The organism is Erwinia rhapontici (assembly GCF_012271765.1).
Taxonomy (GTDB): domain Bacteria; phylum Pseudomonadota; class Gammaproteobacteria; order Enterobacterales; family Enterobacteriaceae; genus Erwinia; species Erwinia rhapontici.
In genome coordinates, this window is record NZ_VRKO01000013.1 from 341,386 (window position 1) to 455,278 (window position 113,893).

At 54.0% G+C, this 113,893-nt stretch carries 114 protein-coding genes, 1 tRNA gene and 2 pseudogenes (2 of these 117 running past the window's edge); 59 read left to right on the forward strand and 58 right to left on the reverse strand.

Annotated elements, in window-relative coordinates; genetic code table 11:
- The 7 genes from FVB43_RS12640 to FVB43_RS12670 all read left to right on the forward strand — a co-directional run.
- Positions 1–66: the final stretch of a WYL domain-containing protein gene (locus FVB43_RS12640; protein ID WP_167864098.1), read on the forward strand. It extends 633 nt beyond the left edge of the window; the window shows 66 of its 699 coding nt (coding positions 634–699); its start codon lies off the left edge, out of view; the stop codon is at positions 64–66.
- A gap of 43 nt (positions 67–109) precedes the next feature.
- Positions 110–322: a hypothetical protein gene (locus FVB43_RS12645; RefSeq protein WP_167864099.1), complete on the forward strand. Its 213-nt coding sequence runs from the start codon at positions 110–112 to the stop codon at positions 320–322.
- A 38-nt stretch (positions 323–360) separates the two neighbouring features.
- Positions 361–717, forward strand: coding sequence for a hypothetical protein (locus tag FVB43_RS12650; protein ID WP_167864100.1), 357 nt, complete (start codon positions 361–363; stop codon positions 715–717).
- A gap of 207 nt (positions 718–924) precedes the next feature.
- Entirely contained in the window at positions 925–1,392 is a 468-nt protein-coding gene (gene radC, locus FVB43_RS12655) for a RadC family protein (protein WP_167864101.1), read from the forward strand.
- 12 nt (positions 1,393–1,404) lie between these two features.
- Positions 1,405–1,722, forward strand: a complete 318-nt coding sequence (locus FVB43_RS12660; RefSeq protein ID WP_167864102.1) for a type IV toxin-antitoxin system YeeU family antitoxin — start codon at positions 1,405–1,407, stop codon at positions 1,720–1,722.
- A 22-nt stretch (positions 1,723–1,744) separates the two neighbouring features.
- Positions 1,745–2,074 carry a TA system toxin CbtA family protein gene (locus FVB43_RS12665; protein ID WP_167864103.1) on the forward strand — a complete coding sequence of 110 codons (330 nt, stop codon included), beginning with the start codon at positions 1,745–1,747 and terminating at the stop codon, positions 2,072–2,074.
- 114 nt (positions 2,075–2,188) lie between these two features.
- Positions 2,189–3,022, forward strand: coding sequence for a DUF4942 domain-containing protein (locus FVB43_RS12670; RefSeq protein WP_167864160.1), 834 nt, complete (start codon positions 2,189–2,191; stop codon positions 3,020–3,022).
- A 189-nt stretch (positions 3,023–3,211) separates the two neighbouring features.
- Here the strand turns inward: FVB43_RS12670 and FVB43_RS24645 are convergent.
- From FVB43_RS24645 to FVB43_RS12685, 4 genes and pseudogenes are all read right to left on the reverse strand, one after another.
- Positions 3,212–3,446, reverse strand: a pseudogene (locus FVB43_RS24645) (integrase); the annotation flags it as partial.
- A 52-nt stretch (positions 3,447–3,498) separates the two neighbouring features.
- Positions 3,499–3,813 (reverse strand): hypothetical protein, encoded by a 315-nt coding sequence (locus FVB43_RS12675; RefSeq protein WP_133845699.1) that lies wholly within the window; start codon positions 3,811–3,813, stop codon positions 3,499–3,501.
- 211 nt (positions 3,814–4,024) lie between these two features.
- The gene (locus tag FVB43_RS12680) at positions 4,025–4,360 is read right to left on the reverse strand and encodes a DUF1294 domain-containing protein (protein ID WP_133845698.1); all 336 of its coding nucleotides are present in this window, start codon (positions 4,358–4,360) and stop codon (positions 4,025–4,027) included.
- 135 nt (positions 4,361–4,495) lie between these two features.
- A pseudogene (locus FVB43_RS12685) lies at positions 4,496–6,214 on the reverse strand (flagellar biosynthesis protein FlhA); the annotation flags it as partial.
- Between FVB43_RS12685 and FVB43_RS12690 the strand changes: the two are divergent.
- Both FVB43_RS12690 and FVB43_RS12695 read left to right on the forward strand, forming a co-directional pair.
- Positions 6,147–6,965, forward strand: a complete 819-nt coding sequence (locus FVB43_RS12690; protein ID WP_238337076.1) for an OmpA family protein — start codon at positions 6,147–6,149, stop codon at positions 6,963–6,965. The pseudogene FVB43_RS12685 and the gene FVB43_RS12690 overlap by 68 nt on opposite strands.
- A 174-nt stretch (positions 6,966–7,139) precedes the next feature.
- Positions 7,140–7,868 (forward strand): YoaK family protein, encoded by a 729-nt coding sequence (locus tag FVB43_RS12695; RefSeq protein ID WP_133845695.1) that lies wholly within the window; start codon positions 7,140–7,142, stop codon positions 7,866–7,868.
- 68 nt (positions 7,869–7,936) lie between these two features.
- Here the strand turns inward: FVB43_RS12695 and FVB43_RS12700 are convergent, their stop codons facing one another.
- Genes FVB43_RS12700 through FVB43_RS12715 form a run of 4 tightly spaced genes read right to left on the reverse strand, consistent with a single transcriptional unit; the run spans position 7,937 to position 11,088 of the window.
- Entirely contained in the window at positions 7,937–8,626 is a 690-nt protein-coding gene (locus FVB43_RS12700; protein WP_133845694.1) for an amino acid ABC transporter permease, read from the reverse strand.
- Positions 8,616–9,401: an amino acid ABC transporter permease gene (locus tag FVB43_RS12705; RefSeq protein ID WP_133845693.1), complete on the reverse strand. Its 786-nt coding sequence runs from the start codon at positions 9,399–9,401 to the stop codon at positions 8,616–8,618. Before FVB43_RS12705 ends, FVB43_RS12700 begins: the two co-directional genes overlap by 11 nt.
- Positions 9,398–10,228 (reverse strand): amino acid ABC transporter ATP-binding protein, encoded by an 831-nt coding sequence (locus FVB43_RS12710; protein WP_133845692.1) that lies wholly within the window; start codon positions 10,226–10,228, stop codon positions 9,398–9,400. Before FVB43_RS12710 ends, FVB43_RS12705 begins: the two co-directional genes overlap by 4 nt.
- 17 nt (positions 10,229–10,245) lie before the next feature.
- A complete protein-coding gene (locus tag FVB43_RS12715; protein ID WP_159337480.1) occupies positions 10,246–11,088 on the reverse strand; it encodes an ABC transporter substrate-binding protein in 843 nt (280 codons plus the stop codon).
- A 283-nt stretch (positions 11,089–11,371) separates the two neighbouring features.
- Between FVB43_RS12715 and FVB43_RS12720 the strand changes: the two genes are divergently transcribed.
- Complete coding sequence (locus FVB43_RS12720) at positions 11,372–11,668, forward strand: hypothetical protein (RefSeq protein ID WP_159337479.1); 297 nt, start codon at positions 11,372–11,374, stop codon at positions 11,666–11,668.
- A 55-nt stretch (positions 11,669–11,723) separates the two neighbouring features.
- Here the strand turns inward: FVB43_RS12720 and FVB43_RS12725 are convergent.
- The 6 genes from FVB43_RS12725 to FVB43_RS12750 all read right to left on the reverse strand — a co-directional run bounded on the left by FVB43_RS12725 (position 11,724) and on the right by FVB43_RS12750 (position 18,832).
- Positions 11,724–11,797: transfer RNA gene (locus tag FVB43_RS12725), tRNA-Gly, on the reverse strand.
- Positions 11,798–11,939: 142 nt separating this feature from the next.
- The gene (locus FVB43_RS24525) at positions 11,940–12,701 is read right to left on the reverse strand and encodes a hypothetical protein (protein ID WP_197931284.1); all 762 of its coding nucleotides are present in this window, start codon (positions 12,699–12,701) and stop codon (positions 11,940–11,942) included.
- Positions 12,664–14,184 (reverse strand): dGTP triphosphohydrolase, encoded by a 1,521-nt coding sequence (gene dgt, locus FVB43_RS12735; protein ID WP_242462146.1) that lies wholly within the window; start codon positions 14,182–14,184, stop codon positions 12,664–12,666. The genes FVB43_RS24525 and dgt overlap by 38 nt, the downstream gene beginning before the upstream one ends.
- A gap of 572 nt (positions 14,185–14,756) precedes the next feature.
- Positions 14,757–15,782 (reverse strand): sensor domain-containing diguanylate cyclase, encoded by a 1,026-nt coding sequence (locus tag FVB43_RS12740; RefSeq protein ID WP_167864105.1) that lies wholly within the window; start codon positions 15,780–15,782, stop codon positions 14,757–14,759.
- A 240-nt stretch (positions 15,783–16,022) separates the two neighbouring features.
- Entirely contained in the window at positions 16,023–17,642 is a 1,620-nt protein-coding gene (locus FVB43_RS12745; protein WP_167864106.1) for a methyl-accepting chemotaxis protein, read from the reverse strand.
- Positions 17,643–17,758: 116 nt separating this feature from the next.
- The gene (locus tag FVB43_RS12750; protein ID WP_133845686.1) at positions 17,759–18,832 is read right to left on the reverse strand and encodes an alpha/beta fold hydrolase; all 1,074 of its coding nucleotides are present in this window, start codon (positions 18,830–18,832) and stop codon (positions 17,759–17,761) included.
- Between the two features lie 330 nt (positions 18,833–19,162).
- Between FVB43_RS12750 and FVB43_RS12755 the strand changes: the two genes are divergently transcribed.
- The gene (locus FVB43_RS12755; RefSeq protein ID WP_167864107.1) at positions 19,163–19,486 is read left to right on the forward strand and encodes a cupin domain-containing protein; all 324 of its coding nucleotides are present in this window, start codon (positions 19,163–19,165) and stop codon (positions 19,484–19,486) included.
- On the opposite strand, the gene FVB43_RS12760 is transcribed toward FVB43_RS12755, so the two are convergent.
- From FVB43_RS12760 to FVB43_RS12790, 7 genes are all read right to left on the reverse strand, one after another.
- On the reverse strand, positions 19,472–20,143 hold the full coding sequence (locus FVB43_RS12760; RefSeq protein WP_133845684.1) for an SDR family oxidoreductase: 672 nt from the start codon (positions 20,141–20,143) through the stop codon (positions 19,472–19,474). The genes FVB43_RS12755 and FVB43_RS12760 overlap by 15 nt on opposite strands.
- A 126-nt stretch (positions 20,144–20,269) precedes the next feature.
- Complete coding sequence (locus tag FVB43_RS12765) at positions 20,270–20,773, reverse strand: protein disulfide oxidoreductase (RefSeq protein ID WP_159337476.1); 504 nt, start codon at positions 20,771–20,773, stop codon at positions 20,270–20,272.
- Positions 20,770–21,489 carry a DsbA family protein gene (locus tag FVB43_RS12770; protein WP_133845682.1) on the reverse strand — a complete coding sequence of 240 codons (720 nt, stop codon included), beginning with the start codon at positions 21,487–21,489 and terminating at the stop codon, positions 20,770–20,772. The genes FVB43_RS12765 and FVB43_RS12770 overlap by 4 nt, the downstream gene beginning before the upstream one ends.
- A complete protein-coding gene (locus FVB43_RS12775; RefSeq protein ID WP_167864108.1) occupies positions 21,486–23,516 on the reverse strand; it encodes a protein-disulfide reductase DsbD family protein in 2,031 nt (676 codons plus the stop codon). The genes FVB43_RS12770 and FVB43_RS12775 overlap by 4 nt, the downstream gene beginning before the upstream one ends.
- A gap of 45 nt (positions 23,517–23,561) precedes the next feature.
- Positions 23,562–23,924 (reverse strand): copper resistance protein, encoded by a 363-nt coding sequence (locus FVB43_RS12780; protein ID WP_133845680.1) that lies wholly within the window; start codon positions 23,922–23,924, stop codon positions 23,562–23,564.
- Between the two features lie 89 nt (positions 23,925–24,013).
- Positions 24,014–25,402: an amidohydrolase family protein gene (locus FVB43_RS12785; RefSeq protein WP_133845679.1), complete on the reverse strand. Its 1,389-nt coding sequence runs from the start codon at positions 25,400–25,402 to the stop codon at positions 24,014–24,016.
- On the reverse strand, positions 25,395–26,036 hold the full coding sequence (locus FVB43_RS12790; protein WP_133845678.1) for an ankyrin repeat domain-containing protein: 642 nt from the start codon (positions 26,034–26,036) through the stop codon (positions 25,395–25,397). Before FVB43_RS12790 ends, FVB43_RS12785 begins: the two co-directional genes overlap by 8 nt.
- Before the next feature lie 146 nt (positions 26,037–26,182).
- Here FVB43_RS12790 and FVB43_RS12795 point away from each other — a divergent pair, with 146 nt between their 5' ends.
- The 3 genes from FVB43_RS12795 (at position 26,183) to FVB43_RS12800 (ending at position 28,076) form a co-directional block, all read left to right on the forward strand.
- Positions 26,183–27,124, forward strand: a complete 942-nt coding sequence (locus FVB43_RS12795; RefSeq protein ID WP_167864109.1) for a LysR family transcriptional regulator — start codon at positions 26,183–26,185, stop codon at positions 27,122–27,124.
- Positions 27,072–27,344: a cold shock small protein YmcF gene (ymcF, locus tag FVB43_RS24900; protein WP_420361215.1), complete on the forward strand. Its 273-nt coding sequence runs from the start codon at positions 27,072–27,074 to the stop codon at positions 27,342–27,344. The genes FVB43_RS12795 and ymcF overlap by 53 nt, the downstream gene beginning before the upstream one ends.
- A gap of 87 nt (positions 27,345–27,431) precedes the next feature.
- Positions 27,432–28,076, forward strand: a complete 645-nt coding sequence (locus FVB43_RS12800) for an SMI1/KNR4 family protein (RefSeq protein ID WP_159337471.1) — start codon at positions 27,432–27,434, stop codon at positions 28,074–28,076.
- A 2-nt stretch (positions 28,077–28,078) separates the two neighbouring features.
- Here FVB43_RS12800 and FVB43_RS12805 read toward each other — a convergent pair whose 3' ends face one another.
- Positions 28,079–28,177, reverse strand: a complete 99-nt coding sequence (locus tag FVB43_RS12805; protein WP_227535840.1) for a YoaK family small membrane protein — start codon at positions 28,175–28,177, stop codon at positions 28,079–28,081.
- Between the two features lie 168 nt (positions 28,178–28,345).
- Between FVB43_RS12805 and FVB43_RS12810 the strand changes: the two genes are divergently transcribed.
- From FVB43_RS12810 to FVB43_RS12875, 14 genes are all read left to right on the forward strand, one after another.
- Positions 28,346–29,359: a LacI family DNA-binding transcriptional regulator gene (locus FVB43_RS12810; RefSeq protein WP_133845675.1), complete on the forward strand. Its 1,014-nt coding sequence runs from the start codon at positions 28,346–28,348 to the stop codon at positions 29,357–29,359.
- Between the two features lie 354 nt (positions 29,360–29,713).
- Positions 29,714–30,439 carry a gluconate 2-dehydrogenase subunit 3 family protein gene (locus FVB43_RS12815; RefSeq protein WP_167864110.1) on the forward strand — a complete coding sequence of 242 codons (726 nt, stop codon included), beginning with the start codon at positions 29,714–29,716 and terminating at the stop codon, positions 30,437–30,439.
- A gap of 171 nt (positions 30,440–30,610) precedes the next feature.
- Entirely contained in the window at positions 30,611–32,380 is a 1,770-nt protein-coding gene (locus tag FVB43_RS12820) for a GMC family oxidoreductase (protein ID WP_167864111.1), read from the forward strand.
- Positions 32,381–32,384: 4 nt separating this feature from the next.
- Positions 32,385–33,644 (forward strand): c-type cytochrome, encoded by a 1,260-nt coding sequence (locus tag FVB43_RS12825; protein ID WP_159337468.1) that lies wholly within the window; start codon positions 32,385–32,387, stop codon positions 33,642–33,644.
- A gap of 213 nt (positions 33,645–33,857) precedes the next feature.
- Positions 33,858–34,922, forward strand: a complete 1,065-nt coding sequence (locus FVB43_RS12830) for a hypothetical protein (RefSeq protein WP_167864112.1) — start codon at positions 33,858–33,860, stop codon at positions 34,920–34,922.
- A gap of 23 nt (positions 34,923–34,945) precedes the next feature.
- Positions 34,946–35,377 carry an OsmC family protein gene (locus FVB43_RS12835; protein WP_159337466.1) on the forward strand — a complete coding sequence of 144 codons (432 nt, stop codon included), beginning with the start codon at positions 34,946–34,948 and terminating at the stop codon, positions 35,375–35,377.
- A gap of 168 nt (positions 35,378–35,545) precedes the next feature.
- The gene (locus FVB43_RS12840) at positions 35,546–35,998 is read left to right on the forward strand and encodes an RcnB family protein (RefSeq protein ID WP_133845669.1); all 453 of its coding nucleotides are present in this window, start codon (positions 35,546–35,548) and stop codon (positions 35,996–35,998) included.
- A gap of 236 nt (positions 35,999–36,234) precedes the next feature.
- Entirely contained in the window at positions 36,235–36,603 is a 369-nt protein-coding gene (locus FVB43_RS12845; protein WP_133845668.1) for a CCDC90 family protein, read from the forward strand.
- Positions 36,604–36,744: 141 nt separating this feature from the next.
- Positions 36,745–37,647: a homocysteine S-methyltransferase family protein gene (locus FVB43_RS12850; protein ID WP_167864113.1), complete on the forward strand. Its 903-nt coding sequence runs from the start codon at positions 36,745–36,747 to the stop codon at positions 37,645–37,647.
- Between the two features lie 62 nt (positions 37,648–37,709).
- Complete coding sequence (locus FVB43_RS12855) at positions 37,710–39,254, forward strand: ABC transporter substrate-binding protein (RefSeq protein WP_167864114.1); 1,545 nt, start codon at positions 37,710–37,712, stop codon at positions 39,252–39,254.
- A gap of 6 nt (positions 39,255–39,260) precedes the next feature.
- Positions 39,261–40,250, forward strand: coding sequence for an ABC transporter permease (locus FVB43_RS12860; protein WP_133845665.1), 990 nt, complete (start codon positions 39,261–39,263; stop codon positions 40,248–40,250).
- 70 nt (positions 40,251–40,320) lie between these two features.
- The gene (locus tag FVB43_RS12865) at positions 40,321–41,130 is read left to right on the forward strand and encodes an ABC transporter permease (protein ID WP_133845664.1); all 810 of its coding nucleotides are present in this window, start codon (positions 40,321–40,323) and stop codon (positions 41,128–41,130) included.
- A gap of 3 nt (positions 41,131–41,133) precedes the next feature.
- Positions 41,134–42,726: an ABC transporter ATP-binding protein gene (locus FVB43_RS12870; RefSeq protein WP_133845663.1), complete on the forward strand. Its 1,593-nt coding sequence runs from the start codon at positions 41,134–41,136 to the stop codon at positions 42,724–42,726.
- 118 nt (positions 42,727–42,844) lie between these two features.
- Positions 42,845–44,500, forward strand: coding sequence for a methyl-accepting chemotaxis protein (locus tag FVB43_RS12875; protein WP_167864115.1), 1,656 nt, complete (start codon positions 42,845–42,847; stop codon positions 44,498–44,500).
- A 334-nt stretch (positions 44,501–44,834) separates the two neighbouring features.
- Here FVB43_RS12875 and FVB43_RS12880 read toward each other — a convergent pair whose 3' ends face one another.
- From FVB43_RS12880 to FVB43_RS12890, 3 genes are all read right to left on the reverse strand, one after another.
- Positions 44,835–45,254 (reverse strand): RcnB family protein, encoded by a 420-nt coding sequence (locus FVB43_RS12880; RefSeq protein ID WP_167864116.1) that lies wholly within the window; start codon positions 45,252–45,254, stop codon positions 44,835–44,837.
- A gap of 164 nt (positions 45,255–45,418) precedes the next feature.
- Complete coding sequence (locus tag FVB43_RS12885) at positions 45,419–46,561, reverse strand: iron-containing alcohol dehydrogenase (protein WP_167864117.1); 1,143 nt, start codon at positions 46,559–46,561, stop codon at positions 45,419–45,421.
- Between the two features lie 19 nt (positions 46,562–46,580).
- Positions 46,581–46,961 (reverse strand): hypothetical protein, encoded by a 381-nt coding sequence (locus FVB43_RS12890; protein ID WP_133845659.1) that lies wholly within the window; start codon positions 46,959–46,961, stop codon positions 46,581–46,583.
- Positions 46,962–47,478: 517 nt separating this feature from the next.
- On the opposite strand from FVB43_RS12890, the gene pqqU reads away from it, so the two are divergent.
- Both pqqU and FVB43_RS12900 read left to right on the forward strand, forming a co-directional pair.
- Positions 47,479–49,584, forward strand: a complete 2,106-nt coding sequence (pqqU, locus tag FVB43_RS12895; RefSeq protein ID WP_422718031.1) for a TonB-dependent receptor PqqU — start codon at positions 47,479–47,481, stop codon at positions 49,582–49,584.
- A gap of 156 nt (positions 49,585–49,740) precedes the next feature.
- Positions 49,741–52,122 carry a glucose/quinate/shikimate family membrane-bound PQQ-dependent dehydrogenase gene (locus tag FVB43_RS12900; RefSeq protein ID WP_167864118.1) on the forward strand — a complete coding sequence of 794 codons (2,382 nt, stop codon included), beginning with the start codon at positions 49,741–49,743 and terminating at the stop codon, positions 52,120–52,122.
- A 281-nt stretch (positions 52,123–52,403) separates the two neighbouring features.
- Here the strand turns inward: FVB43_RS12900 and FVB43_RS12905 are convergent, their stop codons facing one another.
- The 3 genes from FVB43_RS12905 to FVB43_RS12915 form a co-directional block, all read right to left on the reverse strand.
- A complete protein-coding gene (locus tag FVB43_RS12905; RefSeq protein WP_167864119.1) occupies positions 52,404–52,868 on the reverse strand; it encodes a pyridoxamine 5-phosphate oxidase in 465 nt (154 codons plus the stop codon).
- 19 nt (positions 52,869–52,887) lie between these two features.
- Positions 52,888–53,892 (reverse strand): LacI family DNA-binding transcriptional regulator, encoded by a 1,005-nt coding sequence (locus FVB43_RS12910; RefSeq protein WP_242462147.1) that lies wholly within the window; start codon positions 53,890–53,892, stop codon positions 52,888–52,890.
- An 87-nt stretch (positions 53,893–53,979) separates the two neighbouring features.
- Positions 53,980–54,510 carry a D-lyxose/D-mannose family sugar isomerase gene (locus tag FVB43_RS12915; protein WP_167864120.1) on the reverse strand — a complete coding sequence of 177 codons (531 nt, stop codon included), beginning with the start codon at positions 54,508–54,510 and terminating at the stop codon, positions 53,980–53,982.
- A 221-nt stretch (positions 54,511–54,731) separates the two neighbouring features.
- Between FVB43_RS12915 and FVB43_RS12920 the strand changes: the two genes are divergently transcribed.
- From FVB43_RS12920 to fetB, 14 genes are all read left to right on the forward strand, one after another.
- Positions 54,732–55,766, forward strand: coding sequence for an NAD(P)-dependent alcohol dehydrogenase (locus FVB43_RS12920; RefSeq protein ID WP_167864121.1), 1,035 nt, complete (start codon positions 54,732–54,734; stop codon positions 55,764–55,766).
- A gap of 3 nt (positions 55,767–55,769) precedes the next feature.
- On the forward strand, positions 55,770–57,284 hold the full coding sequence (gene xylB / locus FVB43_RS12925; protein ID WP_167864122.1) for a xylulokinase: 1,515 nt from the start codon (positions 55,770–55,772) through the stop codon (positions 57,282–57,284).
- Positions 57,281–58,786 carry a sugar ABC transporter ATP-binding protein gene (locus tag FVB43_RS12930; protein WP_133845653.1) on the forward strand — a complete coding sequence of 502 codons (1,506 nt, stop codon included), beginning with the start codon at positions 57,281–57,283 and terminating at the stop codon, positions 58,784–58,786. Before xylB ends, FVB43_RS12930 begins: the two co-directional genes overlap by 4 nt.
- Positions 58,787–58,876: 90 nt before the next feature.
- Complete coding sequence (locus FVB43_RS12935; RefSeq protein ID WP_374760155.1) at positions 58,877–59,854, forward strand: ABC transporter permease; 978 nt, start codon at positions 58,877–58,879, stop codon at positions 59,852–59,854.
- A gap of 97 nt (positions 59,855–59,951) precedes the next feature.
- Complete coding sequence (locus FVB43_RS12940) at positions 59,952–60,908, forward strand: substrate-binding domain-containing protein (protein WP_407647798.1); 957 nt, start codon at positions 59,952–59,954, stop codon at positions 60,906–60,908.
- Positions 60,909–61,343: 435 nt separating this feature from the next.
- Positions 61,344–62,483, forward strand: coding sequence for a UDP-4-amino-4-deoxy-L-arabinose aminotransferase (gene arnB / locus FVB43_RS12945; protein ID WP_159337453.1), 1,140 nt, complete (start codon positions 61,344–61,346; stop codon positions 62,481–62,483).
- A 3-nt stretch (positions 62,484–62,486) separates the two neighbouring features.
- The gene (gene arnC, locus FVB43_RS12950; protein WP_133845649.1) at positions 62,487–63,464 is read left to right on the forward strand and encodes an undecaprenyl-phosphate 4-deoxy-4-formamido-L-arabinose transferase; all 978 of its coding nucleotides are present in this window, start codon (positions 62,487–62,489) and stop codon (positions 63,462–63,464) included.
- Positions 63,461–65,443 carry a bifunctional UDP-4-amino-4-deoxy-L-arabinose formyltransferase/UDP-glucuronic acid oxidase ArnA gene (arnA, locus tag FVB43_RS12955; RefSeq protein WP_167864123.1) on the forward strand — a complete coding sequence of 661 codons (1,983 nt, stop codon included), beginning with the start codon at positions 63,461–63,463 and terminating at the stop codon, positions 65,441–65,443. Before arnC ends, arnA begins: the two co-directional genes overlap by 4 nt.
- Entirely contained in the window at positions 65,440–66,333 is an 894-nt protein-coding gene (arnD, locus tag FVB43_RS12960; RefSeq protein ID WP_167864124.1) for a 4-deoxy-4-formamido-L-arabinose-phosphoundecaprenol deformylase, read from the forward strand. Before arnA ends, arnD begins: the two co-directional genes overlap by 4 nt.
- Before the next feature lie 6 nt (positions 66,334–66,339).
- Complete coding sequence (arnT, locus tag FVB43_RS12965; protein ID WP_133845645.1) at positions 66,340–68,001, forward strand: lipid IV(A) 4-amino-4-deoxy-L-arabinosyltransferase; 1,662 nt, start codon at positions 66,340–66,342, stop codon at positions 67,999–68,001.
- Complete coding sequence (arnE, locus tag FVB43_RS12970; protein ID WP_133845643.1) at positions 67,998–68,321, forward strand: 4-amino-4-deoxy-L-arabinose-phosphoundecaprenol flippase subunit ArnE; 324 nt, start codon at positions 67,998–68,000, stop codon at positions 68,319–68,321. The genes arnT and arnE overlap by 4 nt, the downstream gene beginning before the upstream one ends.
- A complete protein-coding gene (gene arnF, locus FVB43_RS12975; RefSeq protein WP_133845642.1) occupies positions 68,321–68,707 on the forward strand; it encodes a 4-amino-4-deoxy-L-arabinose-phosphoundecaprenol flippase subunit ArnF in 387 nt (128 codons plus the stop codon). Before arnE ends, arnF begins: the two co-directional genes overlap by 1 nt.
- A gap of 42 nt (positions 68,708–68,749) precedes the next feature.
- Positions 68,750–69,415, forward strand: a complete 666-nt coding sequence (gene fetA / locus FVB43_RS12980; protein WP_167864125.1) for an iron efflux ABC transporter ATP-binding subunit FetA — start codon at positions 68,750–68,752, stop codon at positions 69,413–69,415.
- A complete protein-coding gene (gene fetB, locus FVB43_RS12985) occupies positions 69,402–70,160 on the forward strand; it encodes an iron efflux ABC transporter permease subunit FetB (RefSeq protein WP_133845638.1) in 759 nt (252 codons plus the stop codon). The genes fetA and fetB overlap by 14 nt, the downstream gene beginning before the upstream one ends.
- Before the next feature lie 74 nt (positions 70,161–70,234).
- On the opposite strand, the gene FVB43_RS12990 is transcribed toward fetB, so the two are convergent.
- From FVB43_RS12990 to FVB43_RS13010, 5 genes are all read right to left on the reverse strand, one after another.
- Positions 70,235–71,482, reverse strand: coding sequence for a carbohydrate porin (locus tag FVB43_RS12990; RefSeq protein WP_238337073.1), 1,248 nt, complete (start codon positions 71,480–71,482; stop codon positions 70,235–70,237).
- Between the two features lie 157 nt (positions 71,483–71,639).
- On the reverse strand, positions 71,640–71,984 hold the full coding sequence (locus tag FVB43_RS12995) for a carbohydrate porin (protein WP_133845636.1): 345 nt from the start codon (positions 71,982–71,984) through the stop codon (positions 71,640–71,642).
- Between the two features lie 155 nt (positions 71,985–72,139).
- Positions 72,140–72,394, reverse strand: coding sequence for a CsbD family protein (locus tag FVB43_RS13000; protein ID WP_133845634.1), 255 nt, complete (start codon positions 72,392–72,394; stop codon positions 72,140–72,142).
- 205 nt (positions 72,395–72,599) lie between these two features.
- The gene (gene cydB / locus FVB43_RS13005; RefSeq protein WP_133845632.1) at positions 72,600–73,607 is read right to left on the reverse strand and encodes a cytochrome d ubiquinol oxidase subunit II; all 1,008 of its coding nucleotides are present in this window, start codon (positions 73,605–73,607) and stop codon (positions 72,600–72,602) included.
- Between the two features lies 1 nt (position 73,608).
- Complete coding sequence (locus tag FVB43_RS13010; protein WP_133845630.1) at positions 73,609–75,033, reverse strand: cytochrome ubiquinol oxidase subunit I; 1,425 nt, start codon at positions 75,031–75,033, stop codon at positions 73,609–73,611.
- A gap of 754 nt (positions 75,034–75,787) precedes the next feature.
- Between FVB43_RS13010 and FVB43_RS13015 the strand changes: the two genes are divergently transcribed.
- The gene (locus FVB43_RS13015; protein WP_197931286.1) at positions 75,788–76,411 is read left to right on the forward strand and encodes a LysE family translocator; all 624 of its coding nucleotides are present in this window, start codon (positions 75,788–75,790) and stop codon (positions 76,409–76,411) included.
- A 25-nt stretch (positions 76,412–76,436) separates the two neighbouring features.
- Here FVB43_RS13015 and FVB43_RS13020 read toward each other — a convergent pair whose 3' ends face one another.
- Positions 76,437–77,525, reverse strand: a complete 1,089-nt coding sequence (locus FVB43_RS13020; RefSeq protein ID WP_159337447.1) for a malate/lactate/ureidoglycolate dehydrogenase — start codon at positions 77,523–77,525, stop codon at positions 76,437–76,439.
- A 239-nt stretch (positions 77,526–77,764) separates the two neighbouring features.
- Between FVB43_RS13020 and FVB43_RS13025 the strand changes: the two genes are divergently transcribed.
- Entirely contained in the window at positions 77,765–78,874 is a 1,110-nt protein-coding gene (locus FVB43_RS13025) for a hypothetical protein (RefSeq protein ID WP_238337072.1), read from the forward strand.
- Positions 78,875–79,096: 222 nt separating this feature from the next.
- Here the strand turns inward: FVB43_RS13025 and FVB43_RS13030 are convergent, their stop codons facing one another.
- Positions 79,097–79,342 carry a hypothetical protein gene (locus FVB43_RS13030; protein ID WP_133845626.1) on the reverse strand — a complete coding sequence of 82 codons (246 nt, stop codon included), beginning with the start codon at positions 79,340–79,342 and terminating at the stop codon, positions 79,097–79,099.
- 175 nt (positions 79,343–79,517) lie between these two features.
- Positions 79,518–80,279 carry a DNA-binding transcriptional repressor YgbI gene (gene ygbI / locus FVB43_RS13035; protein WP_167864164.1) on the reverse strand — a complete coding sequence of 254 codons (762 nt, stop codon included), beginning with the start codon at positions 80,277–80,279 and terminating at the stop codon, positions 79,518–79,520.
- Positions 80,280–80,593: 314 nt separating this feature from the next.
- On the opposite strand from ygbI, the gene ltnD reads away from it, so the two are divergent.
- The 11 genes from ltnD (at position 80,594) to tatE (ending at position 89,650) form a co-directional block, all read left to right on the forward strand.
- On the forward strand, positions 80,594–81,508 hold the full coding sequence (ltnD, locus tag FVB43_RS13040; RefSeq protein WP_133845624.1) for an L-threonate dehydrogenase: 915 nt from the start codon (positions 80,594–80,596) through the stop codon (positions 81,506–81,508).
- Positions 81,508–82,770 (forward strand): 3-oxo-tetronate kinase, encoded by a 1,263-nt coding sequence (gene otnK, locus FVB43_RS13045; protein WP_133845622.1) that lies wholly within the window; start codon positions 81,508–81,510, stop codon positions 82,768–82,770. Before ltnD ends, otnK begins: the two co-directional genes overlap by 1 nt.
- Entirely contained in the window at positions 82,767–83,390 is a 624-nt protein-coding gene (otnC, locus tag FVB43_RS13050) for a 3-oxo-tetronate 4-phosphate decarboxylase (RefSeq protein WP_159337445.1), read from the forward strand. Before otnK ends, otnC begins: the two co-directional genes overlap by 4 nt.
- A 2-nt stretch (positions 83,391–83,392) precedes the next feature.
- Positions 83,393–84,169, forward strand: a complete 777-nt coding sequence (locus FVB43_RS13055; protein WP_167864126.1) for an HPr family phosphocarrier protein — start codon at positions 83,393–83,395, stop codon at positions 84,167–84,169.
- A 146-nt stretch (positions 84,170–84,315) separates the two neighbouring features.
- Positions 84,316–85,671: a GntP family transporter gene (locus FVB43_RS13060; protein ID WP_133845616.1), complete on the forward strand. Its 1,356-nt coding sequence runs from the start codon at positions 84,316–84,318 to the stop codon at positions 85,669–85,671.
- A gap of 97 nt (positions 85,672–85,768) precedes the next feature.
- Positions 85,769–85,852: a small membrane protein YohP gene (locus FVB43_RS24950; RefSeq protein ID WP_017346848.1), complete on the forward strand. Its 84-nt coding sequence runs from the start codon at positions 85,769–85,771 to the stop codon at positions 85,850–85,852.
- 835 nt (positions 85,853–86,687) lie between these two features.
- Positions 86,688–87,257, forward strand: a complete 570-nt coding sequence (gene pagP, locus FVB43_RS13065) for a lipid IV(A) palmitoyltransferase PagP (protein WP_133845614.1) — start codon at positions 86,688–86,690, stop codon at positions 87,255–87,257.
- A gap of 150 nt (positions 87,258–87,407) precedes the next feature.
- Positions 87,408–87,617 (forward strand): transcription antiterminator/RNA stability regulator CspE, encoded by a 210-nt coding sequence (gene cspE / locus FVB43_RS13070; RefSeq protein ID WP_004156612.1) that lies wholly within the window; start codon positions 87,408–87,410, stop codon positions 87,615–87,617.
- A 401-nt stretch (positions 87,618–88,018) separates the two neighbouring features.
- Positions 88,019–88,444 carry a GNAT family N-acetyltransferase gene (locus FVB43_RS13075; RefSeq protein WP_133845612.1) on the forward strand — a complete coding sequence of 142 codons (426 nt, stop codon included), beginning with the start codon at positions 88,019–88,021 and terminating at the stop codon, positions 88,442–88,444.
- 25 nt (positions 88,445–88,469) lie between these two features.
- Positions 88,470–89,273 carry a deaminated glutathione amidase gene (locus FVB43_RS13080; protein ID WP_167864165.1) on the forward strand — a complete coding sequence of 268 codons (804 nt, stop codon included), beginning with the start codon at positions 88,470–88,472 and terminating at the stop codon, positions 89,271–89,273.
- Between the two features lie 173 nt (positions 89,274–89,446).
- Positions 89,447–89,650, forward strand: coding sequence for a twin-arginine translocase subunit TatE (gene tatE, locus FVB43_RS13085; RefSeq protein WP_133845610.1), 204 nt, complete (start codon positions 89,447–89,449; stop codon positions 89,648–89,650).
- Between the two features lie 59 nt (positions 89,651–89,709).
- Here tatE and lipA read toward each other — a convergent pair whose 3' ends face one another.
- The 13 genes from lipA to leuS form a co-directional block, all read right to left on the reverse strand.
- The gene (gene lipA / locus FVB43_RS13090) at positions 89,710–90,675 is read right to left on the reverse strand and encodes a lipoyl synthase (RefSeq protein ID WP_133845608.1); all 966 of its coding nucleotides are present in this window, start codon (positions 90,673–90,675) and stop codon (positions 89,710–89,712) included.
- 190 nt (positions 90,676–90,865) lie between these two features.
- A complete protein-coding gene (gene lipB / locus FVB43_RS13095; RefSeq protein WP_420361217.1) occupies positions 90,866–91,534 on the reverse strand; it encodes a lipoyl(octanoyl) transferase LipB in 669 nt (222 codons plus the stop codon).
- 75 nt (positions 91,535–91,609) lie between these two features.
- A complete protein-coding gene (gene ybeD, locus FVB43_RS13100) occupies positions 91,610–91,873 on the reverse strand; it encodes a DUF493 family protein YbeD (protein ID WP_062745316.1) in 264 nt (87 codons plus the stop codon).
- 137 nt (positions 91,874–92,010) lie between these two features.
- Entirely contained in the window at positions 92,011–93,222 is a 1,212-nt protein-coding gene (dacA, locus tag FVB43_RS13105; RefSeq protein WP_133845604.1) for a D-alanyl-D-alanine carboxypeptidase DacA, read from the reverse strand.
- A gap of 100 nt (positions 93,223–93,322) precedes the next feature.
- Positions 93,323–94,480, reverse strand: coding sequence for an endolytic peptidoglycan transglycosylase RlpA (gene rlpA, locus FVB43_RS13110; RefSeq protein ID WP_159337440.1), 1,158 nt, complete (start codon positions 94,478–94,480; stop codon positions 93,323–93,325).
- 11 nt (positions 94,481–94,491) lie between these two features.
- Positions 94,492–95,604 carry a peptidoglycan glycosyltransferase MrdB gene (gene mrdB, locus FVB43_RS13115; protein WP_133845600.1) on the reverse strand — a complete coding sequence of 371 codons (1,113 nt, stop codon included), beginning with the start codon at positions 95,602–95,604 and terminating at the stop codon, positions 94,492–94,494.
- A gap of 6 nt (positions 95,605–95,610) precedes the next feature.
- Positions 95,611–97,515: a peptidoglycan DD-transpeptidase MrdA gene (gene mrdA / locus FVB43_RS13120; RefSeq protein ID WP_133845598.1), complete on the reverse strand. Its 1,905-nt coding sequence runs from the start codon at positions 97,513–97,515 to the stop codon at positions 95,611–95,613.
- 33 nt (positions 97,516–97,548) lie between these two features.
- Positions 97,549–98,019 carry a 23S rRNA (pseudouridine(1915)-N(3))-methyltransferase RlmH gene (rlmH, locus tag FVB43_RS13125; RefSeq protein WP_056240011.1) on the reverse strand — a complete coding sequence of 157 codons (471 nt, stop codon included), beginning with the start codon at positions 98,017–98,019 and terminating at the stop codon, positions 97,549–97,551.
- Positions 98,020–98,022: 3 nt separating this feature from the next.
- Positions 98,023–98,340 (reverse strand): ribosome silencing factor, encoded by a 318-nt coding sequence (rsfS, locus tag FVB43_RS13130; protein ID WP_062745328.1) that lies wholly within the window; start codon positions 98,338–98,340, stop codon positions 98,023–98,025.
- Between the two features lie 133 nt (positions 98,341–98,473).
- Positions 98,474–99,130 (reverse strand): nicotinate-nucleotide adenylyltransferase, encoded by a 657-nt coding sequence (gene nadD / locus FVB43_RS13135; protein ID WP_133845595.1) that lies wholly within the window; start codon positions 99,128–99,130, stop codon positions 98,474–98,476.
- Entirely contained in the window at positions 99,123–100,154 is a 1,032-nt protein-coding gene (gene holA, locus FVB43_RS13140) for a DNA polymerase III subunit delta (RefSeq protein WP_167864127.1), read from the reverse strand. The genes nadD and holA overlap by 8 nt, the downstream gene beginning before the upstream one ends.
- A complete protein-coding gene (gene lptE / locus FVB43_RS13145) occupies positions 100,151–100,750 on the reverse strand; it encodes an LPS assembly lipoprotein LptE (protein ID WP_133845591.1) in 600 nt (199 codons plus the stop codon). The genes holA and lptE overlap by 4 nt, the downstream gene beginning before the upstream one ends.
- Positions 100,751–100,764: 14 nt before the next feature.
- Positions 100,765–103,347, reverse strand: a complete 2,583-nt coding sequence (gene leuS / locus FVB43_RS13150; RefSeq protein ID WP_167864128.1) for a leucine--tRNA ligase — start codon at positions 103,345–103,347, stop codon at positions 100,765–100,767.
- Between the two features lie 216 nt (positions 103,348–103,563).
- On the opposite strand from leuS, the gene FVB43_RS13155 reads away from it, so the two are divergent.
- Positions 103,564–104,046: a zinc ribbon-containing protein gene (locus tag FVB43_RS13155; RefSeq protein WP_133845588.1), complete on the forward strand. Its 483-nt coding sequence runs from the start codon at positions 103,564–103,566 to the stop codon at positions 104,044–104,046.
- Between the two features lie 85 nt (positions 104,047–104,131).
- Here the strand turns inward: FVB43_RS13155 and FVB43_RS13160 are convergent, their stop codons facing one another.
- The 9 genes from FVB43_RS13160 to miaB all read right to left on the reverse strand — a co-directional run bounded on the left by FVB43_RS13160 (position 104,132) and on the right by miaB (position 113,541).
- Positions 104,132–104,857 carry an amino acid ABC transporter ATP-binding protein gene (locus tag FVB43_RS13160; protein WP_133845586.1) on the reverse strand — a complete coding sequence of 242 codons (726 nt, stop codon included), beginning with the start codon at positions 104,855–104,857 and terminating at the stop codon, positions 104,132–104,134.
- Positions 104,858–105,535 (reverse strand): glutamate/aspartate ABC transporter permease GltK, encoded by a 678-nt coding sequence (gene gltK / locus FVB43_RS13165; protein WP_062745345.1) that lies wholly within the window; start codon positions 105,533–105,535, stop codon positions 104,858–104,860.
- 3 nt (positions 105,536–105,538) lie between these two features.
- Positions 105,539–106,270 (reverse strand): amino acid ABC transporter permease, encoded by a 732-nt coding sequence (locus tag FVB43_RS13170; RefSeq protein WP_133845584.1) that lies wholly within the window; start codon positions 106,268–106,270, stop codon positions 105,539–105,541.
- A gap of 243 nt (positions 106,271–106,513) precedes the next feature.
- The gene (locus FVB43_RS13175; protein WP_133845582.1) at positions 106,514–107,443 is read right to left on the reverse strand and encodes an amino acid ABC transporter substrate-binding protein; all 930 of its coding nucleotides are present in this window, start codon (positions 107,441–107,443) and stop codon (positions 106,514–106,516) included.
- A gap of 401 nt (positions 107,444–107,844) precedes the next feature.
- On the reverse strand, positions 107,845–109,380 hold the full coding sequence (gene lnt / locus FVB43_RS13180; protein ID WP_167864129.1) for an apolipoprotein N-acyltransferase: 1,536 nt from the start codon (positions 109,378–109,380) through the stop codon (positions 107,845–107,847).
- A 7-nt stretch (positions 109,381–109,387) separates the two neighbouring features.
- Positions 109,388–110,266, reverse strand: a complete 879-nt coding sequence (gene corC / locus FVB43_RS13185) for a CNNM family magnesium/cobalt transport protein CorC (protein ID WP_133845578.1) — start codon at positions 110,264–110,266, stop codon at positions 109,388–109,390.
- 128 nt (positions 110,267–110,394) lie between these two features.
- The gene (ybeY, locus tag FVB43_RS13190; protein WP_133845576.1) at positions 110,395–110,862 is read right to left on the reverse strand and encodes an rRNA maturation RNase YbeY; all 468 of its coding nucleotides are present in this window, start codon (positions 110,860–110,862) and stop codon (positions 110,395–110,397) included.
- A complete protein-coding gene (locus FVB43_RS13195; RefSeq protein WP_133845574.1) occupies positions 110,859–111,920 on the reverse strand; it encodes a PhoH family protein in 1,062 nt (353 codons plus the stop codon). Before FVB43_RS13195 ends, ybeY begins: the two co-directional genes overlap by 4 nt.
- A 196-nt stretch (positions 111,921–112,116) precedes the next feature.
- Positions 112,117–113,541 (reverse strand): tRNA (N6-isopentenyl adenosine(37)-C2)-methylthiotransferase MiaB, encoded by a 1,425-nt coding sequence (miaB, locus tag FVB43_RS13200; protein WP_167864130.1) that lies wholly within the window; start codon positions 113,539–113,541, stop codon positions 112,117–112,119.
- A 185-nt stretch (positions 113,542–113,726) separates the two neighbouring features.
- On the opposite strand from miaB, the gene ubiF reads away from it, so the two are divergent.
- Positions 113,727–113,893, forward strand: the start of a protein-coding gene (gene ubiF / locus FVB43_RS13205; protein WP_167864131.1) for a 3-demethoxyubiquinol 3-hydroxylase. 1,012 nt of this gene lie beyond the right edge of the window; the window shows 167 of its 1,179 coding nt (coding positions 1–167); it begins with the start codon at positions 113,727–113,729; its stop codon lies off the right edge, out of view.

Here is a 113,893-nt window from a genome sequence, read left to right on the forward strand (position 1 = left end):
TCACTCCCTCACTTTCAGTACGTCAGGAATGTGCTGACGGACACCGCCACGCCCCGTTCTGCTTGAGCGATGCCAAACCACACACAACACAATACAACCCTGAGGCACTATGTTTTTGATGATTACCGGCCTGATATGGTTTGCCACCGGTGCCGCGCTGTACCGCTCGGAACGTAAGCCCGATCCTGACACGCGTTTTGACCGCAGTACCCGCGCTGAGGCTGCGGGGCTGGCACTGCTGTGGCCGCTGGTGCTATGCATCATGCTGCTGTATGGCGTAGCCCGCAGGGTTCACCAGCTTATCCGCAATAAATCACACTGAGCGGTTTACACCGCAACTTCCCATTGATGAGGTCTTAAATGAAATACAAGGTACTGCTTGTGCTGGCAATTCTGCTGCTGTGCGCCTGTGAGGACGAAGATCCCGACATACGCATAGAAACGTACAACCGGGTAAATCAGTTTATAAATCTTCCGTATGTCAGCGTCAGCGTGGCCGCGTTGGTTGATGATATTGAAATTGAAAACATCATCGTAAACCGGGGTAACTGCAGGATGGAAAATCAGTGCTTCAGGGGGCTGAATAACGGAATGACGAAAATACCTAAACGCCTGAAATATGGCGAGGTTGTAACACTGGACTTCTCAGGGCCCTGTAAAGCCGCTCAGGTGGAGGTGGTGACCAGCAGGGGTAGCTGGTCACAGTCTTATCAGTAACCGGATCCATTCCTGCCATTCACTCTGTACACCAGAAAGATTTGTTAATACTGCGTATTAACAGCCTTTATAAACCTCCCATCCGTAAGGTTTCCCTCCTTAAGGGATTTTAACCATATTATTCATCTCCATTATTTTTATTAAAAAAACATCCCACCAAACAGGGCAGGCTGCTATTAGCCTGCTTTTTTTATTGAAAGGAAAAAAATGGAAAATATCGCATTCCCTCTCCCACTCACATCACACCGCACGATAAAACGCGCCCTGACGCTGCTGGAAAATCATCTGCGAGAACCGGGCGTGGCCTTTACGTCAACACCCTTTTCGCGCGACTGGATCCGACTCCAATTAGCCAGCCAGGAACGAGAGCTGTTCATGGTGTTGCTGCTCGACAACCAGAACCGGCTGCTTGCACATGAGACACTGTTTAAAGGCACGATAAGCAGCACGGTGGTTTATCCACGCGAAGTGGTTAAAGTGGCGCTGCAACATAACGCGGCAGCGGTGATTCTTGCTCACAACCATCCATCTGGTTTTGCTGAACCAAGTGATGCCGACAGGAATATCACCGAGCGTCTGAAAAAGGCGCTCACGCTGGTAGAGGTGCGACTGCTGGATCATCTCGTCGTCGGTAGCAAAGAGATCGTGTCGTTTGCTGAACGCAATTGGCTATAGCGGGAGAATATGATGAACAAGCGCGAATGGGGGTTGAAATGCTACATCGCACCGCACTTTGGTGCCAGGCTTGTGCAGGAAGGCAACCGACTGCACTACCTGGCCGACAGAGCCGGAATAACCGGTGAACTCAGCGAAGAGCAAATCGACCGTCTCAATCAGTCGTTCCCGCCAATGATCGGCATGCTGGAACATCTGCTGACCACCGGCGAACTCAATCCCAGCCAGCAGCATTGCGTCACGATTTATCACAACGGGCTGACCTGTGAAGCCGATACCCTCGGTTCACACGGCTACGTCTATATCGCGATTTACCCGACACCCCAGTAAAACTTACTAACGGAAGACCACTATGCCAACCTCAGCAATTCATCCGGGGCGGGCGGCATCGTGCTGCCTGTCACCCGTAGCGCACTGGCGAACACTGCTTGTCTACCTGCTGGAAAAGCACTTCGGACTGGAGTTAACCGATACGCCGTTTTGCAGCGAGTCAGTCATCCTACAACACATTGAGGCAGGTGTTACCCTGCCAGATGCCATCAATTTCCTGGTGGAAAAATATGAACTGGTGCGCATTGATACCAGCAGTGATACCTATTCTAGGCCAGAAATCTTTTTGACTGCAGCCGATATCCTGAAGGCAAGTCACGCGACCGGATTAACGCAGCGAAAACTCATCTAAGTCTTGTGTAGCGCTTTCCAGATTTACCTTTCTGCAATTCTCTCCTTTATCTGACAACGCATAATGCCCCTGCCATCACCGGCAGGGGCATGTGCTTATATGGAATTTTTTACGATGCAAACAGAACCTGAAGTGATTACCGAAAACACTGACCTGATTAACTCGACCAATATTGAACGCATCGTCACCGGACGTGATGCAGCACTAGTACAGATAGAAAAGTTGATTCAGCAGCTCAACGCCATTTCTCAGCTCACTGCCGGTATCGGTGGCGGCAACGCTGCCGACTGGGCGATGAAATCGGGGCATCGCTATGATTGCTGGCTGATGGAAAAGCCGGAGAAAGCGATGCCAGTGATCACCCGCAATATTGACCGCAGCCTGTGGCGCGATCTGATGCTGAAATCCGGCATGCTCTCGCTAATGGATGCTCAGGCACGCGACCAGTGGCATCAGAACTTAGAAGATGGTAATCTCCCGATAATCAGTGAAGCGAATATTCTTACCACTTATGAGCAGTTGCATCAGAGTAAAGCTGAAGTATTTGAGCGGGGCATCATTAACGTATTCAAAGGGCTGTCATGGGATTTCAAAATCAATAGCCCATGCTTTTTCGGCAAGAAGATCATCATCAACAATCTCGTGACGCACAACCGCTGGGGCTACAGTCTCACGTGGGGATTTCGTCGCGACCAGTTGGCAGATCTGGAACGGATGCTGTTTTTACTGGATGGCAAAGCGATACCCGATAATCGTGCTGATATCTCCATCAACCTCATGAATCACATCCGCGATAACCCCGGCAAAGATGTTTATGATGATACGTACTTCACCATCCGCTACTTTCAAAAGGGCACTGCGCATCTTACCTTCAAGCGCCCCGAGTTAGTGGAGAAGATGAACGACATCATTGCTAAGCATTATCCGGGGATGTTGGCGTCCAGATAGCCAGGCGATACAATAGCTGCTGCATGAGGTATTAACCCGCTTAGCAGATTCAATCAGTAAAACCACGCAAAACAATGTGTTGGTATAATCGTTGGTATAAATTTTTTCGAACACGATTTTATGATTTTTAGTCAATAGGTTAGGGTGTTAATTTGAATCCTGTAGGGCGTACCAATATTTTTCAATGACTTAGGCTGTTCTCAAGCCTGCCTGATTCTCTCCCTGTGTCGTATTTGTGTCGTCATGCGCCAAAAGCGCGTCAATTTTTCGTGCACATTCGCCGGTGGTTCGGCTTCAGTTGAGCATATCTCCGCACCATTGACTCTCAGCCCTCCATTTCCAGCAACACAGAAAGCCGAACTCCAGACTGAAAAAGCTAACCTGCCCACGTGTATCTCAAGTCTTGAAACCTGAAGCTTGCAATGTCTGATCTTTTCCGTGCGCCGTGTCATGCAACTCACTAAAGCGATTGCAAATTATTTAGCGTCATATTCTTTACGCTTTTGCTTCAGGTAGGCAGATAGCCAGGAGAGGAAGTCGATCAAGGTAGGAGGATAATCAGCGCAGTCACCATGCCGTTTTTCAGTGATGATATTCATTGCCGTTACGGCGAGATCATTTGTTGGGAATTCTTTTAAAAACTGATCAATCTCACTGACCAGTGCATCATCAATACCGCCAAAATATTCAATTGAAGAATTCACTACTTCTGGGTAATTCTCTCCATAAGCATCAGCGTCATCACCCAGGAAAACAGAAAAGTACGTTTTAATGTTTTTATAATGATTCATGTTATTTGATTCTCGGGTTAGCCGTGAGAATGTACCAGGGTTTTCTATTATATTGTTTTTGACGATAAAAATAGTAACTTAGTTGTTTAAAAATTCGCTGACTAGCTAAACCCAAGTTAGCGGGGTGTCACGCCATATTCATAAGCATATTTTGGCTGATCGAAGTCAGGTTCTGGTCCGTCAGTTCCACTTATATCTGTCAGCCACAACCTCACCTTGTACAGAACAGGTACAAGGCTGCCAGCGCCATAATATTCACTATCACACTGATGAAGAAGTACGTTTTAAACGGTTGTTTTTGCGTTTTATGGCGAAAGAGTTGTTGGCCGAGAATGGCGCCAGGCCAGCCACCGACAACACCCAATATCAGCAAGGTGGACTCAGGGACTCTGCGCCAGGCTTTGCGGGCCGCCATTTTGTCCATGCCATAAACCATTAGCGTCAGCGCGCTGGCGAGCAGGGCCCACGTTATAAAGGGATGTAGAGAGAACGCACTGCCCGCAGCAGCCAGAATCAGAATAAAATAACAAAAGCGATTGAGGGTCATACCATTAGCCACTGCGGCACTCAGCCAGAAAAGAGGTGCACTATACCCGATTCAGGTCTTCGGGTCGTGGACGGCTGAGTGCCTGATACCACGGACACAGCATGATAGAAAAGCCCATACAGCCTCTTTTCTTCCTCAGCTCACGGTACCGACAATACGTAAATCCACTTCATCAGGCACTTCGTTATAGGAAAGCACATGCAGACCTGCAGCAAACAGGCGGCTGTAGCGGGCGATGAGTGGGCGCAGCTGTGGCGTCACCAACAGCACTGACGTCAGATTCTGTGCTTTCAACTGCTCCAGCACCACTGGCAGCGTCGATTGCAGCTGGGTGAGAATATTGGGGTCCACCGGGAAGCTGTCCAGACTCACTTTTCCGGCCTGTTGTGCCTGGTTCAGTGAACCCAGCAGCAGGTTCTCCAGCTGGTTATCCAGCGTATAGGCAGAGAGCGGTTTACTGTCTGGCGCGATAGCCGCCACCATTGCCCGGCGCAGCGCAAAGCGCACGTCGGAGGCCAGCAGAATGGCATCCTTGGTGACCGCAGCACTCTCAACCAGCGTTGTGGCAATGGTGGCGATGTCCTTCAGCGACACCTGATCCTGTAGCAGCAGGCGATACACCTTCAACTGCTGGCTGAAATTCAGCGCACTGTTCAGATCGTCTGCCAGTTTAGGGGCCACCCCAGCCAGGCGCAGGTTCAGCTGAGTAATATCGTCATAGTTAAACAGTTCGGGTAAATGTTCACGTGTCACCCGGTTAATATGCGTGGCGATGACACTGGCGCAGTCAACCACTTGATAGCCCAGGTTCAGCGCCTGGGGCTTCATGTCCGGGGTGATCCAGGTGACAGCCATACCGTACGTCGGATCGGTATCCAGAACCCCATCTATTTCACCGTACTGTTCAGCGCCGGGGATGGCCATCAGACGATCGGGATGCACTTCACCGACCGCCGTGCGAACGCCATTCACCTTAATGGCATACTGTGCGGGCTTCAGACGGAAATCTTCGCGGATAGAGATTTCCGGCAGGAGTACCCCACTGGTTTCCGAGACAACCTGGCGTACCCCACGCACGCGCTGGGTCAGTAAGTTGCCTTTCGCTTTATCGACCAGCGTGACCAGTTTATAACCGAGGTTCAGCCCCAGTGGTTCAATCATGGGAATGCTTTGCCAGCAGATATTAATACTGTCGCTGTCTTCCAGTGCGTTGCTTAATGCCGCCATATCTTGCTCATGTCTGGCGGGTTTCTCGACCTGTCGGCTTTGACGCCAGGCCGTAAACAGCAGTAACGCGGTGAAGACCAGGAAGACCAGATGTGGCATCCCTGGAACCACGGCCAGCACAAACATCACAAAGGCAGCGGTATAAAGGGTACCGGGTTTCGCCAGCAGCTGACGTTGAATGTCATCCGAAATACCCGCACTGTCATCGTCGCTGACGCGGGTGACGATAATGGCGGCGGCGGTCGCCAGCAGCAGGGAAGGGATCTGCGCCACCAGACCATCACCGATAGTGAGGAGAACGTACTGATCGAAGGCCTGTCCGGCATCCAGATTATATTTGAAGATACCGATCAGAATACCGCCGACCACGTTGATCAGCAGGATCATAATCCCGGCTATCGCATCGCCGCGTACAAACTTGGAGGCACCGTCCATGGCACCGTAGAAGTCGGCCTCACTGGCAACGTCTTTGCGGCGTGCTCGCGCCTGTTCCTGCGTAATCAACCCGGCATTCATATCCGCATCGATCGCCATCTGCTTGCCGGGCAGGGCGTCCAGGGTGAAACGTGCCGAGACTTCGGAAATACGCTCCGCCCCCTTGGTCACCACCACGAAGTTGATCGTCAGTTCCGTATCGAAAGAGGAGCGAAGGGAAATTGTTGCCCATCTGAACGGTGTGTCTATTTTTGATGGCGGGGCCTTCAGTCCTGTCAACGATCCCGCTTCTGGCGGAGGCCCTCTGCCACTCATCTCTTCTGTACCTGCTATGGCTGATGCAGAGAGAGAATTGGACGCGCAGACCCCCCCTCAGCCTGAGGCGCTGGAAACCGTCTTGTCGCGTTCGGATCAGGAGTTAAATGAACTTAGCGAGGCCATTGCACGCATCACCGCGGAATTAAACGCACAGGGAAATTTGTCGCTGGAAAAAGTGCCGCAGGGGCTGCGCATTTTGCTGCAGGATGATGAAGACCGGATGATGTTCCCGCGCGGTAGTGCAAAGATAACGCCTTTCTTTACTCGCTTGTTGAGTGAACTGGCACCGGTATTCAATCGTATTGATAACCAGGTGATCATCAACGGACACACGGATTCAGCGACCTATCCTGAGAGCGCGGGATATAACAACTGGAATCTGTCCGGTGACCGTGCACTGGCCGCCAGAAGTGTATTAGAAAAAGGTGGCCTTGAAATACAGCGGGTCATTCAGGTTAACGCGATGGCCGATCGCATGCTGCTGGTCCCTGACGATCCCCTGTCTGCACGCAATCGGCGCATTGAAATTATGGTTCTGACCCAGGCTGCTTCCGACACGTTATATCAATTTTACGGTCAGCATGGCGTAAAAGTGGTGAAGCCAATAGTTGATCGCCTGCATTAGTTTTCACATGCTTCTTCGATCCCCGCATGGGGTAATCGGGTGGTATTGTGCCCACTTTTTTGCTGACCTGGCATCGTTCCTGCCAGACATTGATTCAGACGCTGTCTGGCCCCTTGTTTGTCACGACAAACAAGGGGATCATTCATCATCCCGCATTTGACCTGAGTTCGCTAAATGTTAATCACCACCGATGCAGCAAGGACGTTTAATACGGACAGCCGTCTTGCCTGCACCCTGGCCGCCGTCGCCGGGGCGCTGAACACCGCCGCTTTTGAAAGTGTGGGTTTTTTTGCCGCCAATATGACAGGGAACATCTCTTCACTGTCCGATCACCTGGCGAAAATCAACTTCAGTGCAGGCATCTTCTTTCTGGCTATCGTATTCCTGTTTATCGCGGGATCCGTGTGCTCAACGCTGATCATTAATGCGGGCCGCAGGCGGGGCATCAGTACCATCTATGCGGTAAATATCTTTATTGAAGGCCTGGCTCTGATGGCGCTGGGGGCAGCAGAGATCGGACTGACGCTGGCCTCTCCGGGCGCGTTGCTGGTCCTCAGCCTGAGTTTCCTGATGGGGCTGCAGAATGCGGTGGTGACACGCATTTCCAACGCGCGTGTCAGAACAACGCATGTGTCGGGAACGGCAACGGATATCGGCATCGAGCTGGCGATGCTGTTTGATGTTCTGCGGCGTAAAGAGTCACCTCAGAATGCCCCTCTCTATATGGAACGCCTGCGTCTGCATTTTTATACGGTGATGGCATTTCTTATCGGCGGTGTGGCCGGTATCTGGCTGTTCCACTGGCTGGGGTATTTTTTCCTGATAGTTATCGGCATGGGGCTTCTCTTACTGGCGATGAACACGATGTTCAGCAAACGGCTGTCGCCGGCACAGGGCAGTTAACCTGCGCTGTGCCGTCAGACAACGGGCCGTCACACCCTGATCCTGGCGGCCCGTTTTGCAGGCGCTTATCAGCGAGCCAGACGCCACCGTGTTAATCCCTTTCCTGCCAGATAGGCCAGCGCACTGCACAGCAGATAATAGATGACGCCAACAAACAGAAAGATCTCTGCAGGGTAGATCTGCACCCGATTGTTAACCTGTCCGGCAACCGTTGTGAGTTCAGGGACGTTCACAATAAATGCCAGCGATGTGTCCTTCAGCAGCGAAATCAGTAACCCCAGGTATGAGGGCAGCAGATTTGGCCACGCCTGCGGCAGAAGAATCACGGTGAGGATTTTTATTTTACTGAAGCCTGACGCAACTCCTGCTTCTGTCTGCCCGGCGGGCAGAGATTCCAGCCCGGCCAGCGTTGAGTGCATGACCGCCGCTGAGGTAAACCATGCCAGCGCAATAATCACCGTCAGCGGGCCGGGGATTGAACCGCCAAACACCACCGGCAGCAGAAAGTAGAGCCAGAAAATAACAAAAATCAGCGGGATGCCTCGGATAAAGGAGGCCCAGAGAAACAGCGCTCTGCGCGTCCAGCCGCCGTAGCGCCAGGCCAGCGTAGCCATCAGCACACCCAGCAACAGCGCCAGAAAACCGGCAGAGACGGCCATAATTAACGTCAGTAATACGCCGCCCGGTTCACCTTCCGCCACTCTTCCCCACAGCATGTAGCCAGCATTATCGTGCAGTACTGAGTAGTCAAATTCCATCTTTTGAACGCTCCGACAGGGCGGGTTCCACCCGTTTTGGTTGATGGCGCGGCGGGCGTTTAGGGCCGATCACGGTTAACAGTCCACCCAAAATAAGGCCAAGTAACAGATACAGTGCGGTGCCCACCGCAAAGCCTTCAAAGGCGTGCGCGTTGTAGCTTTCAATACGGCTGACCTGATAGGTCAGTTCGGAAAAGCCAATACCGGTTGCCAGCGAGGAGAGCTTCATCAGGTTCAGATATTGCCCGGCGACAGGTTGCCAGGCATTGGTCAGCGCCTGGGGCAACAAAATGTCCCACAGCAGCGTCCAGCGGCTGAAGCCTTGTGAAATCGCTGCCTCGCGCTGGCCTTTTGGCACGGAGTTGAGCCCGGCCTGAACCTCTTCCACTAAAAATGCCGCCGTGAACAGCCCCAGCCCCCAGACAACGCAGAGAAACTCCGGCGTCAGCCAGCTGATATCGCCAGGAAACGTTGCCCAGGGATGAATATCCCCGATGTAAAAACGCCAGTTCTGCGGCAGCGCGCCCCAGGCGGCGAAATACCAGAACAACAGCTGTACCAGCAGCGGTGTATTACGAAACAGGGAAACAAATACCGACACCGCGCCCTGGGCGATCCGCGATGGGCTCAGACGCATGGCCAGCAGCAGCACCACCAACAGTGTGCTGAACAGGCTGGCAATCAGACTGACGTAAAAGGTGGTTAAAAAACCGGAGATAATCCATTGCAGAGGCTGCCCGGTCAGCACGCCTGCCCAGTCGGGCTGCCAGTTCACAGGCCCACCTGCGATTCAGGATGCAGTGGGAACAACACTTTCTGCAGAAAACGCTTGGCGCGCGGGTGGTTGGGACGGGTAAAGAAATCTTCCGGTTTGGCCTGCTCCAGAATTTCACCGCCGTCCATAAAGATCACCCGGTCAGCGATTTCGCGGGCAAAGCTCATTTCATGGGTCACCACAATCATCGTGATACCGCTGCGTGCCAGTTCGCGCATCACCAGCAGCACCTCTCCGATCATCTCCGGGTCAAGTGCCGAGGTCGGTTCATCAAACAGAATGATGTTCGGGTCAGTCGCCAGCGCCCGGGCAATCGCCACGCGCTGCTGCTGGCCGCCGGAGAGCTGCTCAGGATAATGCTGTGCTTTATCGGCCAGGCCGACGCGCGTCAGTAAGGCCAACGCTTTTGCCCGTGCCTCCGTTTTCTTCCAGCCGTGTACTTTGATCAGCGCCAGGCTGACATTGTCCTGTGCGGTCAGATGGGCGTAGAGGTTGAACTGCTGAAACACAAAACCAATATGTGTTCTCAGTTGCTGAAGTGCTGCCCCTTTCAGTCCACGCGTTGGCTTACCGTCAATCAGGATCTCGCCATCGCTCACGGTTTCCAACTGGTTAATCAGGCGGATCAGCGTCGACTTACCGGAACCTGACGGGCCACAAACGGCAACGACTTCACCGCTGGTTACGCTGAGATCGACCGTGGTGATCACCTGATGGTGACCAAACGACTTACTGACCTGGCGGAATTCGACGGCGGTACTTTGTCCCGGCGATGAATGTGAAAAAACCGCAGACGCCGCTGCGGTTGATACATTTTCTTGCTGCATGTGTGATACCTGGCTGATTATTTTGCTTCGATTTTGAATAACCGGGGTTGTGGCGATTTAGTTTGCGGGCCAAACCAGGTGTCGTAGATGCTCACCGCCTGACCGTTTTTCTCCAGGTTCAACAGTTCGTCATTGACCACTTTCAGCAGGCTGGCTTCGCCTTTTTTCACCCCTACGCCAATCTCTTCCTTGCTCAGTAACTCAGGCAGTACTTTGTATTTGGCTTTATCCGGTGCACCGTCCAGCAGGCCAGCGAGAATGGTGCTGTCCTGAGTAATTGCCTGCACGTTGCCATTACGCAGGGCAGACAGCGCCAGTGGGATATCGTCATACGACAGCACGCGTGACTGCGGGAAACGGTTATGCAGTTCCTGTTCGCCGGTGGTGCCTTTTACGGCACCAATGCGTGCCGTCGCGTAGCCATCCAGTTTATCCGGTGAACTGACGGGCACCAGGAACTGCTGTCCGGTGACAAAGTAAGGCACTGAGAAATCGATCACTTTTGCACGCTCAGGCGTGATAGTGATATCGGCCACAATCAGGTCCGCTTTACCTGACTGCAACAGGGGGATGCGGTTTGCCGGGTTGGTCGGTACCAGTTGCAGCTTCACGCCCAGGGTTTTTGCCAGAGCTTTCGCGAAGTCGACGTCATAACCGACGATTTCGTGTGTTTTGGCATCCACTGAACCAAACGGCGGATTGGCGTCAAAGGTGGCGACTTTCACCACGCCGGCTTTTTTGATATCCGCCAGCTGGTCAGCATGCACGGCAAAAGTGGTGATGCTGGTCAGTGCCAGCAGCAGTGCAGCAGAAAGGCGGGTTTTATGGAATGAGCGGTTGTTGCGTGTCGCCATAATCATAGTTTTTCCTTATGTATAGTCCGAAAGGGGGAATGACCCCGTTTTCCTGAAGGCAGGTGATAGTTATTATTTTCTTTTAGGATTGATAGCGTTACATAAAGGAAAAATGACGGCTACAAACAAAAAGGTCTATCACCTGCTAAATTATGCATAAGTAAAATATCTGTATTGCGTGGGTTGCTCCGGTGTTGGCAGGACGTTAGCGGCAGTGAGTGACTATTCAGGAGGTTTTTAATGTAGTTTAGAGGGCAGCAGAATAAACCTAACGGCAAAGGTGCCAGAAATGAACAGAAAAGTAATGTGGTGCCTGACGCTGGCGCTGCTCACCGGATGCACCGCCTCTGTAGGGCAGAACTTTGATGATACCCAGTTGGCAAAAATCCATCATGACGTGACCACAAAGCAGGAACTGATCACATGGTTTGGTCAGCCCTCTTCAGACACACCTTTCCCGCAGGGGCAGAGCATTCTGATGTGGACCTGGAGCCAGGCAAAAACCGGAACGACGACCGAAGGCAGAACGCTGACGATTCAGCTACAAAATGACAAGGTCAAAAACTATACGGTCAGTAAAACCTGAATGTGTTCATGGTTGCGTTGTTAACGGGCTGAGGCAAAGCGAAGAGGGGAAGAACTGGAGCGGCCAACGGGAATCGAACCCGTGTCATCAGCTTGGGAAGCTGAGGTAATACCATTATACGATGGCCGCAGAGCGGGAGGGATACTACCACAGGTCTGACAGGAAATGTTGAGTCATATCAAAGATAAATCGCTGGGATAATCATTCTTCAGCCGGAAGGTTGTTTTTTCCCGGAAAAAACGCTGTACGGGTCAATTGAAACTTGGGAGTGCTACGTTGGATTGATGTTGACCCTGAGATCGGATTCCGGGTTGGCTAGACGCAAACTCTGCAACAATTGATTAATTTGAGCAGCGGTAAAGGAATTAGTGTGGTAATGCGTCATTTCATAATGCATCAAAGCATCGAAATTATATGTATAAAGTCGCTGATGTAAGAATGTACACAGTTCTGGTCCCAGCACCTCTACCCGTTTGGAATAGATAGTACGCAGAATTTTAATCAAAGAACCTGACTCATTGGGGGTCTGGCTCAGTACCAATTCCAGGCGTCGTTCATGAAGATCGTCCAGGTAGTTTTCCGGGCTGATCACCTCTCTACTGTGGATGTCATAAAGAATGGCGTCCCATGTCATAAGTGTTGTTTTAAACAGACTGTGCGCGCCTTCAAGAGGAATAATATTTTCTTTAAAGGCCCAGGTATCTGACAGGCACCACACATCAAAATCCATATCGTGATAGTGAAAGCGTATACCTCCTAGCTTAGTACAGGTGAGGTTTTGGACATCGATGGTTGAAAGAACACGTAACAAGTCCTCGTGGTTACTGTCGACCACGATATCGATATCGGAAGTGAAACCTTTGTGACCAAAAAGCCCTATGTCGCGGATCATTCCACCGAAGATCCATGCACGATTGTGTTCGGCCAGCGTGTCAATCAACACTCTGGCCGCCTTTCCTTCATAACCGGAAAGGAAAAAATCGTCGATACGGCGTTTAAGATGCTGTTGGTTTTTGACGACTTTCATATTCATAGAGTGATTTTAACTCATCATGAAGATCCATCAAATAGCTGTCGGTCATCCCTGCAATAGCATCAGTCAGCAACTGTGCTTCTTTGTACAATCCTGGTAACGTATTGTTCGGATCTTCAAAGATTCGCCTGTAGTTTTCTGAAATGCGACCATAAGCGTAACGCCCAAATGGCGTCTCTGAGAGATGCGTAGGTTGGGGTGTGAAACCAGACTCACTTTTTGCCCGCTCTTTTTCCTCCTGAGTAGCCGCTCGGGTTTTATGTCCATGGATCCCCACCCATAGCATATCCATTAAGCCCTGAATATAGTTTGACCCTTTCAGCTCAAGTTCCAGAACAGAACGGTGGCGGTAGCCGCGAGTTTTATCGAATTCTTTTAATGCATCACAGAGCTCGGCACCGCGACTTATTCCCATTAAGTCCTTGATGTCGCATTCGTCACGGAGAAGTGACTGGTGATGATCATGGAAAGCATCGACAGCGGCATTGATCAGGGAGCTCGTTGCGTTAACCCGGAACATTTGCATGCTCATATCATTGAGTTCAGCAGGAGAAAGATCGCTTCCCTTTGTTTTCCATCCCTGATTTTTTTCCTCTGTTTTTTTAATAACGGACTTAATTTCCTCATCGTCACTTTTATCCCAACATTGCAGGAAATTAATCAGATCATGGTAGGAGGCCAGGCCTTTTTTCACTGTATCCTCTGCATCCAGAACGGAATAGGCAATATCATCACAGGCTTCCATAATATAGGTGAGCGGATGGCGTAGCCCTTCACTCAATCCGGTTCTTTCCCAGACTTCACTGACAACGTCAGATTCTGAATAGAAGAAACCTTGTTTTTTCCACGGTGTTTTTTTCCTGGTATAAGAAGATTGTGGATACTTAATTAAGGCCGCTAGCGTGGCGTAGGTCAGATTAAGCCCATACTGGTCGTTGAGAATTTGCAATTTGGTGACCAGACGAAACGTTTGTGAATTGCCATCAAACTTGAAGAAGTCATCATAGATTTGTGGGTTGTCCTCTTTCTTGACCAGATGTGTCAGATGTCGAGTAAACCAGGAACGCATTGCTGCTTCCCCCTGATGGCCATAGGGTGGATTACCCAAATCATGGGCTAGCCCAATGGCTGCAAGGAGAGCCGGGACATCACGTTCCACACAGATGTCCTCCAAGTGACCAAAAATTTCTTTTTTCAGGTCAAACGCCAGCCTTATCCCTATCCCTCGGGCAAAGTTAGCCACTTCATGTGAATGTGTTAAACGGGTACGAACACTGTCATTACGGTCCAGGGGGAAAACCTGTGTTTTATCTGCCAGCCGACGAGTTGGAGCAGAAAAAAGGAGGCGGTCGTAATCACGTTCAATTTCCTGACGTCCTTTGCTTAAAGATAAGGTGTCAGCTTGAGCATGAGATGGATTGCTTTTTTCTTTTTCTTTATCTTTACGGCGTGCAGTACAGAGAAGATTTTGCCATTTCATCATCACATCCTTGATGTTTATATGGAAGGTGAAACTATCAAATACAATGAAAGTGGTCTATTTTTTTGGTGAGTGACGGTGGTAATTGTAATGATGCACACATTTATATGTAACGGCGTTATGATATTTCACTATGGTGGCAGTGTGAGTGGTGTGTTATTTTATTGCGAATGGAATATAATAAACAACAAAAACAAAAAAACCGACTTCATCTGTCGGCTAAATTTTGCAGATACTCAAGTATTATGCCATCAGGTTTACCTGGTTGCCGTCGTCGACATTTCTGTCTCTCCAGCAACCCCCCGACTTCAATTTCATCGGCAGGGCGGTAAAATACTTTAGCAAAAAACATGAGTATTGCTGTTCATGCCTCATCCCTTGAGGGCTAGAACCATACATACGTTGCCAGACAGTATGCCAGTGTCAGTGACAGCAGAATCAGCTCTGCAGGTTTAATCAGGTACATGACAGGTCCGTACAATTCAGGATGAGTGCTACTTACATCGGTCTCTTTCACTGAAACTTTAGGGATACCTGCCCGGAAATCGGCAAGTTCAGGCAATGTATAGGGTCTGCTAAAGCGACTGGCCACAGACCTGACGCTGTTTGCGGCGCCCTTTATCTTCGTACATGGCGGCATCCGCATCGCGCACGGCGCTGTCCGGGGTGCTGAGCGATGGGTCCACGTGAATGATGCCGATGCTGGCACCGGCATAGTCTATCCTGGTGCCCGAGAGATGATAGCGTCCGCTCAACAGTGCCGAAATACGGTTTTTGAATGTCGTCGCGGCTGCGGTCTGAGCATCTGAGGCATCAAGGGTGGCAATAATAAATTCGTCCCCCCCCAGGCGTCCCAGAACGTCAACCTCGTGCACCAACTCTTTCAAGCGCTCGCCGATGGCCTGCAAAAATTCATCACCGGTTTTGTGCCCGTAACGGTCATTAATCTGCTTGAATCCATCAAGATCGATAAAGGCCATCAGCAGATGATGTGTATCGTTACGCGCGTGTGCAAACAGCTTTGGCAGGTTAGCAAACACTGCACGTCGGTTTGGCAGGCCCGTGAGCTCATCGGTGTGGCTCACTGCCGTAAGCGCAGCGTTGGCTTCCTGCAGCTCTTCCAGCAGCTGTTCTTTACGAATGTACTGGGAAATCAGCTCGGCAAAGAGCTGAAGCACCTGTTCAGCGCGATCTGACAGCTCCCGAGACTCTGAGCTTGCTGCGCATAGCGTGCCATAAATCGCGCCGTCACCCAGCCACACCGGGGTACTGACGTAAGTGGTGATCCCCAGCGCTTTCGCGGCTTCGGAATCCCCCCAGACTGCCGGAACATCGCAGGTATAACTGCGGCCCTCGTCCAGAGCGCGTTTACACAGGGTATCTTCCCAGGGAACAGACAGCCCTTCAGGGATCTGCATTGCTTCGCTGTTGCGCGCATAAACGATGTGTTGCTTGATACCGTCTGCATCAATATGGGTCAGGTAGGTGGATTCCATATCCGTGACCAGCTCCAGCATCTCTAGCAGCTGGCGTACAAAACCTTCGAGCGTTTTTTCCGATCCAAGCGCCGTTGAAATGCGCTCAATCAAATTTTCCTTCATAGGTCAGTTTCCCGGACATGGTGTTGATATTCAAAAAGAGAAAGTGAGGCGTCAAAACAATGTTGTTCGTTATAATTTTTAGTTTTAGGAGCGTATATAAATGTGCTCCGGCCGCTCCGGCCTTGTGTCACTGAGTTTATCATCGGACTGAAAAGAAAAACATTGAGGGGAGAATGCAAATTGAGTAGTTGGGAATAATCTTATGGGTAAAAGGGCCGTCATCATCCGGCCCATCTGAGTTTATCGCAGGTTAACTAACGCCATATCTTGTGGTCCTTTAAACAGGTCGTTTTCCAGCGTGGTTTTCTCATCCTCGACCTGGAAGCGGGTGACCGACTGCTGCAAATTCACCACCTGCTGTTGCAGGGAGCTGGCTGCCGTTGCCACCTCAGAGACCAGTGAGGCATTCTGTTGTGTCACGCCGTCCATCTGATGAATGGCAATATTAATCTGCGAGATACCGCGCGTCTGCTCCCCGGAAGCCAGCATCACTTCATCCATGATGTCCACCACTTCTTTCACGTCGACCATCACTTCATTCATGGTGTTGCCTGCCGTTTTCACCAGCCCGACGCCCTGTTCAATACGGCTGAGAGAGTTATCGATCATCGAACCGATCTCTTTCGCCGCCGTTGCGCTACGCTGGGCCAGTACTCGTACTTCAGAGGCGACGACCGCAAAGCCGCGACCGGCTTCGCCTGCACGTGCCGCTTCTACTGCGGCGTTGAGCGCCAGCAGGTTGGTCTGGAATGCAATGCCATCAATCACGCCGACGATATCACCGATTTTGGCCGAACTGTGTTCGATGGCACTCATAGTCGACACGACATCAGAGACAACGCTGGCACCGCGTGAAGCCGAGGCTGAGGCTTTTTGCGCCAGTTCGTTTGCTTTGCGTGTGTTGTCCTCATTGTTTTTAACCGTCGCCATGATTTGTTCCATGCTCGACGCGGTTTCATCCAGCGAGGCGGCTTGCTGTTCGGTGCGGCTGGAAAGATCGATATTGCCGGAAGCAATCTCCTCTACGCCCGCGCCAATCGCATCGGTACCGTTACGCACGACAAGCACCATATTTTCCAGTCCGTCACGCATACGCTGCACGGCGGCAAACAGATGGGCGATCTCATTTTTTCCGCTGGCATCAATACGCGCACGTAAATCGCCTTCAGCAATGCGGTCAAACACGGTAACGGCATTGTTGAGTGGTTTCACTACCAGGTTGGTCATCACTGACCAGGCCAGTCCAGCCAACAGCAGGGCACAGGCGATAGCGCAGTAGAGGATGAACTGCATAGTGCTCACCCGATCGCTGGAGTCTTCATACGCCACATCAATGCTTGAGAGCTTAAAGGCGACCAGCGTTTTTGAGGCTTTATCAAAGGCGGCATAGAGTGCCGTCGACTTCCCGGCGCGCTGGCGATAGTCGTCAAGATTACCCGCTTCCAGCGCGGAAAACGCCGGGTCAATAAAGGTTTTCATCAGGGTATCGCGTGCGGCAGCCATTTCTGTGGCAATCACCTGCTCTTCTTCTGATTGCGGATATTTCAGATAGTCCTGCCATTTCGCCCCGGCACTGTCTACTTTACCTCTGGCTCGTTCTAAGGCGACTTTGGCTTTCTCGGTGTCGCCATTGACCATCAGTGATTCATACAGACGCAAATCTAATCGTCCACGCAGCAGCAGCTCGGAACTTTCATTCAGTGCAACCAGCCCTGGCAGCACTTCGGTATCCACGCGGGCAAAGGATTTATTGCCAGACTGCACCGCAACTAATCCCAGAATACCGACAAAAAGTAATAATGCGGCTAATGAAAAAATCATCATGCTCAGTGCGGTACGGATCTTTATTTTACGAAACATAGCGTATTCCCTGTTGCCGGTTTGATAATGAGGAAAAAGAGTGGTGTCGGAAATAAAGGCATAATAAAAATAAAAGACCGGAGGCGACATGGGTCACTTCCGGTCAGGTACGGCTGTTAATTATTCGCGTGTTCCCTGGTGCTGGCTAAAAATGACTTCAGTTTCTCGTTATAAAATTTTGCCGACATCATGGTGCCATGCCCGCTGGTCTCTGCACTGGCCGGAATAAGCCACAGCTCGGCCTTTTTAATCTTGTTTAATTCGCGGCTCAGCGTGCCTGTTTCCACCGGATTACGTTCATCATCTGCCGAATTAATGATCAGCATGGGGGCGGTGATACGGTTTAATGCGGGTTGCGCATTATAATTCGCTGACGAACCCCAGATATAAATAAAATCGTTGGCGTCAGCGGTAAGCGGGGTAGCCAGGCGGTCGTCAACCAGCTTATCGGCCAGCGCACGCGTTGGTGCTTTATGCTGCCAGGCCAGTGTGCCGCCAGTGGTGGCAATACTGAACATAATGCTGGCTGTTTTCAGCGCAGGGGGCTGCTGACGGTAATTGCCCTCAGCCCAGGCGGGATCGCCCTTGATGGACTCAATTAACATACGGCGCATCATCCAGTTACGACCGGACAGCTCAGCAGGCTGCGAAGCCATGGGCACCAGGGCATCCATCATGCCAGGATATTTTTCACCCCAAAGCCAGGTTTGCATACCCCCCATCGAATACCCCATGACCAGACGTAAATGGGAAATGCCCAGCCCTTCTTTGATTAAGCGATATTGCGCGGTGACCATATCGTTATAATCGTAGTGCGGAAACGCCATACGCAAACCGTCGGACGGCTTGGATGATTTTCCGGACCCAATACTTTCCGGCATGATAATAAAATATTTGCTGATATCCAGTGCCTGGCCGGCACCAAATAATTCGCCGCCAAATCCCTCGGCTAATAGTGCTTTTATTGGCTGGTTAGTTCCGTGAAGTAATAATACAGCAGGTTTACTACTGTCGCCCAGCGTGTAGTAATGAATGCGCAGGTCTTTCAGCTTCTCACCGCTGTTAAAGGTGAATTCCGGTGCAACCCAGTCGGCCTCTTTCGGTGATAACACCGTGCTGACTGCCTGTGTTAAAGGTGACAGGCTTAACAGAATAATGCCTGTTAATCCTGATACGATACGGTTAGCCATAAAACAACTCATCGGTAAGCAAGGAGTATTGGATGGCCGATGTTAATGTCAATTGAGATAAATCCCAATAAACATAAACATCATCAATGATAAAAACAGATTATGTTCTGATTGTTGCTGTTTACACGAGATGTTTTCCAGCTAATTTTTATTACGTTAACACATCGGATATTCCACTTTAGTCTTCCCTGAATATTTCTTTAGTCACGCTTTCATCTTACTGTCATTTCACTGTCACTAACTGCCGTGTGGAAAAGCTTAGTGAAATATCTTTGTTCCTGCTGCGCGAAATTTCGGGTATCTCTGTCTGTCACCCGACAGGAGGATGGTATGTTTCAGGCAGCATCATTATTAACCGGGGCCGCAGCGCTGCCGGATGTGTGGCGTTCTGCCATTATCAGCAAGATTGGCCAGGCGAATGTGAAACTGATCCGCATGGGCGGAGAGGGGATACCGGATGAAGTGCATGAGCATTTTGCCGAGCTACTGGTGGTGATTGACGGGCAGATGGATCTGGCGATTGACGGGCAGATCGTGGCGCTGAAAAGCGGGGACTATTTTGTGATACCGCCGGGCAGCCCTCATCGGGTACTGCCCGGCAGCAGCGGCACATTACTGCTGGTCGATGCCGATAAGGCCTTACCAGGCGAGTAGTTTTCCGCTGTAATCAATGTAGTGGTGCCCGCCTTTGCCACGCCAGGCGACCAGCTGATCGGCAATGCCACCCGCGCTTTGCGCCACCGTCAGTGGGGCATTTGTCCCACCCATATCGGTTTGCACCCAGCCCGGGTGAACGCAGAGCAGCGTCTGGCCCTGGGCATCCGTCTTCGCCGACAACCCGCGTGCCAGCATATTTAACGCGCCTTTGCTGGCCGCATACAATGGATACGTTGCGTCAGGATTCTCATTCAGACTGGCGAGCTGCGAGGTCATCAGTGCCAGAATGCCGCTGCGGGGTTTGACCTGTGGTAGCAGCGCTTCAGCGCAGCGCAGCGGCGAGAAGGTGTTGGTCATAAACAGCGCCATCAGCTCTTCGTCGCGGGTACGCGACAGCGTTTGATGCTCCGGTCCATAGACGCCTGCGTTAATAAACACCACATCAAACTGCTGGCCAGCCAACTCCGCCACCAGCGCTTCTCTCTGATCCGCCAGGTTAATATCCAGCGTTAGCCAGTGGATGGACACCGCACTGTCCGGCGTGTCCTTGCGCGTCGTGGCGGTAACCTGCCAGCCGCGATCGGCCAGAGTCGTTGCCAGCCCTAAACCGATGCCGCGCGAAGCGCCAATAATCAAAGCCTGTGGGGTTGTCATGAGAATGCCTTATGTCATGTCGGAAGCGTAGGGATCGTGCGGAAAAGCATAGCAAAAATTCAAGCTGTCAGGTGATTGCCTGTGCTAAGTGAGGCGGACAAGCGAATGCTCATCCACCTCTGACGGTCAGCTCAGGCCCGCCCACCACAGCCGCAGCTGCATGCCCCAGCCACTGGTATAACCGGTAGTGGTGCCCACCACCTTGCCTTTATCAATAATCACCAGCGTTGGGGTCACGCTGATATGCCAGTTGGCAGACAGTCTGCCTTCCGGGTCATTCACCAGCGGCAGGTGATACTGCTTTGCTTGTAAATAGCGCTGCACCTTGTCATTTTCACCGGAACGTAGCGCAATGCCGATAACGTTGCGGCCTTGCTGTGCCATATCAGCCACCGTTGGCGTGGTAAAGCGACAGACACCGCACCAGCTGGCCCAGAAATAGACCAGCAGCGGGCGCTGCTGGCTTAACGCCTTTAGCGTGACCTCATGCCCGTCGAGGGTAAGCAATGGCTGGTCAGCAAAGGCCAGCGGTGCCTTTGGCGCGCGCCAGCTGTCCATCACCCACATCCCCCCGGCCAGCAGCAGCGCCAGTACCAGTATCTCACGTGCCCAACGTTTCAGGCGGCTCATGGCGTTTGTGCCAACTGCTGTTTCACCAGACGCTCCAGCTCTTCATACGACACGGCGCCAGGCAGCAGACGGTTACCTATCAGCGTGGCTGGCGTGCCTTCAATGCCCAGATGCTGTGCCAGCTTCAGGTTGGTATTCACCGTCTCCAGGCTCTGTTTATCCGGCTGCGTTATCGTCACGCCCAGCTTTTTCTCTGCGGCCTGAATACTGGCGTCATCATGGTTGCCCTTCTTTGCCATCAGACGCTGGTGCAGTGCCAGCCAGCGATCCGGCTGCTGTTGCCACAGCGTCAGTACTTCGCGCGCAGCGGTCATCGAGCTTTCGGCACGGTATGGCAGCGGTTTGATGATCACGGCAACGTCCGGGTACTGCTGCACAATTTTTTCCAGCAGCAGATCGAACTGTTTACAGTAAGGGCAGTTGTAGTCGGTAAACGATACCAGCGTCAGCTTCGCATTCTTTGCACCGAGGCGCGGCGATCCGGCATCGTCATACAGTGCCGCCTTGTTCTGTTCAATCACCTGGCCAGTCACATTGGCCTGCTGCGCCTGTGCCTGTTTATCGTAAGCATTGGCGGCTTCAGCCAGAATCTGTGGATTTTCCACCAGTGTTTCGCGGATCAGTTGCTTAATCCGTGCCTCCTGCTCCGGGGTAAACGGGGCCGCAGCCCACAGCGGTGTAGCAACCAGTAACAGGGCAATCAGAGATTTTTTCATTGTTCAATTCCTTTGGCATTATTCAGGGTTTTCAGCAGGGTGGCACGGTCAAGCAGCGGAGAAAGCACCACGCCCTGGGGAGCACCCGGTCCATAAATTTGATTAAACGGCACGGCCACGCTGCCGCGCTGTTGCAGGAAATGGGTGATCGTTTCAGACGGACGACTCCAGTCACCGCGCAGGGTCACCACATCATCTGCTAATAGCGCCTGCTGCACATCATCGCGCAGCAATACGTTGTATTTATTGGCTTTACAGGTCACGCACCAGTCGGCAGTGATATCAATAAACACCCGTTTTTTCGCGCCCAGAGCCTGGCGGATCGCCTGTTCTGTCAGCGGCTGCCAGGTAAGCCGATCCTGCATTCTGTGCTGATCTGATGTCGCGCTGAATGTACCCGCCAGCAACACGCCACCGGCCACCAGCAACAGCACTACCGTGACCAGTGCCGCCCGCCGGAGGCCGAACTGTTTCACCAGTGTGACGAGCAATACCAGTACGATCGCGGTCGCAACAGCCAGTGTGGCGAGCAGGCCAATATGATTCACCAGCAGGCTGATCAACCAGAAACAGGAGGCCAGCATCAGAATTCCCAGGGCGATACGTACTCCATTCATCCAGCGCCCGGGGCGTGGCAGCTTCAGCGCCAGGGCGGGCCAGGCGGCAATCAGCAACCAGGGCAGGCTCATGCCGATGCCGAGGGCGGCAAACATCACCCACAGCAGTGGCAGCGGTGCCGCCAGGGCAAATGCCACCGCAGTACCGAGGAAGGGAGCTGAACACGGGGTGGCCAGCAGCGTGGCAAATGCACCCTGCCAGAAATGCTCGCCAGGACCACGGCCAGAGTACGTTGCCAGACGGGTATTCAGGCCTGATGGCAGGCGCAGATAGAGCAGGCCAAACAGGTTGGCGCTGAACAGCAGGGTCACCAGTACCATGAAGCCAATAAACCACGGATTCTGGAACTGAATACCCCAGCCCAGGGCGTGATTACCCAGACGAAGTACCGTCATCAGCAGCGCCAGCACCATAAACGAGGTGATAATTCCGGCACTGGAGGCGATAAACTGGAGTCGCACGTTGCGGCGGTCGCGCTGTGGCGTATTAACAATGCTGCCGAGTTTCATGCCCAACACCGGCAGTACGCAAGGCATCAGGTTGAGAATAAAGCCTCCCAGCAGTGCCGTCAGCAGCATCTGCCACAGCGGCAACACCGGGGAGCGCTGTCCCCATCCTTCATCAACCAACAGGGTAATCTGTTGCGCCAGGCCGTTATCCGCCAGTACCAGAGACAGGTTCTTTCCGGTGATATCGGGTGCGTTGTCACCCCATTCATCGCTGACCGGCACGCGGGCTATCAGCATTGAACCTCTGAGGGTAAAGCGTGGTTCGCCAAAGCTGGCACCCTCCAGCCCGTCAAGGAACAGCGCAGGCTGCTGCCAGCCGTCCTGACGTTCGGCAACAATCTGTAGCTCTCCCTGTTGATAACCCGCGACGAGGGTGTCAGCAAGGCCGCGTTCAATCGGTACGCTGCCCATCGCCTGGGCATAATCATGTTCAAACGACGCATCAACAGATGACGTCATATCAATAGTGAACGGATAGTCGGTGAGGATGCAGACGTTGCTACAGGTGGAGAGCGTCAGCGTTCCGACCAGACTTTTCGGGGCCGGGCCGGACAGTTCAATCGGCAGCGTAACGCGCTGATGATAACCCTGAGTGGTGATCCCCGCGACGTTAAAACGTTGCGGCAAAGGCCAGAACCAGTGTGCCTGGGTTACGGCATTCTGCCAGCGAATGGTCGGGGCAATCCCGCCTTCACCCGGCGATCGCCAGTAGGTTTTCCATCCATCCTGTAACTGAATATCCAGCAAGATGCGAGTGCGGTCGGCCTGTGAGGCATCGGCACGCAGGCGAACCTGAGCGTGACTGTTTTGTGGATTTTGCAGCCAGCCACTGTCAGCGGCCTGCAATGCGGGCAGCCAGAATAGCAGCAGGAGAGCAAAGCTCCTGATAAGCGTAAACATGTTATTTCTCCGTAAATGATTAAAAGACACCGGTGGAACGGTGTGTCATTCGCGGAAATTACAGTTAATCAGATGGATACGGAGTAGCGGCGCACGACAGGGGCGTGCCGGAGGAAAAATCAATGGGAGAAGACAGCACAGTGCCAGTACTAACAGGAGAATGACCGTGGCAGGCAGGACGCTGTCGAACAGCAGCGGGGCAGCCAGCAGCAGCGTTTTGGCGCTGAGTTCACAAGGGGTTATCGACGCGTCATCTGCGTTGTCCGGGGCGGTATTGCTGAGGCTGAACGACGTGGTTGGAGGCATTTGCAGGGCGTGCAGGCTTGCCATGCGCTGTGCCATACAGACCAGTATGACCAGGCAGGCGAGCGCCAGAAAGCCCATTGCGATGCGTTGTCGTGTTGCCATTACCCGCCCCATTTGAAAAGAGCGACCATCTTAATCAAACGGTCGCGTTTAACAATGGTTACGCATGTAAACTTTTGTCTACCGGGGGATTACACCTTATTGAGCGTGCTCCAGACCAAACTCCCCTGATGGAAGGTGGCGGTGCGTGGTGAAATGCGCGCCACCGCTTCTGCCGAACAGGAGGCATCGACCAGCACAAAACTGGCCTCGTCCTGTTCCACGGGCCAGACGCGCTCGCCTTTATCATTTAGCGGCAGGCGGTTCCCGGTAGCAATTGCCAGCGCGCGCGACAGCGCCAGTTCACCCGGGCGCACATAGAGCTGAGCGTACAGGTTGGCTTTCTCCAGCATGTCGCCAAGGCCATAGGGCGACCAGTGGTCGATCACGCTATCGGTGCCGGTCATCACAAAAACACCGTTATCCTGAAGCTGTTTCAGCGGCATATGCAGCGTGCCAATCGGCACCGTTGAGGCGATGCTGATCTGCTGCGCGGCCAGACGCTGTGCGGTCTCTTCTACCTGCTGTGGTGTGAGGGTGGCCAGTGCAAATGCGTGGCTGATCGTGACTTTGCCCTTCAGCTGCGGCGTTTTTTCCACCCGGTCAATCATATAATTGATGGCGGCCACCCCGGCCGGGCTGGTTTCATGCAGATGGATATCCACGCCTTTGCCATAGTCGACGGCGATCTGAAACATCGTATCGAGGGATTTTTCCATATCGCCATCAACGCTGGTGGGATCCAACCCGCCGACGTAGTGCGCTCCGGCCTGCATCGCTTCGCGCATCAGTGGTTCAGATTTTGACAGCAGCAACCCGTGCTGGGGGAAGGCGACGATCTCGCAGGTAAAACCGGATCGACGGCGTTCCAGTACCGCCATCAGGTTTTCCAGATTTTTCAGTCCGGAAACCGGCTCGATATTGCAGTGACTCCGCGCCACGCTGGAACCTTTTGATTGCAGCAGGTCGATCAGTTTACCCGCCCGCTCCTGTGTGTGGGGCGCCAGCTCTGGCAGCAGGCGATGCTCCAGTGCAATCATCTGTTTAATGGTGGTCCCTGCCGGGCGTGACTGCACGCGCCACGGGCCACCATAGAAGGTCTTATCCAGATGGATATGCATATCGCGCATGGCGGGCAGCAGCAGTTTTCCTTCGGCATCAACCCGCGTCAGGCTGGCATCCGGGCGTACTGCGTTAGCACGTACAGCAACGATCTTGCCGTTATTGATTTCCAGGCAGTGCAACGCGGTGCGGGTGGCGACCACTTCCCCCTCCTGGTAGTGAAAGCCGGTTTCCAGCAGGACGTTATCAAGGTAATAGTGGCGGGCGCCAACGGTGGTCATGGGCGTTTCCTGTTCGGTGAAGACAGACGATCCGGCGGCAATGGCAAGCGGGGTGCCTGCACCGAGGATGGCGCAGGCACCGAGCATTTTACTGCCGTGGCTGAGAAAGGTACGACGCTGCTGATCGGGCTTATTCATCACGGGCTCCTGCATGGATTAACTGTATAGCAATGGCGTCATAACCCAGTGAACGCGCCAGTTGCAGAGGGGTTTTACCGTACTTATCCGTCAGGTGCGGGCTGGCACCGTTATCCAGTAATAGCTGAACGATCTCCTGCTGCTTTGCGCCACCGTCATTCAGCAGGATGGCTTCGAGCAGCGGTGTCCAGCCGAGGAAATTAGTGTGGTTGACGTTGATGGTGGTGCGGGACAGTAACTCGCGCACGATCTCAACATGGCCTTTTTCGCTGGCGGGCGTCAGGCCAATGCCGCCAAAGCGTGTCACCCGGGTGAGGTCGGGTGCCGCAGGCAGCAGCAGGCGCAGCAGAGTGAGATCGTTATTCAGGCAGGCGAGCAAAAACGGATTCAAACAGGTATCGTCCTGCTGATTAATATCGGCGCCCGCCTCGATCAACCAGGCGACGCAGGCATAGTGCTGGTGCTGTGCCGCCAGCGTGATGGCGCTGGTGCGCTGCGCGGTGGTGACGTTGAGATCCACGCCCTGATCCCGACACTGCTGCAAGATATCCTGCTCGCCCTGTTGGGCAGCACGGAGGAAGCGTGCCTGTAGTGTGTCGTTGGAGGTGGAAAAGTCAGGATGTGCAAATGACATACAGGTTCCCGGATAAGCAAGTGATGGTCCAGGAAACGACAATAGCAGCCAGTGAAAGACGGTGATATCCGTGTAAAAATAATTCACCTGAAAGGCATTTCTTGTTGAATAATAATCAATGAAACCGGAACACGAGGGAATGTGCGATGAACTCCATTTTTAGTGAAGAGAATTTGCAGGTGTTTGTCACCGTGGTGCAGTGTGCCAGCTTCAGTAAGGCGGCGATTGAGCTGGGGGTCACCACTTCAGCGGTCAGCTACACCATTAAACGCATTGAAACCGGGCTGGGTGTTCCGCTGTTTGTGCGCCATCCCCGCCGGATTGAACTGACGGAGTCCGGCGACTACTTTTATCGTAAGGCGCTGACGCTACTTAACGATTTCGGTGCCATTCAATACGGTGTCGATGCTATCGCCCAGGGCGTAGAGGCCAGGGTGCGTATTTGCATCAACCATCTGTTGTATACCCCGCATCACACTGCCCGGCTGCTACAGCTGCTGAAAAAGCAGTTCCCCACCTGTCAGGTGACGGTCACTCAGGAAGTGTATAACGGCGTCTGGGATGCGTTTATCCATCACCAGGCAACGCTGGCGATGGGGGCACCGGATGTGCCGCTGGACAGGGATGGCATTGACTGTCTTGATATCGGCTATGTGCACTGGCAGTTTGCGATCGCGCCCCATCATCCGCTGGCCGCATTGCCTCAGCCCATCAGTGAAGGTCAGATGCGGCGCTATACCAATATTATGGTGGCCGACACGGCACAGATGCTGAATCAGCGTGTTGGCTGGCTGCTGCACGGGCAGGAGGCGGTTCTGGTGCCTGATTTCAACACCAAATGTCAGTGTCAGATTCTGGGGGAGGGCATTGGCTTTCTGCCGGACTATATTGTGCGCGACGCCGGGGAGAAGCTGGTAACGCGTGAGGTGATGAACCCGCGTCAGGATTCGCGGCTGCTGTTGGCCATCCGCCAGCCCGCCAGCGGACAGGTCGCATTGTGGATAAAACAGCAGTTTGCCCCAGATGGCGTGCTGAGTGAGCTCTATCAGGATTTACTGCATCGCGAAGATAAAACAGACGGAATGTAAAAACTGTGTTAACGTCTTGCCCGTACCAATAAAAATTTCTCTTAAAATAAAAATATGTAGGTCTATTATCCAAAATATTAAATATCAGTGTCCGTCTTGTCACGGATGTCAGTACCGCTTCTCGCCTTTCAGTATCACCGCAAAAAATCCCCATGGTGCCAACTGTATTTTCTGTAAATCCCAGATGGTTTGTCTGCCTGCCACTGCGATACAGAACTAAACCCGTCGAGCGTTTTCCCCTGGCCTGTTGTTGATGTTAACCTTAGCGGCTTATCACTGTTAAATGTCGACATCTCAGGGCCGTATGATGACTACCTCAACCGCAAAACTTCTCTCTCTCTGTAGTGACAGCCTTGCTGCCGCCCCACAGGACATGCACTTCAGCGCCACGGTTAATCCCGCGCTGCTCGAAGAACTGCGTCAACTGCTGGCGATTAAAAACGGCTGCTATGGTTTTGTTTCTGCGCTGCATATCTTTCCCTGGCAGGCAACGGAGAGTGAACCTGGCCTGCAACAGTGGAACCAGCCTGATCTGTGGATTTCAGCGTTTCAGGATATGGCGCTGGATGCGCTGTTCTTTGCTGAAGATATCTTTGGCGTGCAGTTTTGTCTGCGGCAGGACGGGGTGTTCAGCTTTGAGCCGGAAACCGGCGAATTCACCTGGCTGGCGGCAAGTCTGGAGCACTGGAGTGCCCTGATTCTGGAAGAGTACTCAGTGTTAACGGGTTATCCGCTGGCGCTGGACTGGCAGGATCAGCACGGGGCATTACCGGCGGGTTATCGCCTGGTGCCGAAAACACCGTTTATTGTTGGCGGTGAGTTCGTGCCGGATAACCTCCAGGCGGTACGTAGTGAAGATGCCATGCGTACCCGCGCGCAGTTTGCCGTGCAGATCAGGGATCTTCCTGAAGGCACGCGCATTGCCGTCAGCCCGTCAGATCCAGAAAGCTGATCTCAGCTTCCCGGCATTGCCGCGCCGGAGGCGATAAACCACACCAGAAACGCCATCGCAGCAACAAAAATCAGGCCAGGGGCAATTGCTCTTTTATTCACGGCATAACACCTTTCACAATGGGATCGGGGGAAAGCCGGGAGCCAGGCTTTCGGGCGGCGCTGAGTGTAACATAGTCAGCCCGCCCTCAGGCATGTTGTTCAGCCCTGTTTCACTGTGCGGTTTTGTGGCAAAATGATAGCGCAAACATTTTAGTTATCGGATGCCAGATGGAAAATCCTGACCCTGCCACGGTAAAAACCCCTACGCTTGAGGATGTTGCCCGTGTCGCGGGATTATCTCCGATGACCGTCAGCCGTGCCATTAACAAACCGCAGGTGGTACGGCCTGCCACCGTTGCCAGGGTGATGGAAGCGATTCAGATCACCGGCTATATCCCCAATATGCTGGCAGGGGGGCTGGCGTCCAAACGTAGCCGCCTGATTGCCGTAGTGATTCCGCAAATTAACAACAGTATGTTTGTCGATACCGTACAGGCGATCAGCGATCGTCTGGCCTTGCGTGGCTACCATATGCTGCTGTGTGTCACCGGATACTCTCCGGACAGCGAAGCGTCTATTGTTGCCACCATCCTTTCGCGCCGCCCCGACGGCATGATACTGACCGGCATTCATCACAGTCCTGAACTGCGCAAAACCATTCTCAATATTGGCCTGCCGGTGGTGGAAATCTGGGATCTCACGCCAACGCCGCTGGACATGCTGGTCGGGTTTTCTCATGAAAAAGTCGGCACCCAACTGGGTCACTACTGTCTGCAACAGGGCTACCTGAGCCTGGGTCTGGTGTGGGCCGGCGATCGTCGCGCCCGGCAGCGGCGTAAAGGGCTATCCGATGTGATGCAGGGGCTGCCAGGAAGCCGTATTCGCGGGGTCAATGCCCCGGTGCCAACGTCGCTCGGTGCCGGTCGACAGGGTTTGCATCAGTTACTTGCTCAGGGGGATAAGTTCGATGCGATTATCTGCAGTTCTGACACCTTAGCGCAGGGCGTGATCATGGAGGCTGAAGCACGTGGGCTGAGTGTACCGGATCAGCTTGCTGTTATCGGCTTTGGCGATTTAGCGTTCGCCGCGGCCAACCGGCCCGCGATCACGACAGTAGCTATCGACAGGGTAAAAATGGGTGAAGATGCCGCGATGCTGCTGGCTAATAAAATAGAAGGCGTCATGCCCGCAGAGGCGGTGGTCGATTTAGGGTTCACCATGGTGGTTCGTGACTCCGGTTAACGTCTGGCAGGTAGTGTTACGCTGGAATGAAACAATCATTATATGACTTTATTTTGTGTGGGTATTATTTCTCACTGTAATCAAATAAGCGCCGTTTTACGGCTTTTTTTCTTTTACTATCCCTGAATTTCCGATAAATCCCCGGCTTTAATCCCTTCTCTTCATAATGGCATTGTTATGAAATGTTAGAAGAAACACTTCATCTTAAGTTTAAATATCACCACTTCAATTGTTACATTTTGACACTTTTGTATCGTTAACATTGCGGCAATGTAAACAGATAAAAACAGTTCTTTAACCTTAATGACACGTGCTCCATCGGTGTCTTTTTCTGAGTGTGTGAGAGTCTTCAAAATGCTCCTTCAAAAAGAAACTACCCGCCGTAAGTTTTTACTCGGGTCGCTGTTGGCATTGCCGTTAGGTGAGATGGTCTTTAAAGGCCTGACCGCCGCACAGGCAGCCGAGATGGCAGCGCCGGAACTGGCAGATTATCAGCCGATCTTCTTCAGCCAGGATGAGTGGCAGTTTATTCTTGCCGCCTGTGACTGTTTGATCCCTGCCGGAGGCAAAGGCAAAGCGCCGGGCGCGCTGGAAACCAATGTGCCGATCTTTATCGATCAGCAGATGCATGGCGATCTCGGTGATGAGATCTATATGAAAGGGCCGTTTGATACCAAAGCGCCTGCCACCATGGGTTACCAGATCCCGTTCCGCCCGCAGCAGATCTATAAAACCGGTATCAAACTGGCTAACCAGTGGTGCCAGCAGACCTACCAGAAACCGTTCCATCAGTTGTCATCGCAGGATAAAGACAGCGTTCTGACCCAACTGCAAAAAAACGATATCCACTTCGCTGAGCTGGGCGAAGCCGACCTGAAAGCCTCTCAGTTCTTCAGCGGGCTGCTGTCCGATGCCAAACACGGCTATCTCTCCGATCCAATGTACGGCGGCAATAAAGGGATGAAAGCGTGGATTGCTATCGGCTTCCCGGGCGCCCGTGCCAGTTATCTGGAATGGGTGAAGCAGCACAACATTCCCTATCCACTTGGCCCGGTCAGCATCAAGGGCGAACGCGCCTGAGTTCACTGAGACTTTTTTCGTATTTTTGTAAATGACACCCAAAATATTTCGTGTTGCAGGAAGGCGGCAATTGAATGAATCCCTGGGAGCTTACTGAAGTAAGTGACCAGGGTGAATGAAGGCAGCCAACGCATCTGCGGCGCGAAAAATGAAGGGTTGAAAGGGTTGAATATGTCACAAATTAATAAAGAAGAAGTCGACGTTGTCGTTGTCGGCCTGGGATGGGCTGGCTCGCTGATGAGCATTGAGCTGGCGATGGCCGGACTGAAAGTGCGGGCGCTGGAGCGCGGAGCCGATCGCGGTTACGAAGAGTTTGCCTACCCCAAGCCAGCCGATGAATATGCCTACGCCGTGCGTAACAAAGTGATGGCCACGCCAGCAGAAGCGGCGGTGACGGTGCGTTACAACATGAGCCAGACCGCGCTGCCAACGCGCAAATGGGGCGCTTTTTGCCCGGGTAACGGCGTGGGCGGTTCGGGTTTGCACTGGACGGCGGTATTGATCCGTCCGACACCGACCGATCTTAAACTGAAAACCTATGCTGACCAGGCCTACGGACCGGGCGTGTTGCAGGACGATATGCGCATTATGGACTTCCCGTTCAGTTGGGAAGAGATCGAACCCTATTACGAGAAGTTTGAGATGATCTGCGGCCAGTCCGGTTTAACCGGCAACCTGCGCGGGCAGATCCTCGAAGGGGGCGATCCGTTCGAAGGCCCGCGTGCTAATCCGTTCCCGCTGCCGCCGCTGGATGACACGCTGAACAACACAATGTTTGTTAAGGCGGCGAAGAAGCTGGGATATCACCCGTTCCCCAACCCGTCAGCCTGTGTTTCACGTGCCTGGACAAACCCGTACGGTAACCAGATTGCGCCGTGTAATTACTGCGGCTATTGCAGTAAATACCCGTGCCTGAACTACTCTAAGGCCTCACCGCAGACGGCGGTGATGGATGCACTGAAGCGCATGGATAACTTCTCCTACGAAGTCCATGCCAACGTGATGAAAGTGGTGCTGCATGATGATAAGAAAACCGCGAAAGGGGTGATCTACATCGATAAAGACGGCAATGAATGCTTCCAGCCTGCAAAGATTGTAGTGCTGAGCAGCTTCCAGTTTTGCAATGTCCGCCTGATGCTGCTCTCCGGCATCGGCCAGCCTTATAACCCGCTGACGGAAGAAGGCGTGGTTGGACGTAACTACGCTTTCCTCAGTAACGGCGGTGCCACGCTGTTCTTCAAAGATAAAAACTTCAATCCGTTCGCTACGGCGGGGGCCACAGGGCAGATGTTTAACGACATCTCACCGGGCAACTTTGATGGCCCGGGGCTGGGGTTCATCGGCGGAGCCAAGATCCACAGTTCACAGGCCACCGGTACGCCGATCAGTACCGCACTGCCAAAAGGGACACCGGCCTGGGGCGCAGGCTGGAAAGAAGGGATGGAAGAGTGGTACGGCCACTCGATGAAAATCAGCATCACCACCACCTGCATGTCGTATCGCGATATCTACCTCGATCTCGATCCGAACTACACCGATGACTACGGCTATCCGCTGCTGCGTATGACGTTCGACTGGAAACAGAACGAGCTGAAATTACAGCAGCACCTGAAAGGCATCGTCAGCAACATTACTAAAGAGCTTAACCCGGACAGTTACAGCGAAAGCTTCCTGCCGATGGATGCCCACTTTGACCTGACCAAATACGTCTCCACCCATAACGTTGGTGGCGCGGTGATGGGCGATAACCCGAAAACCTCGGCGCTGAACAAGTACCTGCAGAGCTGGGATGTGCATAACGTCTTTGTGCCGGGCGGCAATGCTTTCCCGCAGAACTTCCAGGCGAATCCGACCGATACCATCGGGGCGATCACGCTGATGGCGGCGCAGGCGATCAAAGAGATTTACCTGAAAAACCCCGGCCCGATGGTGCAAGCATAAGGAGATGACGATGATCAATTTCAAACGTTTACTGCTTGCGAATGCCGTCCTGCTGGCAGGTACTTTTGCTTCACTGGCCCAGGCCGATGACAGTCTGGTGAAACAGGGCGAATATATTTCCCGGCTTGGCGACTGCGGTGCCTGCCACACTATTCCGGGTAAACCGGCGTTCTCCGGTGGGCTGGCGATTGAGTCGAACCTCGGGACGATTTACTCCACCAACATCACCCCGGATAAAGCGCACGGTATCGGCAATTACAGTGAGCAGCAGTTCTCGGACGCGGTACGTAAAGGCGTGCTGCCTGACGGGACGCGTCTCTATCCGGCGATGCCTTATCCGGCTTACGCAAAAATCACCGATGCGGATATGCATGCGCTGTACACGTACTTTATGCAGGGAGTGAAAGCGAGTGATGAACAGCCGCCAGAAACCGATCTCAGCTTCCCGTTCAGCCAGCGCTGGGGCATGCGTTTCTGGAACTGGGCTTTTGCCAGCGATAAGCCCTTCCAGCCGATTGGCGGCGCAACAGCAGAAGTGAATCGCGGTGCGTATCTGGTCGAAAGCCTCGGCCACTGCGGCAGCTGCCATACGCCGCGTGGGTTGGCGATGAATGAGAAAGCGCTCGACAGCAGCGACAGTACATTCCTCTCCGGCGGTAGCCTGAACGGCTGGGAAGTGCCTTCTCTGCGCGGTCTGCCGCGCTGGAGCGAGCAGGAAACCGTCGAATATCTGGCGACCGGGCGTAACGATAAAGCAGCGGTAGGCGGTGAGATGACCTCGGTGATCGAGCACAGCACGTCGTGGATGACCGAAGCGGATCTGAAAGCCATCAGCGCCTATCTGAAGTTTATTGGCGGTAATCCGGCAGCACCCGCGGCGGCAAGTACGACAGTCAGTGCTACGGAAGCGAAACTGACTGCGGCGAAGAACCTCACCCCAGGTGAGCGTCTCTATCTGGATAACTGTGGTGCCTGCCACTTTGTCACCGGTAAGGGCGCACCACGTATCTTCCCTGAGCTGGATCAGGCGACTATCGTCAATGCTGGCGACCCGACCGGGCTGATCCACACCATCCTGGCCGGGGCACAGCAGCCCTCTACGGCAAAAGCCCCCTCCACGCTGGTAATGCCAGGCTTTGCCGGCCGCCTGAGCGATGATGAGGTGGCGCAACTGGCGACCTTTATTCGTCAGGGCTGGAGTAATAAGGCGGATGCGGTGAGCGCGGATCAAGTCAAAGAGGTCAGGGAGAGTCTGAAAAAATAGCGTGACGTAAGCGCTTCAACATCCCCTTTATTCTCTTGCCTGACAGGCCGACCTTCAGTGATGGTCGGCCTGTGATCGTGATCTGCCCCCTCGAACAAAATCCTTGCACCCCCTCCACGAACATTGCACGATAAAGCGAAATAACAATCATTATCACTAGTAACTTACCCTCACTTATCCCCGGATAACGGGCGGTCACGCACAGGAACGACAATGACAACGCTCAACAATAGCCTCATCCCCGACTGGCAGCGTGCCGGAGAAGCTGCCGCGGCGCAGTTGCCTGACAGCCAGCGGCGTGCGTCGCTGGCTGCTTTTCTCGCCGAAAGTGAAAGTCTGGCACCGCTACTGATGTTACAAACCCTGCAACGCCTGGGATTTTGTGATGCAGGAAGCTGGCACATTGCATCACGCAGCCAGCAGCTGCGGATTGCGGATTGCTACAGCGAACTGCTCCAACACTGGCATCAGGTGCTGGAAGAGGAGGGGATGCTGGAATGTGAGGATGAGCGCTGGTCGCTGGCAGACTGCGCTCCTGCTGAGATGCGGCTGGAACAGGGAATTGATGACGCCCGGCATCGCCTGCGTCAGTTGATGGCCTGGCTTGACGATGCTGAACCGCTGGCCGAGGCGTTGTTCAGCCAGCATGAATGCATCGATGACTGGCTGCGCACGCCTTCTCTGGCTTTGCAGCCAGCCAGCCTGACAGGCCTGCATCAGTTACATCACCATGCGGGGATTATTGATGATTACTTTACCGGGATCATCGCCAGCGTGCTGCCCTGCCTGCTGGATGCGTGCGATACACCCCGCTTATTGACGCTGGGTGCGTGCGCTGCCATTGACGATCTCGCTGGTGCAGTATGGATAGCGGCTGAATCCGGGCAGTCCCTCAACAGCCAATTGCCACAGGATGCCCGGCATGATGCCGTCCTTGCCAGCGATCTGCTGGTGCAGCCTGACGCCGCCCGTCGCCTGTCGGAACTGCATACCTGGCTGAAAGCGAATGCGACGTTAATTCTGGTGGAAAATACCGGTGAGCATCTGCTGCATCGTGTCACGCCTGCGGCCGTGCAGGCGCTGGCGTATGGGCAACCCGCTTTCCGCGGGGGGAGCGGTGCGGAAGCGCACTGTCATCAGGTGCTGCAACAGTCTGGATTTGAATTACTTCAGGTGTGGCCGCAGGCGGCGTCACCCATGGCATTCTGCGGACAGCGCCTGCTGGTGGCGCGCCGCTGTGCCGTCGTTCCCGGTGAAAGCGTCTATACTGGTAGCTGATGTTAAATAACCGGAGGATAACAATGACCATTCATAAGAAAGGACAGGCGCACTGGGAAGGCAATATCAAGCAGGGGAAAGGCACCGTCTCAACCGAAAGTGGGGCGTTAAGCCAACAGCCTTATGGTTTCAATACACGCTTTGAAGGTAAAGCGGGGACCAACCCCGAAGAGCTGATTGGGGCCGCACATGCTGCCTGTTTCTCCATGGCGCTATCGCTGATGCTGGGCGATGCGGGCCACACACCTGAAAGCATTGATACCACCGCTGATGTCTCCCTGGACAAAGTGGAGGGCGGTTTTGCCATCACCAAAGTGGCCCTGCAAAGTAAGGTGAAGCTTCCCGGTATTGAGAAAGCGGCTTTTGATACGATTATTCAGCAGGCAAAAGCGGGTTGCCCGGTGTCAAAACTACTCAGTGCTGAGATTACCCTCGACTATCAGCTGGAAAATTAAGTCTGAACCCGAGGTTCTCACCGCGTGAAGGTAAGGAATCTGTTAAGGCTGTGAAAAAAACACGCTAATTAGCCCCGTTTAGGAGTTCGTGAGATAGGGAAGTGTTGTGGTATCCCCGATATTGATGTTGCGGCAGTTCGCAGGTCGTGAGCAACTGAGGATATCAAGATGAAAAAAACAACACTGACTTTGATGATTAGTCTTTTCACAGCAAGCAGCCTTTTCTCCACCCTGTCCCATGCAGAGGGTCCGGGCAACGGCCCGGATCAACAGTGGCATCAGGATCGCGGGCGCGACAACCGCGGAGACGACCGTCGTGGTGGCGGCGATCATGATAACTATCGCGGCCATGACGATCGGGGTCATGGCGATCGTGGCCGGGGTGGCCCTGATGAGCGTGACCATTTTGCCTGGAACGGCCATGATTTCCGTCGTGGTCATCCTGCTCCCGAGCGCTTTCGCGGGGATGATTACCGCGTTGATGACTGGCACCATCGTGGCCTGTATGAACCGCCACGCGGCGAACACTGGGCCTATGTTGACGGTAATTATGTGCTGATTGCAGCAGCCACCGGGGTGATCACCTCGATCATTCTCGGCAACGTATTAGGCCATCGTTAATCTACCGCTGTCGGTGGCACCCGCCACCGACAATTAACCTTCCCCCTTCTCCTTACGTAAACCCGTAACTGATTAATTTATATTGTTTTTATATTTTCTGCGTTGCATGGCGTTACATTCCATTTTCCCGGCGCAGGCCGCAAAATATCCCCCTCCTCTGGCTTGTTATCGCTCCCTGACTTCACTTATTATTGACCCTGTCAGTATGAAAAACATTCATATCAGGGAGAAAAAGAATGGATACTCGTGTAGGAAAACTGGAAGGACATGTCGGTAATTTACAGAAGGATGTTGGCTTGCTACAGCAAGATGTTGGTCTGTTAAAGCACGATGTCAGCCGTCTTAAAGACGATGTGCACATCCTGAAAGGGGATGTCAGTAAACTCAAGGAGGATGTGGGCACGCTGAAAATCGATGTGGCGGTAATTAAGTCCAACTATGCCACCAGGGAGGATATTATGCGGCTTGATAAAAAGATCGACCTTAAAATGGAAAGTCTGCGTACCGAACTGCATCAGTCACTGGCACTGCAAACTAAGTGGTTTGCCTCCTCGCAGCTTGGGTTGCTTGCCCTGGGCCTTGGGCTGGCAAAACTGCTGTTTTAATTCTTCATTGCTCATCATTTATCTGCGTACTTGCCTCTGTGTACTAAACACTCCTGAATTTAAGCTTATAGACGTCTGGACATGTAGCCATCAATTTATGTAGCATGCAGAGATTAGAAAATTCTGAATGGGAACAGGCCAATGACGCAGCATATAAAGATTCTGGACGGAGGAATGGGGCGTGAACTGGCCCGGGTGGGCGCACCATTCCGTCAACCTGAATGGTCGGCACTGGCCCTGTATGAAGCCCCTGAGCGCGTGCGCGAAGTGCACGACAGCTATATTGCTGCCGGGGCAGGCACCATCACCACCAACAGCTATGCGGTTGTTCCTTTCCATATTGGTGACGAACGCTTTGCCGCTGATGCTCAGCGCCTGGCCACCCTGGCAGGGCAACTGGCCCGTCAGGCCGCCGATGCCGCAGTGCATCCGGTACAGGTTGCTGGCAGCTTACCTCCGGCCCTGGGATCCTACCGTCCCGATCTGTTTAACGCGCCACTTGCGCTGGAGATCCATCGCGTGCTGGTCAACGCCCAGGCACCTTATGTGGATATCTGGCTGGGTGAAACCATCAGTTCGATTGCCGAAGCCGAGGCTATTCACGAAGCGATATCCGGTCAGCCCCAGCCTTTATGGCTGTCATTCAGTCTGCACGACGATCCTGACCAGCCGCAGGCCGACAGTACATTGCGTTCAGGGGAAAGCGTCTCCGCCGCCGTCACCCGAGCGGTCGAGCTGGGGGCGGCCAACGTCCTGTTTAACTGTAGCCACCCGGAAGTGATGATTTCTGCTGTACAGCAGGCGGCGGCGACCCTGAAACGCCTTGGCTCCCCGGCGGGTATTGGCGTTTATGCCAATGCGTTTGAGCACGGCAGCAACGGTGGCGGGGCGAACGAAGGTCTGAGTGGTTTACGTAAAGACACTCACCCGGAAGGCTATCTGCACTGGGCACAGGAGTGGGTGGGCGCGGGTGCTACGCTGGTGGGGGGCTGCTGCGGGATTGGCCCTGAACATATTCAGCGTCTGGCCTCTGCGCTGAAGTAAATACGCTATTCTTTACCGCTTCGGCGGAAAAAAATAATAAAAAACCAGGAAAAAACAACATCATGAATCGTCGCGACTTTATTAAAACTACCGGTGCGCTCTCCGTTGCGGCGGCCTGTTCTGGTCTGCCATTACAATCGCTGTGGGCGGCTGAAGCCGCACCGGCCACCCCCAAAAAAGGGGGGCATCTGATCGTCGGTATGGATAACGCTTCCAGCACTGACCGCATCGATCCGGCATTCTGGTTTGAATCCTATATGTATTTTGTCGGTTCACAGCTGTTTAACTGCCTGGCCGAAGTGGATGAGCAGGGCAAAATCATCCCTTCACTGGCGGAAAGCTGGGAAACCCACGATGGCAGCAAAACCTGGGTGTTGAATATCCGTAAAGGGGTCCAGTTCCACGATGGCCGCACGCTGACGGCGAAAGACGTGGTCTATTCACTGAATCATCACCGTGATGAGAAATCGAGCTCATCGGTCAAAGGCTATCTGGAGCCGGTCGTCTCGTTGGAGGCTACCTCACCTGACCAGGTGACCATCAAGCTGAAAGAACCCAATGTGGAGTTTATTGCGCTGCTGAGCGATGTCCATTTTGCCATCACCGCAGAAAACGAGAACTTTGATAAAGGCATCGGGACGGGCGCGTTCATCCTGGAAAGCTTTAAGCCTGGCGTGCGTACGCTGGTGAAGCGTAATCCAAACCACTGGAACCCGGCGCGCGGTCACGTTGACTCCGTTGAAACACTGGCAATGAATGACTCCACGGCACGAGTGGCGGCCCTTGCCAGCGGTTCTGCGCACATCATCAACCGTGTGAATCCGCGCATTGTTGATCGCCTGAAAAACATGCCGACTATTCAGCTGCTGCGCTCACGCGACAGCCAGATTTTCACTTTCCCGGGCCTGGCGACTGCCGCTCCCTTTAACACCCTGGATGGCCGCCTGGCGCTGAAATACGCCATCGACCGCGAACAGATCATTAAAACCGTGCTGGGTGGCTACGGTACTGTTGCGAACGATAACCCGATTTTCCCGTCCAGCCCGTACTTTGCTAAAGACATTCCGCAGCGTCCGTATGACCCGGAAAAGGCGAAATATCACTGGCAGAAAAGTGGCTTCAGCGGTCCGCTGGTGTTGTCGGTGGCTGAAGCTGGTTTCCCGGGTGCGGTCGATGCTGGCCAGCTGTATCAGAACTCGGCTGAACGTGCTGGCATTCCGCTGAAAGTGGAACGCGTGCCGGACGATGCCTTCTGGGATAACGTCTGGATGAAGAAACCTTTTGTTTCGTCCAACTGGTCGCTGCGTCCGACGGCCGATGCGCTGCTGTCGCTGGTGTTCACCAGCAATGCCCCGTGGAACGAGTCGCAATGGAAAGAGCCCGCGTTTGACCAGTTAGTCACTGCTGCACGTGGTGAGCAAGATGAGCAGAAGCGCCGTCAGATCTATCATGACATTCAGGTGATGCTGGTGGAGAAGGGCAGTGAAATTATCCCTCTGTACGCCGATGCGCTTGATGCATCCAGTATCAAAGTGAAGGGCTTTGTTGCTATCCCTGGTTTTACCATGAGCGGTAACCGTGCCGCTGAAAAAGTGTGGTTTGCATAACAGCGAATGAGTCATTTTAGTGAACGTCGGGGGAAGGGTCACTTTCCCCTGTTAAAACTGACGGCCCTGCGTTTGCTGGCCGGTGTGGTGATGCTGCTGGTGGTATCGATACTGATTTTTGCTGGCATCCAGTTGCTGCCGGGCAGTGCCGCCACGGCGATCCTCGGTCAAACGGCCACGCCACAGGCGGTGGCCGCACTCAATCAACAGCTGGGGCTGGATCAGCCTGCGCTGGGCCGCTATCTGGCCTGGTTGGGCGGCGTGCTGCACGGCGATTTTGGTCACAGCTTTACCAGCCGTGAAGCGATCGCCCCGGTGCTGCTTGATCGTCTGGCCAATACCCTGTCGCTGGCCTTTTTCACCGCCATTGTCGCGGTGCCACTGGCACTGACGATTGGCTTTATCTCCGCGCGCTACCAGGGAAGCTGGATCGATCGGCTGCTGAATCTGTTTACTCGCGCTGCCGTTTCGCTGCCGGAATTTTTCTCCGGCTATCTGCTGATCCTGATCTTCTCTATCACCCTGTTCTGGTTGCCGAGTAACAGCAGTATTGCTGACGATATGCCGCTGGGCGATCGCCTGCTGGCCATTGCTTTGCCGTGTATGACGCTGATCTTCGCCATTCTCGGGCATATGAGCAACATGACGCGTGCTGCGCTGGTCAGTGCGCAGAATGCCGCGTATGTCGATACCGCCCTGATGAAAGGGTTATCGCCCTCCGCCATTCTGTTCCGTCATGTGTTACCGAACGCCTGGGGGCCCATCATTAACGTGATTGTGCTGAACCTGGCCTGGCTGATGGTCGGTGTGGTCATTGTTGAAAACGTCTTCGTTTACCCTGGTCTCGGCCAGTACATGGTGGACAGTATCAGTAAGCGTGATATCCCGGTTATCCAGGACTGTGCACTGCTGCTGGCGGGTATTTATATCCTGCTGAATCTGCTGGCCGATGTTGTCGCCCTGCTGGCAAACCCGCGCCTGCGCCACAGTCGCTAACGAATAGTCATGCTATACACCCTGACAGCACTGATTGAGGCTGGCAGGGTTTTACAAGGAACTGATGTGGATGTTTAGGCTGAAACTTGCTGTGTTGCCCGGTGCCATCGGGCTGGTGTTGTTCGTACTGGTGGCACTTCTGGCTCCGTGGCTGGCACCGTATGCACCCGGCGACGTGGTGGGCAGCGCCTGGAGTGGCGTGACGCCGGAAAACTGGCTGGGCACCGATAACCTCGGGCGCGATCTTCTCTCTCGTCTGATCTGGGGTACCCGTACTTCACTGAGCGTCAGCGCGGTGGCTACGCTGCTGGCCTTTGCCATCGGCACCTTCCTCGGTTTTATTGCGGGCTATTACCGTGGCTGGGTCGATCAGGTGATCTCGCGCGTTAATGATATTTTGATGGCGATCCCAACGCTGATTTTAGCCCTGGTTGTGCTGGCGATGCTGCCAAAAACCATTCCGGTGATCGTGGCGGTGCTGGGCATCCTCGAATCAACCCGTGTGCTGCGCGTATCACGTTCGCTGGCGCTGGATATCGCGGCACAGGAATTTATTGAAGTCGCCCGTTTGCGCGGCGAACGGCTGGGCTGGGTATTGTGGCGTGAGATCCTGCCCAATGCCTTTACCACGCTGATTGCGGAATTTGCCCTGCGCTTTATCTTCATTCTTTTATTCCTGTCGGCACTCTCTTTCCTGGGCTTAGGGATCCAGCCGCCAACCGCCGACTGGGGTGGCCTGGCGCGTGATAATAAAGATGGCATCCTGTTTGGCGTCTGGGCGGCACTGATCCCCGGCGCGGCAATTGCCCTGCTGGCACTGGCATTAAACAGTGTTGCTGACTGGCTGTTAAGCCAGCATAGCCGTAGCTGGCAGGAGTAGAAGATGAGTGAACAACCGCTGTTAAGCGTGAATAAACTGCGGGTGACCGCGGGAGATGCCGTCCTGGTTGACGATATCTCCTTTACCCTGCGCAAAGGAGAAGTGCTGGGATTAATTGGTGAATCAGGTGCCGGGAAATCGACCATCGGCCAGGCCGTTTTGGGGCATTTTCGCCACGGAATGACCCTGAGCGGTGGGCGAATCCAGTTTGCCGGGCAGGAACTGACCGCACTATCGGAACGCCAGTGGCGCAAAGTCCGCGGGGTGAAAATTGCCTACGTGGCGCAGTCGGCCAGCGCCGCTTTCAACCCGGCGAAGAAAATCGGTGAACAGGTGATTGAAAGCACGCTTCGTCACCGGGTGATGAACCGACAGGCTGCCATTCGCCGCGCGATTGAGATCTTCGCCCAGCTACAACTGCCGCAGCCGGAGGTGTTTTTCCACCGTTACCCGCATCAGGTGTCCGGTGGGCAGCTTCAGCGGGCGATGATTGCGATGGCGATCTGCGCCGGGCCGGAACTGATTGTGTTTGATGAGCCGACCACGGCGCTGGACGTGACCACTCAGCTGGAAGTGCTCAAGGCGATTCAGCAGGTTATTCGTCAGACCGGCGTTGCGGCACTATATATCAGCCACGATCTGGCGGTGGTTGCCCAGCTCAGCCAGCGCATTATGGTCCTGCGCCACGGCCGTGAAGTGGAAAGCGGTGAGACGGTCTCGCTGCTGACGCAGCCCGCTCAGGACTACACCCGCGACCTGTTGCACAGTCACGGTGAACCGCATCAGCCGCGCAGCGCGACATTGCCGCTGTTGAGCCTGCGCGATATCAGCATTGGCTATCATGGCGACCCGGTACTGCACGCGGTCTCGCTCACGGTCGGACGGGGACGCACGCTGGCGCTGATCGGCGAATCCGGCGCGGGTAAATCAACCCTCGGCCGGGCAGTATGTGGCCTGGTGGCACCGTCAGAAGGGGACATCACCTTTAACGGTCAGCGGCTGCCCCCACAGCTACGCCAGCGCTCGCGTCAGCAGATGCAAACCATCCAGATGATTCACCAGCATCCCGATACGGCGCTTAACCCCCGTCTGACGATTGGTCTGCAAATTGAACGTGCCATGGTCTGTCTGACGTCGCTGACGGCACAGCAGCGACAGGCCCGGGTGGGGGAACTGCTGGAGAAAGTTGGCCTGTCGCCACTGCTGGCCGCGCGCTACCCCCATTCGCTGTCCGGCGGGCAGAAGCAGCGTGTTTGCATCGCACGGGCGCTGGCGGTAGAGCCGGAGCTGATTGTCTGTGACGAACCCACCTCGGCGCTCGATCCGCTGGTGGGACGTGAGGTACTGGCGCTGTTGAAAAAACTGCAACAGGAAACCGGCGTTTCACTGCTGTTTATCACCCACGACCTGCATGTGGTCAGAGCCGTAGCCGATGAAGTCATGGTGTTACGTTATGGCAGCGTGGTGCGCCAGGGACGTCTGGAGCAGGTATTCACCGCACCGCTGGATGATTATACCGCGCAGTTGCTGCGGGCAGTGCCGGAAATGCGCCCCGGCTGGCTGGAGGAAGCCAGCGTGCCTGTAACCCAAATGTAAAAATAAAATGTAAACCAACGGTAAATGAATAAAGTTACGCCGCTGGTTTACCGATAACCCTGTGCTGATGGACGACAAAGATCGTCCAATTTATCTGTAAACACACCGGGGATATCGCATGACCATAACTAAACGGCTGTTCTTGATTTTCACCTTACTGGCGCTGTCGTTGATCGCGCTGTCGGCATATTCCCTTTCAGCGATAAGCGGCTTCCAGTCCCGTTTTGAATTTGTACAGGTTAACGCCATTCCCAGTATTAAAGACCTGGATAAAGCCATCAGCGCGGCCAGTGAATTGAGCCTGGCGCTGTATGAGCATCAAAGTGAGAACGACGACAGCAAGCAGCCCGCCATCGAAGCTAAAATTGACCAGATTGTCGGCCAACTGAAAACGCTGACCGACTACTACATGGCCAATGACATCTCCAGCGATCGCGACCGCACGATGACCCAGGAAGCGCTGGGGACGATTACTGCGATCCAGGGATCGTTACCGGCGTTTTACAGTGTTTCACGTGCCCACGATGATGCGAAATCTCTGCCGTTATTGCAGGGCGAAAACGGTGTGGGTGCCGTGGTACGTAAACTGTCCGAAGGCCTGAAAGCACAGATTCAGCTCAACATTGATATCGGTAACGATCTGCGCCGCGAAAACGCCGAGATTTACAGCAAGGTCTTCTGGGGCATGCTGATTTTTGCCGCTGCGGCGATCATTGTGCTGGGCCTGCTGGCGGTGAAAACCATCTTCAGCGTGCGTAACAGCCTGAACGGTCTTCAGAACCTGATGGTGTCGGTCAGCGAGACGTTGGATCTCAGCCAGCAGGCAGATGCGACGCGTAGCGATGAGATTGGTAAAACGGCTGCAGCCTTTAACAGCCTGATGGCGCGTGTTTCCGGCGTGCTTGGCTCGGTGACCTCTTCCGCTCAGTCTGTCAGTTCTGCATCCACCCAGATTGCTGCGGGTAACGAAGATCTTTCTGCGCGTACCGAAGAACAGGCTGCCTCACTGGAGCAAACCTCCGCCAGCATCAGCACCCTGAACGATACGGTCAAACAGAGCGCCGAAAATGCCCGTCAGGCCAGCTCTCTTGCCAGCACCGCTAACGATCTGTCAGTCCACAGTGGGAATGCCGTTGCTGCGATGGTCGGCACGATGGATAAAATCAAAATCAGCTCCAGTAAAATTTCTGACATCACCGGGCTGATTGAAGGCATTGCCTTCCAGACCAACATCCTGGCACTGAATGCGGCGGTAGAAGCGGCACGTGCCGGTGAGCAGGGGCGTGGTTTTGCCGTGGTGGCGAGCGAAGTACGTAACCTGGCCCAGCGTTCCTCAACCGCTGCCCGTGAGATTAAAGATCTGATTGTCACCTCCGCGCAGCTGGTGGAGAGTGGCGCAGTGCAGGCGGCCGATGTCGGTGAGAACATGGCTAAGGTGCAGGGGTCAATTCGTCAGGTGGCGGATATTGTCGGTGAAATGGCTGCGGCGACCTCTGAGCAGAGCCAGGGCATCGAGCAGGTTCACCTGGCGATTGGTCAGATGGATAGCGTGACCCAGCAGAACGCCGCGCTGGTTGAAGAAGCGTCGGCGGCATCGCAGTCGTTGCAGGAGCAGGCATCGACCCTGAGCCAGCTGGTATCGGCATTCAGGTTGCAGGCCGATCGCCGTGTTCCGGTCGAAACTCATCAGAAGAAAGTACCGGCCATTGCGCCCGCCGCGCGTTTAGCGAAACCTGCGGCGGCAGCTGTGGATGATAACTGGAGTTCTTTCTAAGCGTTGATGGAAAGGGTCGGGCATGCCCGACCCCTACCGGGAGGCGGTATTTGTAGGATCGGGGATACCCGACCCCTACCGGGAGGCGGTATTTGTAGGATCGGGGATACCCGACCCTACCGGGAGGCGGTATTTGTAGGATCGGGGATACCCGACCCCTGGCGGGAGGCGGTATTTGTAGGATCGGGGATATCCGACCCCTGGCGGGAGGCGGTATTTGTAGGATCGGGGATACCCGACCCCTGGCGGGAGGCGGTATTTGTAGGATCGGGTATACCCGTCCCCTGGCGGGAGCCGGTATTTGTAGGGGCGAGGCACGCCTCGCCCTCTATTATTACTGGTGTGCAATCACCGAGGCAATTACGCCGGTCGCCACCGCAATCAAGACATAATTGCCGTCAACGTTCATCCAGCGATGACCGGATGGCGGCGATTTCAATCCGCGTTTTTTCCAGTCACTGACCTGATACCCTTTCCCCCGATACTGCTGCGGCAGGGCGTGGCCCCGGCGGAAGTCAGGCTTCTGCTGATGCTCTGCCTGCTGGTGACTACGCTGTTGATGCTGCGATGTATGCTGGGGCCGTGCGTCATGACCTTGTTGCGGGCTTTTCTGCTGTGGTTGATGCTGTGGCTGCTGTGGATGTTTGACCGGCTGCTGCTGGTCTGGGCCATTACCGGGACCCTGAGCAAAGGCACTCAGACTGCTGCTGGCACAAATCATGACCGAGAGGGCAATCGTGGCGATCTTTTTCATCTTATTATTCCTTGCGATTGAATCAATGTTCAGACAGAAGGAATGTGGCGTCTGGCGGGCGGTTGAACAAGGGTAAAAGTCTGAAGTTGCCGGGTTTAACGAAATCTTTAAACTTCCTTAACGCAATGCCGGGCACCTCTCCACAGTGTGCCCGGCATCCGTGCTTAATCTGCGCCCGGGTAGGCCTGCTCCAGCAGCCAGCGCTGTTGTTCCACGCTGTAGGTCACCAGGCTGTTTTTGCTGTTAGAACGGGCCAGAACCCAGTCGATCTCTTGTTTGTTCAGGGCGGGAGGAGATTGCCAGAACGGGTGAATCGCGTTATCGGTCAGCCAACTGTCCAGCCGTCTTGCCGTTGCCCCTTCTCCCAGCGGGAACAGGGCCGCACCCAGCTGCTGCATCAGGGCGATCTGCTGCGGATGTTCGCTCTCATTCAGCAGATGCAGGAACGGCAGCAGCAGGCGACCGCACACTTCCCCATGATGGAAATCCCTGATAGCACCCAGCTCTCCGGCGATACCGTGGATCACGCCCAGCCCGGCCATGCTCAGGCTCTGCCCGCCGAGCCATGACGCCATCATCATCTGTTCACGCGCCTCATTACCAGCTTCATCCTCCTGATTAAGCGCCGCCCAGCCGCGCATAAAGGCCCGCATCCCACTGATGGCGGTCTGTTGGGTAAAGGCATTGCCGTTCTGGGAGAGATAAGCTTCAAACAGGTGCGTAAAGGCATCGATACCGCAGCAGGCCAGCACATGATCTGACGCACCGCGCAGCAGGTCTGGGTCGAGGATCGCTATTTGCGGCACAAAGTTAGCGTGGCGTAATGACGCTTTGACGTTGAGCTTATTTTTGTCGGTGATCACGGCATTTTGCGTCACTTCGCTGCCCGTTCCCGCCGTAGTGGGGATCGCAATCAGCGGAAGTGTGGCACCACTCACGGCGGTATCGCCGACTTTTTCCAGATAGCGCAGGGTATTAAGCGGATGCTGGCTGAGTGCGGCAACCGCTTTGGCAGCATCCAGCACGCTGCCGCCGCCAATAGCGACCACGCGTTTAGCCTTATCACGCCAGCGTGCCACCCAGGCATCGATCTCATCAGGGGAAGCTTCATGACTGACGATTTCCACGCCGCACAGCAGGGGCTCCAGCTGGGGTTGAAGCTGTTGCCAGGCGCTGCCGTTAAGAAACGAACGGCCACAGAACAGCAGCGTGGGCAATAGCGGATCGTTCAGCAGCGGGACCAGTTGTTGCAGGCTACCGCGGCCAAAAAAAGTGTGTCGGTTAGTAATCAATTGACGCGTGGACATCGGCAGAAGTTCTCGCAGGTTAAGGGCAGGTAAAGGTGATCGCCTGGTCTTTCGGGGCGTTAATAATCGCGAAACGATGATCGGAAATACGCTGTGCCAGCCAGCCATCCGGCGTGGTGGCTGAGGGAATATAGAGCTGGCGATCGTTGGACTGTAGTGGCCCGCTGTCGAGCCTGAGGTCTGGCAACTCAACGGAGAATGAGCTGAAGCGGTCAATAATCATCGCCTGGGTGGCCCCCTGCGGTTGCCCGGTCAAGGTTTGTATCTCCCCGGGACACGACTGACCTTTATAGTCTGAGGAGCACGCAGCAAGCAGAAAGACCAGCGAAGGCAACAGTATACGGATGGCACGCTGCGGTGAAGGGAGAGAGGGCAACAGCCAGTGTCCTGAATTCGGCATAGTACATCCTGTTAGTGGCGGTTCCACATTGGGTGTGATGCGACTGATTATAGCCCGGCCCGATAATAACGTCATTGTAGAGTCATGCTTCTCTGGATAGTTAGTGTTCACTATCGCTGTGTAGCATAAGATTCAATAACCCTCTATTTTGTAACGTTAAAATGAATCAATTCAGCCAAAACGTTAACAATAGTTCGCAAGCAAATTAATGAGTGCTACAATCGCCACCGTTTTGTGACATGCATCACATAAGTGCTGGCAGGGACGCGTAACTGCCGCACAGAAAAAGACGTCAGCGCGTAACAGGGAAGCGTTCTTTGTCGATGAACTGAGCAAACCTGACCAGGAGTTATATACTTTTGGCGAGGTTGCCTGGTGAAGACAAAGCCGTGTACGTCAGGGAATGTCGGGCGCTTACCGGGCTGGGCCGGGTAAGACTTTTAGCATTATTTTTACTTATCGAATAATTCCAGTGAATAATAAAACCTCTGCTTACTTTCTGACGCCTCTGTTTCTGATGACGCCTGCTGCTGTCAGCTATGCACAAACGTCTACCGATGCCGCCACTGCTCAGGGACAGGAATCTTCCCTGATGGTGATTAAACAGCGCACAGGCCTGTCCGAACTGGATACCCCGGCAGCGGTCAGCGTGGTGGATGGCGACGAGCTGCGCCGTGCCAGCGCTCAGGTGAATCTTTCCGAAAACCTTGGCGGCGTGCCGGGGCTGCAAATTCAGAATCGCCAGAACTATGCTCAGGATCTGCAACTGTCCGTGCGCGGCTTCGGCAGCCGTTCCATGTACGGTGTGCGCGGCGTGCGGCTGTATGTTGATGGCATTCCCGCCACCATGCCGGATGGGCAGGGGCAGACGTCGAACATTGATATTAACTCGGTGGGCAAGGTGGAAGTGCTGCGTGGGCCTTATTCTGCGCTGTACGGCAATGCGTCCGGCGGCGTGGTGAATATTGACAGCGAAACGGGCAGCCAGCCCACCACGCTGGAAGCGGGCACTTACTTCGGCAGCTACGGCTCATGGCGTAACAGCGTCAAAGCCAGCGGCGCCACCGGTGATGGCACCCAGGCGGGGGACGTGAATTACACGATTTCCGGTTCGCGCTTTACCACCCACGGCTTTCGCGACCACAGCGGTACGCAGAAAAGCCTCGGTAACGGTAAGCTCGGCGTGCGTCTTGATGATGTCAGTACCCTGACGCTGATGTTTAACAGCGTCTCCGTGGATGCTAACGATCCCGGTGGTCTGACGGAAGAAGAATATAAAGCCAATCCGCGCCAGTCGCCGCGTGGCGATAACTTTAATACCCGTAAGAGCCTCGACCAGACTCAGGTCGGCCTGCGTTATCAGCGTGAGATGAGTGAAAATGACCAACTGACGCTGACCACCTGGCACGGTGAGCGCCACACTACGCAATATCAGTCGATCCCTTATGGTACTCAGCAGCTCGCTACCTATCCGGGCGGCGTCATTGTGCTGGAGCGTAAATATCAGGGAGTGGATACCCGCTGGAAGCACGACGGTCAGCTCGGCTCTGTACCGGTGACGCTGATTGGCGGCCTCGACTATGAAACCATGACCGAACGCCGTCAGGGCTTCCAGAACTACAATACGGTCAACGGGGTTAACCAGTTCGGTGAGAAGGGCGATCAACGCCGCAACGAAAAAAACACCATGTGGAACCTCGATCCCTATCTGCAAACCAGCTGGCAGCTGACGCCAAAGTGGACGCTGGATGCCGGGTTGCGCTACAGCACGGTGAACTTTGATTCCACCGACTACTATATAACCAGTGTTAACGGTGATGACAGCGGCAGCGCGCGCTATCACAAGCTGCTGCCGATGGGCTCGGTGAACTATGCGGTGACCGATGCATGGAATCTTTATGCTTCTGCCGGGCGTGGTTTTGAAACCCCGACGATTAATGAGCTTTCTTACCGTTCGACTTCCGGTACGCAGACCGGTCTGAACCTGGGGCTGAAACCCGCGACCAGCGACACCGTTGAACTGGGCAGTAAAACCCGCATCGGTTATGGCCTGCTGACCGCCGCCGTGTTCCAGACCAATACCGATAATGAGCTGGTGGTCGACAGCAGTTCAGGGGGGCGTGCCGTGTATAAAAATGCCGGAGAAACGCGTCGTCGTGGCCTGGAGCTGGGCTTTGACCAGCAGTTCGCGATGGACTGGCACCTGAAGCTGGCGTGGACATTGCTGGATGCCACGTACCGCAATGAAACCTGTAATGCGAAGAATGTCTGTACGCCTGCGGGCAACCGCCTGCCGGGTATTGCACGCAATATGGGCTACGCATCACTGGCGTATGCACCGGAAAGCGGCTGGCATGCCGGTGCCGATATTCGTTATATGAGTGACATTCAGGCCAATGATGCGAACGATGCCCAGGCACCGTCCTACGCAGTAACCAGCCTGAACAGTGGCTACCGTTTCAACTGGAGCCAGTGGTCGCTGGACCTGTTTGGCCGCGTCGATAACCTGTTCGACCGTGAGTACGTCGGCTCCGTTATCGTGAATGAAGGTAATAACCGCTACTACGAACCCGCACCGGGGCGTAACTGGGGCGGCGGTGCCACCGTGACGTATCAGTTCTGAGTATTTCGCCGAAGACAATATGGCAATGAATCCAGTAATGGCCTGCTGAAGCGCCTGCAGTGGCGGGTCAATGACACCGTATGGATAGGAAGTATAAAACTAAAAGATTGGGCTCTCGCTTAATCGATGACTTTAAATTTTGGTAAGGTTCAAACTATGCAAAGTAAAGCATCAAGAATACTGATCCTGTTAACAGCGATTTTCGCCACTCTGAGTGGTCTGTATCTGTTAATTGGCGGTATCTGGTTGGCTAAACTGGGTGGCTCGCTCTACTACATCATCGCTGGTGTGGTTCTGCTGATCACAGCTTTTATGCTGTATCGCCGCCGTGGCGCAGCGCTGCTGTTCTACGCACTCTTTCTGCTGGCGACCACTATCTGGTCACTGTGGGAAGTGGGTTCCGACTTCTGGGCGCTGACACCGCGTCTGGACGTCACCTTCTTCCTCGGCCTGTGGATGGTGCTGCCGTTCATCTGGCGTGGCCTGGGTTCAACGGGTGCATTCCCTCGCGTGGCACTTTCAGCCGTGCTGGTGTTTGTGGTCGCGGTGCTGGCTTACTCGGTGTTTAACGACCCGCAGGAAATCAACGGCACGCTGAGCCAGGATCAGGCCGCGGCGGCCCCGGCTGACGACGGTATTCCGGCAGGTGACTGGCCGGCTTATGGCCGTACGCAGGGCGGTACGCGTTACTCCCCGCTGAAGCAGGTTAACGACACTAACGTTGATAAGCTGCAGGAAGCCTGGACCTTCCAGACCGGCGACCTGAAAACACCTAACGATCCGGGTGAGATCACCAACGAAGTCACGCCAATCAAAATCGGCGATGCTTTGTATCTGTGTACTGCGCACCAGCAGCTGTTTGCTCTGGATGCGGCGACGGGTAAGCAGAAGTGGAAGTTTGATCCGAAGATGAAGACGGACCCGACGTTCCAGCATGTGACCTGTCGTGGTGTGTCTTACTACCAGACGCCAGAAGCCGCAGCGACCCCAGCCGGAACTCAGCCTGCGCTGTGCTCACGCCGCGTGTTACTGCCGGTCAATGACGGTAGTCTGTATGCGTTGGACGCTGAAACCGGCGCTCTGTGCCCGGAATTCGGCGACAACGGTAAGCTGAACCTGCAGAGCAATCTGCCTTACAATAAAGTGGGTTCTTACGAACCAACGTCACCGCCTATCATCACCAGCACCACTATTGTGATGGCCGGTGCGGTCACCGATAACTACTCAACCAAAGAGCCGTCCGGTGTGATCCGTGGTTTCGATGTCAACACAGGTAAACTGCTGTGGGCCTTCGATACCGGCGCGAAAGATCCGAACGTGATTGCGGAAGGCGAGCAGCACTACACGCCGAACTCTCCGAACTCATGGGCTCCGGCGTCTTACGATGCCAAACTGGACCTGGTTTACCTGCCAATTGGTGTTTCGACCCCTGATATCTGGGGCGGTCACCGTACCCCGGAAATGGAGCGCTTTGCCACGGGTATGCTGGCACTGAATGCCACCACCGGTAAACTGGCCTGGTTCTATCAGACGGTTCACCACGATCTGTGGGATATGGACGTTCCGGCACAGCCAACGCTGGCTGATATCAACGACAAAGACGGTAACAAGGTTCCGGTCATCTACATTCCGACCAAAACCGGTGACATCTTTGTGCTGAACCGTACCAACGGTAAGCCTGTTGTTCCGGCACCGGAAATGAAGGTTCCGGGTGGCGCAGCCAAGGGCGATCACGTTTCCCCTACGCAGCCTTACTCTGAGCTGAGCTTCCGCCCGAAAGCGCAGCTGACCGGGAAAGATATGTGGGGTGCCACTATCTACGATCAGCTGATTTGTCGTGTGATGTTCCACCAGTTACGTTATGAAGGTCCGTTCACTCCGCCATCTGAGCAGGGGACTCTGGTGTTCCCGGGTAACCTCGGTATGTTCGAGTGGGGCGGTATTGCCGTGGATACCGATCGTCAGGTTGCGGTCACGAATCCAATGGCGCTGCCGTTTGTTTCCCGTCTGATCCCTCGTGGTCCGGGTAACCCGATTGAGCCGGATGAGAATGATAAGGGCGGTACCGGTACTGAGTCCGGTGTTCAGCCACAGTACGGCTTGCCGTACGGCGTGACGCTGAATCCGTTCCTGTCTCCGCTGGGCTTCCCGTGCAAACAGCCTTCATGGGGCTACATCTCTGCGGTTGACCTGAAAACCAATGATATCGTGTGGAAAAAACGTATCGGCACCGTGCGCGACAGCTCACCGGTTCCGCTGCCGTTTAAAATGGGTATGCCAATGCTGGGCGGACCGGTGACCACTGCCGGTAACGTGTTCTTCATTGCTGCCACCGCCGATAACTACCTGCGTGCATTCAACGTCTCTAACGGCAAACAGCTGTGGGAAGCGCGTCTGCCAGCGGGTGGCCAGGCGACACCAATGACCTATGAAGTGAACGGTAAGCAGTATGTGCTGATCGTTGCGGGTGGCCACGGTTCGTTCGGCACCAAGCTGGGTGATTACGTGAAAGCTTACGCGCTGCCTGACAGCAAATAAAGGCGGTTAACCTCGGGCGAGGCATGCTTCGCCCCTACGAATGATGCAAAGCAAGATCGCTCTTCGTAGGGGCCGGGTATGTCCGGCCTGTTTGACTCGTATCGACGACAATCCTGTAGGGGTCAGGCATGCTTCGCCCCTACGAATGATGCAAAGCAAGATCGCTCTTCGTAGGGGCCGGGTATGTCCGGCCTGTTTGACTCGTATCGACGACAATCCTGTAGGGGTCAGGCATGCCTGACCCGCAAAGCAAAAGGGCGACTGTGAAGTCGCCCTTTTTTTTATGCCAGCGTTTTCAGCGCCGTAATCTGTTCCCGCCAGCGGGCCAGCGCCGCTACTTCATCGTTCAGACTGAACGTTAACCCACTGGTCACCGTGGCATAAGGTGCCCGATGGGCGATCACCTGCTTAACCTCAGCGCTGAATACCGCCAGTTTAAGATCGGTCAGCGTTTCCGGGCGTGGCTCTGCCAGTGCCTGAATCTCCACCACCGCATCATTGAGTACCAGTGCCAGCGTGATCCTGCCATCCCGCTTCAGATTGCGCGTGGTGGTGGAGTCTGGCCAGATGGCAAACAGCAGCTCATTCGGGGAGCAGGCAATGATTTCCCCCAGGCTCAGCTGTGCCGCATACGGCCAGCCATTTTCACCCACGCTGGACAGACGAATCGCCTGATACCGATGGCTTTCAGGTATTGAGCCGTCAAGCAGGGTCAGCAGAGCAGGCGGCAGTGTAGGGTTGTTCATCAGTCGTTCCTTCAGTTGATTAGGGTACGACCATTTTACCACGAACAATCACTTTACCCGGTTTGACTTCACTTTCGGTGGCCCGGCGGACCGCCAGATTGATCACCTGCCAGGCCATCTCATGCAAATCATGGGCAATACACGGGAAGTGGAAGCCGTAAATCGGTGCATGTGAGATCTCATCAATACTGAACAGCGAAACGTCCTGCATTGGGCTCAGCTGATGATCGATGCAGGATTTAATGATCCCCTGCGATATCTGGTTATTACAGCCGACGAAATAGTCCGGCGGGGCGTGGTGGTCAAGATATTCACTGGTGACTCTGGCGGCGACGTCCATCAAAAAATCGGCGTACAGGACCTCGAAGCTGGCGATTTTACCCTGCAAGGCCGCGCTCAGGCCGGTCACGCGCTCGCGTGCCACGTTGGAGTCCTGTGGCCCGGAAACCACCACCACATGCTGCGCCTGCTGTTCCAGCAGATAACGGCCCGCCTGCAGGCCGCAGTCAAGATTATCAATATAAACCCCGCTACAGGCGCTGGCATCCAGCTCTCTATCGACCAGAATCACCGGGATATTCAGCGCTTCCAGCCGGTGCAGATAAGCGGGATGGTAGTTGCAGTCTGACGAGATTACCGACAGGACGATGGCATCAACGTTATAGCCGATCAGCTTATCGATGATACGGTTCTCATGCTCCTGCGACTCCCGCGAATCAAAAATCAGCGTATCGTACCCCGCTTTTTCCGCTTCCAGCGTCATCAACCGGGTCAGCCCCCCGAAAAACGGGTTGTTCATATCCGGATTAACAATACCGATGGTTTTACTGTCACGCGCACGCAGATTACGCGCTGCGGTGTTCACCACGTAGCCCATCTCTGTGGCGGTGGCCAGCACCCGTTTCAGGGTGTCCGGATGCACTTTTTCCGGATGGGTAAAGGCGCGGGAAACGGTGATTTTGCTGACGTTTGCTTCTGCTGCCACGCTTGAGAGCGTGGCTTTAACTTTCCGGCCTGACGGCAAGGTGAACTCCTGGATATCAAATCATTTTGTACCATTGATGTATCATGACAGATCCCCAGACATGATGCGAATCAATCCGCTACAGGCTCAGCCGAGGCGGTTAACGCGCGGGTCCGTAAACACATCAAGGTCATCACGGCTTTCCGAAGAGAATTCCGACACCACTGCACCCTGCTTGCCGGCCTGGAACCAGTGGCGGGTGTTGGGGGCAATGGTGTACTGCTCGCCAGGCCGCAGCAAAATAAAGTGCTGTGCGGTATACCACTGTTCCGCCCCTTCCGGTGGCTGGCAGGTGCCGTTATTCAGGGTCAGGCTCTCATCATCAACAAATAACCACACCTCGCCCCATCGACAGCGGAACGTCTCCTGTTTACCCGGTGTGCCGTTAAACGGCGGGTGCAGATGCTCCGGACAGGTCTGGTGTGGAAACAGTACCAGCTCCTTGGCGCAGTAGCGCGGGCTGTTGATATAGGTGAGCAGTTGCAGGCCGGAGAGAGGGTAGTCTGGCAGGCCAAAGGTGGCGATCTCGATCTGCTGCTCCTCAGCCGCGGTGAGCAATATCGACGCTTCCTGCAGGTAGTGAAGGGTCTGGCTGATGGCCTGTTGATGTGCGCTCATGATGATCCTCTAATGATTGTGTTGTTATCGATATCATTTTTTGTGTGAGTGTTTTTGATCTTTATCGCTTGTCTGATGCCATTATTGCCCCGTTTTTTCTCCCTGAGTTACAAAAATGCTAAAATTTTAACCGTGCTCACACATTTATCACGGCATTTCTTTTACTATCGGCGTCATATTGATGTTAACGGTATCATTTTATTATCAACAGGGAGTCATCCATGAAAGCATTGGTACTGCAGCAGGCAGGTAAAATTGCCATCGAGGATCGGGAGTTCAGCGAACATCTGGGCGATACCGATGTGCAGATCAAAATTCACTCTGTGGGTATCTGCGGCAGTGACGTTCACTATTATCAACACAGTCGCATCGGGCCGTTTGTGGTTAACGCTCCGATGGTGCTGGGCCATGAAGCCTCCGGTGTCGTGATGGCGGTGGGGAGTGCTGTTCGCCATGTGCAGCCTGGCGATCGTGTGTGTATGGAGCCAGGTATTCCGGATATGCAGTCGGCACAGTCGCGCGCCGGGATCTACAACCTTGACCCGGCCGTGCGTTTCTGGGCAACACCGCCGGTTCACGGCTGCCTGCGTGAAACGGTGATCCACCCAGCGGCCTTTACCTTCAAACTGCCGGATAACGTCAGCTTTGCCGAAGGCGCCATGGTGGAACCGTTGGCGATCGGCATGCATGCGGCGACCAAAGCCGCGATCAAACCCGGCGATATTGCGCTGGTGATCGGTGCCGGGCCGATTGGCGTGGTCACTGCCCTGGCTGCTCTGGCGGGCGGTTGCTCGGATGTCATTATCTGTGACCTGTTCGACGAAAAACTGCAGGTGGCGGCCAACTATACCGGCCTGCATGCGGTGAACAGTAAAGGGGATGCTCTGGCGCAAAAAGTGGCGCAGCTGACCAGCGGCAACGGCGTTGATGTGGTGTTTGAGTGCAGCGGGGCCAAACCGGCCATCGCCAGCATCAGCCAGCATATTGCACCGGGGGGAACTGCCGTGCTGGTCGGTATGCCGGTGGATGCCGCGCCGATGGATATTGTTGCCGCTCAGGCTAAAGAAGTGACCTTTAAGACCATTTTCCGCTACGCCAATATGTATCCGCGTACCCTGCGCCTGCTGAGTTCCGGCAAGCTGCGGGTGCAGCCGCTGATCACCCAGACCTATAAATTTGCCGACAGTGTGGCCGCCTTTGAACGCGCAGCCGCAGGCAACCCGACCGATATCAAAATCATGCTGGAAATGGAGTAAGTCATGGCGCTGTATGCGGGCATTGACTGTGGTACGCAAGGCACCAAGGTGGTGATTGTTGATGACCAGCACGGCACTATTCTCGGGAGCGGCAGTGCACCCCACGCGCTGATCAGCGACGCATCCGGCAGGCGTGAGCAGCAGGCTGAATGGTGGATTACGGCGTTGAAAGAGGCTTTTCACCAGGCCGTGGCAGCAGCGGGTATCGACCCGGCGCAGATCGCTGCGCTGGCGGTTTCCGGGCAGCAGCATGGCTTTGTGGCGCTGGATGAGGCGGGAGAGGTGCTACATACGGTCAAGCTGTGGTGTGACACCAGCACTGCCGAAGAAAATGCCTGGCTGCTGGCGCAGTTAGGGGGAGAGGAGGGATCGCTGGCGCAGCTGGGGCTCACCCTGGCCACTGGCTATACCGCCTCGAAAATCTTATGGTTCCGTCAGCAGCACCCGGAACTGTGGCAGCGGCTGGCGACCATGCTGCTACCGCATGATTATCTGAATTTTTGGCTGACCGGTGAACGGCGCGCAGAGTATGGCGATGCCTCGGGTAGCGGATTGTTTGATATTCGCCAGCGCTGCTGGGATCGCCGCACCGTCGAGCTGATTGATAACAGCGGGCGTTTATGGCGTGCGCTGCCGCCACTGGTGTCGGCAGAACAGCCTGTTGGCATCGTGTGCGAACGTGCTATTCAGGCGCTGGGGCTGCGTGCCGGTACGCTGGTTGCCAGCGGCGGCGGCGACAATATGATGGCGGCCATCGGCACTGGCAATATCCAGCCGGGCATGCTGACCATGAGTCTCGGCACCTCCGGGACGTTGTTCTCCTGCGCTGACAGCCCGGTGGTGGCGGATTCGGCGATGATCGCCGGTTTTTGCTCCAGCAGTAATGGCTGGTTGCCGCTGATCTGCACCATGAATGTGACCTCGGCCAGTACCGCGGTACAGAACCTGCTGCAACAGGATGTGGTGGCGTTTAATCGTGCGCTGGAAGAAGCGGAACCCGGGGCAGGCGGCATGCTGATGCTGCCGTTCTTTAACGGCGAACGTGTGCCGGAGCTGCCCGGAGCCCGGGCCAGTCTGTACAACCTCGACAGTAATAATTTCACCCCGGCCAACCTCTGCCTGGCGGTGGTGGAAGGGGCGACTTACGGTCTGCGTTATGGACTGGATCTGTTTCGCCAGCAGGGCATTGAGGTCAGTGAAATCCGCCTCACCGGGGGCGGAGCCAACAGCCCGCGCTGGCGGCAGATTGTTGCCGATGTGATGAACTGCCCCGTGGTCTGCCCGCAGGAGAAAGAGAGCGCGGCGCTGGGCGCCGCGATCCAGGCTATCTGGTGCCACCGTCTGGCGTCGGGCAGCCCTCAGCCTGCCGCCGCACTGCTGGCCCGGCTGTGCCAGCAGTTTGTACAGTTGGATGAGAGCACCCGTGCCCGGCCAGACGCTGAACGGCAGCGCCGCTATGCTGACCTTTATCAGCGCTATCTGCATCGGTTGCAGAAAGAATATGAGGTGACGTTATGAGTCAGTTAGCAGATGAATCCCAGGCTGCCATGCTGCTGGAAGTCAGCGGGGTGAAAAAGAGCTTCGGGCCGGTGGTGGCGCTGAAAAATGCAGAGTTCTGTCTGCGTCGTGGTTCGATCCATGCGCTGTGTGGCGGTAACGGTGCCGGGAAGTCGACCTTTCTCAGCATCTTGATGGGCTTTATTCAGCCGGACAGCGGCGACATCTTTATCAATGGAAAGCGCTGTGAATTCTCCCACCCGAAAGAAGCGCTTGCCGCAGGGATCGCTATTGTGCAGCAGGAACTGAGCACCATTGCTGACCTGACGGTGGCGGAGAATATCTGGCTGGGTCGCGAGCCGCGTCGCTTTGGCTTTGTCGATTTTGGCCGGATGAACCGACAAACGGCGGAGTTGCTGGCTGACCTGCATTTTACCCTGTCTCCAACGGAAAAAATGCGCAACCTCAGCGTGGCTGAACAGCAGTTGGTCGAGATTGCTAAAGCCCTGTCACACGCCAACGCCGATATCATCATTATGGATGAACCGACCTCGGCCATCGGTGAAGAGGACGTGCAGAAGATCTTCCAGGCCATCACCCGGCTGGCGGAGAAAGGCAAAGGGATTATTTATGTTTCTCACCGCCTGGCAGAAATTTTCCAGATTGCCGACAGCTATACCATCTTCCGTGACGGCAGCTATATCCATGAAGGGCTGCTGGGCGATATCACTCGTGAACAGTTGATTGAGCACATTATTGGCGGCGAATTTGACAGTGAATTTGCCAAGTTCAACCAGCCAGGTGAAGAAGTGATGATGCAGGTGAATAACCTGTGCTGGGGCAAGAAGGTGCGCGATATCAGCCTGACGCTGAGGCGCGGTGAGATCCTCGGGATCTACGGGTTGGTGGGTTCCGGGCGCAGCGAATTTCTCGATCTGATCTTTGGAATCGAACATGCGCACAGCGGCACCATTCAACTGGGGGAGAAGATCCTCGGGCGGCATTCGCCCAGAGAGGCTATCGACAGTGGGATTGCCTATGTCACTGAAGATCGGAAAGAAACCGGGTTGGTGCTATGCCGTTCGGTGAATGAGAACATTAATATCGCCTCGTTTCCCGCCATCAGCCGCGCCGGGTTTATCAGTGACAGCAAAGAGCGCCAGCGTACCCGTGAGATGATTGCGCGTTTTAATGTGAAAACCCCCGATGGCGACCAGCTGGTGGGCAATCTCAGCGGGGGTAATCAGCAAAAAGTGGTGCTGGGGCGCTGGGCGCTGCTGGAACCTCAGGTGATGCTGCTGGATGAGCCGACGCGCGGGATTGATGTGGGAGCCAAAAAAGAGATCTACCGTTTTATGTCGGAATTCGCGCTCAAGGATCGCGGCATTATTATGGTGTCCTCCGAACTGTCAGAAATTATTGGAATGAGCGACCGTATATTAGTCTTTAAAGATGGCGCGCTGGCCGGAGAACTGTCGGCTGAAAATGCCACCCAGGCTGAATTAATGAAGCTGGCGGTGTAATAATCTTTTTATAACGAGAGAGTAATTGTAATGAATTCGACATCTTCTCTGACTCCAGGGCTGTCTTTCTTTACGCGTAATAAACGCCGGATGCATAAATACGGCATTATTATCGCCTTTTTTGTGCTGTGCCTGATTGTCACCGTAATTGGTGAAGTGCAGGTCGCGAACGGTGCGTGGAGCAGTAATTATTTTCTCAGTCATGAAAATACGCTGATTGTATTACGCCAGGTGTCTATTAATGGCATTCTCGCCATCGGAATGACCTTTGTTATTATTACCGCCGGGGTGGATCTGTCGGTCGGCTCTGTTCTGGCGCTAAGCGGCATTGTCGCGGCGCGCTTTGCCACCACCAACAGCGGGCTGGCCATCGGTGATACGGCACATGCGGTCATTATGCCGTTAATCGTCGCGCTGGGGATCGGCATTGTCTGTGGCCTGCTGAACGGTACGATTCTGGCTCGCTACCGCCTGCAACCGTTTATTGTCACCATGGGAATGCTGTCGGCAGCGCGTGGCCTGGCACTGCTGACCACCGATGGTAATCCGGTATCACAGCTAAACCCTGACTTTCGCGCCCTGGGTAACGGGTATCTGCTGGGCATCCCGCTACCGGTGATTATTTTTATCGTGTTGTTTGCACTGGCCTGGATACTGCTGAATAAAACGCTGTTTGGCCGCTATGTCTATGCCGTCGGGGGGAATCAAAAAAGTGCCCGCACCTCCGGGATCAGCGTGGTGAAAATCAAAGTGCTGGTCTACACCCTGTGTGCCGCGCTGGCGGGGATTGCTGGCCTTATCCTGACGGCACGCACCGGCTCGGCGCAGACCAATGCCGGGGCTGCCTATGAGCTGGATGCGATAGCGGCAGTGGTGATTGGTGGCACCAGTATGGCGGGCGGCGTGGGTACGCTGGTCGGCACGCTGTTCGGTATTTTAATTATTGGCGTCATGAATAATGGCCTGGATCTGCTGGGCGTTCAGTCTTATTACCAGCAGATTATTAAAGGGGCATTAATTGTGGTGGCAGTGTTGCTTGACCCGTCGCGTAAACAACAACGCGATTAATCATATTTTCCTGATGACATAAAAATATCACCCTACATAACCAGGAGTTTTCATGAATAAGTTGACTAAAATAGCGTTGCTGACGTCCGGTCTGTTAATGGGCAGCAGCGTGATTGCCCAGGCCGCACCGATTAAAATAGCGGTACTGATGTACGGTATGAAAGCTGAATTTGTACAGCTGATGGAAAAAGCAGGTAAAGAACACCCGGCAGTAAAAAGCGGCGAAGTACAGCTGACGGTGTATGACGGCCGTTACGATCCGCTGGTACAGAATAATCAGGCAGAAACCGCCATTCAGACCCATGTTGATGCCATCATCATCAACCCGATGGACTATGAAGCCAATATTGACGTGGTGACAATGGCCAACGAAGCCAAAATTCCGGTGGTGGTGACCAATGCGCGACTGAATACCGACAAAATGACCTCTGAGGTGGTATCCGATGACGTGCTGGGTGGCTATCTGGAAGCGAAGGCCGTGCTGAAAAAAATCAACTGCAAAGGCAACGTGGTGATTATTGAAGGGCCGAAGGGCGGCAGCGGCGAGATCCAGCGCGGTCAGGGTAACGATAAAGCCATTGCCGAATGTGGCGCCGGGAATGTGAAGGTGCTGGAACGCAAAACCGCAAACTGGTCACGTGCTGAAGCGCTACCGCTGATGGAGAACTGGCTGCAGAAGCACCGGGGCCAGATTAACGGCGTGATCGCGCAGAATGATGAAATGGCGCTGGGTGCCATTGAAGCGATAAAAGGAGCCAATCTGAATGTGAAAGATTTTGCTATCGCCGGGGTAGACGGTGTGTCTGACGCTATCCGCGCGGTGCAGGCGGGTGAGATGGTGTCTATCTTGCAGGATGCCCACGCACAGATGCAGGGTTCGATTGACGTCGCGGTGCGTGCGGTGAAAGGGGAGAGTTACCAGCCGCAGTCCACTATCTGGAAACAGTACGCCGATAAGATGGCGTGGGATGATGGCAAAGCAAAACGCTACTCCGTACCCTGGACGGAAGTGACTTCGGATAATGCCACCCAGCTGCTGGATGCGCGTAAATAATACCGCTTCGGGTCACCGGCCTTGTGCCGCTGGCCCGCTATCATTTCTGTATATCCCAATATGTTTTGCAACAAAATAATGAAATTTTTTTTATATTTTAGGTTTTTCCTAAGCGAATAAGTACACAACCCCTTTTATAGCTAAACCATCCATCAACCAGACTGATTTAATCTTTCCTCAGTTGGCTTCTCTTAATCTTCCCCTAAGTATTTTCATTTAAGCTCCATATATCCGGATGTTGCTATGCTTTTTTGCTCACTTTTGACGCTGCATGGCAATGGCTGGCGTTTTATTGTTCAAATGAGGCGGGGGTGGCATAACGACCAGTAGAATGAAAAATATGCAGTGATTCGTTAAGGGTTGAGAGAGGGGAATCGCAGCCTCTGCTATCCTCACTCATCATTCGTGGTGTTAATTGTTTAATGGATGTAATCAATGACAGACTTTTTGCCTTTCTCACGTCCGGCAATGGGTGCGGAAGAACTGGCCGCCGTCGCCGAGGTGTTACGTTCAGGATGGATCACCACCGGCCCCAAAAATCAGCAGCTTGAACAGGCATTTTGCCAGCTTACCGGGAATCGTCATGCGATTGCCGTTAGCTCGGCAACGGCCGGGATGCACGTCACGCTAATGGCACTGGGAATAGGGCCGGGTGATGAAGTGATCACCCCCTCGCTGACCTGGGTTTCAACGCTGAATATGATCGTTCTGCTGGGGGCGACTCCGGTGATGATCGACGTGGACCGCGATACGCTGATGGTGACACCGGCGTTGATTGAGGCGGCCATCACCCCACGGACCAAAGCCATTATTCCGGTACATTATGCCGGAGCACCGGTTGATATCGATGCCATTCGCACGCTGGCTGAACAGCGGGGGATTGCGGTTATCGAGGATGCGGCCCATGCAGCAGGTACTCACTATCGCGGGCAGCATGTGGGTCGCCGCGGTACGGCAATTTTCTCATTTCACGCGATTAAAAATATGAGCTGTGCCGAAGGCGGGCTGGTGGTTACCGATGATGATGCCCTGGCGGATCGCGTGCGCAGTCTGAAATTCCACGGGCTGGGTGTCGATGCCTTTGATCGTCAGACCCACGGTCGTGCGCCGCAGGCCGAAGTGATCATGCCCGGCTTCAAATATAACCTCGCCGATATCAATGCGGCGATTGCGCTGGTGCAGTTGGATAAGCTGACAGCCAACAATGCCCGACGTGAGCAAATTGCGTTGCGTTACCTCGAGGAGCTTTCCGATACCCCGTTCCTGCCTCTGACACAACCTGACTGGCCCCATCACCACGCCTGGCACCTGTTTATCCTGCGCGTTGACCCTGAGCTGTGCGGTATCAGCCGCGATGAACTCATGCAGGCGCTGAAGGAGCAGGGTATCGGCAGCGGGCTTCACTTCCGGGCGGCGCATACGCAGAAATATTATCGTGAACGCTTCCCTCACCTGTCCCTGCCGCAGACCGAATGGAACTCAGAGCGTATCTGCTCGATTCCCCTGTTTCCGGGAATGACTGACGACGATGGCCGCCGCGTGATTGTGGCACTGCGTAAGCTGGCAAAGAGATAAGAGATGACAGAACAACCGATCAACAAACTCTCCGTTGTGATCCCGGTGTACAACGAGCAGGAAAGCCTGCCCGAACTGCTCCGCCGTACGGAGGCTGCCTGCGCGCAACTGGCTATCGATTATGAAATTTTACTGGTCGATGACGGCAGCAGCGATGCGTCGGCCGAGATGCTCACTGCCGCCGCAGAGGCACCGGATAGCCATATTGTGGCGGTGTTGCTGAACCGTAACTACGGCCAACATTCGGCGATCATGGCCGGCTTCAGCCATGTTAGCGGTGACCTGATTATCACACTTGATGCCGACCTGCAAAACCCCCCTGAAGAGATCCCGCGCCTGGTGGAAACGGCCCGGAAGGGCTACGACGTGGTGGGCACCGTGCGGCAAAACCGTCAGGACAGCTGGTTCCGTAAGCGTGCTTCACGCCTGATCAATCATCTGATTCAACGCACCACGGGTAAAGCAATGGGTGACTACGGTTGCATGCTGCGAGCCTACCGACGTCATATTGTCGATGCCATGCTGCACTGCCATGAGCGCAGTACTTTTATCCCTATTCTGGCGAACACCTTTGCCCGGCGGGCCACAGAGATCCCGGTGCTGCACGCCGAACGCGAATTTGGCGATTCCAAATATAGCCTGATGCGCCTGATCAACCTGATGTATGACCTGATCACCTGCCTGACAACCACGCCACTGCGGCTGTTAAGCGTGTTTGGCAGCGTGATTGCGTTGGCGGGTTTTGCAATTTCCCTGCTGCTGATTGGACTGCGCCTGTTCCTTGGCCCGCAGTGGGCAGCAGAAGGGGTATTTATGCTGTTTGCCGTGCTGTTCATTTTTGTCGGCGCACAGTTTATTGGCATGGGGCTGCTTGGCGAGTATATCGGGCGTATCTACAACGATGTGCGCGCCCGTCCCCGTTATTTTATTCAGCGCGTTGTTAGCCGCGACGCCAACTCCACACAGGATAAATCATCATGAAAGCCGTAGTTTTTGCCTACCATGATATGGGCTGCACCGGGATCCGGGCGCTGGCTGAAGCGGGTTTTGACATCTGCGCGATTTTTACCCACGCGGATCATCCCGGCGAGAATCACTTCTTCGGGTCCGTCGCACGTACCGCCGCGCAGTTGGGTGTGCCGGTTTATGCGCCGGAGGAGGTTAACCATCCTCTGTGGATTGACCGCATCCGCGAGATGAAACCTGACGTGATTTTCTCATTCCACTACCGCCAGATGCTGAGCGACGAGATCCTCGCCTGTGCGCCAGTGGGGGCGTTTAATCTGCATGCCTCATTGTTGCCGAAGTATCGTGGCCGCGCGCCACTGAACTGGGTGCTGGTTGACGGTGAAGAAGAAACCGGTGTCACGCTGCATCGCATGGTGAAACGCGCCGATGCCGGGGCGATTATCGCCTGTGAGAAGGTGGCGATTGCGGCGGAAGATACTGCGCTGACGCTGCATTATAAAGTGTGTGAGAGTGCGAAACAGCTGCTGATGCGCAGCCTGCCAGACATTCTGCGTGGCAGTTTTATTGCCGTCGAACAGGATGAACGCAAAGCCACCTATGTCGGACGACGAACCCCGGAAGACGGACGCATCGACTGGCAGCAGCCAGTGCAACGTACCCATAACCTGGTACGTGCGGTCACCGATCCCTGGCCGGGGGCGTTCAGCTATGTGGGGGCCGCGAAGTTTATCATCTGGCAGTCCAAAATCTGCCACAACTGGCCGGTGACAAAGCCCGGTACGGTACTTTCCGTTTCGCCATTTGTGGTCGCCTGCGCAGAGGGTGCGTTGGAAGTGGTAACCGGGCAAAGCGAGAGCGGTGTCTACATGCAGGGCAGTCAACTGGCGCAAACCCTTGGGCTGGTGGCCGGTGCCCTGCTGCATAACCAGCCGGTGGCAGCGGCAAAACGCAGAACCCGTGTACTGATCCTTGGTGTCAATGGCTTTATCGGTAACCACCTGACTGAGCGCCTGCTGGCCGATGATCATTTCGAAATTTTCGGGCTGGACATTGGCTCTGATGCCATCAGCCGCTTCGTGGGCCACGAGCGTTTTCATTTTGTCGAAGGGGATATCAGTATTCACTCGGAGTGGATCGAGTACCACATTAAGAAATGTGATGTGGTATTACCCCTGGTGGCGATTGCCACGCCGATCGAATACACCCGCAACCCGCTGCGCGTGTTTGAACTGGATTTTGAAGAAAATCTGAAGATCATTCGCGATTGTGTGAAGTACAAAAAGCGCATTATTTTCCCCTCCACCTCGGAGGTCTATGGCATGTGTACGGATGACACTTTCGATGAAGATCACTCGAATCTGGTGGTCGGGCCGATCAATAAACAGCGCTGGATCTATTCCGTCTCGAAACAGTTACTGGATCGGGTGATCTGGGCTTATGGAGAAAAAGAGGGGTTGCGGTTTACGCTGTTCCGGCCTTTCAACTGGATGGGACCGCGCCTGGATAACCTTAACGCGGCACGTATCGGCAGCTCGCGTGCCATTACTCAGTTGATCCTGAATCTGGTGGAAGGATCGCCGATTAAGTTGATTGACGGCGGGCGGCAGAAGCGCTGCTTTACCGATATCCGTGACGGCATTGAAGCGCTGTTCCTGATTATCGAGAATAAGCAGCAGAACTGCGATGGTCAGATTATCAATATCGGTAACCCGGATAACGAAGCCAGTATTAAAGAGCTGGCCGAACAGCTGCTGGCCAGTTTTGAACGGCACCCGCTGCGTCACCAATTCCCGCCATTTGCCGGTTTTCGCGAGGTGGAAAGTAGCAGCTATTATGGCAAGGGATATCAGGATGTGGAGCACCGTAAACCGTCGATCCGTAATGCGAAGCGTCTGCTGAACTGGCAGCCGGAGGTGGCTATGAACTACACCATTGATGCCACGCTCGACTTCTTCCTGCAAACCGTTGAACAGGGCGAGATTGTCGAATGATCAATGTGGGTTTACGCATTGATGTGGATACCTGGCGCGGCACCCGGGACGGTGTGCCGCGCCTGCTCTCCATTCTTGAACGTCAGCAAACCCGCGCCAGCTTTTTCTTCAGCGTTGGGCCGGATAATATGGGCCGCCATTTATGGCGGCTGCTAAAACCGCGTTTTCTGTGGAAGATGCTGAGGTCAAACGCGGCTTCACTCTACGGCTGGGACATTCTGCTGGCGGGTACAGCCTGGCCCGGACGACGTATCGGCCAGGGGCTGGTCGATACGATCCGTCAGGCAAGCTTGCAGCATGAAACAGGGATGCACGCCTGGGATCATTTTGCCTGGCAGACCTGGGCGGGCGTATGGCCTGCAGGGAAGCTGAGTGAAGAGGTCCGCCGGGGCGTTGAGGCACTCAGCGAACTGACCGGGCAACCCGTAACCTGTTCAGCCGCAGCGGGCTGGCGTGCCGATGGCCGTGTCCTCACCGCTAAACAGGCTTTTGACTTTCGTTATAACAGCGACTGTCGGGGCACAGAGCCTTTCCGGCCAATACTGCCAGATGGGCGGCTGGGAACCGTGCAAATCCCGGTGACGTTACCGACGTGGGACGAAGTGGCAGGGACGCGTGTCGATCCTGCGCACTACAACGCGTTCATCCTTGATGAGATCGCTCGCCAGCCGGGCGTGCCGGTTTACACCATCCATGCGGAAGCGGAAGGGATCGTGCTGGCGGACAAATTTGATGCACTGCTGACGGAGGCGCGACAGCGGGGGATTCGTTTCTGTCCATTGGGCGAGCTGCTGCCGCAGGACCTCTCGCAACTGCCGACAGGCAAAGTGATTCGGGGTAGCTTCCCCGGCCGTGAAGGTTGGCTGGGATGCCAGCAACTCGCTGAGTGATTGTGGATGAAATACACCCGTTATGCATTATTACTGCCCCTGTTGTATGCACTCTATTACCTGCTCCCTCTTGAGTTCCGGGCGCTGTGGCAGCCGGATGAAGTTCGCTATGCGGAGATCAGCCGTGAAATGCTGGTCAGTGGGAACTGGGTGGTGCCGCACTTTCTTGACCTGCGCTATTTTGAGAAGCCGATCGCCGGGTACTGGATCAATAACCTCAGTCAGTGGATCTTTGGCGGCAATAACTTCTCCGTGCGTTTTGGCTCAGTGCTTTCTGTGTCACTCAGTGCATTGCTGATTTACTGGCTGGCGTTTTGTCTGTGGCGTAAGCGTGCGACGGCGCTGTTGTCTGCGGTGATCTTCCTCACCTGCATGTTGGTCTATTGCATCGGGACTTATGCGGTGCTGGACCCGATGATCACGCTATGGCTGACGGCTGCGATGTGCAGCTTCTGGCTGGTTGGGCAGGGGGGGAGCCGGCGGCAGAAAACAGCGGGTTGGTTACTGCTGGGGCTGGCCTGTGGTATGGGGTTTATGACCAAAGGCTTTCTGGCGCTGGCGGTTCCGGTGGTGGCAATTGTGCCGTGGATGGTCTGGCAGCGCCGAGTGAAAGAGCTGATGTTATGGGGACCGCTGGCCTTGCTCAGCGCGGCGCTGATCTCGGCACCCTGGGCCATCAGCATTGCCCGACAGGAACCCGACTTTTGGCATTATTTCTTCTGGGTGGAGCATATTCAGCGCTTTGCTGAGAATGATGCTCAACACAAAGCACCGTTCTGGTATTACATTCCGGTACTGATTGCCGGGGCACTTCCGTGGCTTGGTCTACTGCCGGGGGCGCTACATCGGGCCTGGCGGGAACGGCAGGGCGCTGTGGGTTCCGCTTATTTACTCGGTTGGGTGGTGATGCCGCTGCTGTTTTTCAGTGTGGCGAAAGGCAAACTGCCGACCTATATCCTGCCCTGTTTTGCACCGCTGGCGATGCTGCTGGCCCATCATGCGATGGCACTCTCCGCCGCGGGGCGACGCGGGCTGAAAGCCAACGGCGTGATCAATCTGGTGGTGGGGATTGTGCTGCTGCTGGCGATGGTGCTGATCGTGGCCCCCTGGGGCCTGCTCAGGCAGCCGGTGTATGCCCGACATGAGGTGATTAAAGTACTGCTGGGGGCGACAGCATTTCTCTTTTGGGCACTGGTGGGCGCGGCCAGCCTGGTGGAGGGCGCGAAGCACTGGCGGCTGGCGGCGCTGTGTCCGTTGGGGCTGGCGCTGGTGGTGGGGGCGGCGATCCCCGATAAAGTGATCAATTCCAAACAGCCGCAGCCGTTTATTGCCGATTTCAGCCGGGATTTGCAGCAGAGCCGCTTTGTGCTGTCGAACAATATTGGTACGGCATCGGCGCTGGCCTGGGAACTGAAGCGCAGCGATATTTTATTATTAGACCAACCGGGTGAGCTGGCCTACGGTTTGGGCTATGCCGATGGTGCCGATCGTCTTATTTCTACTGCGGATTTTGCGCAGTGGCTGAGCGCGCATCGGCGTGAAGGTAATGTATCGTTGATGATGAAATTAGCCTCTGAGGACAACAAGGTGGATGAGCGTATCCCTGCACCTGACCGTCTCTACCAGCAAGGGCGGATGCTGTTTTATCTCTATCGGCAGCAGCCGTGAATATGCTGCTGATTGTCCTGGCCAGCCTGCTGAGCTGTGGCGGGCAGTTGTGCCAGAAGCAGGCGACGATGCGTGAGGGTCGCCGTCATTTTCTGGTGTGGCTGACGGCAAGCATATTGTTGCTGGGGATGGCGCTGCTGGTGTGGCTGCGTGTGTTGCAGACTGTGCCGGTGGGGGTCGCTTACCCCATGCTGAGTCTTAACTTTATTTTTGTGACCTTAGCCGCGCGCTGGCTGTGGCAGGAAGCGATTTCATGGCGTCATGGACTGGGCATTGTGCTGATTGTGGCCGGCGTGGCGGTGATGGGGAGCTATACCTGATGGGCCTGCTGTATGCTTTTTGCAGTGTGCTGCTGATCAGTGCCGCGCAGTTGATGATGAAGTGGGCGATGGTACAGCTTCCCGCTATCGATCAGCTCGCGCTATTCAGCGCGGCGCTGCTCAGCGTCTCTTTACCCACGCTGGTGCTCTCCGGCGGGCTGCTGGCCTACGCTCTGTCGATGATGTGCTGGTTACTGGCCTTACAGCGTCTGCCGCTGAGCCGGGTTTATCCGCTGTTGAGTCTGAGTTATCTGCTGGTATGGACGGCAGCACTGTGGTTGCCTGGGATGAATGAAATTTTTCTCTGGGGCAAGCTGGTGGGCGCGGCACTGATCCTCGTCGGGCTGCTATTGATATTCTGGCCGGGGAAAAAGGCCCACAGATAATGCTATCATCGCGCGATTCATTACACAGAGTCTGTTAAAAACATGAACCCTTCACTCCCCCTCCTGCAGGTCAGGGAGGTCTCGTTTGTGCGTCAGGGTAAAACGCTGTTGTCGCCCGTGTCCTTTGAGCTTCACAAGGGCGAATTCCTCTGGCTAACGGGGCCATCCGGGGCAGGTAAAAGTACCCTGCTGAAAATTATTGCTTCCCTGCTTGATGCGTCCGGCGGTGAAGTGAGGTTTAACGGTCAGCCGATTATTGAGTTGAAACCCGAACAGTATCGCCAGCGGGTATCCTACGTGTTTCAGACCCCCCAGCTGTTTGGCCGTTCGGTGTATGACAATCTCTCTCTGCCCTATCAGATCCGCCAGCAGCCCGTAGATCGCCAGCATCTCGGCGACGAGCTGGAGCGATTGGGGCTGCCACCCGCAATGCTGGATACCTCAATTGATCAACTCTCCGGTGGGGAAAAACAGCGTGTGGCGCTGCTGCGCAATGTACAGTTTCGCCCGGATATCCTGCTACTGGACGAAATCAGTAGCGCGTTGGATGACGTGAATAAACGGAGGGTAGCGCAGTTGATCGACCAGCAGGTCGCGCAAGGAAGTGCGGCGATCTGGATCAGTCACGACAGCGTAGAAACAGATGATGGCAGACGGCAGCTCCGGCTGTCGCCTGCAGCAACGGAGGGTCAGTATGAACCAGCATAATATTACCAATGAATCACTGGCGCTGGCCTTAATGCTGGTGGTGATTGCACTGCTGGTCAGCAGCAAGGAGCGGCTGGGGCTGGAAAAAGACATCATCTGGAGCGTGGCGCGCGCCATTGTGCAGTTGGTGATTGTTGGCTATGTGCTCAAGTATATTTTCGATCTGAACAATCAGTGGCTGACCGTGTTGATGGTGCTGTTTATCTGCGTAAATGCCGCGTTGAATGCCAAAAAGCGCAGCCGCGCCATCGACAGAGGCTTTCTGATTTCGTTTATTGCCATCACCTCGGGTACTACGCTGACGCTGACCATTTTGCTGCTCAGTGGCGCGATTGAGTTTATGCCCATGCAGGTGATCCCGATCTCGGGAATGATTGCGGGCAATGCGATGGTGGCGGTGGGGTTATGCTTCAGTAATCTGAATCAGCGGTTTAGTGATAATCGCCAGAAGGTAGAGGAGATGCTGAGTCTGGGAGCGAGTGCAAAGCGGGCATCGACGTCTATCGTGCGCGACAGCATACGCGCAGCCATGATCCCCACGGTCGATGCAGCAAAAACGGTTGGTCTGGTGAGTTTACCGGGCATGATGTCCGGTCTGATTTTTGCCGGTATTGATCCGGTAAAAGCCATTAAGTATCAGATTATGGTGACCTTTATGTTGCTCGGCACCGCAAGCCTGTCGACCATCATTGCAGGTTATCTGGCGGCCCGCCGTTTTTATACCGCACGCGTGCAGTTGAAATAATCGTTGGCACCCGTCATGGCCGACCATTTTTTCCGGTCGGCCATGACATTTCTATGCCGGCAGTGTCGCTGACATCAGAAATTCACATTGGCGCTCAGGCCACCGATAAACGCGTCTTTAACCCCACTGACCGCGCCGGGAGAGGCGACATATTGCAGATTAGGGCGCAGGTTCAGCCAGTTAGTGGCGTGGACGTTATAGTAAACTTCGTAGTTCCATTCGGAGCCGTGCTGAACGGGCAGATACGTCGGGCTGTTATAACGGGACTCGCCGTTGTATTGATTGGTTTCGTGCTGCATTTTACCGTAGTCACTGTTGACGTGAATACGCGCGGCCCCGACACCTATCTCATCCTGCGCACGTGCCGCAAAGGGTCCTTTCCAGGTGAAGGATACCGCCTGGTAATGATCGGTTTTCGAGGTTTTATGATCGTTCATCACCGCCTGTACGGTTAAGCCCAGGCCCCGGTTGACATCGCCGTCGGTTGCAGTTAACTGCTGTTGCAGCAGCACATAACCACCATAGGCTTTCGCCTGGCCGCCGTAGCCGCCATTATGGTAGCTGGCGTATTTATCGCCGTTAACCGAGGAGTAGTAGCCACCGATACGGTAGTTCCCCGGCAGCTTGTTGGCACCCAGCAGGGGTGTCCAGCCAAATTCAAAGGGGACCAGGTTACCCAGGCTCGGGCTGCCGTCGAGGTAGAAGCCGTTACCGCGATCGTAGTTATTACGGTTCTGGTTATAAAAGCCCACCTGGAAGAACATGTCGTCCGGCAGGTTCAGTTTTACGCGACCGCCCCATTGTGAGACCGGCCAGTTAAACCAGCGGTCTCCGCGCCAGTTACCCGGCTGACCGCTGCCAAAGGCCAGGTTCTGGAATTTGCTGTCGAATGCATCAAAGTCTTCACCCGTGGTCACGCGACCGGCTTTGATTTCAACCCGATGATCAAAGAAACCCTTGTTTACCCAAAATTGGGTCAGACGCCAGGTCTGCCCACGCCCCCAGACTTCTTCCACTGAGGACAAGCCGCCTGTCCGCGGATCGTTGATGTGCTGGGTCAGGTCGCGACCGTTCCGGCTGGTCACCGTGAACTGGACCTGTGTGTCATCCCAGTTGAGGAGTTTTTCCAGATCGAGAGTGGTGCCGAAGGCCCACTGATCGGTATAACGGGCAGTGGTGGAGGTGTTATACCCTCCGGCGAGATTACTGGCCGACTCCATGGTGTAGTTGACCTGGAAATCGGCACCTTCCCTTTTTAATTCGCTGCGATAGCCGTCCCAGTCGCCAAACAGATAATCCGAATCCAGACTGAGAGGGCGCATTTCTGCCCCTGCGGGGGCCGAAGCCCATAACAGTGCGCTTCCGCACATCATCAGCATGGCATGTTTACTCGTCCATTGAAAAACACCGTAATGATTCATTTATCTCTCCTTGTTATGAATAATCGTCTTGCCAACAAGCATTTTGGGCATCCAGGCGTCAGAAATTAATACCCGCGCCGAGTCCGCCCACAAACAGATGTGAATTTTCGCTCACAGCACCGGGCTTGGTGCTGGATTGCAGGTTAGGCCGCAGTATCAAGTGAGGCGTTAAGCGGTAGTTGTAATAGAGGTTGTAATTAAATCCGTCGCCCCGCATCAGCGGTTGCGGTTGATTATCGCGATATTCTTCAGGAATGGCCGGCGTATCTGCCTGAGGGGAAATAATTTCTGTTGATGGTGGCGGCTGATGCAGATAAAAACGTTCTGGCAGGGCAGATGCGTTAGCCACCATGAACAGCGTGGCAATACCGAGACACTGTTTAAGACAGGCTATTCTTTCCATGAGTTCACCTCTTATTATGATTATCTAATCGGTTTTTTAGCCCGATGAAGTACATCACAATGTGGTTAACCCGTTTCGCTATTAAGTGCTCTGGAGAGCGCCCATAAAAAAACGCCCACGAGGGGCGTTCAGAGTGTGATCAGGTCAGATCGAGCTTAGCGGCGGCCAAAAATCTTGGCGGCCAGGAAGCCTACACCGGCGGCAATCGCCAGTGAAACCAGGGGAGAATCCTGGGTTTTACTTTTCACGCAGTCCAGCGCATCATCCACGGCGTAAGAGGCTTTTGCTGCCTGCTGACGCACTTTTCCTCTGAATTCATGCTCCGGCGAGTCTACGGCTTTACCAAACTCTTCCTGCCCTTTGCCGACGGCTTCTTGCGCTTTATCGTTCGCTTTATCAAACAGACTCATTGTGCCTCCTTTTGATGGCATGATTTCCTGAAACGACTTTAAGCGTAGTTCATCTGTCGCGCTTTGCCGGAGCACTTATGTGTAAAAATATGAATGAAGGTGCCAGATACTGACAAAAAAGAGGGCAGATCAACGATCTGCCCTCTTTTGTCGGGAGCGTTAAGCTCCCGTGCTGCCAGTGATATTCTGCATAAGACTCAGGGTATCAATGGTAGCCTTCGTCCGGCTTGATCTTGCCGCGGAACACATAGTAGCTCCAGAAGGTATAGACCAGAATCACCGGAATAATCAGCAGACCACCGACTAACATAAAGCCCTGACTCTGCGGCGGGGAGGCGGCATCCCAGATGGTGATGGAAGGGGGAATGATATACGGCCAGATACTGATACCCAGTCCGGTAAAGCCCAGGAATACCAGCGCCAGGGTCAGCAGGAATGGCGTGTAGTGCGCGTGGCGTTGCAGTGCGCGCCACAGTGCCCAGGATGCCGCCATAACCAGTAAAGGAACCGGTAAAAACCAGAACAGGTTAGGCAGGGTGAACCAGCGTTGCATAATGCTGGTATGTGCCAGCGGTGTCCAGATGCTGACGATGGCCATCACGACCAGCAGGCCGATCAGCAGCGGTTTGGTCAGCGCCGTCATTTTCCTGTGCAGTTCATTCTCGGTCTTCATGATAAGCCATGTGCTACCCAGCAGGGCATAGGCCAGAACCAGACCAACACCGCAGAACAGCGTAAACGGCGTCAACCATGCCAGTGCCGGACCGCTGTACGTACGGTTGGTCACTTCAAAGCCGTTGATAAACGCGCCCAACACCACACCCTGACTGAAGGTTGCCACGTAAGAACCGCCGATAAACGCTTTATCCCAGAACGGACGGTGTTCTTCCGTTGCTTTAAAACGGAACTCAAACGCCACGCCACGGAAAATAAGACCGATCAGCATGATGGTGAGCGGGGCCGCCAGGGCGCTGGTGATCACCGCGTAGGCCAGCGGGAAAGCACCGAACAGTGCAGCCCCCCCGAGGATCAGCCAGGTTTCGTTGCCATCCCATACCGGGGCAACGGTGTTAACCATCATATCGCGCTCAATCGGATCTTTATTGAACGGGAACAGGATACCGATACCCAGATCGAAACCATCCATGATGATATACATCAGGGTGGCGAAGATGATGATAGTAAACCAGATAATTGAGAGATCGATGCCCACCTTACTTCTCCTCCTGCGGCGAATGTAATTTTTCCTGCACCGCAGACAGCGGGCGAGACGGAGTATGTGATGTGCCTGGGCCGCCTTCTGGCGTATGGTCACCTTCACCGGCCTGCGGGCCTTTCTTAATCAGGTTCGCCAGATAGCTGTAGCCGACGCCAAAGACGGCGCAGTACACCAGCAGGAACGCGATCAGGCTGATGCTCATTTGCAGCGTGCTGTGCAGCGATACGGCATCACGCGTGCGCAGCAGGCCATAAATAACCCACGGCTGACGGCCAATTTCGGTGGTAATCCAACCCGCCACCAGAGCAATCAGACCGGAAGGCCCCATCAACAGGACAAACCACAGGAAAGGACGAGAAGTATACAGGCGCTGACCGCGACGCATCCACAGGCTGACAACACCCAGCAAAATCATCAGCATACCCAGCGCAACCATCACGCGAAACGACCAGAACACCACGGTGGAGTTAGGACGATCTTCTTTCGGGAAGCTTTTCAGTGCCGGTACCTGTTTATCCAGGCTGTGGGTCAGGATCAGGCTACCGAGGTAAGGAATCTCCAGCGCGTACTTGGTACGCTCTTCTTTCATATCCGGGATGCCGAACAGGATCAGCGGGGTCGCTTCTCCCGGAGGATTCTCCCAGTGACCTTCAATCGCCGCGATTTTTGCAGGCTGATGTTCCAGCGTATTCAGGCCGTGGGCATCGCCAATCATTGCCTGAATCGGCGAGACGATCAGTGCCATCCACAGAGACATCGACAGCATTTTACGCACCGCTGGCGTATCGTTTTTACGCAGCAGATGCCATGCGGCAGAGGCACCCACAAAGAAGGCAGTCACCAGGAAAGCGGCGACGGACATATGCAGCAGGCGATAAGGGAAGGACGGGTTGAAGATAATTTTGAACCAGTCCACCGGTATCACAATGCCGTTTTCCAGCGCGTAACCTTGCGGCGTCTGCATCCAGCTATTGGAGGCCAGGATCCAGAAGGTGGAGATAATCGTGCCCAGCGCGACCATACAGGTCGCGAAGAAGTGCAGGCCACGGCTGACACGGTTCCAGCCAAACAGCATCACCCCGAGGAAGCCAGCTTCAAGGAAGAATGCGGTAAGCACTTCGTAGGTCAGGAGCGGGCCGGTAATACTGCCTGCAAACTGCGAAAATCCTGCCCAGTTGGTCCCAAACTGATAGGCCATCACCAGACCCGATACCACCCCCATACCGAAGTTAACGGCAAAGATTTTTGACCAAAAATGATAAAGGTCGCGATAGACCTCATTTTTGCTTTTCAGCCACAGACCTTCGAGCACGGCGAGAAAACTGGCCAGGCCAATGGTGATGGCGGGAAAGAGAATGTGGAAGGCTACGGTGAAACCAAACTGTATCCTCGCCAGATGGAACGCATCTAATCCGAACATTGCTTACCTCGATCTAACATGAACAACTGCCTTTTATTTTTTTACCCACGGTTAACAAATAGGTGACATATAGCAAAAAAGAAAATGTGTCAGCCGGGGGACTTCTCATCGGAGATTTGATCCTAAGACCAAAGCAGGTGAAGAAGTAGCAACAGTAATAGTGAACTGGCCTATAACAGTAACGATTATTACGAGTAATTGTTTCGTCAACAGGTTAAATCAACGGAAGATAATGTTAATGCAGGATAGAAGAATGATGCTCATATGTGAAAATGCTGTATCTTTCTGTCGTAAAAGCATTTCTTTCGTTGGTGCGTCGGCGGGGTTCGTCAGGTGACTATCGTTATTCTGCGTTGAAAACCTCTGGTGAGGCGTACATCCAATATAGCTAACAGGGCTATAAAAAAGGATGTTTACGCATCATTATTATAATAACCCTATAGTTTTTCATGACTTATGAATAATATGTAGATTTAATGTTATTATTTGGTTCTATTAATTTTAAATGACCTTTTCCCACTATTTCGATTGGCTTATCAATCCCTCTGCATGACCAATCGTCTCTCTCCTCCCTGTAAATGTTAAGGGTGTAATACACATAAATATGTAAATTGAATTATTTAGTTACAAATTTCTGGCGTTTTTATCGCCGATCGTTGCGGCGAATCAAGAAATCGTCTGAATAATGATGCTTGTGGTGAGTGGGTGCCGTGCGTGCTATAACCAAAAAAACGTTGTCAGCCTCGGGAGTCAAATGGATACCTTTATGATGTTGTTACCCGTATATGTTGCCTATCTGCTGGGCACGGCCAGCCCTGGCCCGAGCAATATGGCGATTATGGGTGTCGCGATGCGCCAGGGGCGCCGCCCGGCATTGATGCTGGCGGCGGGTGTGATCACGGGGTCACTGTGCTGGGCGCTGCTGGTTGCGACCGGTTTATCCACGCTGCTGCTGGCTTACGCTCAGGCTATTGTGGTGATCAAAGTGGTGGGGGGCTTCTATTTGCTTTTGCTGGCGTGGAAAGCGGCACGGAGTGCTGCCCGTCGTGGGGAAGACAGCGTTGTACCGCTGGCGGCAGGGGGGGCAGCCGCTTCCCTCTACCGCCGTGGTTTGCTGCTGCATCTGGGAAATCCAAAGGCGATTCTGGTGTGGACGGCGATAATGTCATTGGGGATTCACCCGGATGCGGCCCCTTCCGTACTGCCGTTGATTGTCGGTGGCTGTGCGTTACTGGGGATAATGGTGTTCAGCAGCTACGCGCTGTTGTTCTCCACCCCGGCGATGAGCCGGGGGTATCAGAAATGCCGCCGCAGTATTGAAGGCATTTTCGCGCTGTTTTTCACGGCGGCGGGCGTGAAGCTGCTGTTTTCACGTTAACCGTACGCCGGGCCTCCGGCGTGCCTTATGCCTGAGGTTGATAACCGGCCAGTTCACTGTCCGGCATTCCGGCATCACGCGCCGCCTGACAAATCTGCTGCCAGCTATTGGCATCAATCGGAATACCGTGCAGGCGGCGTTCGGCGCGCTGTGCTTCCTCCCACTCACCCGGGATCAGGATTGCATTGTCACCCGCCTGCGGTGAGGCTTTCGTCCAGGCAATAAAGGCTTCCGCTTCCTGCTGCATGTCCGGTGCGTCAAATGCTGCCGGGTCAAGTACTACGGTGGTCATGCAGTTAAAGATAGCGTCACTGGTATTTTTCAGTGACTGTGGGTGGGTCGTTTGGCCACCGGAAAGCGCCCCGCCGAGGATTTCGCACATCACCGCCAGCGCATAGCCTTTATGCAGGCCAAAGGCCAGAAGGGAACCAAATGGCGCTTCATGCATCACCGCAGGGTCAATGTCCGGCTTCCCTTGATGATCGATCAGATAGCCAGGCGGGACGTTGACACCTTTATTCCAGGCAACGCGGGTTTTACCGTAAGCAATGCCGCTGGTGGCGAAATCAAGCAGCAGCGGTGGCTGGCCGGGGCGCGGGAAGATGGCGCAAAATGGGTTGGTCCCGAAGCGGCGGTCACTGCCGTTAAACGGCGCAACCATCGGATCGCCAACAACGTTGACGAAATGAAAGGAGATAAAACCGGCGCGTGCGCACTGCTCCGCCCAGTGACCAATGCGCCCAATATGGTGCGAGTTCCGCAATGCGATGGCACACATTCCCAGCTTCTGGGTACGTGCAATCGCCAGATCCATCGCTTCAGCGGCCATCACCTGGCCAAAGCCCTGGCCGCCGTCGACGGTGAGCACCGCCCCGGCGTCTTTAGCGATCCTGAGCTGCTGGTTCTGCTGCAGATGTCCCTGGGATTTTGAGAGCATATAACTTGGGATCATCCCAACGCCGTGAGAATCATGCCCGGCAAGGTTCGCTGCCACCAAATGCTCGGCGACGCGTTGCGCTTCCTGCTTGCTGCTGCCTGCGTGCTGCCACAGACTCTGCACCATCTGCTGTAAAATAGTGTGATTAATGTAAATGTCACCCTGAATCTGGTTCATTTTTTTTCCTTAAAATAATGAAGGTTACTGCTTATTTTTAAACGAATAATTGGTTTTTGTCCGTTTAATTTTTCTGCACGCCAGGCTTCTTTTTCGATGAATATCGCGACATCCCTGTTCGATATATTGCTAATTTCATCGGTTGCTAAGTATACTATTGCATTGATATGTATTGACTTTTTTAACTAAAGCCAAATTTTCTTTGCTCGGACAGACGCCGCCTGGGGTAAAACAGCCGTATGGAAAGTGAACACACAGAACCCACCAGCACTAACAGTATTCCTTTACTGGATCTGTCTGCGATTTCGCGCGAGATGCTGCTGCTGGGTAAACGGCTGGCAGATACCAAATATAAGATTGATATGCTGGGGAAAGTCGGCTGGGGTGAGCTGACGGCTAACCTGCACGGTCTGGAAGCTAGCGGCGAATGGAATGGCCCGGACGATGCGCTGACTTTTTTCAGTAAGATTTTTCCCTTTGCGATCCTGCCTTCAGAAACTGAGCCGATGGGGATCTATCAGGTGCCGACCGAGCGGGTGATTGGCCGAAGCTGGCGCTGGTGGCCCGACCACCTTAGCGGTAACAGCGAAGAGAAATTGCGTGAGCATCTGAACGGCCCCAATGCTGCCGAGAGTACCTCTTACTATTTTATTTCCGCACTGGCTGTGCTGTTGGCGGTACAGGGACAGAGCAGGGTGAATTATTGCCGACAACGGCATATTCCGCTTATTACGGCGCGGGTAACGTATCTTTCCTACCCGCCCGCTGACCGTTTCAAGCTCTACCATGTTACCCGTGGCAACACCCGGCAGAGCTGGATAGTGCTGAATGATCGCTATTTACAGGCGATTCAGTGGCCGCGTATTACGCTGCCGGCACTGAGCAGTTATGGAGTGCATAGCGCCGTCTGGCCTCAGACGTTTCCCTCCACGGAACGAATTTTCGACGAGTTACATCATCCTCAACCCGCCGAGGATTTTGTCGCACCCTGCGTGGATTTACAGGCGCTGCAACAAAAAATAGAAGTGGAAGAACAGGAAGCGCTGCTGGCGGCTAAGCCGGTGAAAATGGCGCTGAGCGATATGGATATCGTGAATCTCTGGCCGGTGACGATGACCCTGACGTTCTTTTTCCTGCTCTCGCTGGTGGCAGCGGGCGTGACGGCGGGCGGGGGTTGGTTAGGTCTGATTAGTCTGGTGATCTGCGGGATGTCCGGCGCGCTGCTGCTGCTGCTCGCTGCACCTGTTTTCCTTGTGCGACAGAGTTTACGCAGCCGCAACAAAAAGGAGAGGGAAGAGTCGGCCACTTCTGTGCCAGAAGAGAACCCGGCATCCCCGCCAGCCGTATAAAAAAGCCCACGTAAAGTGGGCAACTAAAGCTATTCATCTGACTTTGCCATAATAATTACGGCAATAAATCATCGCACTAATCCCACAATAAATATAAGTGATTATACAGATCGATCTTTAGTGATCGATCGGAAAAACCGATTGATAGTCAAAATGTGAAGCAGGCGATACAAAGATAGAGCGAAATCGCACAATGCGCTTCTAAGTGGCGTCAATAACAGCCTAATGCGGTTGTTCAAATCCTGCTTTAACCATCTGTTCGCGCAGGGCACTGGTGATAACCCGGTTGCCCCCCGTGACCGGAAAGATCACGTTATTGATCACATCATCCAGATAGTGCTCATTAAATTCATGTGCGGTCAGCTGACCACCACCTTCATCGTTGATCGCAATCGATCCTTTAATATGATCGCCCGCATTCTTCGCGGTCAAACTGTAACGACCCATGCTGGTATTTATCGTGCTCATAAGATCTCCTTGTAACATTTTCAGGGGGAAAGGGTAGCAAGTGAGTCCATAAAATGACCTGAATAAGTCTAGCCAGGCTGCGCGCGATCCTCTAAGTCCTGAGCGTAAAGAAGTGAAAGATCGTGAGCGTGGTCGCTAAATTTTTTGCATGTTGCAGGGCATTATCTGTCCGTCGTTAACCCGCGAGGGTGACGTCAAGTTCAAGCGTAGCCAGTTCCTGACGTGCAGCGGCAGGCAGGTGTGGGTCAGTGATGATGCTGTCAAACTGTGTCAGTGGCAGGGCAAGAAAGGTGGCAATTTTGTTGTACTTTGAGCTATCGGCCAGCAGTACACGTTTTCGGCTGACTTCACTGACGGCGCGTTTAACGGCGATTTTTTCTTCATCCGGGGTAAAGGTGCCACGCATTCCCCAGCATGAGGCGGAGATAAATGCGATGTCTACGGACAGGCCACGCAGCGCCTGAGCAGCAGCATCCCCTACGCAGGAGCGGTTGTCGCGGCACAGTGTACCGCCAGTGTGGATCATCCGGCACTGGCTGGTGTCGATCAGGAAATTGGCAATCACAAAATCGTTGGTGATGATCAGCAGGTCATCACGGATGCCCAATTCGCGTGCCAGGGCCAGCGTGGTGGTGCCGGCATCCAGGTAGATGCAGCTGTTACGCGGGATATGGCGGGCGGCGGCGGCACCAATGGTCTGTTTTTCAAGGCTGAACATACTGGTTTTATCCAGATGCGTCGGCTCGCTGGAGAGGCGTTCTGTGGAACGGACACCGCCTGACACCAGTAACACGGCTCCCTGTTCTTCCAGCTTTTGCAGATCGCGGCGAATGGTCATGTGCGATACGGCCAGACGTTCAGTCAGTTCAGCAATGCTCACGACTCCCCGCTCTTGTACCAGCGTTAATATTTGTTGATGTCGTTCTACCGGGATCATCATTATTCCTGTTGAGAGGGGAGTTGGCTTGACCAGAGTGTAAAGGAGCGTACCCGGCGTCTGCACCACAATTTTTATCAATTTATCACGGAAAGAAGACGTTTTCCTTCCCATATATCGATGGTTTTGTTTTTATCTTTATGAATTTAAATGAGTATTTTTATATCACGGTTATCGTGCTGCGGTGTTAATTCTTGTTATTCCTTCCTTTTTTACGGTTAATTGTTGTGATGCACGTCACCAAAAGTGCCGATAAAAGCGCCTATACTTCACATATCAAAACAAATAATCACCAAAATTAACACGGAGTGCGTATGTCTAAGGCAACATCAATGTCGGTTTGTGTCGTCGGCCTCGGTTCTATGGGGATGGGAGCTGCGCAGTCCTGTATCAAAGCGGGCCTGAAAACCTGGGGCGTGGATCTTAACCCACAGGCTCTGCAAACACTGCGCGACAGCGGTGCGCAGGCGGCGGAGAACTCGGCCAATGACTTTGCAGCCCAGCTTGATGCGGTGCTGCTGCTGGTGGTGAATGCCGCCCAGGTGAAACAGATTTTGTTTGCGGAGCACGGACTGGCGTCACGCTTAACACCCGGCACCGTGGTGATGGTTTCTTCGACGATCTCTGCGCAGGATGCACAGGCGATTGAACAGCAGCTGGCCGCACACCAGTTAATTATGCTCGATGCACCGGTATCCGGTGGGGCAGCGAAAGCGGCAACCGGTGAAATGACCGTGATGGCCTCCGGTAGTGATGAGGCATTTGATCGGTTACAGCCCGTGCTGGACGCGGTAGCGGGAAAAGTGTATCGCATTGGCAGCGAGATTGGTCTTGGTTCGACAGTGAAGATCATTCACCAGTTGCTCGCCGGTGTTCATATTGCCGCAGGCGCAGAAGCGATGGCACTGGCCGCCCGCGCCGGTATTCCACTGGATACCATGTATGACGTGGTGACCAACGCCGCGGGCAACTCCTGGATGTTTGAAAACCGTATGCGTCATGTGGTTGACGGCGATTATTCACCGAAATCGGCGGTCGATATTTTTGTTAAAGATCTCGGCCTGGTTGCTGACACGGCGAAAGCGCTGCATTTCCCACTGCCGCTGGCGTCCACGGCATTCAATATGTTTACCTCCGCCAGTAACGCGGGCTTTGGCCGCGAAGATGACAGCGCAGTGATTAAGATTTTCAGCGGCATTACGCTGCCCGTAAAACAGGAGCAGAAATAATGCGTCTGGGGGTGATTGCGGATGATTTTACCGGGGCGACGGATATTGCCAGTTTCCTGGTACAGAACGGCATGTCTACCGTGCAGGTCAATGGCGTGCCAGCAGGGCCACTATCGTCGCAGGCTGATGCCATTGTTGTCAGTCTGAAGTCGCGCTCCTGTGCAGCGGAGAAAGCGGTGGCTGATTCGTTACAGGCGCTTGCCTGGTTACAGCAGCAGGGGTGCGAACGTTTTTATTTTAAATACTGCTCCACTTTTGACAGTACCGCACAGGGGAATATTGGCCCGGTCACCGATGCGCTGCTGGCGGCACTGGGTGAGTCACAAACCATTATCTCTCCGTCACTGCCGGTGAATGGTCGCACGGTGTATCAGGGGCATCTTTTTGTCATGGATCAGCTGCTGTCAGATTCCGGTATGCGTCATCACCCTGTAACGCCGATGACCGACAGCAATCTGTTAAGGCTGATGGAAGCGCAGGCCAGCGGTAAGGCGGGATTGATTAACAGTCAGACGCTGGATCAGGGCGCCGATGCAGTGCGTCAGGCGCTGGAGGAACTGGCACAGCAGGGCGTGCAGTATGTAGTGCTGGATGCGCTGAATGAGCAGCATCTGCTGACCCAGGGAGAAGCGCTGCGCGATCGCCGCCTGGTGACGGGCGGCTCAGGGCTGGCAATCGGCCTGGCGCGCCAGTGGGCCAGTGCCGGGCACGATAGTGCGCGTGCTCAGGCCGCGGGTGCGCCGCAGGGCCAGCGCGCAGTGGTGCTGTCTGGTTCCTGCTCGACCATGACCAACCGCCAGGTGGCGCGTTATCGCCAGCAGGCTGCAGCCGCGGCGATTGATGTGGAACGTGCGCTGCATGAGCGCGACCGTTACGCCAGCGAACTGTGCGACTGGGTGGTGCAGCACGAATCGGATGCACTGGCCCCGTTGTTGTTCGCGACCTCAGACCCGGAAACCCTGCAACGTATTCAGCAGCAGTATGGCGCCGCGCACAGCAGTGAAGCCGTTGAGCAGTTGTTTGCCGCTGTGGTGCGTGAGCTGCAACAGCGTGGCTGGCAGCGTTTTATCGTGGCAGGAGGGGAAACCTCCGGCGTAGTAGCGCAGACGTTAGGCATTGATGCATTTCATATCGGCCCGGTGATTTCGCCAGGCGTGCCCTGGGTGCGCGCCCTCGGGCAGCCCGTTTCGCTGGCGCTGAAATCCGGTAATTTCGGCGATGAAAACTTTTTTGCCCGCGCACAAACGGAGTTCGTAGTATGACTGAACAACAAGCACGTGAAGAGATGGTCCGGCTGGGCGCTTCGTTTTTCCAGCGTGGCTATGCCACGGGCTCAGCCGGGAATCTGTCTATGCGACTGGAAGATGGTACGTTGCTGGCGACGCCCACCGGCTCCTGCCTGGGTGAGCTGGTCGCAGAAAGGCTATCGAAAGTGACCCCGGAAGGAGAGTGGATTGGCGGTGATAAACCGTCGAAAGAGATCAGCTTTCATCGCGCTATTTATCTGAATAATCCGGCATGTGGGGCGATTGTTCACCTGCACTGCCTGTATCTTACTGCGCTCTCCTGCCTGGAAGGGCTGGACACGAAAAACTGTATTCGCCCATTCACGCCGTATGTGGTGATGCGCGTGGGCGATGTCCCCGTGGTGCCTTATTATCGCCCGGGCGATGAGCGCCTGGGAGAGGACCTGGCGAAACTGGCCCCGCACTACAAGGCGTTTCTGCTGGCGAATCATGGTCCGGTGGTGGTGGGGAAAACCCTGCGTGAAGCCGCTGATAATACCGAAGAACTGGAAGAGACTGCCCGACTGATCTTTACGCTGGGCGACCGCCCGATTCGTTATCTTAATGATGACGAAGTGGCTGAATTACGGAGCTGAACATGCCTAAATTTGCTGCCAATCTGTCCACCCTGTTTAACGAACTGCCATTTTTGGCGCGTTTTGATGCCGCAGCTGAAGCTGGTTTTCATGGGGTAGAGTTTCTTTTTCCCTATGATTACGACGCCGATACGTTAAAGCAGGCGTTAACCCGCAATCATCTGGAACTGGTGCTGTTCAATACGGCGCCCGGTAATACAGCGGCGGGTGAGTGGGGGGTTTCTGCAATCCCCGGCCGTGAAGTGGATGCCCGCAAAGATATCGATCGGGCGCTGGAGTATGCGCTGACGCTGAACTGCCGCCAGGTTCATATCATGGCGTCAGTGGTGCCGGAAGGGGCTGACCGTGAGGCTTACTGCCGCACTTTCATCGATAACGTGCGCTATGCCGCAGAGCGCTTTGCTCCGCATGGCGTGCGTGTTTTGCTGGAAGCGTTGAATCCAAAGACGAAACCCAATTATCTCTATTCCAGCCAGTATCAGGTGCTGGATATCATCAAACGTATCGACCGCCCAGGCGTGTTCAGCCAGCTCGATCTGTTCCATGCGCAGTTGGTAGATGGCAACCTGAGCCATCTGATTACTGACTATATCGGGCAGTATCAGCATATCCAGATTGCTTCCGCACCGGATCGTCATGAACCGGACGAGGGTGAAATTAACTATCCGTGGCTGTTCGATCTGCTCGATCGTAGCGGATATAGCGGCTGGATTGGCTGCGAGTATTTCCCGCGCACCACCACGCTGGAAGGACTGGGCTGGTTTAACGCCTTTAAATAACAGGACCTGTTGTGATGAACGCTGCGTGTTCTGGCGCGCAGCGCTGGCTTTTTGCTGCCTGAATCAGGCGGTAAAGCCGGGGAAAATGAAATAAAACGGTGCTGTAGAGCACTGCGTAAAAAATAAAACCCTACGAGGCTGCAAAGATGTCTACTGCCCTGTTATTAACCATTGCTGTTGCCAGCGTGCTGATCCTGCTGCTGCTGGTGATTAAAGCCAAAGTTCATCCGTTTGTTGCTCTGCTGGTCGTCAGCCTGTTAGTGGCGATCTCGACCGGTATACCTGCCGATAACATTATGAAGGTGATTGTTTCCGGTATGGGCGGGCTGCTCGGCTCGATTACCATTATTATCGTGCTGGGCGCCATGCTGGGTGCGATCATTGAATCGTCCGGCGGAGCGGAGTCGCTGGCACAGCGCTTTACCCATACGCTGGGAGTCAAACGCACCGTCGCTGCACTGACTATGGCGGCGTTTATCCTCGGGATTCCAGTCTTCTTCGAAGTCGGGTTCATTATTGTTATCCCGCTGATTTACGGTTTCACCAAAGTGGCGCGCGTCTCTCCGTTAAAATATGGTTTGCCGATGGCGGGGGTGATGTTAACCGTGCACGTCGCATTGCCTACTCATCCGGGGGCAGCGGCAGCGGCGGGGTTGTTAGGGTCTGATATGGGCTGGTTGATGTTGCTGGGTATCGCGGTATCGATTCCGGTCGGTGTGGTGGGTTATTTTGTCGCGAAAGTGATGAACCGCCGTCAGTATCATTTATCGCTGGACGTCCTGGAGCAGCTTCAACTGGCGAAACCGGAAAGTAGCCCGCGTCAGAATCAGGAATTGCCACCGGGTGCCTGGATGATTTCATCGCTCATTGTGGTGCCGATTGTCCTGATTGTGGTGGGTACACTGGCACATAGCGTGCTGCCGGAAGGCAACAGCCTGCGTCAGTTCCTGACGCTGGTGGGGACGCCGGCCATTGCATTACTGATCGCACTGGCGCTTTCTGCCTGGTTGCTCGGTCTGCGCCGTGGCTGGAGCAAAGAAAAGCTCAGCGAATTGCTGGACCGCGCTATTCCGAGTTCAGCAGGGGTGATTCTGGTAGCAGGTGCAGGGGGCGCGTTTGGTAAGGTGTTGGTGGAATCAGGCGTCGGTAAAGCATTGGCACTGTCGCTGGAAACTATCCATCTGCCGTTGATTCCGGCTGCTTTTATTCTGTCGCTGGCACTGCGTGCCTCGCAGGGATCGGCGACCGTTGCCATTCTGACGACCAGTGGCCTGCTGACGCAGGCGGTCACCGGGTTAAGTGATACACAACTGGTGCTGGTCACCCTGTCTGCCTGCTTCGGTGGCCTGGGGCTGTCGCATGTGAATGATGCCGGATTCTGGGTGGTGACGCGTTATCTTGGCCTGTCGGTCGCCGACGGTCTGAGAACCTGGACCGTGCTGACAACGGCGATGGGATTGACCGGTTTTGCGCTGGTATGGATGCTGTCTCTGGTGCTGTAGTGTTTGTCTGATCGGTTTCACCAAGCGAAGAATCAATCTTCTTCTATACTTAAGTCACTACGTTGTAGTGACTTTTTTTATGAGAAGAGGGCATGGAATGAAAATTATTCTCTGGATTATTGCGATCATCTTTATTGTCGGTCTGCTGACTATTACCGGTGTATTCAAGCTTATTTTCTAACGGTATGTGGATAAGCATTATTCCGTTTTAACACGGCGGTCAGCAGTTTGCTGGCCCCGTACTCAACGTCATTCCGTCAACATCAGCCGCGTAAGGGTTTATCCGTAAAGTAGCATACGGCATGCTTATCGCCTTTTTTCGCTGGCCATACTGAAACCGATTCCGCAGAACGGATGCAGACATCATGTGGATTCAGACGCTTATGACAGACTGCACAAGCAGCCCCGTGATATTCAGTACTATCATTACGCGTCGTGAATATAAATTTTGAACTTCCGCACCTGCCACACCTTAGCATTTTCACAACCTCTACTCTTCCTGAGTGCTATTCAATGAGAATTATCTTATCAAAAATTCCGAGGAGATCTATAAATAATATTCATTAATTAGCTTTGTGAATTAACGGCTAATAGTATGATTTTTGTAGTTTTTACGGTTTTTTTATCAGTTTTTTCGAATTATTGAGGATAAAAACAGTCATTTCATTCACTGTACAATGATTTTCATCAAGTAAACTTCACCGAATTTTTACTGATTGATTAGCGTTGTGAAGGTTTTTTTCACTTTTTGGAAAGATTACTGCTGAAGTTTACGAGTTTTCCTGGTGTGATATTTTCTCAGCTGAATTATATTTTTTCTTACCTACACCGATGTTTTATAATGTGAAATAACGGGAATGCTCTTTTTACTGATGGGATATATTTCGGTGATTAATGGAGTGTTTAAGTGCTTTGTTTATAATTATTACCAGAACGGGTAATACATTTGGTCAGGGTTTCTGACTAACGTTGAGGATGTTGCATACAGCGATCATCCAGGGAGCAGTGAATTTATCGTGAACACAAAACCGGCCTTATTACTTTCAACCCTGCTCGGTGGGCTGACTCTGAGCAGCGCGCATGCGGCAACTCTCGGAGATGGGATTGCTGATACCTGGCATTCCTTCAGTGATAACGTTAGCCAGACATGGAATGAACCACAAACTGTCGATCTCTATGTCCCTGCTATTACCTGGCATAACCGCTGGACTTACGACAAAGAGAAAACGGACCGCTACAATGAACGTCCCTGGGGCGCGGGTGGCGGTGTTTCACGTTATGACGAAAAGGGTAACTGGAATGGCATCTATCTGATGGTGTTTAAGGACTCTTATAATAAGTGGGAACCGATTGGCGGTTATGGCTGGGAGAAAACCTGGCGACCGCTTAATGACCCTGACTTCCGCCTTGGCCTGGGGTATACCGCCGGGGTAACAATGCGTGATAACTGGAACTACATCCCGATCCCACTGGTGCTGCCGCTGGCCTCAGTCGGCTATGGGCCTGCAACTTTCCAGATGACTTACATTCCAGGAACTTACAATAACGGCAATGTTTTCTTCGCCTGGCTGCGCTGGCAGTTTTAATCTCCGGGGTTTGTCGTAAAAATGATGTCGGGTAAAAAAAGGCGATATTTATCACTTTTTCGTCCTCGGCTACTGGACAAAAGCCTTGGCAATTGCTGTACTAACCCCCGACACAGTTTAGTGTCCATTTTTCATGTAAAGGTAATATAGATGTCTAAGATCAAAGGTAGCGTTAAGTGGTTTAATGAGTCCAAAGGATTCGGTTTCATTACTCCTGAAGATGGTAGCAAAGACGTGTTCGTACACTTCTCTGCCATCCAGAGCAATGGTTTCAAAACTCTGGCTGAAGGTCAGCGCGTAGAGTTCGAAATCACCAACGGTGCCAAAGGCCCATCTGCTGCTAACGTTGCCGCTATTTAAGTTATCAGACAGAATTTTTAAAAACCCGCCAATGGCGGGTTTTTTTTCGCCTGCGATCCGGGGGCACAGTATGTCTCTACGTGTTGAAATACTGCATTAGCCAGGCAACAGTCGCAGTACAGGCCAGCAGGACGGCAAGATACTCATTTTTGTGGCGGGGAAGAAGGTTCATGGCGATCATCTCTGTTGGCTGAATGATGACCAGTGTGCCGTGCGATTATTAAGGAAACATTAAAATAGGGGGTTGCACGCCATAATTAAGGGGATCCTTACACGAATTAGCTTTTGTAACATTACCCTGTGATCTGGCTCCTTGCAGGGACTGCCTTGCTACAGCTATAAACATAGGCAGAAGTTTTCACCTGTTCACCCGGCTTGTTGGCATATTGCGGAGAATGACCATGAATATTCGTCTGGCTGAATCGAAAGATGCTTTTGCCCTCAGCGCATTGTTAACAGAACTGGGCTATGCGGATACCGCGCCTTTTATTGAACGCAGGCTGGCTCAACTGATGATCGACGAGACTGAACAACTTCTTATTGCCGAACAGGGAAATACGGTATTGGGGTTTCTGTCGTTGCATTTTATTCCACAGCTTGCGTTGGCAGGGGATTTTGCCCGTATCAGCTATTTCTGCATTGCCGAAGGTGAGCGCAGCAAAGGGGCCGGGCAGCAGCTGTTACAACATGCTGAGCAGTTGGCAATGGAGCGTGGCTGTGACCGGGTCGAGGTACACTGCCATGAGCGTCGTGAAAAGGCGAATGCGTTTTACGCGCGCGAGGGTTACCAGGAATCACCACGCTACCACATCAAAGATTTGACCTGACCGCCCCAGGAGCATAACGATGACGATGAAAGTGGCATTAGGACAGTTCGCCGTGAGCCGTGAGTGGCAAGATAACGCCGATATCTGCATTGGCTTAATGGCTCAGGCAGAGCAGCAGGGAGCAAGACTGCTGGTGCTGCCAGAAGGGGTGCTGGCGCGTGATATTACCGACCCGGACCTGGTGCTAAAAGCGGCGCAGCCGCTTGATGGCCCGTTCCTCAGCCAGGTCCTGGCCGCCAGTCGGGCGAATACGCTGACGACGATGATGACGGTGCACGTACCGACGGCGGATGGACGGGCGCTGAATGCGCTGGTGGCGATCCGTAACGGTGAGATTATTGCCCGTTACGACAAACTGCATCTGTATGACGCCTTTGCGATGCAGGAGTCGCGCAATGTCACGGCGGGCAATAATGTCCCTTCGCTGGTGGATGTGGACGGGTTGAAGGTCGGGTTGATGACCTGTTATGACGTCCGCTTCCCTGAGCTGGCACGTCGCCTGGCGCTGGACGGTGCTGACCTGTTGGTACTGCCTGCTGCCTGGGTGAAAGGGCCGCTGAAAGAGATGCACTGGGAGGTGCTGGTGACCGCCCGAGCGCTGGAGAATACCTGTTATGTGGTCGCGGTGGGTGAGTGCGGCCCGCGTAATATCGGCAATAGCCTGGTGGTTGACCCGCTCGGTGTGGCGATTGCCAAAGCCGCAGAAGGCGCGGCACTGGTGTTTGCCGAGGTCGACCCACAGCGTATTGCCGATGCACGCCGTGCATTGCCGGTATTAGAGAATCGTCGCTTTGCCCGCCCTGAACTTGATTGTGGGAAGACTCAGTAATGAAATAACACGCTATTGCGCTGATGCTGGGGACGTTAAATCTGGTCAGCCACGCTGCGCCAATACAGCGCATATTCTGTTACAGATTGCAGTTGTAATTTCACGCCATCAGCGCGTTAATACTCGCCTGTTACCGACCGTTGTGACGGTCAGATAAATGAAAGAAGGTAAGTATGGAAGGTCTCAGTCTTGGCAAATTGCTGATCGTTGGCGCGTTAATCGTCCTGTTATTCGGAACCAAAAAACTGCGCACCCTGGGAGGGGATTTAGGTTCGGCCATAAAGGGATTTAAGAAGGCGATGAATGACGATGATTCTTCTGCGCAGAAAGCCTCGTCAGAAGAGAAAAACGCCGGACAGATCTCTCACAAAGAGTAATTCTGCTCAAAAAAAACGGATGACATTGTCATCCGTTTTTTTTGCTCCGGGCAGAAGGATTACTTTACTTCCAACCCTTTCGCCTGCAGATCAGCATGGTATGACGAACGTACGAACGGGCCACAGGCTGCATGGGTGAAGCCCATATCCATTGCGGCTTCTTTCATTTCGTCGAACTCAGCAGGGCTCACATAGCGCTGTACGGGTAAATGGTGGCGGCTTGGCGACAGATATTGCCCGAGGGTCAGCATGGTCACGCCATGGCGACGCAGATCACGCATCACTTCAACGATTTCTGCATTAGTTTCACCCAATCCCACCATCAGGCCTGACTTGGTTGGAACGTCCGGGTGAGCTTCTTTAAAGCGCTCCAGCAATTTCAGTGACCAGTCATAGTTAGCACCCGGACGTACCTGGCGGTAAACGCGCGGCACGTTTTCCAGGTTGTGGTTAAACACATCCGGTGGTGTATCAATCAGAATTTCCAGTGCGCGGTCCATACGACCACGGAAATCAGGCACCAGCGTTTCGATTTTAATCGCAGGGCTTTTTTCACGGATAGCACGGATACAGTCAGCAAAGTGCTGTGCTCCGCCATCGCGTAGGTCATCACGGTCAACCGAGGTGATCACCACGTAGCGCAGTGCCATATCCGCGATGGTCTGTGCCAGTTTGCCGGGTTCATTGGCATCAGGTGTTACCGGGCGGCCGTGGGCCACATCGCAGAACGGGCAGCGGCGTGTACAGATGGCGCCCAGAATCATAAAGGTGGCCGTGCCGTGGTTAAAACATTCAGACAGGTTAGGGCAGGAAGCCTCTTCGCAAACGGAATGCAGACCATTTTTACGCATCGCGGCTTTGATGCCCTGAATACGGCTGGAATCGGCAGGAAGTTTAATACGCATCCAGTCTGGCTTACGTAAAATCTCCGTACGCTCGGTCATCACGGTTTTCACCGGGATCAATGCCATTTTGTCTGCGTCGCGGTATTTTACACCGCGTTCCATCACGATCGGTTTACTCATATTCTTGCAGGTTCCAGGTTGGATTGCGGCAATCTATTCGTATACAAAACAGCCGCTAACACTCAATGAGTTGGTGATTTTCAACTTTTTTTGATAAAGCGCAAAAATTATATCATCTCCTCGCAGCAGATTCAGCCTGACTGTGCGAGAAAGCGTTGCAGAATTGTAAAGCAACATACGTATTTGCCCCCTATCTTAGCGGGAGTTCCGTACTTTCGCTCCAGGAAACGTCAGTTATTGCCAGTTGAAGAGCAAAATTTTTGATCAGCAACGGCTGGATATCGGCAGGTGTCGCAGAGGCAGTGAGTGCCGCCAGCTGTGTCATCTCCATTCCGGCATAGCCGCAGGGGTTAATGCGCAGGAAAGGGGTTAAATCCATATCAATATTCAGCGCAAGGCCGTGAAAGGAGCAGCCATTGCGGATCCGCAGCCCTAATGAGCAGATTTTTTTGCCGTCAACATAGACACCCGGGGCATCGGGGCGCGCATTGGCGGTCACGGAAAAATGCGCCAGTGTATCGATCACCGTTTGTTCAAGGGCGGTAACCAGCTGGCGTACGCCCGTTTTACGACGCTTCAGATTCACCATCACATACATGATCTGCTGACCGGGGCCATGATAAGTCACCTGGCCGCCACGATCGCTCTGCATGACTGGAATGTCGCCGGGCATTAACAGGTGTTCACTTTTTCCTGCCTGCCCCTGAGTAAACACCGGGGGGTGTTCCACCAGCCAGATCTCGTCCGGCGTATTATCGTCACGCTGGTCGGTGAACTGATGCATGGCGAGAGAAACAGGCGCCCAGGGCTGCATGCCGAGTTGGCGGATAATCAGGCTAGTGTGAGGCAAAACGGACAATCCGGTTGGGTAACGAGGGGAACAGTATAACGTTGGCACAGGGCAAGAGCCAGCTTGCCCCCGCCAACGTCAGGGTTACAGCACCATGCGGACAATTTCAATCTTACCCAACTCGTCATACAGGGTTTCGACCTGTTCGATGTGGGTGGCGGTGATGGTAATCGACACCGAATGATAATTGCCTTTGCTGCTTGGTTTAACATCCGGAGAGTAGTCACCTGGTGCATGACGCTGCACCACTTCAACCACTTGATCGACCAGCTCCGGCTGTGCCAGACCCATCACTTTATAGGTAAAAGAGGTGGGGAATTCGAGCAGTTCTTTAAGATTGGTTTTCATATGGACTCCGGTGACACCAACAAGGACTCCCGCCGCAGCGGGAGTAAACAGATACTCACAATATGGGGATATTAGAGATTAATTTCAAGATGTGAGCGATCGCGTAGGGGTCGGGCATGCCCAACCCGGATCTGTGGTTAACCGAACCAGTGGTGGAACATCAGTTTGATATAATCAATGATGCGGCCAAAGAAGCCACCTTCCGGCATATCATTCAGCACCACCAGTGGGTGCTGTTCAATGGTTTTGCCGTCCAACTGGAAGTTGATGCTGCCGACGACCTGGTTTTTCTGCAAGGGAGCATGCAGCTCGGTATTGCTCAGGGTATAGCTGGCTTTCAGGTCTTTCATGCGGCCACGAGGGATGGTAAGGAACACATCTTTTTCCACGCCCAGCTGCACACGATCGCTGTTACCGAACCATACAGGCTCAGATGCAAACTCTTTCCCGGCTTTCAGTGGTGCCACCGTTTCGAAGAAGCGGAAGCCCCAGGTCAGCAATTTCTTGCTCTCGGTTTCACGCCCTTTGTAGGTGTGGCCGCCCATCACGGTGGAGATCAAACGCATCTGGCCTTCGGTCGCAGAGGCCACCAGGTTGTAACCTGCCGCATCGGTGTGGCCGGTTTTAATACCGTCAACGTTGAGGCTGGTATCCCACAACAAACCGTTACGGTTGGTCTGGCGAATATTATTAAAGGTGAACTCTTTCTCGTGATAAACAGCGTATTCGTCCGGCACATCACGGATCAGTGAGCGGCCAATCAGCGCCATATCGCGCGCAGAGCTGTACTGCCCTTCAGCGTCCAGACCGTGGACCGTCTGGAAGTGAGTGTTTTGCAGGCCCAGCGCTTTCACGTAGTTGTTCATCAGGCCCACGAACGCATCCTGACTGCCGGCAACATAATCGGCCATGGCCACACAGGCATCATTACCTGATTGCAGTACGATACCGCGCGTCAGCTGGGAGACCGGTACGCGGTCGCCAGGCTTCAGAAACATCAGAGACGAACCTTTGAACACCGGGTTGCCGGTGGCCCAGGCATCTTTCCCGACGGTGACGATATCATCCTGATGGATTTTACCGGCTTTGACCGCCTGGCCGATGACATAGCTGGTCATCATTTTTGTCAGACTCGCCGGGTCACGGCGCGCATCGGCATTCTTCTCAGCCAGGACTTTCCCTGAGTTGTAATCGATCAGGACATAGGCTTCAGCATCAATTTCCGGTACGCCGGGGATCATGGTCTTGATGTTCAGGTCGTCAGCATAAGCGACAACATTGAGGCTGAGGGCGATAAGCGTGCCTGTAGTCAGGCGTTTGAGCAGTCGGGATGGCTTCAGAGTGTTCATGTAAGGACAACAACATCCATGGGCTAGGTTAAAAAAAGTGACTCACTATAGCAAAATCATCCTGCCACGACCCGCCTAAATCTGGCGGATCGGTGGAGAATTACATTGCGTCAGGTGCGACAGTAATAAACGATTGTTGCTGTGCTTCACTCGCCAGGCGCTGCTGTAATGCGGCGGCCTGCTGGCGCGAAGTGAAACGACCAAGCTGGACGCGATACACATTGCCACGGCTGTCTACTGAGCCGGGAACGCCGAACTGTTTACCCAAACTGGTTGCCAGCTGGCGTGCACGTGGACCATCGCTCAGTGCGCCAACCTGCACCACATAATTGCCGGTGGCACCCGTTGCAGGGCGTGAAGCTGCTGCTGCTGCCGTTGGGGCCGCGACAGCAGCAGGGGCTGAAGAAGCGGAAGGTGTTACCGCGACCGGTTCACTGCTTTCCAGTACGCCGCCCGGTAAGGGTTGTGCCGCGCCAAGGAAACCACTGCTGCGCACGGGAGCGCCCATGGTGTTATCACTGTTCAGCGAGCCGTTATCCACCGGACGTGACTGTTGTTCCATTTCCTGTGGCTGCGGACTGGAGTACTGTGCGGGCTGTGATGGTGATGATGACATCACGGGTGTCGAAGCAGCACCGCCGCCCATTGTCATACCGCCACCAATTTCCGGGCGCGAGGGCAGTGCATAGCTCTGTTTCGCCACGGTAGTGCCAACCGTCCCCGGGCCTGACAGGCTGCCATCCGGTGCGACAGCAATGTAATCGACGCGGACTTTGCTGTTATTGGAGATATTAAGGCGGTCGCCTGCCGCACGAGACAGGTCAATAATACGGCCTGGCGTGTAAGGGCCGCGATCGTTGACGCGCACCACAATCATACGGCCATTGGCAATATTGGTCACACGGACGTAGCTGGGCAGAGGCAGCGTGGGGTGTGCGGCCGTCATGGCGTTCGGATCGAAGGTTTCGCCCGTTGCGGTACGGTTGCCGTTGGCTTCTTCGCCATACCATGCAGCCAGGCCAACCTGACTGAAGTTCGATGGATCTTTGACAATTTTATAATTTTTGCCGTTGACCGAATAATCCTGGCTGGTGCCGGGATTAATCGGTTCATAGCGAGGCTCCGCACCGCCAATCTCGACCACCGGGCCGTTATAGGTCGCTTGCTGTTGGGTGACGGGCGCCTGCTGGTCGCTGTCAGTAGTACAGGCTGCCAGCAATGCTGAAGCCAGGGCAATCCAAAGCCAATCCTTACGCATGTTTATGCCTCTTAAACGCTCTTCGACAACAGTTTTCGATGGGTGTGAATCGACATAATGATCCCGAACCCGGCCATCAGGACGATCAGCGCGGAACCCCCGTAGCTCACCAGCGGTAACGGTACCCCAACAACGGGCAGAATGCCGCTCACCATGCCAATGTTAACAAAAACATAAACAAAGAAGATCAGCATCATTCCACCAGCCATCACGCGACCAAAGGTTGTCTGCGCGCGGGCGGCCATCATCAGGCCGCGCATAATCAGCAGCACGTAGAGTATCAGCAGAACCAGCACCCCGACTAATCCTAATTCTTCGGCCAGTACGGCGAAAATAAAGTCCGTGTGACGCTCCGGTAAAAACTCCAGCTGTGACTGGGTTCCATGCAGCCACCCCTTCCCGCGCAGGCCACCAGAGCCGATGGCTATCTTCGATTGAATAATATGGTAACCCGCCCCCAGCGGATCACTTTCCGGATCCAGCAACATCATCACGCGATCGCGCTGATAGTCGTGCATCAGGAAGAACCACAGGATCGGGATAAATGCGGCGACCAGCAGCACCGCAACAGCGATCAGTTTCCAGCTCATGCCAGACAGGAAAAGGACAAAAAGCCCGGAAGCGGCAATCAGGATCGACGTTCCCAGATCGGGCTGTGCAGCCACCAGCAGGGTCGGCATAAAGATCAGTACCAGCGCGATAGCGGTATTTTTCAGCGTAGGCGGGCAGACATCACGGTTAATAAAGCGCGCCACCATCAGTGGTACGGCTATTTTAGCGATTTCCGATGGTTGGAATCGTACCACGCCGAGATCCAGCCAGCGCTGTGCGCCTTTACTGATATGACCGAACGCATCGACCGCAATCAGCAGGATCACGCAGACAATATACAGATAGGGTGCCCACCCTTCGTAGACGCGTGGTGGGATCTGCGCCATCACCAGCATGACAATCACGCCCATGGCGATTTGACCGAGCTTGCGCTCCATCATGCCGGGATCCTGGCCGCTGGCACTCCACATCACCAGCGCACTGTAGATCAGCAGCGCGGTAATGATGAGGCAAAATAGAGGATCAACGTGGATGCGAGTCCAGATTGTCCGTTTTTGATGGCTATCATTCATAACCGGTTATTCGCCTTCATAGCCTGGCGGCGTTGGTGCAGCGTCAGGCAGGTTGGTATTGTTATCGCCAAGAATAATATGGTCGAGTATCTGGCGCATGATCGTACCGACTGCCGGGCCTGCGCCGCCGTTTTCGAGAATAATACTGACGGCCACGCGTGGGTGATCATAAGGCGCAAACGCGGTCATCAGTTTATGGTCACGCAGGCGCTCAGTCAGTTTGTGGGCGTTGTAGGTTTCGTTCGCTTTCAGGCCAAATACCTGCGCGGTACCGGACTTGGCGGCAATTTTATAGGGCGCATCGTCAAAGCTTTTACGCGCCGTACCGTTTGGACGGTTCGCCACGCCATACATCCCGTCTTTCGCAATTTCCCAGTATCCGGTGTGAATATCCGCGATAGGCGCAGCCGGGGGTTGACGCCACGGCACTTTCACCGAGCCTTGCATGGTGTCCATCATCAGGTGTGGCGTTTTAATCACACCGTCGTTAATCAGGATCATCAGCGCTTTGTTCATCTGCACCGGTGTCGCGGTCCAGTAACCCTGGCCGATGCCCACCGGGATGGTATCACCCTGGTACCAGGGTTTCTTAAAGCGCTTCATTTTCCATTCGCGCGTGGGCATGTTACCCGGGGTTTCTTCGATCAGATCGATGCCCGAAAGATGACCGTAACCGAATTTGCTCATCCATTCGCCCAGACGGTCAATGCCCATATCATAGGCGACCTGATAGAAGAAGGTATCGGCAGATTCTTCCAGCGATTTGGTGACATTCAGACGACCATGACCCCAGCGTTTCCAGTCACGAAAGCGCTTCTCAGAACCGGGCAGCTGCCACCAGCCGGGGTCGAACAAACTGGTATTGCGGGTGATAACACCTGCCGTCAGGGCGGAGACCGCAATATACGGTTTCACCGTTGAGGCGGGAGGGTAGGCACCCTGGGTGGCACGGTTAATCAATGGGCGGTTTTCGTCATGCAGCAGGCCGTTGTAATCTTTACTCGAGATACCATCGACAAACAGATTTGGATCATAGCTTGGCATGGAAACCATCGACAGGATTTCGCCATTCCGCGGATCCGTTACCACTACTGCCGCACGGCTACCTGCCAGCAAGGTTTCGATATATTGCTGAAGTTTAAGATCGATGGTCAGGTAGATATCACGCCCGGCCTGAGGGGATTGCTCATGCAACTGGCGGATCACGCGGCCACGATTGTTAACTTCTACTTCTTCGTAGCCGGTTTTACCGTGCAGAACATCTTCATAGTAGCGTTCAATACCCAATTTGCCGATGTCATGAGTGGCAGCATAGTTCGGCCATTTACCCTCTTTGTCCAGGCGCTCGACGTCACGATCGTTAATTTTCGACACGTAACCCAGCACATGGGTCAGGGCAGATCCGTAGGGATAATAGCGACGCTGGTAGCCTTTGACTTCAGCGCCGGGGAAGCGATATTGGTTCACGGCGAAACGCGCCACCTGGACATCGTTCAGGCTGGTTTTCACCGCGATAGACGTAAAGCGGCGCGAGCGTTTGCGCTCTTTTTGAAAGGCTTCGATATCGTCATCGGTGAGATCGATAATCGGTTTAAGTTCCTGCAACGTCTGCTGCAGGTTCTCCACTTTTTCGGGCATCAGCTCAAGCTGATAAATGGTGCGATTAAGCGCCAGCGGGACGCCATTACGATCGTAAATAATACCGCGACTCGGTGCGACAGGAACCAGCTTGATGCGGTTTTCATTGGAGCGCGTGCTGTAGTCATCAAAGCGGATGATTTGCAGGTGGTACAGATTGGCCACCAGAACACCGGAAAGTGTGATAATGCCAAAAAATGCAATCAGAGCCCTGCGAACAAACAGTGTCTGCTCGGCGGTGTAGTCACGAAAGGAGTTACGTTGTAATTTCATCCGCTGCTTTGTCAGTCCGGTTAGCCTTATTCGCTATTCGCGATGATAAGGATGATTCGCAGTAATGCTCCATGCACGATATAAACTCTCTGCAACCAATACGCGTACCAGCGGATGGGGCAGGGTTAGCGCCGAGAGTGACCAGCTTTGTTCCGCCGCAGCCTTGCAGGCGGGTGACAAGCCTTCCGGTCCGCCAATAAACAGGCTGACATCACGGCCATCCTGCTTCCAGCGCTCCAGCTGGCTGGCAAGCTGCGGGGTTTCCCACGGCTGGCCGGGTATATCCAGCGTGACGATGCGGTTGCCTTTTCCTGCGGCGGCCAGCATCAGTTCGCCTTCTTTTTCCAGAATGCGTTTGATATCCGCATTTTTACCGCGCTTTCCGGCGGGCACTTCAACCAGTTCAAAGGGCATATCTTTGGGAAAACGCCGCAGATATTCCATAAAACCAGTTTGTACCCAGTCAGGCATTTTGGTGCCGACGGCGACCAGTTGAAGCTTCACGGTTTAACTCCAGAGCTTTTCCAGTTCGTAGAGCTTACGGCTCTCAGCTTCCATCACATGAACAATGACTTCACCGAGATCAACCACTACCCAGTCACTTGGGGCACGGCTGTTCACGCGAAATGCATCCAGACCGATCAGCTTGGCTTCCTGTACCACGTGTTCTGCGATTGAAACCAGATGACGTGTTGAAGTACCGGTGCAGATAACCATGCAGCTGGTGATGCTTGATTTGCCCTGAACGTCGATAGCAATGATGTCCTGAGCTTTTAAATCGTCACATTTATCAATGACGAAGTCTTGGAGTGCTTGACCTTGCAAAAGGTTCCCCCTTGGGATTTTAAGTCTGATGGGTTATCTCATATAAGCTATGTCAGCCGAAATGATAACCGTAACATTGTGTGTTTGCGGGGCTTACGCCCTGAAAATTTGAGCGGCGCAGTATATCACGCTGTTAGAGGTTACGATATAAACCCTCGCGATCGATGTAGTCGCTGACTGCCGGGGGCAGCAGGTCGACATCCGACTGGCCCCGATGGCGGCGAGCGCGGATTTCCGTGGCGGAAATATCAATCAACGGTGTTTCAGCCAGAAGAATATTACCGGCGGGCGATTGTTGTAGCACCTGTGGCTGTGTTGTCAGATGACAGTCAAGCCAGCGTTGCAGCTCTGGTGTCTCCATTTCACTGCGATAGCCGGGGCGTTGACAGACCAGCAGGTGGCAAAGTGACAGTAAATCCTGCCAGCGATGCCATTTGTGTAAGGTGAGCAGGGAATCCTGACCAATGATAAAGGCGAGTGGCTGTCGGTCACCGCGTTCAAGGCGCAGGGCTGCCAGCGTGTCGATAGTATAAGACGGCGTGTCGCGCTGCATTTCCCGCAGATCAAGGTCAAACAGCGGGTTATCGCTAATCGCCAGTTTTACCATCGCCACACGCTGTTCTGGTGTGGCTTCCGGCTGTGGACGATGTGGCGGGACGTTGTTCGGCAATAATGTCACTTTTTCCAGCCCGGTGAGATGGGCCAGTGCTTCTGCTGGTTTCAGGTGACCGTAATGAATCGGGTCAAATGTGCCACCGAACAGCGCATGGAGCGCGTAGCGATCAGACATCACAAAAACTCGCCGGGAATGATGGATGGCATAACATCAGCGCCAGGGTTTCCAGCTCAGACCAAACAGACTTGCCGTAATCCTGCTTCAGTGTTAACTCAATCTGCGTTAGCAGCCTTACCGCCTGGGCGAGTTGCATGGCACTCAGTCGCTGTAATGCATCGCTGAATAGCGTACGGCGGTTCTGCCAGACGCGATGCTGATCGAACAGCGTGCGGAGCGGCGTCTGTGCCATTTGTCGCTGTAACGTCACCAGCAGCAGCAGGTCGCGTTGCAGGGTTCGCATCAGGATCACCGGCTCGCTATCTTCTGAATGCATCTGGTGCAGGATGTGCAGGGCGCGTTTGCTTTTACCTGCCAGCAGGGCGTCTACCCAGTGGAAAGGGGTAAAGTGCGCAGCATCGTTTACCGCCTGCTCAACGCGGGGTAGCGTCAGCTTTCCGTCCGGCCACAGCAGCGAAAGCCGCTCCAGCGCTTGCGACAAAGCCAGCAGGTTGCCTTCGTAGCAGTAACACAACAGCTGATTAGCGGCATCATCCAGCGTGAGTTGGTGCTTTTTGGCGCGTGCAGAAACCCAGCGCGGCAGTTGCGCCTGTTCCGGCGTCTGGCAGGGAACCACAACACCTTGTGCACTGAGCGCTTTATACCAGGCGCTATTTTCCTGCGCCTTGGTCAGTTTGGCGGCTCGCAGCACCAGCAGAATATCGCTGTGCAGCAGTGTCGACAGGGTGAGCAGTTGTTCACCTGTCGCGGCATTGGGGCCATTTTCTGGCAAAGTCAGTTGCAGTGTCTGGCGGCTGGAAAACAGACTGAGCGCCTGACAGATGGCAAAAATATCCTGCCAGTCTGTGCTCGCTTCCAGTGTGACACTGAAGTGTTCGGTAAAGCCCTGCTGCTGGGCGGCGGCACGAATGTCATCCTGTGCTTCCTGCAGCAGCAGCGGTTCATTACCACTCAATAAATAACAGGCGCGCAGCCCCTCACGGAGTTGCGCGCCTAGCTGTTCAGGGTAAATCCTGATCATCGTGTGTAAGAACTGTCCGACATACTGCCCGGATCAGTCGGTAAACGGTCGACCGCTGAGGGGGTATTGCCAAGCGTGTTGATTGACGCATCGTTCTCAGCCGCATGCACGGTGAGAAGCTTGCGCACCAGCTGCTGCACGGCCTGAGTTCGCATTTCATTGACAATGATCTGCTGTTCAGAGTCTTTCGCCAACGCTGCCAGTGGGTTATCAAAGAATGAACGATACACCGTGGCGCTGATTGGATAGATGCCCTTATTGGGTACCAGTACCTGAGCATTAACAGTCATCACCATTGAATACTCCGCCGTTTTACCGTCCTGGAAAATCGAGGCGGTATCACGACCCCGAGTTTCGCCCATCAGACGCAGGGAAGGGACATCGGTGCGCTCTTGCGGATTATCAATAATGTTAACATCGTTCAGTCTTAACTGTTCACGCACCTCGCGAGTCAGTGGACCGTACGGGTCAGCGGTATCGAGAATCAGGGTTTTCATTTCCGGCGGCACCGATGTGGTGCCGCGCAGATGGTAACCACAACCGGCGGTGATCAACACCGCCAGGCTGAGTAACAGAGAGACTATAGGATGTCGCACAATTCCTCCAGACATCAACCAACGACCAGGTTAAGCAGCTTGCCCGGTACGTAAATCACTTTACGAATGGTGACGCCATCGAGATATTTGGCCACCAGATGCTCCTGCGCAGCGCGAGCCTGCACCTGTTCTTGATTAGCGTCAGCGGCTACGGTGATTTTACCGCGCACCTTGCCGTTAACCTGTACCACAACCAGCAGTGAATCTTCTACCATTGCAGCGTCGTCTGCCTGCGGCCACGGTGCGTTGTCAATATCCCCAGCGCCACCCAGCGACTGCCACAGCACGAAGCTGGCGTGCGGGGTAAACGGGTTGAGCATGCGTACAACGGCCAGCAGCGCTTCCTGCATCAGCGCACGATCCTGTTCGCTCTCCTGTGGGGCGCGTGCCAGTTTGTTCATCAGCTCCATAATTGCCGCAATCGCGGTGTTAAAGGTCTGACGACGGCCGATATCATCAGACACTTTACTGATGGTTTTATGCAAGTCACGACGCAGGCTTTTTTGATCGTCGTTGAGTTCATCAACGTTCAGGGCAACCGTTGTACCTTTTTCTGTATGTTCAAACGCCAGCTTCCAGACACGTTTCAGGAAGCGGTTAGCCCCTTCCACGCCGGATTCCTGCCATTCCAGCGTCATTTCTGCTGGTGAAGCAAACATCATAAACAGACGAACAGTATCTGCACCGTAACGCTCAACCATGATCTGTGGGTCGATGCCGTTGTTTTTCGACTTCGACATTTTGCTCATGCCGGCATACACCAGCTCATGGCCTTCGGCATCGCTGGCTTTGGTGATACGGCCCTTCTCATCACGCTCAACGGTCACGTCAACCGGTGAAACCCAGTTACGTTCTCCGCTGGTACCAAGATAGTAGAAGGCATCTGCCAGTACCATTCCCTGACACAGCAGGCGTTTTGCGGGTTCATCCGAGTTCACCAGGCCTGCATCACGCAGCAGTTTATGGAAGAAACGGAAGTAAAGCAGGTGCATGATGGCGTGTTCGATGCCGCCAACATATTGGTCCACTGGCAGCCAGTAGTTGGCGGCAGCCGGGTCCAGCATGCCTTTATCGTAATCCGGGCAGGTGTAACGCGCGTAATACCATGAGGATTCCATAAAGGTGTCAAAGGTGTCGGTTTCACGCAACGCAGGCTGGCCGTTGACGGTGGTCTTTGCCCATTCAGGATCGGCTTTAATCGGGCTGGTAATGCCATCCATCACCACGTCTTCTGGCAGGATCACCGGCAGCTGGTCTTCCGGGGTTGGCATAACGGTACCGTCTTCCAGGGTGACCATTGGGATTGGGGCGCCCCAGTAACGCTGACGAGACACACCCCAGTCGCGCAGGCGGTAGTTCACTTTACGCTCACCGACGCCGTTATCGGCCAGTTTCGTCGCGATGGCGTTGAAGCCTTCTTCATAAGACAAACCGTCAAACTCACCGGAGTTAAACAGCGTGCCTTTTTCGGTCATTGCCGCTTCGCTCAGATCCGGTGCGCTGCCGTCTGCAGCCAGGATAACCGGTTTGATCTGCAGGTCGTATTTAGTGGCGAACTCCCAGTCGCGCTGGTCGTGGCCAGGAACGGCCATCACAGCACCTGTGCCGTATTCCATCAGCACGAAGTTAGCGACCCATACCGGCACGTCCTCACCCGTCAGCGGGTGTTGTGCGTACAGGCCGGTGGCCATGCCTTTTTTCTCCATGGTTGCCATTTCTGCTTCAGCAACTTTGGTGTTACGGCATTCAGCGATAAAGTCAGCCAGCGCAGGGTTGCTTGCTGCTGCTTGTGCAGCCAGAGGATGGCCTGCAGCCACAGCGAGGTAAGTCACACCCATGAACGTGTCAGGACGTGTGGTATATACGCGCAGCTTTTCCGGGCTGTTGCTGACATTAAACTCGATTTCCACGCCTTCAGAACGGCCAATCCAGTTACGCTGCATGGTTTTAACCTGTTCAGGCCAGCTTTCCAGCGTGTCGAGGTCATTCAGCAGTTCGTCAGCATAATCCGTGATTTTTACAAACCACTGCGGGATCTCTTTACGCTCAACTTTGGTATCACAACGCCAGCAGCAGCCATCGATGACCTGTTCGTTAGCCAGAACGGTCAGATCGTGTGGACACCAGTTAACCGCAGAGGTCTTTTTATAGACCAGGCCTTTTTCATACAGCTTGGTAAAGAACCACTGTTCCCAGCGATAGTATTCTGGCTGACAGGTCGCCAGTTCGCGGTTCCAGTCGTAGCCGAAGCCCAGCAGTTTAAGCTGGTTCTTCATGTAGTCGATGTTGGAGTAAGTCCATGGCGCAGGCGCAGTGTTGTTTTTAACTGCGGCTCCTTCAGCGGGCAGACCGAATGCATCCCAGCCGATAGGCTGTAAGACGTTTTTACCCAGCATGCGCTGATAGCGGGAGATCACATCGCCAATGGTATAGTTGCGTACGTGGCCCATGTGCAGGCGGCCAGAAGGATAGGGCAGCATGGAGAGGCAGTAGTACTTCTCTTTACCTTCTTCTTCGGTCACTTTGAACGTTTGCTTGTTATCCCATTGCTGCTGAACATGGGATTCTATCTCTTCCGGGCGATATTGCTCTTGCATAGTAGCCAGTAGTCCTTTGTATCAATTTTTTCGTGTTCATTCAGATCCGCATAGCATAGCTGATTCGGCCCCGAGGCAACAACAGTAAGCGTCCTGCCGCGGGGCATTTCTCTACAAGCTGGAAGCGCGGCGGCAAATTTCAGTGCGAAAATGTGGATATTTGCCATCAGCAACTAGAATGAGGAGAAACGCTTTCGTTATCAATAAGGAGTGTCTATGAACAAGGTTGCTCAGTATTATCGCGAGCTGGTGTCCTCGCTGACCCAACGCCTGGAGCGCGGTGAACGTGACATCGATACCCTGGTGGAGAGTGCCCGACAGCGCATGCAAAACCGGGGTGAGTTGACCCGTAGCGAAATTGATGAAGTCAGTCGTGCCGTTCGTCGTGATCTCGAAGAGTTTGCCCGCAGCTATGCGGAGAACCAGGAAGAATTAAGCGATAGCGTGTTTATGCGGGTTATCCGTCAGAGCCTGTGGAAGGAGCTGGCTGATATTACGGATAAGAGTCAGCTTGAGTGGCGCGAGGTCTTCCAGGACCTCAACCATCATGGTGTCTATCAAAGTGGTGAAGTGGTGGGATTGGGCAATCTGGTGTGTGAGAACTGTCAGTATACGCGGGCGATTTACACACCCGAGGTTCTGAAACGTTGCCCGGAGTGCAGTCATGACCAGTTTGTACGTCAGCCCTTTGAGCCATAAATGAACGCAGGACAATGGCACAACGGATTAATGTAGGGGTCGGGCATGCCCGACCCAGAGCCAGGCATACCTGGCTCCCTACGGATTAATGCAGAATCTTCGCCAGGAAGTCTTTAGCACGCTCAGACTGTGGATTGTTGAAGAACTCATCCTTCGGTGAATCTTCGACAATCTTTCCTTCATCCATAAAGATCACCCGGTTGGCCACTTTACGGGCGAAGCCCATTTCGTGCGTCACCACCATCATTGTCATGCCTTCATTCGCCAGTTCGACCATGACGTCCAGCACTTCATTGATCATTTCCGGGTCCAGCGCTGAAGTGGGTTCGTCGAACAACATGGCGATAGGATCCATACACAGCGCGCGGGCAATTGCTACACGCTGTTGCTGACCACCGGAGAGCTGTCCAGGGAACTTATTGGCATGGGCGGACAGTCCAACGCGTTCGAGTAGCTTAAGCCCTTTCTGACGCGCTTCTTCTTTATTACGTTTCAGGACTTTTACCTGTGCCAGCGTCAGGTTCTCGACGATCGACAGATGTGGGAACAGCTCAAAATGCTGAAACACCATGCCAACTTTAGAACGCAGTTGGGCAAGGTTGGTCTTCTTGTCGTTGACGGGGGTGCCATTCACTTCAATCAGCCCTTTTTGGATAGGCTCAAGACCGTTCACCGTTTTGATCAGCGTCGACTTCCCTGAACCTGAAGGACCACACACCACCACCACTTCACCTTTTTTGACTTCGGTTGAGCAGTCGGTCAGCACCTGAAAGTGACCATACCACTTAGAAACATTTTTCAGGGTAATCATTTACGCAGTCCTTTTTTTCTTTAAATAGCTGACCAACAGCGAAGCGCTAAGGCTGATAACGAAGTAAATCGCACCGGCAAACAGCACCATTTCAATCTCAGTACCGTTATTCACACCGATGGTATCGGCAGTACGGAAGAAGTCCGCCAGGCTCAGAACATAGACCAGCGAGGTGTCCTGGAATAAAACAATGCCCTGGGTAAGCAGCAGCGGCACCATGGCGCGAAACGCCTGAGGCAGGATGATCAACCTCATCGATTGCCACTGGGTCATACCCAGTGCCAGTGCAGCGCTACCCTGACCACGAGCAATACTCAAAATACCCGCACGGATGATTTCTGAGTAATACGCGGCTTCGAATAGCGAGAAGGCCACCATCGCAGAGATCAGGCGGATATCTGTCTTCGGCGACAGCCCCAGCACCTGCTGCAGGAAACTTGGCACCACCAGATAGAACCACAGCAACACCATCACCAGCGGAACGGAGCGGAACAGGTTAACGTAGATCTTGGCGAACCAGCTGATAGGTTTGAAGGATGACAGGCGCATGACCGCCAGCAGGGTGCCCCAGATGATGCCAAAAATTACCGCCGTCACGGTGATTTTCAGCGTAACAACCATCCCTGCCCAGAGGTAAGGAAGATTGGGGACGATGGTACTCCAGTCAAATTCATACATTGTTTATTTGCCCCCCGGTAAGCGGACTTTACGTTCAACCAGCCCCATCAGCAGCATGATCACCGCGTTGATAGCGATGTAGGCGAGGGTAATTGCGGTGAAAGATTCATAGGCGTGTGCGGAGTAGTCCAGCAGTTTTCCCGCCTGAGCCGCCATATCAACCAGCCCGATGGTGGAAGCAATGGCTGAGTTTTTGACCAGATTGAGCATCTCCGAGGTCATCGGCGGCACAATCACGCGATAGGCGTTAGGCAGCAGCACATAGCGGTAGGTTTGTGGCAGCGTCAGCCCCATGGCCAGTCCGGCATTTTTTTGGCCGCTGGGCAGTGACTGAATAGCGGCACGAACCTGTTCACAAACACGGGCGGCGGTGAACAGACCCAGGCACAGCACGGAGCAGGTGAAGAACTGGATGTTCGGATCGATTTCCGATTTAAACCACATGCCAAGACCTTCCGGCAGCAGCTCCGGCACCACCAGATACCAGATAAAGAATTGCACGATCAGCGGCACGTTACGGAATAACTCAACGTAGCAGGTGCCAAGACCGGACAGTAAACGGTTAGGAACGGTTCGCAAAATACCGAACAGGGAACCGACTAACAGGGCGATGATCCAGGCACAAACGGAGACGGCGATGGTGACCTGAAAACCGGACCACAGCCAACCAAGATAGGTTGTATTACCGAATGGGGCCTCTTGCAGGAATATTCCCCAGTTCCAATCAATAGACATAAAATACTCCGGAAAAAAAGGGTAGCGACCGCTACCCTGAAGATTGATGAGAGGCTCAAATACTCTCCCTGCTTCGGGAGAATATTTTGATATGCGCACCGGGGAACGACCGGTTTGCATCTTCGTCAGGCGCCAGAACGTAAGCCCTGTCCGCCTGACTGTGTCTGTCCGAGCCTGTGTTCAACAATCGTAGGGCAGCGTACCGCCCTGTTGACACGCGAATCAGTGCGTGTTTTTTCTTTATTAATTCATTGCCTTGTCGTTAGGCGCTTTGAACAATGCTTTCATGTCGTCAGACAGGTCAAAGTCCATCGTCATATTTTTTGGTGGGATAGGCTGTTTGAACCATTTGTCGAACCACTTAGTCGCTTCGCCAGACGTCTGTGCCTGGGCAATTGTGTCGTCCATCAGCTTTTTAAACTCGCCATCACCTTTTCTCAGCATACAGCCGTAAGCTTCGTGAGACTGTGGAGTGCCAAGAATTTCCCAGTTAGCCGGTTTTTTTGCCTTAGCTCGTTCACCTGCCAGCAGAGCATCATCCATCATAAATGCGACAGCGCGGCCGCTTTCCAGGGTGCGGAAAGAGTCACCGTGATCTTTTGCACTGATGATACGCATGTCGAGTTTCTTCTCGTCGTTCAGCTTGTTCAGCAGAATTTCTGACGTGGTACCTGAAGTCACAACAACACTTTTGCCTTTCAGATCGGCGAAGTCTTTAATCGCGCCGCCTTTCTTCACCAGCAGACGCGTACCGACGACGAAGATGCTGTCGGAGAAGCTGGCCTGTTTCTGGCGCTCAAGGTTATTGGTGGTAGAGCCACATTCAAAATCGTAGGTGCCGTTTTGCAACAGCGGAATACGGTTCTGCGAGGTAATCGGTAGCATTTTTACTTGCAGGTCAGGTTTGTTCAGCTTTTTCTTGATAGCTTCAACAATCGCGTTGGAATAATCCTGAGAGTAACCCACAACTTTTTGCTGGTTGTCGTAGTAGGAGAACGGGACGGAGGATTCACGGTGGCCAACGACGATCACGCCGTTTTTAGCAATCTTTTCCAGAGTAGATGCTTGCTGTTGTGCATCAGCTGCTGCCTGTGGTTTTGCGTCCTCAGCGTGAGCGATACCAGAGGCGAATCCTGCCAGTGCAAGGCAAAGCCCCAGTTTCCGTAATTTCATGTTCCAACTCCTTTGCAGTTGTGGCGCGAAATAAACCCACGCCGACGTGATGTGATGTGTGTATTTCCTGCTAGTTATCTGTTTTATCCATAGCGAAAACGGTGTCATTCCCCCATAACATAGCTGAATGTTAATGAAGTGATACGGAAAAGTTTCTTTTTTGCGATGCAACCCGCACCAATTAAGTGCGATTCTTTCGACAATGCTTCGCATGGGTGCAATATCTGCGCCATGACGGTGCGCGAACGATTTCGTAGCGACTTGATATCGGGCTGACACACGTTTCACGGAAATATTTTGCAATCATCGTGCCAACGGCGGTTTTTTAACAGAAATGCAGCATAAGCTGTTGGGGATGGGGGGAGAAAGATAGGGGCGAGGCATGCCTCGCCCGGAGAGAGTTATGAACGGCGTGAACGCCAGGCGCAGAGGACGCCAGCAAGGGCAAACAGTAATGTCACAGCCCAGATACCCCAGTTGCCGATTCGGGCATAAGGTGTCAGCCCGGTCGTCGGTGTGACTTTGGCTGCCAGTACTTCCGCTTTGAACTGTGGAATAATCTGTGCAATCTCACCCTCAGCATTCACCACTGCCGTCACACCGTTATTGGTGCTGCGAAGCAGTGGGCGGCCGAGTTCCAGTGCACGCATACGCGCCATTTGCAGATGCTGCCACGGACCAATGGAGTGACCAAACCAGGCATCGTTCGAGATTGTCAGAAGGAAGTTGGTATCGGGCCTGAAGTTGTCACGCACCTGCTGGCCCAGTACGATTTCGTAGCAGATGGCGGCTGTCAGGTTGTAACCCGCAACCTGGAGCTGTGGCTGCACGTAGTCACCCCGACTGAAGGAAGACATTGGCAGGTCGAAGAACGGTGCCAGTGGACGCAGCAGGGTTTCCAGCGGAACGAACTCACCAAAAGGCACCAGATGATTCTTCTGGTAGCGGTTCTTGCTGAAATAGTTGTAAGGCTGCGGTCCGCCCAGCACGATGATGGTGTTGTAGTCGTGGTAGCGATTGCTTTCGAGGCGTGAATCAACAATGCCGGTCACCAGGCTACTGCCTCCCGCCCGCAGTTGTTCATCCACGGCTTTCAGGAACGGCTGCTGGCGAGTTTCCAGGTCAGGGATAGCCGACTCTGGCCAGATGATGATCGGCGCTTTCCCTACAAACGGACGGCTGAGCGCGGTATAGGTTTTCAGCGTATTCACCAGCTGATCCGGATCCCACTTCATCGATTGTTCAATATTGCCCTGTACCAGCGCCACATCCACTGCCCGCTCGGGCAAAGGCTGGAACCAGCTGATCTGACGCAGCGGCCAGGGGAGCAACAGTAATGCCAGGGCGGCGACACCAGCAGCCAGATGGCGTTTCAGTGCGGCATACACCGCCAGGCCGGCGATAATCATCAGCAGGAAGGTGATGCCTTCCACACCCAGTAATGGCGCCAGGCCTTTCAGCGGGCCATTAATCTGGCTGTAGCCAAACTGCAACCACGGGAAACCGGTCAGTATCCAGCCGCGCAGGAACTCCGTCATTTGCCACAGCACCGGAGCCGCCAGCGCCAGGCGCAGCAGCGTGGTTTTCGGGCTCAGGCGGTTGAGCAGGGCAGCAAACAGCAGGGGGTAGAGAGACAGCCAGGCTGCCAGCAGGATCACAAGGAAGACATTGACCGGGCCAGGCATTCCGCCGAAGGTGGCAATGCTGACGTAAACCCAGTTAATGCCGCTACCGAACAGTCCCATGCCCCAGACAAAGCCGATGGCACTGGCCTGACGCGTGCTGCGGTTTAACGTCAGGGCCTGTAAGCCGATCAGTGAAACCAGTGCCGCAGGCCAGAAATCATAGGGGGAGAAAGAAAGGGTGCCAATGGCACCCGTGATAAGCGCTAAAAGCAGGCGAACCTGCTGGCGCTGGCAGAATAAGGCAATTGCCATAAGTCGGTTACTCTTCCAGAGTCGGTTGCGGCGAATTTTCCGGGATTTTGACATGGACCTGAATAATACGGCGGCTGTCTGCCATCGCGACTTTAAACTGGTAACCATCGATCTCAATGCTTTCACCCCGTGCCGGCAGATGGCCAAAGCCCTGCATCACCAGGCCGCCGATGGTATCCACTTCTTCATCGCTGAAGTGGGTGTTGAAGACTTCGTTGAAATCTTCGATCGGCGTCAGGGCGCGAATGGTGTAAGTGTGGCGACTGAGCTGACGAATATCGCGATCTTCTTCATCGTCATACTCATCTTCAATTTCACCGACGATCAGCTCAAGGATATCCTCGATAGTCACCAGGCCGGACACGCCACCAAATTCATCAATCACAATAGCCATATGATAGCGCTGTGAACGGAACTCTTTCAGCATCCGGTCGACACGCTTACTTTCCGGCACCACCACCGCTGGGCGCAGTACCTTTTCCATACTGAACGGCTCAGACTCACTGCTCATAAATGGCAGCAGGTCCTTGGCCATCAGGATGCCTTCAACATGGTCCTTGTCTTCGCTGATCACCGGAAAACGTGAGTGCGCAGACTCAATAATCACCGCCAGGCACTCTTCCAGCGTCTGGTTACGCTTGAGCGTGACCATCTGAGAGCGAGGGATCATAATGTCGCGTACACGCTGTTCGGCGATATCCATCACACCTTCCAGCATGTCCCTGGTATCCGGGTCGATCAGGTCATTCTGTTCAGAATCACGGATCAACTCCAGCAGGTCATCGCGGTTTTTCGGCTCACCGTGGAACAATTGGTTGAGAATCAGCGTAAAAAATCCCTTTTTGGTACTGGGACTGTCATTGTTTTGTGAATGGTCATCGCTCATGGCGTTTTTGAGTTTGTCTCTCTATCAATAAAATCGGCTGCCCCAGGTGGGGCAGGCGTGATGGCTTGTACAAATCTGTCATCTGAAGCCGCAGTGGCCTTCATTTTCAGGCGATACAAGCCAGGTACTTATTCTTTCTCCGAAATGTACGGATCGGGATAGCCAAGAGCAAGCATTATCTCGGTCTCCAGCGATTCCATCTCTTCGGCTTCGTCATCTTCAATGTGATCATAACCCAACAGATGCAGGCTACCGTGGATCACCATGTGCGCCCAGTGGGCCTCAAGCGTTTTTTCCTGTTCGGTAGCTTCCGCTTCCACCACCTGGCGACAGATAATCAAATCGCCCAGCAGGGGCAGTTCGATGCCCGGAGGGGCTTCAAATGGGAAGGACAGCACATTAGTCGGTTTGTCTTTTGCGCGATAGGTGTGGTTTAACTCACGGCTTTCCGCTTCATCAACCAGACGGATAGTGACTTCGCTTTCTGGCTGGAACTGCGGCAGTACCGCCTCCAGCCAGCGTTGAAAATCGGCTTCAGCCGGCAGACCCTGCTCGCTTTCACAGGCGAGTTGCAGGTCCAGAATAACATTACTCATTTGTTCTCCTGTGAAGCCTGCTGGGCAGCCAGTGCTTCACGTTTACGTTCTTCTGCCTGGGCATCACGCCGTTTTTGGTCGGCAGCTTCCCAGGCTTCATAGGCAACGACAATGCGCGCAACGACAGGATGGCGCACCACGTCTTCACTGTGAAAGAAGTTAAAACTCAGTTCATCCACATCGGACAGCACCTCAATAGCATGGCGCAGGCCGGATTTCAGGTTACGTGGCAGGTCAATCTGCGTCACATCACCGGTGATCACCGCTTTCGAGTTAAATCCAATACGCGTCAGAAACATCTTCATCTGTTCGATGGTGGTGTTCTGGCTTTCATCGAGAATGATAAACGCATCGTTCAGTGTACGACCGCGCATATAGGCCAGCGGTGCCACTTCAATCACGTTACGCTCGATCAACTTCTCCACGCGTTCAAAGCCCAGCATCTCGAACAGAGCGTCGTACAGAGGGCGCAGGTAGGGGTCCACCTTCTGGCTGAGGTCCCCCGGCAGGAAGCCGAGTTTTTCACCGGCTTCAACGGCAGGACGGGTCAGCATAATACGACGGATCTCCTGGCGCTCCAGGGCATCCACCGCGGCTGCGACCGCCAGATACGTTTTACCGGTTCCCGCAGGGCCAATACCAAACGTAACATCATGGTCGAGAATGTTGGCGACATACTGCGCCTGGTTTGGCGTCCGCGGTTTGATCACGCCGCGTTTGGTTTTAATATGAATCGCTTTGCCGAACTCGGGCACACTGTCCGCGGTCTGTTCAAGCACGCCGCTCTCTTTGATAGCCAGATGAATCTGTTCCGGGTCGATATCCGGGATATGGCCTCGTACAGGGGCGGTATCCACATAAAGATGACGCAGAATGTCTACGCCAGCATGAACGCTCAGCGCACGTCCCACCAGCTTAAAGGCGTTTTCACGGCGGTTGATCTCAATACCCAGTCGGCGTTCCAACTGTTTGATATTGTCATCAAATGGGCCGCACAGGCTCAGCAGCCGCGCGTTATCAATAGGTTCCAGCGTTACTTCACGTGTTTCAATATTCAAACTAATCCTTTGGGTCACACAGGGCCAGGTTGAGAAATGGATGACTGTCTGGCTTCAGCGCCATAAATGAATTATTTATGGCAGCACATAAAGCTGCAAGCGTCCGAGTGGATATTTGGGCGCGTCTTTCAGAAAGCAAGTGTAACGCAATGAAATCATACGGCGAATCCGGAAGGCTCGCCGCATTATTGAGGGATTAAGGCTGGAAGGTGCCGACGCCCAGTTCGTTCTCTTTGCGCGTGCGCGCAATAACGGAGGCTGGGGTCTCGATGCTGCGCAGGTCCATTTGAGCTTCACCGCGGACAAAAATGCCGCGCAGTGAGTTGGCATAGACATCGACGATATCGACATCAACGAATTTGCCAATGTGTTCTGGCGTGCCTTCAAAATTCACCACGCGATTACATGCAGTACGGCCGGACAGCTCCATCACATTTTTACGTGAAGTGCCTTCGACCAGAATGCGTTGCACAGTGCCAAGCTTACGGCGACTCCAGGCCATCACCTGCTGATTAAGGCGATCCTGCAGAATATAAAGACGCTGTTTTTTCTCGTCGTCGGAGACATCATCCGGCAGATCGGCAGCGGGGGTTCCCGGACGGGCTGAATAGATAAAGCTGTAGCTGGTATCAAAATTGATTTCACCGACCAGCTTCATGGTCTGCTCGAAGTCTGCCTGCGTTTCGCCAGGAAAACCGATGATAAAGTCAGAGCTGATTTGAATATCCGGGCGTGCAGCAACCAGCTTGCGAATAATCGCTTTGTATTCCAGCGCCGTGTGGGCACGCTTCATCAGCGTCAGGATGCGGTCGGCTCCGCTTTGTACCGGCAGGTGCAGGAAGCTCACCAGCTCTGGTGTGTCGCGGTAGACATCAATGATATCGTCGGTAAATTCGATAGGGTGGCTGGTGGTAAAGCGAATGCGGTCAATACCATCAATGGCGGCAACCAGGCGCAGTAGTTCAGCGAATGAGCAGATACCGCTGTCGAAGGTCTCACCGCGATACGCATTGACGTTCTGACCCAGCAGATTCACCTCACGCACGCCCTGTGCGGCCAGTTGAGCGATCTCGAACAGAATATCATCCGAAGGGCGGCTGACTTCCTCACCGCGCGTATAAGGCACCACACAGAAGGTGCAGTATTTATTGCAGCCTTCCATGATCGAGACAAACGCGGTCGGCCCGTCAGCACGCGGCTCGGGCATGCGGTCAAATTTCTCGATTTCCGGGAAGCTGACGTCAACGATTGGGCTTTTCGTGCCACGCACCGTATTAATCATCTCCGGCAAACGATGCAGGGTCTGCGGGCCAAAAACAATATCCACGCAGCTGGCACGTTGGCGCAGTTGATCGCCTTCCTGTGATGCCACACAGCCGCCGACGCCGATAATCACATCGGGATTAGACTCCTTCAGTTTTCTCCAACGGCCAAGCAAAGCAAAAACTTTTTCCTGGGCCTTTTCACGAATCGAACAGGTGTTGAGCAGCAGGACATCGGCATCTTCTGCCGCATCGGTCAGGGTATAACCATGAGTGCTGTTTAACAGGTCTGCCATTTTGGATGAGTCATACTCATTCATCTGACAGCCCCAGGTTTTAATATGCAGTTTTTTTGTCATCGACTTGCCATTTGTCATGCAGAAAGGAGAGCGGGGCGCGTATTGTAGTGCTTCGCTGCCAGTGAGGCCGGTGTTCTGAATGTCACAGAAAAATCCGGTACACTTACGAACGATCAGGATAACAGAATTCTGCCGGTGAGGTGTAGCTGCACAGCACGCGTGATACGGCCGGAGAAGGAAAAAAAATGACGGAAAAAAAACATAAAGTAGATGTGGCCATCGTCGGTGGCGGCATGGTGGGCGCCGCGCTGGCAAGTGGGCTGGCACAGCAGGGTTTTCAGGTCGCGGTACTGGAGCAGGCGGCACCGGCCGCGTTTGATGCTGCCAGCCACCCTGACATGCGAATTTCGGC

What these genes read in the sequence shown, in the direction of transcription:
- cspE (WP_004156612.1), top strand. Translation starts at nt 87,408, where the DNA reads ATGTCTAAGATCAAAGGTAGCGTTAAGTGGTTTAATGAGTCCAAAGGA.
- mrdA (WP_133845598.1), bottom strand. Translation starts at nt 97,515, where the DNA reads ATGAAATTACAACGTAACTCCTTTCGTGACTACACCGCCGAGCAGACA.
- FVB43_RS12650 (WP_167864100.1), top strand. Translation starts at nt 361, where the DNA reads ATGAAATACAAGGTACTGCTTGTGCTGGCAATTCTGCTGCTGTGCGCC.
- FVB43_RS13160 (WP_133845586.1), bottom strand. Translation starts at nt 104,857, where the DNA reads ATGATTACCCTGAAAAATGTTTCTAAGTGGTATGGTCACTTTCAGGTG.
- FVB43_RS13170 (WP_133845584.1), bottom strand. Translation starts at nt 106,270, where the DNA reads ATGTCTATTGATTGGAACTGGGGAATATTCCTGCAAGAGGCCCCATTC.
- FVB43_RS12680 (WP_133845698.1), bottom strand. Translation starts at nt 4,360, where the DNA reads ATGACCCTCAATCGCTTTTGTTATTTTATTCTGATTCTGGCTGCTGCG.
- otnC (WP_159337445.1), top strand. Translation starts at nt 82,767, where the DNA reads ATGACTGAACAACAAGCACGTGAAGAGATGGTCCGGCTGGGCGCTTCG.
- FVB43_RS12920 (WP_167864121.1), top strand. Translation starts at nt 54,732, where the DNA reads ATGAAAGCATTGGTACTGCAGCAGGCAGGTAAAATTGCCATCGAGGAT.
- FVB43_RS12880 (WP_167864116.1), bottom strand. Translation starts at nt 45,254, where the DNA reads ATGAAAAAGATCGCCACGATTGCCCTCTCGGTCATGATTTGTGCCAGC.
- FVB43_RS12840 (WP_133845669.1), top strand. Translation starts at nt 35,546, where the DNA reads ATGAAAAAAACAACACTGACTTTGATGATTAGTCTTTTCACAGCAAGC.
- FVB43_RS12675 (WP_133845699.1), bottom strand. Translation starts at nt 3,813, where the DNA reads ATGAATCATTATAAAAACATTAAAACGTACTTTTCTGTTTTCCTGGGT.
- FVB43_RS13010 (WP_133845630.1), bottom strand. Translation starts at nt 75,033, where the DNA reads ATGTTCGGATTAGATGCGTTCCATCTGGCGAGGATACAGTTTGGTTTC.
- FVB43_RS12785 (WP_133845679.1), bottom strand. Translation starts at nt 25,402, where the DNA reads ATGAATAAGCCCGATCAGCAGCGTCGTACCTTTCTCAGCCACGGCAGT.
- ltnD (WP_133845624.1), top strand. Translation starts at nt 80,594, where the DNA reads ATGTCTAAGGCAACATCAATGTCGGTTTGTGTCGTCGGCCTCGGTTCT.
- dacA (WP_133845604.1), bottom strand. Translation starts at nt 93,222, where the DNA reads ATGAACACTCTGAAGCCATCCCGACTGCTCAAACGCCTGACTACAGGC.
- otnK (WP_133845622.1), top strand. Translation starts at nt 81,508, where the DNA reads ATGCGTCTGGGGGTGATTGCGGATGATTTTACCGGGGCGACGGATATT.
- FVB43_RS12710 (WP_133845692.1), bottom strand. Translation starts at nt 10,228, where the DNA reads ATGCAGCAAGAAAATGTATCAACCGCAGCGGCGTCTGCGGTTTTTTCA.
- FVB43_RS13025 (WP_238337072.1), top strand. Translation starts at nt 77,765, where the DNA reads ATGGAAAGTGAACACACAGAACCCACCAGCACTAACAGTATTCCTTTA.
- FVB43_RS12660 (WP_167864102.1), top strand. Translation starts at nt 1,405, where the DNA reads ATGAACAAGCGCGAATGGGGGTTGAAATGCTACATCGCACCGCACTTT.
- FVB43_RS13075 (WP_133845612.1), top strand. Translation starts at nt 88,019, where the DNA reads ATGAATATTCGTCTGGCTGAATCGAAAGATGCTTTTGCCCTCAGCGCA.
- FVB43_RS12720 (WP_159337479.1), top strand. Translation starts at nt 11,372, where the DNA reads ATGAACAGAAAAGTAATGTGGTGCCTGACGCTGGCGCTGCTCACCGGA.
- FVB43_RS12890 (WP_133845659.1), bottom strand. Translation starts at nt 46,961, where the DNA reads ATGCCGAATTCAGGACACTGGCTGTTGCCCTCTCTCCCTTCACCGCAG.
- holA (WP_167864127.1), bottom strand. Translation starts at nt 100,154, where the DNA reads ATGATCAGGATTTACCCTGAACAGCTAGGCGCGCAACTCCGTGAGGGG.
- FVB43_RS12905 (WP_167864119.1), bottom strand. Translation starts at nt 52,868, where the DNA reads ATGAACAACCCTACACTGCCGCCTGCTCTGCTGACCCTGCTTGACGGC.
- FVB43_RS12915 (WP_167864120.1), bottom strand. Translation starts at nt 54,510, where the DNA reads ATGAGCGCACATCAACAGGCCATCAGCCAGACCCTTCACTACCTGCAG.
- xylB (WP_167864122.1), top strand. Translation starts at nt 55,770, where the DNA reads ATGGCGCTGTATGCGGGCATTGACTGTGGTACGCAAGGCACCAAGGTG.
- FVB43_RS12695 (WP_133845695.1), top strand. Translation starts at nt 7,140, where the DNA reads ATGTTAATCACCACCGATGCAGCAAGGACGTTTAATACGGACAGCCGT.
- FVB43_RS12770 (WP_133845682.1), bottom strand. Translation starts at nt 21,489, where the DNA reads ATGAAAAAATCTCTGATTGCCCTGTTACTGGTTGCTACACCGCTGTGG.
- FVB43_RS12990 (WP_238337073.1), bottom strand. Translation starts at nt 71,482, where the DNA reads ATGCGCCCTCTCAGTCTGGATTCGGATTATCTGTTTGGCGACTGGGAC.
- FVB43_RS12810 (WP_133845675.1), top strand. Translation starts at nt 28,346, where the DNA reads ATGGAAAATCCTGACCCTGCCACGGTAAAAACCCCTACGCTTGAGGAT.
- FVB43_RS12935 (WP_374760155.1), top strand. Translation starts at nt 58,877, where the DNA reads ATGCATAAATACGGCATTATTATCGCCTTTTTTGTGCTGTGCCTGATT.
- FVB43_RS12790 (WP_133845678.1), bottom strand. Translation starts at nt 26,036, where the DNA reads ATGTCATTTGCACATCCTGACTTTTCCACCTCCAACGACACACTACAG.
- FVB43_RS12835 (WP_159337466.1), top strand. Translation starts at nt 34,946, where the DNA reads ATGACCATTCATAAGAAAGGACAGGCGCACTGGGAAGGCAATATCAAG.
- FVB43_RS12825 (WP_159337468.1), top strand. Translation starts at nt 32,385, where the DNA reads ATGACGATGATCAATTTCAAACGTTTACTGCTTGCGAATGCCGTCCTG.
- FVB43_RS13000 (WP_133845634.1), bottom strand. Translation starts at nt 72,394, where the DNA reads ATGAGTCTGTTTGATAAAGCGAACGATAAAGCGCAAGAAGCCGTCGGC.
- FVB43_RS12995 (WP_133845636.1), bottom strand. Translation starts at nt 71,984, where the DNA reads ATGGAAAGAATAGCCTGTCTTAAACAGTGTCTCGGTATTGCCACGCTG.
- arnC (WP_133845649.1), top strand. Translation starts at nt 62,487, where the DNA reads ATGACAGAACAACCGATCAACAAACTCTCCGTTGTGATCCCGGTGTAC.
- miaB (WP_167864130.1), bottom strand. Translation starts at nt 113,541, where the DNA reads ATGACAAAAAAACTGCATATTAAAACCTGGGGCTGTCAGATGAATGAG.
- arnD (WP_167864124.1), top strand. Translation starts at nt 65,440, where the DNA reads ATGATCAATGTGGGTTTACGCATTGATGTGGATACCTGGCGCGGCACC.
- FVB43_RS12860 (WP_133845665.1), top strand. Translation starts at nt 39,261, where the DNA reads ATGAGTCATTTTAGTGAACGTCGGGGGAAGGGTCACTTTCCCCTGTTA.
- FVB43_RS12830 (WP_167864112.1), top strand. Translation starts at nt 33,858, where the DNA reads ATGACAACGCTCAACAATAGCCTCATCCCCGACTGGCAGCGTGCCGGA.
- FVB43_RS13020 (WP_159337447.1), bottom strand. Translation starts at nt 77,525, where the DNA reads ATGAACCAGATTCAGGGTGACATTTACATTAATCACACTATTTTACAG.
- dgt (WP_242462146.1), bottom strand. Translation starts at nt 14,184, where the DNA reads ATGATGAAATGGCAAAATCTTCTCTGTACTGCACGCCGTAAAGATAAA.
- FVB43_RS12665 (WP_167864103.1), top strand. Translation starts at nt 1,745, where the DNA reads ATGCCAACCTCAGCAATTCATCCGGGGCGGGCGGCATCGTGCTGCCTG.
- nadD (WP_133845595.1), bottom strand. Translation starts at nt 99,130, where the DNA reads ATGTCTGATCGCTACGCGCTCCATGCGCTGTTCGGTGGCACATTTGAC.
- FVB43_RS12645 (WP_167864099.1), top strand. Translation starts at nt 110, where the DNA reads ATGTTTTTGATGATTACCGGCCTGATATGGTTTGCCACCGGTGCCGCG.
- pqqU (WP_422718031.1), top strand. Translation starts at nt 47,479, where the DNA reads ATGACGCCTGCTGCTGTCAGCTATGCACAAACGTCTACCGATGCCGCC.
- FVB43_RS13060 (WP_133845616.1), top strand. Translation starts at nt 84,316, where the DNA reads ATGTCTACTGCCCTGTTATTAACCATTGCTGTTGCCAGCGTGCTGATC.
- FVB43_RS12850 (WP_167864113.1), top strand. Translation starts at nt 36,745, where the DNA reads ATGACGCAGCATATAAAGATTCTGGACGGAGGAATGGGGCGTGAACTG.
- FVB43_RS13080 (WP_167864165.1), top strand. Translation starts at nt 88,470, where the DNA reads ATGAAAGTGGCATTAGGACAGTTCGCCGTGAGCCGTGAGTGGCAAGAT.
- FVB43_RS12930 (WP_133845653.1), top strand. Translation starts at nt 57,281, where the DNA reads ATGAGTCAGTTAGCAGATGAATCCCAGGCTGCCATGCTGCTGGAAGTC.
- mrdB (WP_133845600.1), bottom strand. Translation starts at nt 95,604, where the DNA reads ATGAATGATAGCCATCAAAAACGGACAATCTGGACTCGCATCCACGTT.
- FVB43_RS13055 (WP_167864126.1), top strand. Translation starts at nt 83,393, where the DNA reads ATGCCTAAATTTGCTGCCAATCTGTCCACCCTGTTTAACGAACTGCCA.
- FVB43_RS12755 (WP_167864107.1), top strand. Translation starts at nt 19,163, where the DNA reads ATGTTTCAGGCAGCATCATTATTAACCGGGGCCGCAGCGCTGCCGGAT.
- FVB43_RS12740 (WP_167864105.1), bottom strand. Translation starts at nt 15,782, where the DNA reads ATGAAGGAAAATTTGATTGAGCGCATTTCAACGGCGCTTGGATCGGAA.
- FVB43_RS13155 (WP_133845588.1), top strand. Translation starts at nt 103,564, where the DNA reads ATGAACAAGGTTGCTCAGTATTATCGCGAGCTGGTGTCCTCGCTGACC.
- FVB43_RS12800 (WP_159337471.1), top strand. Translation starts at nt 27,432, where the DNA reads ATGACTACCTCAACCGCAAAACTTCTCTCTCTCTGTAGTGACAGCCTT.
- FVB43_RS12820 (WP_167864111.1), top strand. Translation starts at nt 30,611, where the DNA reads ATGTCACAAATTAATAAAGAAGAAGTCGACGTTGTCGTTGTCGGCCTG.
- leuS (WP_167864128.1), bottom strand. Translation starts at nt 103,347, where the DNA reads ATGCAAGAGCAATATCGCCCGGAAGAGATAGAATCCCATGTTCAGCAG.
- FVB43_RS12875 (WP_167864115.1), top strand. Translation starts at nt 42,845, where the DNA reads ATGACCATAACTAAACGGCTGTTCTTGATTTTCACCTTACTGGCGCTG.
- rlpA (WP_159337440.1), bottom strand. Translation starts at nt 94,480, where the DNA reads ATGCGTAAGGATTGGCTTTGGATTGCCCTGGCTTCAGCATTGCTGGCA.
- FVB43_RS12870 (WP_133845663.1), top strand. Translation starts at nt 41,134, where the DNA reads ATGAGTGAACAACCGCTGTTAAGCGTGAATAAACTGCGGGTGACCGCG.
- FVB43_RS12845 (WP_133845668.1), top strand. Translation starts at nt 36,235, where the DNA reads ATGGATACTCGTGTAGGAAAACTGGAAGGACATGTCGGTAATTTACAG.
- radC (WP_167864101.1), top strand. Translation starts at nt 925, where the DNA reads ATGGAAAATATCGCATTCCCTCTCCCACTCACATCACACCGCACGATA.
- FVB43_RS12780 (WP_133845680.1), bottom strand. Translation starts at nt 23,924, where the DNA reads ATGGCAACACGACAACGCATCGCAATGGGCTTTCTGGCGCTCGCCTGC.
- fetA (WP_167864125.1), top strand. Translation starts at nt 68,750, where the DNA reads ATGAACCCTTCACTCCCCCTCCTGCAGGTCAGGGAGGTCTCGTTTGTG.
- arnA (WP_167864123.1), top strand. Translation starts at nt 63,461, where the DNA reads ATGAAAGCCGTAGTTTTTGCCTACCATGATATGGGCTGCACCGGGATC.
- arnB (WP_159337453.1), top strand. Translation starts at nt 61,344, where the DNA reads ATGACAGACTTTTTGCCTTTCTCACGTCCGGCAATGGGTGCGGAAGAA.
- FVB43_RS13030 (WP_133845626.1), bottom strand. Translation starts at nt 79,342, where the DNA reads ATGAGCACGATAAATACCAGCATGGGTCGTTACAGTTTGACCGCGAAG.
- corC (WP_133845578.1), bottom strand. Translation starts at nt 110,266, where the DNA reads ATGAGCGATGACCATTCACAAAACAATGACAGTCCCAGTACCAAAAAG.
- fetB (WP_133845638.1), top strand. Translation starts at nt 69,402, where the DNA reads ATGAACCAGCATAATATTACCAATGAATCACTGGCGCTGGCCTTAATG.
- FVB43_RS12940 (WP_407647798.1), top strand. Translation starts at nt 59,952, where the DNA reads ATGGGCAGCAGCGTGATTGCCCAGGCCGCACCGATTAAAATAGCGGTA.
- gltK (WP_062745345.1), bottom strand. Translation starts at nt 105,535, where the DNA reads ATGTATGAATTTGACTGGAGTACCATCGTCCCCAATCTTCCTTACCTC.
- ygbI (WP_167864164.1), bottom strand. Translation starts at nt 80,279, where the DNA reads ATGATCCCGGTAGAACGACATCAACAAATATTAACGCTGGTACAAGAG.
- lipA (WP_133845608.1), bottom strand. Translation starts at nt 90,675, where the DNA reads ATGAGTAAACCGATCGTGATGGAACGCGGTGTAAAATACCGCGACGCA.
- FVB43_RS12795 (WP_167864109.1), top strand. Translation starts at nt 26,183, where the DNA reads ATGAACTCCATTTTTAGTGAAGAGAATTTGCAGGTGTTTGTCACCGTG.
- FVB43_RS24950 (WP_017346848.1), top strand. Translation starts at nt 85,769, where the DNA reads ATGAAAATTATTCTCTGGATTATTGCGATCATCTTTATTGTCGGTCTG.
- ybeY (WP_133845576.1), bottom strand. Translation starts at nt 110,862, where the DNA reads ATGAGTAATGTTATTCTGGACCTGCAACTCGCCTGTGAAAGCGAGCAG.
- FVB43_RS13175 (WP_133845582.1), bottom strand. Translation starts at nt 107,443, where the DNA reads ATGAAATTACGGAAACTGGGGCTTTGCCTTGCACTGGCAGGATTCGCC.
- arnT (WP_133845645.1), top strand. Translation starts at nt 66,340, where the DNA reads ATGAAATACACCCGTTATGCATTATTACTGCCCCTGTTGTATGCACTC.
- ybeD (WP_062745316.1), bottom strand. Translation starts at nt 91,873, where the DNA reads ATGAAAACCAATCTTAAAGAACTGCTCGAATTCCCCACCTCTTTTACC.
- FVB43_RS12885 (WP_167864117.1), bottom strand. Translation starts at nt 46,561, where the DNA reads ATGTCCACGCGTCAATTGATTACTAACCGACACACTTTTTTTGGCCGC.
- FVB43_RS12855 (WP_167864114.1), top strand. Translation starts at nt 37,710, where the DNA reads ATGAATCGTCGCGACTTTATTAAAACTACCGGTGCGCTCTCCGTTGCG.
- FVB43_RS12750 (WP_133845686.1), bottom strand. Translation starts at nt 18,832, where the DNA reads ATGGCTAACCGTATCGTATCAGGATTAACAGGCATTATTCTGTTAAGC.
- FVB43_RS12745 (WP_167864106.1), bottom strand. Translation starts at nt 17,642, where the DNA reads ATGTTTCGTAAAATAAAGATCCGTACCGCACTGAGCATGATGATTTTT.
- FVB43_RS12760 (WP_133845684.1), bottom strand. Translation starts at nt 20,143, where the DNA reads ATGACAACCCCACAGGCTTTGATTATTGGCGCTTCGCGCGGCATCGGT.
- FVB43_RS13015 (WP_197931286.1), top strand. Translation starts at nt 75,788, where the DNA reads ATGGATACCTTTATGATGTTGTTACCCGTATATGTTGCCTATCTGCTG.
- FVB43_RS12700 (WP_133845694.1), bottom strand. Translation starts at nt 8,626, where the DNA reads ATGGAATTTGACTACTCAGTACTGCACGATAATGCTGGCTACATGCTG.
- FVB43_RS12765 (WP_159337476.1), bottom strand. Translation starts at nt 20,773, where the DNA reads ATGAGCCGCCTGAAACGTTGGGCACGTGAGATACTGGTACTGGCGCTG.
- FVB43_RS12865 (WP_133845664.1), top strand. Translation starts at nt 40,321, where the DNA reads ATGTTTAGGCTGAAACTTGCTGTGTTGCCCGGTGCCATCGGGCTGGTG.
- FVB43_RS12775 (WP_167864108.1), bottom strand. Translation starts at nt 23,516, where the DNA reads ATGTTTACGCTTATCAGGAGCTTTGCTCTCCTGCTGCTATTCTGGCTG.
- FVB43_RS12670 (WP_167864160.1), top strand. Translation starts at nt 2,189, where the DNA reads ATGCAAACAGAACCTGAAGTGATTACCGAAAACACTGACCTGATTAAC.
- FVB43_RS12815 (WP_167864110.1), top strand. Translation starts at nt 29,714, where the DNA reads ATGCTCCTTCAAAAAGAAACTACCCGCCGTAAGTTTTTACTCGGGTCG.
- lnt (WP_167864129.1), bottom strand. Translation starts at nt 109,380, where the DNA reads ATGGCAATTGCCTTATTCTGCCAGCGCCAGCAGGTTCGCCTGCTTTTA.
- tatE (WP_133845610.1), top strand. Translation starts at nt 89,447, where the DNA reads ATGGAAGGTCTCAGTCTTGGCAAATTGCTGATCGTTGGCGCGTTAATC.
- arnF (WP_133845642.1), top strand. Translation starts at nt 68,321, where the DNA reads ATGGGCCTGCTGTATGCTTTTTGCAGTGTGCTGCTGATCAGTGCCGCG.
- FVB43_RS12900 (WP_167864118.1), top strand. Translation starts at nt 49,741, where the DNA reads ATGCAAAGTAAAGCATCAAGAATACTGATCCTGTTAACAGCGATTTTC.
- FVB43_RS12715 (WP_159337480.1), bottom strand. Translation starts at nt 11,088, where the DNA reads ATGATTATGGCGACACGCAACAACCGCTCATTCCATAAAACCCGCCTT.
- FVB43_RS24525 (WP_197931284.1), bottom strand. Translation starts at nt 12,701, where the DNA reads ATGAATATGAAAGTCGTCAAAAACCAACAGCATCTTAAACGCCGTATC.